Origin of the sequence: Paenibacillus sp. FSL F4-0236 (assembly GCF_038000135.1) — a bacterium.
In the GTDB taxonomy this organism is placed as follows: domain Bacteria; phylum Bacillota; class Bacilli; order Paenibacillales; family Paenibacillaceae; genus Paenibacillus_AQ.
In genome coordinates this window covers 4,958,963-5,074,305 of the sequence record NZ_JBBOBK010000001.1, presented here as the reverse complement: position 1 = coordinate 5,074,305, position 115,343 = coordinate 4,958,963, and the positions used below count along the sequence as shown (strand labels likewise).

96 protein-coding genes, 1 riboswitch and 1 other annotated feature (1 of these 98 cut by a window edge) are annotated in these 115,343 nt (G+C 43.6%); of the genes, 75 read left to right on the top strand and 21 right to left on the bottom strand.

Features of this window, described 5'->3' with window-relative positions:
* Positions 1–280, bottom strand: the start of a protein-coding gene (locus tag NSQ29_RS22785; RefSeq protein ID WP_341126150.1) for a hypothetical protein. The gene continues 656 nt to the left of window position 1, outside the view; 280 of the gene's 936 nt are visible here — the first part of the coding sequence; it begins with the start codon at positions 278–280; the stop codon falls past the left edge of the window.
* Positions 281–383: 103 nt separating this feature from the next.
* On the opposite strand from NSQ29_RS22785, the gene NSQ29_RS22780 reads away from it, so the two are divergent.
* Positions 384–677, top strand: a complete 294-nt coding sequence (locus NSQ29_RS22780) for a hypothetical protein (protein ID WP_076299135.1) — start codon at positions 384–386, stop codon at positions 675–677.
* Positions 678–718: 41 nt separating this feature from the next.
* Here NSQ29_RS22780 and NSQ29_RS22775 read toward each other — a convergent pair whose 3' ends face one another.
* A complete protein-coding gene (locus NSQ29_RS22775) occupies positions 719–2,629 on the bottom strand; it encodes a family 20 glycosylhydrolase (RefSeq protein ID WP_076299136.1) in 1,911 nt (636 codons plus the stop codon).
* An 84-nt stretch (positions 2,630–2,713) separates the two neighbouring features.
* Here NSQ29_RS22775 and NSQ29_RS22770 point away from each other — a divergent pair, with 84 nt between their 5' ends.
* The 21 genes from NSQ29_RS22770 to NSQ29_RS22670 all read left to right on the top strand — a co-directional run bounded on the left by NSQ29_RS22770 (position 2,714) and on the right by NSQ29_RS22670 (position 29,473).
* Positions 2,714–3,568 (top strand): AraC family transcriptional regulator, encoded by an 855-nt coding sequence (locus tag NSQ29_RS22770; protein ID WP_076283894.1) that lies wholly within the window; start codon positions 2,714–2,716, stop codon positions 3,566–3,568.
* A gap of 317 nt (positions 3,569–3,885) precedes the next feature.
* Positions 3,886–5,532, top strand: a complete 1,647-nt coding sequence (locus tag NSQ29_RS22765; protein WP_042185158.1) for a sensor histidine kinase — start codon at positions 3,886–3,888, stop codon at positions 5,530–5,532.
* 25 nt (positions 5,533–5,557) lie between these two features.
* Positions 5,558–6,193 (top strand): response regulator, encoded by a 636-nt coding sequence (locus NSQ29_RS22760; protein WP_042185164.1) that lies wholly within the window; start codon positions 5,558–5,560, stop codon positions 6,191–6,193.
* Between the two features lie 265 nt (positions 6,194–6,458).
* Positions 6,459–7,199, top strand: coding sequence for a YveK family protein (locus NSQ29_RS22755; protein WP_076283895.1), 741 nt, complete (start codon positions 6,459–6,461; stop codon positions 7,197–7,199).
* On the top strand, positions 7,183–7,824 hold the full coding sequence (locus tag NSQ29_RS22750; protein ID WP_042185169.1) for a CpsD/CapB family tyrosine-protein kinase: 642 nt from the start codon (positions 7,183–7,185) through the stop codon (positions 7,822–7,824). The genes NSQ29_RS22755 and NSQ29_RS22750 overlap by 17 nt, the downstream gene beginning before the upstream one ends.
* A 149-nt stretch (positions 7,825–7,973) precedes the next feature.
* Positions 7,974–8,864 carry a UTP--glucose-1-phosphate uridylyltransferase GalU gene (gene galU / locus NSQ29_RS22745; protein WP_042185171.1) on the top strand — a complete coding sequence of 297 codons (891 nt, stop codon included), beginning with the start codon at positions 7,974–7,976 and terminating at the stop codon, positions 8,862–8,864.
* Positions 8,865–8,894: 30 nt separating this feature from the next.
* Complete coding sequence (locus tag NSQ29_RS22740) at positions 8,895–9,587, top strand: sugar transferase (protein ID WP_042124430.1); 693 nt, start codon at positions 8,895–8,897, stop codon at positions 9,585–9,587.
* Positions 9,588–9,612: 25 nt separating this feature from the next.
* Positions 9,613–10,548 carry a glycosyltransferase gene (locus NSQ29_RS22735; protein ID WP_339268993.1) on the top strand — a complete coding sequence of 312 codons (936 nt, stop codon included), beginning with the start codon at positions 9,613–9,615 and terminating at the stop codon, positions 10,546–10,548.
* Between the two features lie 9 nt (positions 10,549–10,557).
* On the top strand, positions 10,558–11,904 hold the full coding sequence (locus tag NSQ29_RS22730; protein WP_341126149.1) for an O-antigen ligase family protein: 1,347 nt from the start codon (positions 10,558–10,560) through the stop codon (positions 11,902–11,904).
* Complete coding sequence (locus tag NSQ29_RS22725) at positions 11,901–12,674, top strand: WecB/TagA/CpsF family glycosyltransferase (protein ID WP_042124436.1); 774 nt, start codon at positions 11,901–11,903, stop codon at positions 12,672–12,674. The genes NSQ29_RS22730 and NSQ29_RS22725 overlap by 4 nt, the downstream gene beginning before the upstream one ends.
* Positions 12,671–14,149, top strand: a complete 1,479-nt coding sequence (locus NSQ29_RS22720) for an O-antigen ligase family protein (protein WP_341126148.1) — start codon at positions 12,671–12,673, stop codon at positions 14,147–14,149. The genes NSQ29_RS22725 and NSQ29_RS22720 overlap by 4 nt, the downstream gene beginning before the upstream one ends.
* A complete protein-coding gene (locus NSQ29_RS22715) occupies positions 14,115–15,500 on the top strand; it encodes an oligosaccharide flippase family protein (RefSeq protein WP_341126147.1) in 1,386 nt (461 codons plus the stop codon). Before NSQ29_RS22720 ends, NSQ29_RS22715 begins: the two co-directional genes overlap by 35 nt.
* Positions 15,501–15,526: 26 nt before the next feature.
* The gene (locus tag NSQ29_RS22710; RefSeq protein WP_341126146.1) at positions 15,527–16,384 is read left to right on the top strand and encodes a glycosyltransferase family 2 protein; all 858 of its coding nucleotides are present in this window, start codon (positions 15,527–15,529) and stop codon (positions 16,382–16,384) included.
* Complete coding sequence (locus NSQ29_RS22705; RefSeq protein ID WP_042185181.1) at positions 16,371–17,558, top strand: glycosyltransferase family 4 protein; 1,188 nt, start codon at positions 16,371–16,373, stop codon at positions 17,556–17,558. Before NSQ29_RS22710 ends, NSQ29_RS22705 begins: the two co-directional genes overlap by 14 nt.
* The gene (locus NSQ29_RS22700) at positions 17,558–18,697 is read left to right on the top strand and encodes a glycosyltransferase family 4 protein (RefSeq protein WP_036676593.1); all 1,140 of its coding nucleotides are present in this window, start codon (positions 17,558–17,560) and stop codon (positions 18,695–18,697) included. Before NSQ29_RS22705 ends, NSQ29_RS22700 begins: the two co-directional genes overlap by 1 nt.
* 61 nt (positions 18,698–18,758) lie before the next feature.
* The gene (locus NSQ29_RS22695; RefSeq protein ID WP_036676592.1) at positions 18,759–19,859 is read left to right on the top strand and encodes a glycosyltransferase; all 1,101 of its coding nucleotides are present in this window, start codon (positions 18,759–18,761) and stop codon (positions 19,857–19,859) included.
* A 4-nt stretch (positions 19,860–19,863) separates the two neighbouring features.
* Entirely contained in the window at positions 19,864–21,204 is a 1,341-nt protein-coding gene (locus NSQ29_RS22690) for a UDP-glucose dehydrogenase family protein (protein ID WP_341126145.1), read from the top strand.
* A 685-nt stretch (positions 21,205–21,889) separates the two neighbouring features.
* Complete coding sequence (locus NSQ29_RS22685; RefSeq protein WP_036676586.1) at positions 21,890–23,263, top strand: sugar phosphate nucleotidyltransferase; 1,374 nt, start codon at positions 21,890–21,892, stop codon at positions 23,261–23,263.
* A 136-nt stretch (positions 23,264–23,399) separates the two neighbouring features.
* Positions 23,400–23,479: riboswitch (cyclic di-GMP riboswitch) on the top strand.
* A gap of 12 nt (positions 23,480–23,491) precedes the next feature.
* Positions 23,492–25,042 (top strand): glycosyl hydrolase, encoded by a 1,551-nt coding sequence (locus tag NSQ29_RS22680; RefSeq protein ID WP_340974283.1) that lies wholly within the window; start codon positions 23,492–23,494, stop codon positions 25,040–25,042.
* 153 nt (positions 25,043–25,195) lie between these two features.
* Positions 25,196–26,716, top strand: coding sequence for a glycosyl hydrolase (locus NSQ29_RS22675; protein WP_340974284.1), 1,521 nt, complete (start codon positions 25,196–25,198; stop codon positions 26,714–26,716).
* A 51-nt stretch (positions 26,717–26,767) separates the two neighbouring features.
* The gene (locus NSQ29_RS22670; RefSeq protein ID WP_341126144.1) at positions 26,768–29,473 is read left to right on the top strand and encodes a discoidin domain-containing protein; all 2,706 of its coding nucleotides are present in this window, start codon (positions 26,768–26,770) and stop codon (positions 29,471–29,473) included.
* A 433-nt stretch (positions 29,474–29,906) separates the two neighbouring features.
* On the opposite strand, the gene NSQ29_RS22665 is transcribed toward NSQ29_RS22670, so the two are convergent.
* On the bottom strand, positions 29,907–30,953 hold the full coding sequence (locus tag NSQ29_RS22665) for a GNAT family N-acetyltransferase (protein ID WP_341126143.1): 1,047 nt from the start codon (positions 30,951–30,953) through the stop codon (positions 29,907–29,909).
* A 194-nt stretch (positions 30,954–31,147) separates the two neighbouring features.
* Here NSQ29_RS22665 and NSQ29_RS22660 point away from each other — a divergent pair, with 194 nt between their 5' ends.
* Positions 31,148–32,626: a potassium/proton antiporter gene (locus tag NSQ29_RS22660; RefSeq protein ID WP_341126142.1), complete on the top strand. Its 1,479-nt coding sequence runs from the start codon at positions 31,148–31,150 to the stop codon at positions 32,624–32,626.
* Positions 32,627–32,811: 185 nt separating this feature from the next.
* Positions 32,812–33,267 (top strand): Dps family protein, encoded by a 456-nt coding sequence (locus NSQ29_RS22655; RefSeq protein WP_042185198.1) that lies wholly within the window; start codon positions 32,812–32,814, stop codon positions 33,265–33,267.
* Between the two features lie 79 nt (positions 33,268–33,346).
* On the opposite strand, the gene NSQ29_RS22650 is transcribed toward NSQ29_RS22655, so the two are convergent.
* Together NSQ29_RS22650 and NSQ29_RS22645 are read right to left on the bottom strand one after the other, a co-directional pair.
* The gene (locus NSQ29_RS22650; protein WP_042185200.1) at positions 33,347–34,051 is read right to left on the bottom strand and encodes an AIM24 family protein; all 705 of its coding nucleotides are present in this window, start codon (positions 34,049–34,051) and stop codon (positions 33,347–33,349) included.
* 49 nt (positions 34,052–34,100) lie between these two features.
* On the bottom strand, positions 34,101–34,568 hold the full coding sequence (locus NSQ29_RS22645; protein ID WP_042185202.1) for a hypothetical protein: 468 nt from the start codon (positions 34,566–34,568) through the stop codon (positions 34,101–34,103).
* 226 nt (positions 34,569–34,794) lie between these two features.
* Between NSQ29_RS22645 and NSQ29_RS22640 the strand changes: the two genes are divergently transcribed.
* The 5 genes from NSQ29_RS22640 to modB all read left to right on the top strand — a co-directional run bounded on the left by NSQ29_RS22640 (position 34,795) and on the right by modB (position 39,248).
* Positions 34,795–35,481, top strand: a complete 687-nt coding sequence (locus NSQ29_RS22640; protein ID WP_076283905.1) for a M50 family metallopeptidase — start codon at positions 34,795–34,797, stop codon at positions 35,479–35,481.
* 191 nt (positions 35,482–35,672) lie between these two features.
* A complete protein-coding gene (locus NSQ29_RS22635) occupies positions 35,673–36,359 on the top strand; it encodes a hypothetical protein (protein ID WP_341126141.1) in 687 nt (228 codons plus the stop codon).
* A gap of 199 nt (positions 36,360–36,558) precedes the next feature.
* Positions 36,559–37,524 carry a helix-turn-helix transcriptional regulator gene (locus NSQ29_RS22630; protein WP_042185208.1) on the top strand — a complete coding sequence of 322 codons (966 nt, stop codon included), beginning with the start codon at positions 36,559–36,561 and terminating at the stop codon, positions 37,522–37,524.
* Positions 37,525–37,761: 237 nt separating this feature from the next.
* Positions 37,762–38,550: a molybdate ABC transporter substrate-binding protein gene (gene modA, locus NSQ29_RS22625; protein WP_042185209.1), complete on the top strand. Its 789-nt coding sequence runs from the start codon at positions 37,762–37,764 to the stop codon at positions 38,548–38,550.
* A gap of 35 nt (positions 38,551–38,585) precedes the next feature.
* The gene (gene modB / locus NSQ29_RS22620) at positions 38,586–39,248 is read left to right on the top strand and encodes a molybdate ABC transporter permease subunit (protein ID WP_042185211.1); all 663 of its coding nucleotides are present in this window, start codon (positions 38,586–38,588) and stop codon (positions 39,246–39,248) included.
* A 174-nt stretch (positions 39,249–39,422) separates the two neighbouring features.
* Here the strand turns inward: modB and NSQ29_RS22615 are convergent, their stop codons facing one another.
* From NSQ29_RS22615 to NSQ29_RS22600, 4 genes are all read right to left on the bottom strand, one after another.
* Complete coding sequence (locus NSQ29_RS22615) at positions 39,423–40,394, bottom strand: helix-turn-helix transcriptional regulator (RefSeq protein ID WP_341126140.1); 972 nt, start codon at positions 40,392–40,394, stop codon at positions 39,423–39,425.
* Between the two features lie 66 nt (positions 40,395–40,460).
* Positions 40,461–41,210: a polysaccharide deacetylase family protein gene (locus tag NSQ29_RS22610; RefSeq protein WP_052404165.1), complete on the bottom strand. Its 750-nt coding sequence runs from the start codon at positions 41,208–41,210 to the stop codon at positions 40,461–40,463.
* Positions 41,211–41,262: 52 nt separating this feature from the next.
* Positions 41,263–41,886 (bottom strand): class F sortase, encoded by a 624-nt coding sequence (locus tag NSQ29_RS22605; RefSeq protein ID WP_341126139.1) that lies wholly within the window; start codon positions 41,884–41,886, stop codon positions 41,263–41,265.
* 42 nt (positions 41,887–41,928) lie between these two features.
* Positions 41,929–42,234 (bottom strand): hypothetical protein, encoded by a 306-nt coding sequence (locus NSQ29_RS22600; RefSeq protein ID WP_339269021.1) that lies wholly within the window; start codon positions 42,232–42,234, stop codon positions 41,929–41,931.
* A gap of 188 nt (positions 42,235–42,422) precedes the next feature.
* Between NSQ29_RS22600 and NSQ29_RS22595 the strand changes: the two genes are divergently transcribed.
* Both NSQ29_RS22595 and NSQ29_RS22590 read left to right on the top strand, forming a co-directional pair.
* Complete coding sequence (locus tag NSQ29_RS22595; RefSeq protein ID WP_076283910.1) at positions 42,423–43,832, top strand: deoxyguanosinetriphosphate triphosphohydrolase family protein; 1,410 nt, start codon at positions 42,423–42,425, stop codon at positions 43,830–43,832.
* Between the two features lie 318 nt (positions 43,833–44,150).
* The gene (locus NSQ29_RS22590) at positions 44,151–48,947 is read left to right on the top strand and encodes a glycosyl hydrolase (protein WP_341126138.1); all 4,797 of its coding nucleotides are present in this window, start codon (positions 44,151–44,153) and stop codon (positions 48,945–48,947) included.
* Between the two features lie 96 nt (positions 48,948–49,043).
* On the opposite strand, the gene NSQ29_RS22585 is transcribed toward NSQ29_RS22590, so the two are convergent.
* Both NSQ29_RS22585 and NSQ29_RS22580 read right to left on the bottom strand, forming a co-directional pair.
* A complete protein-coding gene (locus NSQ29_RS22585; protein WP_341126137.1) occupies positions 49,044–49,412 on the bottom strand; it encodes a GrpB family protein in 369 nt (122 codons plus the stop codon).
* Between the two features lie 103 nt (positions 49,413–49,515).
* Positions 49,516–50,472: a D-2-hydroxyacid dehydrogenase gene (locus NSQ29_RS22580; RefSeq protein ID WP_341126136.1), complete on the bottom strand. Its 957-nt coding sequence runs from the start codon at positions 50,470–50,472 to the stop codon at positions 49,516–49,518.
* An 88-nt stretch (positions 50,473–50,560) separates the two neighbouring features.
* Here NSQ29_RS22580 and thpR point away from each other — a divergent pair, with 88 nt between their 5' ends.
* The 3 genes from thpR (at position 50,561) to NSQ29_RS22565 (ending at position 52,889) form a co-directional block, all read left to right on the top strand.
* Entirely contained in the window at positions 50,561–51,163 is a 603-nt protein-coding gene (gene thpR, locus NSQ29_RS22575) for an RNA 2',3'-cyclic phosphodiesterase (protein ID WP_076283913.1), read from the top strand.
* A 77-nt stretch (positions 51,164–51,240) separates the two neighbouring features.
* A complete protein-coding gene (locus NSQ29_RS22570; protein WP_076283914.1) occupies positions 51,241–52,131 on the top strand; it encodes a cell wall hydrolase in 891 nt (296 codons plus the stop codon).
* A 74-nt stretch (positions 52,132–52,205) separates the two neighbouring features.
* The gene (locus tag NSQ29_RS22565; protein ID WP_042185230.1) at positions 52,206–52,889 is read left to right on the top strand and encodes a metal-dependent hydrolase; all 684 of its coding nucleotides are present in this window, start codon (positions 52,206–52,208) and stop codon (positions 52,887–52,889) included.
* A 69-nt stretch (positions 52,890–52,958) separates the two neighbouring features.
* On the opposite strand, the gene NSQ29_RS22560 is transcribed toward NSQ29_RS22565, so the two are convergent.
* Positions 52,959–54,146 (bottom strand): MGDG synthase family glycosyltransferase, encoded by a 1,188-nt coding sequence (locus tag NSQ29_RS22560; protein ID WP_076299152.1) that lies wholly within the window; start codon positions 54,144–54,146, stop codon positions 52,959–52,961.
* A 267-nt stretch (positions 54,147–54,413) separates the two neighbouring features.
* Between NSQ29_RS22560 and NSQ29_RS22555 the strand changes: the two genes are divergently transcribed.
* The 5 genes from NSQ29_RS22555 (at position 54,414) to NSQ29_RS22535 (ending at position 64,416) form a co-directional block, all read left to right on the top strand.
* A complete protein-coding gene (locus NSQ29_RS22555; RefSeq protein ID WP_179085738.1) occupies positions 54,414–54,989 on the top strand; it encodes a TetR/AcrR family transcriptional regulator in 576 nt (191 codons plus the stop codon).
* 203 nt (positions 54,990–55,192) lie between these two features.
* Entirely contained in the window at positions 55,193–57,547 is a 2,355-nt protein-coding gene (locus tag NSQ29_RS22550) for a YhgE/Pip domain-containing protein (RefSeq protein WP_341126135.1), read from the top strand.
* A 362-nt stretch (positions 57,548–57,909) separates the two neighbouring features.
* Positions 57,910–62,505, top strand: a complete 4,596-nt coding sequence (gltB, locus tag NSQ29_RS22545) for a glutamate synthase large subunit (protein ID WP_341126134.1) — start codon at positions 57,910–57,912, stop codon at positions 62,503–62,505.
* A 218-nt stretch (positions 62,506–62,723) separates the two neighbouring features.
* On the top strand, positions 62,724–63,635 hold the full coding sequence (locus tag NSQ29_RS22540; protein ID WP_339804174.1) for an ABC transporter ATP-binding protein: 912 nt from the start codon (positions 62,724–62,726) through the stop codon (positions 63,633–63,635).
* Positions 63,628–64,416, top strand: coding sequence for an ABC transporter permease (locus tag NSQ29_RS22535; RefSeq protein WP_042185240.1), 789 nt, complete (start codon positions 63,628–63,630; stop codon positions 64,414–64,416). Before NSQ29_RS22540 ends, NSQ29_RS22535 begins: the two co-directional genes overlap by 8 nt.
* 8 nt (positions 64,417–64,424) lie before the next feature.
* Here NSQ29_RS22535 and NSQ29_RS22530 read toward each other — a convergent pair whose 3' ends face one another.
* Positions 64,425–64,874, bottom strand: a complete 450-nt coding sequence (locus NSQ29_RS22530; RefSeq protein ID WP_339800819.1) for a bactofilin family protein — start codon at positions 64,872–64,874, stop codon at positions 64,425–64,427.
* A gap of 40 nt (positions 64,875–64,914) precedes the next feature.
* Positions 64,915–66,033 carry a peptidoglycan DD-metalloendopeptidase family protein gene (locus NSQ29_RS22525; protein ID WP_339269040.1) on the bottom strand — a complete coding sequence of 373 codons (1,119 nt, stop codon included), beginning with the start codon at positions 66,031–66,033 and terminating at the stop codon, positions 64,915–64,917.
* Between the two features lie 208 nt (positions 66,034–66,241).
* On the opposite strand from NSQ29_RS22525, the gene cls reads away from it, so the two are divergent.
* Positions 66,242–67,672 carry a cardiolipin synthase gene (cls, locus tag NSQ29_RS22520; protein WP_339800823.1) on the top strand — a complete coding sequence of 477 codons (1,431 nt, stop codon included), beginning with the start codon at positions 66,242–66,244 and terminating at the stop codon, positions 67,670–67,672.
* A 240-nt stretch (positions 67,673–67,912) separates the two neighbouring features.
* A complete protein-coding gene (locus tag NSQ29_RS22515; protein WP_231573468.1) occupies positions 67,913–68,752 on the top strand; it encodes a YitT family protein in 840 nt (279 codons plus the stop codon).
* 237 nt (positions 68,753–68,989) lie between these two features.
* Here the strand turns inward: NSQ29_RS22515 and ligD are convergent, their stop codons facing one another.
* Entirely contained in the window at positions 68,990–69,874 is an 885-nt protein-coding gene (gene ligD, locus NSQ29_RS22510; protein WP_341126133.1) for a non-homologous end-joining DNA ligase, read from the bottom strand.
* A 143-nt stretch (positions 69,875–70,017) separates the two neighbouring features.
* Here ligD and NSQ29_RS22505 point away from each other — a divergent pair, with 143 nt between their 5' ends.
* The 4 genes from NSQ29_RS22505 (at position 70,018) to NSQ29_RS22490 (ending at position 74,003) form a co-directional block, all read left to right on the top strand.
* Complete coding sequence (locus NSQ29_RS22505) at positions 70,018–70,599, top strand: RNA polymerase sigma factor (protein ID WP_445164927.1); 582 nt, start codon at positions 70,018–70,020, stop codon at positions 70,597–70,599.
* Positions 70,563–71,753 carry a hypothetical protein gene (locus tag NSQ29_RS22500; RefSeq protein WP_341126132.1) on the top strand — a complete coding sequence of 397 codons (1,191 nt, stop codon included), beginning with the start codon at positions 70,563–70,565 and terminating at the stop codon, positions 71,751–71,753. The genes NSQ29_RS22505 and NSQ29_RS22500 overlap by 37 nt, the downstream gene beginning before the upstream one ends.
* Positions 71,754–72,351: 598 nt before the next feature.
* Complete coding sequence (locus tag NSQ29_RS22495; protein WP_341126131.1) at positions 72,352–73,167, top strand: hypothetical protein; 816 nt, start codon at positions 72,352–72,354, stop codon at positions 73,165–73,167.
* 29 nt (positions 73,168–73,196) lie between these two features.
* Positions 73,197–74,003, top strand: coding sequence for a hypothetical protein (locus NSQ29_RS22490; protein ID WP_341126130.1), 807 nt, complete (start codon positions 73,197–73,199; stop codon positions 74,001–74,003).
* Between the two features lie 47 nt (positions 74,004–74,050).
* Here the strand turns inward: NSQ29_RS22490 and NSQ29_RS22485 are convergent, their stop codons facing one another.
* Positions 74,051–74,998: an ATP-dependent DNA ligase gene (locus NSQ29_RS22485; protein ID WP_341126129.1), complete on the bottom strand. Its 948-nt coding sequence runs from the start codon at positions 74,996–74,998 to the stop codon at positions 74,051–74,053.
* 12 nt (positions 74,999–75,010) lie between these two features.
* Entirely contained in the window at positions 75,011–75,979 is a 969-nt protein-coding gene (gene ku / locus NSQ29_RS22480; protein ID WP_341126128.1) for a non-homologous end joining protein Ku, read from the bottom strand.
* A gap of 139 nt (positions 75,980–76,118) precedes the next feature.
* On the opposite strand from ku, the gene NSQ29_RS22475 reads away from it, so the two are divergent.
* The 8 genes from NSQ29_RS22475 to NSQ29_RS22440 all read left to right on the top strand — a co-directional run bounded on the left by NSQ29_RS22475 (position 76,119) and on the right by NSQ29_RS22440 (position 82,056).
* Entirely contained in the window at positions 76,119–76,289 is a 171-nt protein-coding gene (locus tag NSQ29_RS22475; RefSeq protein ID WP_156113056.1) for a hypothetical protein, read from the top strand.
* A gap of 31 nt (positions 76,290–76,320) precedes the next feature.
* Complete coding sequence (locus NSQ29_RS22470) at positions 76,321–76,506, top strand: H-type small acid-soluble spore protein (RefSeq protein ID WP_042193364.1); 186 nt, start codon at positions 76,321–76,323, stop codon at positions 76,504–76,506.
* A gap of 211 nt (positions 76,507–76,717) precedes the next feature.
* Positions 76,718–77,200, top strand: a complete 483-nt coding sequence (gene tsaE, locus NSQ29_RS22465) for a tRNA (adenosine(37)-N6)-threonylcarbamoyltransferase complex ATPase subunit type 1 TsaE (RefSeq protein WP_042185258.1) — start codon at positions 76,718–76,720, stop codon at positions 77,198–77,200.
* 5 nt (positions 77,201–77,205) lie between these two features.
* Positions 77,206–78,042 carry a tRNA (adenosine(37)-N6)-threonylcarbamoyltransferase complex dimerization subunit type 1 TsaB gene (tsaB, locus tag NSQ29_RS22460; RefSeq protein WP_341126127.1) on the top strand — a complete coding sequence of 279 codons (837 nt, stop codon included), beginning with the start codon at positions 77,206–77,208 and terminating at the stop codon, positions 78,040–78,042.
* Positions 78,039–78,563 (top strand): ribosomal protein S18-alanine N-acetyltransferase, encoded by a 525-nt coding sequence (rimI, locus tag NSQ29_RS22455; RefSeq protein ID WP_042185263.1) that lies wholly within the window; start codon positions 78,039–78,041, stop codon positions 78,561–78,563. The genes tsaB and rimI overlap by 4 nt, the downstream gene beginning before the upstream one ends.
* A complete protein-coding gene (tsaD, locus tag NSQ29_RS22450; protein WP_340974327.1) occupies positions 78,560–79,609 on the top strand; it encodes a tRNA (adenosine(37)-N6)-threonylcarbamoyltransferase complex transferase subunit TsaD in 1,050 nt (349 codons plus the stop codon). The genes rimI and tsaD overlap by 4 nt, the downstream gene beginning before the upstream one ends.
* 388 nt (positions 79,610–79,997) lie before the next feature.
* Positions 79,998–80,279, top strand: a binding site (T-box leader).
* 28 nt (positions 80,280–80,307) lie between these two features.
* On the top strand, positions 80,308–80,469 hold the full coding sequence (locus NSQ29_RS22445; protein ID WP_341126126.1) for a hypothetical protein: 162 nt from the start codon (positions 80,308–80,310) through the stop codon (positions 80,467–80,469).
* A 51-nt stretch (positions 80,470–80,520) separates the two neighbouring features.
* On the top strand, positions 80,521–82,056 hold the full coding sequence (locus NSQ29_RS22440) for a 2-isopropylmalate synthase (RefSeq protein ID WP_042185267.1): 1,536 nt from the start codon (positions 80,521–80,523) through the stop codon (positions 82,054–82,056).
* A gap of 405 nt (positions 82,057–82,461) precedes the next feature.
* Here the strand turns inward: NSQ29_RS22440 and NSQ29_RS22435 are convergent, their stop codons facing one another.
* Positions 82,462–84,402 carry an ABC-F family ATP-binding cassette domain-containing protein gene (locus tag NSQ29_RS22435; protein WP_341126125.1) on the bottom strand — a complete coding sequence of 647 codons (1,941 nt, stop codon included), beginning with the start codon at positions 84,400–84,402 and terminating at the stop codon, positions 82,462–82,464.
* A 244-nt stretch (positions 84,403–84,646) separates the two neighbouring features.
* On the opposite strand from NSQ29_RS22435, the gene NSQ29_RS22430 reads away from it, so the two are divergent.
* From NSQ29_RS22430 to NSQ29_RS22350, 17 genes are all read left to right on the top strand, one after another.
* Positions 84,647–85,282, top strand: a complete 636-nt coding sequence (locus NSQ29_RS22430; protein ID WP_341126124.1) for a 5-formyltetrahydrofolate cyclo-ligase — start codon at positions 84,647–84,649, stop codon at positions 85,280–85,282.
* A gap of 3 nt (positions 85,283–85,285) precedes the next feature.
* Complete coding sequence (gene moaC, locus NSQ29_RS22425; protein ID WP_339269068.1) at positions 85,286–85,759, top strand: cyclic pyranopterin monophosphate synthase MoaC; 474 nt, start codon at positions 85,286–85,288, stop codon at positions 85,757–85,759.
* A 79-nt stretch (positions 85,760–85,838) separates the two neighbouring features.
* A complete protein-coding gene (locus NSQ29_RS22420; RefSeq protein WP_020429419.1) occupies positions 85,839–86,324 on the top strand; it encodes a MogA/MoaB family molybdenum cofactor biosynthesis protein in 486 nt (161 codons plus the stop codon).
* A 137-nt stretch (positions 86,325–86,461) separates the two neighbouring features.
* On the top strand, positions 86,462–86,704 hold the full coding sequence (locus tag NSQ29_RS22415; protein ID WP_042185275.1) for a twin-arginine translocase TatA/TatE family subunit: 243 nt from the start codon (positions 86,462–86,464) through the stop codon (positions 86,702–86,704).
* A gap of 150 nt (positions 86,705–86,854) precedes the next feature.
* Positions 86,855–87,622 carry a twin-arginine translocase subunit TatC gene (gene tatC, locus NSQ29_RS22410; RefSeq protein ID WP_042193366.1) on the top strand — a complete coding sequence of 256 codons (768 nt, stop codon included), beginning with the start codon at positions 86,855–86,857 and terminating at the stop codon, positions 87,620–87,622.
* Positions 87,623–88,060: 438 nt separating this feature from the next.
* Complete coding sequence (gene groES / locus NSQ29_RS22405) at positions 88,061–88,342, top strand: co-chaperone GroES (RefSeq protein ID WP_036676506.1); 282 nt, start codon at positions 88,061–88,063, stop codon at positions 88,340–88,342.
* Positions 88,343–88,420: 78 nt separating this feature from the next.
* The gene (gene groL, locus NSQ29_RS22400; RefSeq protein WP_042185277.1) at positions 88,421–90,049 is read left to right on the top strand and encodes a chaperonin GroEL; all 1,629 of its coding nucleotides are present in this window, start codon (positions 88,421–88,423) and stop codon (positions 90,047–90,049) included.
* A gap of 995 nt (positions 90,050–91,044) precedes the next feature.
* On the top strand, positions 91,045–91,647 hold the full coding sequence (locus tag NSQ29_RS22395) for a hypothetical protein (protein ID WP_341126123.1): 603 nt from the start codon (positions 91,045–91,047) through the stop codon (positions 91,645–91,647).
* Positions 91,648–91,786: 139 nt separating this feature from the next.
* Positions 91,787–92,497, top strand: a complete 711-nt coding sequence (locus tag NSQ29_RS22390) for a DUF7832 domain-containing protein (RefSeq protein WP_341126122.1) — start codon at positions 91,787–91,789, stop codon at positions 92,495–92,497.
* A 599-nt stretch (positions 92,498–93,096) separates the two neighbouring features.
* A complete protein-coding gene (locus tag NSQ29_RS22385) occupies positions 93,097–94,236 on the top strand; it encodes a DUF4303 domain-containing protein (protein ID WP_339269076.1) in 1,140 nt (379 codons plus the stop codon).
* Positions 94,237–94,389: 153 nt separating this feature from the next.
* Entirely contained in the window at positions 94,390–94,809 is a 420-nt protein-coding gene (locus tag NSQ29_RS22380) for a hypothetical protein (RefSeq protein ID WP_339269078.1), read from the top strand.
* Between the two features lie 16 nt (positions 94,810–94,825).
* A complete protein-coding gene (locus tag NSQ29_RS22375; RefSeq protein ID WP_339269080.1) occupies positions 94,826–99,787 on the top strand; it encodes a DUF4132 domain-containing protein in 4,962 nt (1,653 codons plus the stop codon).
* Between the two features lie 119 nt (positions 99,788–99,906).
* On the top strand, positions 99,907–100,596 hold the full coding sequence (locus NSQ29_RS22370) for a hypothetical protein (protein WP_341126121.1): 690 nt from the start codon (positions 99,907–99,909) through the stop codon (positions 100,594–100,596).
* 457 nt (positions 100,597–101,053) lie between these two features.
* Entirely contained in the window at positions 101,054–102,184 is a 1,131-nt protein-coding gene (locus NSQ29_RS22365) for an ROK family protein (protein WP_341126120.1), read from the top strand.
* 20 nt (positions 102,185–102,204) lie between these two features.
* Positions 102,205–102,927, top strand: coding sequence for a 6-phosphogluconolactonase (locus NSQ29_RS22360; RefSeq protein WP_341126119.1), 723 nt, complete (start codon positions 102,205–102,207; stop codon positions 102,925–102,927).
* Between the two features lie 14 nt (positions 102,928–102,941).
* A complete protein-coding gene (locus tag NSQ29_RS22355) occupies positions 102,942–103,853 on the top strand; it encodes an ROK family protein (protein ID WP_341126118.1) in 912 nt (303 codons plus the stop codon).
* A gap of 5 nt (positions 103,854–103,858) precedes the next feature.
* Positions 103,859–105,244 carry a family 4 glycosyl hydrolase gene (locus tag NSQ29_RS22350; protein WP_341126117.1) on the top strand — a complete coding sequence of 462 codons (1,386 nt, stop codon included), beginning with the start codon at positions 103,859–103,861 and terminating at the stop codon, positions 105,242–105,244.
* A 69-nt stretch (positions 105,245–105,313) separates the two neighbouring features.
* Here the strand turns inward: NSQ29_RS22350 and NSQ29_RS22345 are convergent, their stop codons facing one another.
* A complete protein-coding gene (locus NSQ29_RS22345; RefSeq protein WP_341126116.1) occupies positions 105,314–106,297 on the bottom strand; it encodes a tRNA dihydrouridine synthase in 984 nt (327 codons plus the stop codon).
* Between the two features lie 44 nt (positions 106,298–106,341).
* The gene (locus NSQ29_RS22340) at positions 106,342–108,618 is read right to left on the bottom strand and encodes an AraC family transcriptional regulator (RefSeq protein ID WP_339269091.1); all 2,277 of its coding nucleotides are present in this window, start codon (positions 108,616–108,618) and stop codon (positions 106,342–106,344) included.
* Between the two features lie 249 nt (positions 108,619–108,867).
* Here NSQ29_RS22340 and NSQ29_RS22335 point away from each other — a divergent pair, with 249 nt between their 5' ends.
* From NSQ29_RS22335 to NSQ29_RS22315, 5 genes are all read left to right on the top strand, one after another.
* A complete protein-coding gene (locus NSQ29_RS22335; protein WP_081951042.1) occupies positions 108,868–109,791 on the top strand; it encodes an ABC transporter permease in 924 nt (307 codons plus the stop codon).
* Between the two features lie 56 nt (positions 109,792–109,847).
* Positions 109,848–110,702, top strand: a complete 855-nt coding sequence (locus tag NSQ29_RS22330) for a carbohydrate ABC transporter permease (RefSeq protein ID WP_371915721.1) — start codon at positions 109,848–109,850, stop codon at positions 110,700–110,702.
* A 72-nt stretch (positions 110,703–110,774) separates the two neighbouring features.
* On the top strand, positions 110,775–112,376 hold the full coding sequence (locus NSQ29_RS22325; protein ID WP_339800893.1) for an extracellular solute-binding protein: 1,602 nt from the start codon (positions 110,775–110,777) through the stop codon (positions 112,374–112,376).
* Positions 112,377–112,456: 80 nt separating this feature from the next.
* A complete protein-coding gene (locus NSQ29_RS22320) occupies positions 112,457–113,269 on the top strand; it encodes an MBL fold metallo-hydrolase (RefSeq protein ID WP_042185298.1) in 813 nt (270 codons plus the stop codon).
* A gap of 31 nt (positions 113,270–113,300) precedes the next feature.
* On the top strand, positions 113,301–114,164 hold the full coding sequence (locus tag NSQ29_RS22315) for a DMT family transporter (RefSeq protein ID WP_341126115.1): 864 nt from the start codon (positions 113,301–113,303) through the stop codon (positions 114,162–114,164).
* Positions 114,165–114,315: 151 nt separating this feature from the next.
* Here the strand turns inward: NSQ29_RS22315 and NSQ29_RS22310 are convergent, their stop codons facing one another.
* Positions 114,316–115,293 (bottom strand): tRNA dihydrouridine synthase, encoded by a 978-nt coding sequence (locus NSQ29_RS22310; protein ID WP_341126114.1) that lies wholly within the window; start codon positions 115,291–115,293, stop codon positions 114,316–114,318.
* Positions 115,294–115,343: the final 50 nt, after the last annotated feature.

The following is a 115,343-nucleotide window of genomic DNA, read 5'->3' as shown; positions in this document are numbered from 1 at the left end:
TGTCCATCAGGTCATCCTGTATGAAAAAATATAGCATGAAGAAGACATTGCCCATCGACATTTGACGGGTAATTTCTGCTGAGAGCCCACAGCTTTTCTGAAGCCAAAAGGGTAATAGATAACATATGTAATTTTTGTGGCTTTCCGCATTGAATACGTTAAAATGTTCAAGATAGGACATGCCTTGTGAATTTAGAGGCTCAGGAAATTCGGAGATGATCTTTCTACTTTCTTGAAATACTAAGCGGAGTTCTTCTTCGTAATCATTTAGCCAATCCATTGCATCCCTCCTACAATAAAATTGCAAAAAACTGGTTCTTTCGCCCTGATTATATCCTTCTCTTTATTCCATTACAACTAAAATTTAGGAGGTTTAAGGACGAATGGAGTGCTATACCTTTGGACAAATGCTTATGACTATTCGAATGGGGCAAAAGGCTGAAACGCCAGACGGCCGCATTGTGATGCGTACCTCTGCGGGACTTATTTGGACCAATGGGATATTGAATGGAAAAACAGTAGAAATCAAAGATTATTTGTTCTCTGATCTGTGGCAAATCTATGAGGATGAGGAAAGCATGAAAGAGGGAATCGGCAGAGAAAAGCATGAAAAGCGGGAGCGGGAAATGCTTGAAAATCAATATGAAGAGCTGCGCATAGCGAGTCGGAAACATTAAATTCAACGTTCGACTCGCCAATTGCAGCTAGGATGAGGAAATTACTTCGATTTCAATGCTTCGTATTGACCTCTAAGACGTAGAAGTCTCCAAATACTTTGATCTAAGCCACCGAGTCGGTTGCGCTCGGTCCACAATAGACGATATTGATGAAGTAGAACATTCAAATCATTGATTTGCTCCGTAATCAGATTAGGGTCAATCGAATCTGGCGCGGATGCCAGCTGCAGTTTAATTCTTCCAAGCTGCACAGCGTGCTTCACAAAATGGATTCCGTTACTCAGTTCCTTAAGAACAAGATCAGCATCATCACATTGAAGATCAAGCCCCGAGAGACGTGCCTCGATAGAGAGCATGTATTCTTCAAGATTGTTGAAATGCTCTTCGGTAAGTTTCTCTACAATTAACAAATTGTCGAGATTAGTACGAAGAAGCAGGGACATTTCCGTATCATTTGAACGAATAATCTCGGATTCAAGCTGATAGTAATTGCCGAGATCAAGGAGTAGTTGACCAATACCCTCGGAACGATCCGCGAAGATGAATGTATTTAAATATTTTGCAGTGTCTACATCTAGATTGTTATCTACATTCCAGGAAAGCGCAGCACCATAAACATATCCAGTGTAGCTGATTGGAAGATGCTGCCAGTGCCCGTGATCACCCCAATCGGTAATGAGATAGCCGATAGAACCATTATTTTTGCCATGAATAGCTGCACTACGCAGATTGGCAAACATATTGTCGCTACGCCCCGTAATGGAGTTCCATGAGCTGGTACCAGGGCAGACATAGAAAGGAATGCCTGCTTCACGGAATTTGAGGGTATCCGACTCAAAAGGATGTTCCGCACTGTAACCCCATTCCATAGCAATAATATCTTTAGGCAGGTGAGGGATCAGTTCGGGATGTTGGATAATAATATCGCCCCAGAATTGCATCGTCTTGCCGCGTTTCGTAACAAGCTCATAAATCTTCTGAAGAAAAGATAAATAGATCTGACCTTTACCTTGTGATTCAGCCAGCGCTTTGCTTTTGCCAAGACCAAGCTCATACGTCTCATCACAGCCTACATTAAATTGATTAGAGGAGAAGTATGGAAGCAGATCGTCGAACATTTTTTCTAGCAGAGGGAGCACGGCAGGATCTTCGGTATCAAACGTACCGGGATGCATAAATAGTCCTTCTGGATATACATCTCCCATGTACAATTCCTTGGGAAGCATAAATCCCTCTGGAATTTCGGCTAAAGCATTGAATTCAGGACGGGAAAGCCAGCCTTCCATATGTCCAAAGCTGTTCTGGTTTGGAACAAGCTCAATATAACGCGCCTTACAGTAGGCATCTAGAAGCAAGATTTCCTCTCCTGTGATTGGAGTCTCAAGCTCCCACACTTGAGGGAAAGATTCGTACGCGAACGGCGTACCTTCTATATATAGCTGAAGCTGGTTCATCTTCAGATCGGCCATAAGGTCAATGATTCGGTACAAGGTTTCTTGCTTTGGAATTTTATTGCGGCTGATATCAACGGTTATCCCTCTAGCTCCAAAATCAGGTTCATCGCGAATATGCAGATGAGGAATAGATCTGCCGCTTTGTTCAATGATTTGTTTCAGAGTGGCTACTGCGTAGAAGGCACCGACAGGTGAGCTATAGGAGACAACGATACCGCTCTGATCAACAACTATTTCGTATGCCTGCTCAGATAATGACGGCACATAGCTAAAGATACAAGCGGATACGACCGTTGGACGTGTGCCAATAGATAAGGTCAAATGAAGATTTAAGGCTTGTTTAATCACAGCTTGCAGCTTTTGTGCAGCAGGCATTGAACTTTCCTCTCCCGTACTAGGAAGCACAATGCTTCCGCTTATTGGGAAACGGTATGAGTCCTGTGACAATGTGATTTCACGCGGATTAGGCAGAAGCAGTAGTGTAGAATGATTAAGCATAGCGTGGACACCTCTTATTCATGTAGAATATGATCAACTTCACAATAACCTTATCACTACTAAACAGAGGGGGGAATGTCTATAATGTCCAAGCGCATGGATTATATGATCAGTCCATATCCAATACGAATTATTGATCCGAAGGTTGAGTCCTCTAAGCTGAAGCTTAAAAATATTAGAGTAGGACAAGCCGGCCATTTGCCTGGAAGAACGTTATTCCGTTCAGGCGTAGTTTTTGAACACTGGGCTATTGTTTACATAGTATCTGGTGGTGGCACCTATATGGAGACTTCGGGGAAAGAACAGCAGGTGCGTGAAGGCAGCTTATTCTTTTTTCGCCCAGGATACAGTTACAATTTCGGCCCACCACCTGGAGGGAGCTGGGATGAATATTATATTAATTTTAATGGGACACGTGTATCGGAATGGCTAGAGTCGGGTCTAATCGCTGGCGGGAATGTGTTCCAAGCGAATTCGATCATGGGTCTTTCGACCTTATTTGAAGAGGTACTACAACGAATGGAGAGTGGAGAACCTGCAGATGCGGATCGGGCCGCACTACTCGTTGAAAGGATGCTATTGGAGTGTTCTTTTATAATAGAAGAAAAAAGTTGGAATGCTCAGGCAGATTATATGCGTCAGATTCGGGAGGACCTGAATTTATGCATTTATGGTGAAATGGACCTAGAGCAAATTGCGGCAAAACATCATATCTCGATGTCTACCCTTCGTCGTCTTGTTCGGCGTAGTAGCGGGTATCCGCTTCATGAATATATTCACCGTCTTAAAATGGCTGAGGCCAAAAAGCTGCTTCTAAATACCCCATTACAAGTAAAAGAAATATCGGGCATGCTTCATTATAATGATCCATTCTATTTTTCACGTTTATTTAAAAAATATATGGGGATTGCGCCACAGCTTTGTCGTAGTAACATTTAAATCGACATCATACTACTAGAGTCCCAATGTGAATTGTTATAATTATATAATTGTTGTCGTTTTATGAGATATGTTAAAAATTATGGATTAATATTACATAAATACGTTAGTTCTTTATAACTATAGTGGATAAAATGACAAATTTTAGGTATAAAATCTTCTAAAAAAATAATAAATTTTTTGTAACTATTTTTCAAATGGAAGCGCAAACATGGGAAATGTCAGCTTGTTATTGTGATTTTTCTCATGTATGATGCTTTTATCGAGCACAGTACAATCTCGCATTTTCCAAAAAAACTGGAGAATAGGGTGGTGGGATGAAAATCAAACCAACTGCAGAAGACAAACTGATTGAGTATTACAGGTACTTCTCTTTGTCCCTCACATCGCTCATGTATCTTCTAGATAAAACGGGACCTTCCGTAATTTATAAATCCCTTGTTATTGCCATACTCTTTCTGTTTGCACAAACGTTCTCATTTTTTTATCGGAGGTTACGAAGCAGGCCAAAGACTCTCGTCCTAGCTGTTAGTATAGAGATGGTGGGAATTATTGCATTGACCTTGTTTACCGGTGGGTACGAGAGTTCCTTTAGGCTCTATGTGCTAAACCCTGTATTGATTGCTGCAGGCTCATTGTCCATTTATTTTGGATGGTCGCTGCTTTTAAGTTACATCAGTATTTTTGCGGTGCTCTGTTATTTTTTTATCAATTCTGCGAACAAAACTTTTTTGGAAATTGTATTTGTAAATGGGAATCTGTTTCTAACACTGGTACTTACGGTTATAATAATGCAGATCGTTAATCGGATGAAGCGGCAACGTGAAGAATCGAATGCTCGCACGAAAGAGACGATGGAGCATATCAAATCGCTGTACCATATCGTGGAAACCTCAAGCCAACATGATTTCATGAATATCGGTCAAGTGATCACCGATTATGTTGTTAAGCTAACGAAGTTAGATAAGGCTTTGTTTTGGTTCGCCAAGAAAAGCGGAGAACCAGCACCGCAGAGCAGGCAGACCGGCTGGCAGCAGGAAGAGGAACAGTTCTTATTCTCAGAACTGGGCAAACATGAACATGAATGGAGATTGCAGCGAGAGCCTATTTTTAGAAATCTTCCGGGATTAGGAGATTTCCTGCTGATGCCTGTACGGATGAGCACCCGATTTGTAGGGATGATTGGACTCAAGCTGGAGTCTACAGAGGGGCTGGAAGGCCGCAGATGGTATATTCAACAATTGATATTCTTATCTGAGCTAAGTGCGAATATTCTTGAAAGGCATGAGCTTGGTGTGATTGAGAACCGGTTGATCATCACGAACGAACAGAACCGGATTGCGGATGAAATGCACGACAGTGTATCCCAAAGCCTTTTTGGTATTGTGTATGCGACGCATTCGCTGAAGGAATCGTGGAAGAGAATGTCAGATCATGAGCTAGAAGAACAAATTGAGCTTATTCATGACTCTGCTACAAAGGTTGCTAAAGAACTGCGGATCACGATCTACAGTCTTAGCTCCAAGAAGAGTGGCGGGCCTACATGGCTCGGTATGGTAAGATCACATTTAAAGAGCTTATCCAGATTAAATGATGTTGATATTGAATTAAAAATAACGGGAGATGATTTCAGTCTCCCTTATCCTTACCACAAAGCGCTTTTTCGGATTATCTCCGAAGCCACTGGTAATGCCATCAGGCATGGTGCTGCCAGTCGAGTGGATGTAGAACTGTCTCTGAAGCCGACTTGGATTCGATTATTGATTTGTGATAATGGTGTTGGTTTTGATACTGATTTGTTATGGATTGAATCCGAAGATAGTGCGAGTGGGCTTGGCATGAAGAATATGCAATATTTGACGCAGTCGCTAGGTGGCGACTTCCAGCTGTCCAGTAATGAAAATATGGGAACGAGAATCTTGATTTCCATTCCTGTGGGTGTAGCTGAATTAAAGAATGCATAAACTTTAGGGCGGGAGGTCGTTTCTAATGAAAATCGTCATTGTAGATGATCATCCTCTAGTTAGAAGAGGGCTGGCATCCGTTATTTCGATGCAACCGAATGTGAAGTTTGCTGGAGAGGCGACGAACGGCCAAGAAGCGCTTCTTGTGATTGAGGAGACGCAGCCTGACCTTGTACTCATTGATCTTAAGCTAGCGGATGAATCAGGACTTGATGTCATCAAGAAAGCGCGTGCTCGTGGAATCGTTAGTAAGTTTATTCTGCTGACATCATCTGCAAGCAGAGAGGATTTTCTGAAAGCTGAGGAAGTGCTGGTAGACGGATATGTACTGAAAGAGGCATTGCCAGAAGAGTTACTATTTGCTATCCAGTTGGTCCATAAAGGAAGAAAGTATTATGATCCTGGTCTGATGGAAGATAAGATGCGAATGAGTGAAAGCAGTCCGACAGATGAATTGACCCCGAAAGAGAAGGAAGTCTTAATCGAACTAGGACAGGGCGCTTGCAACAGAGAAATTGCCTCACGTCTTTTTATTAGTGAATTTACAGTGAAAAAGCATGTCAGTCAGATTTTAGCGAAATTACAGGTGGCAGATCGTACACAGGCAGCGCTTTACGCAAATGCTGTCGGATTGACCAAATATGAAATGTCTTATGAGTGAAAGTTGAACTAATTTATAAGCATTGTACATAAACACGGACTCGATGTCCGTGTTTTTTTGTGCGTCAAAACTTAAATTAGCCCTAAATATGGCGCTAAAGTATACCTCACCCCCCTCTTAAGGAGTACAACGTCTTACTCCAAAGTGAAGAGGAAAGTGATGATATGAGCCATGTGGCGAATGGTGTGGATTGATAGAATTAAAGCAACAACTGAAACTTTCATGAATGCTTTCAGAATGTAATTTTAGCGGAAGGAGGGTTACTGTGGAAAAGACGATTCTGGATTACATTAACCTGATTAAAAAAAGGTTTTGGCTCATCATGGTGTTCGTTTTGATCTCCTGTGCTACGACTTACTACGTTAGTAAAAACTTCGTTGAACCCGTCTATTCCGCTTCCGGACAGCTGCTTGTCAACAATATTGCCAAGGCTCCCGAGAGCAACAATCTTAACGATTTGAGCTTTAGCCTGAATTTAATTGAGAGTTACAAGGAAATTATGAAATCACCGACCATCATGAAAAGCGTAATAGAAAATCACCCGGAGTTTGGTCTGACGGCTGATGAACTAAGTCAGAAGCTTGAGATTAAAACTTCAGAGAAGAGCCAGGTGATCAACCTCAATGTTCAGGATGAAAACTACACCAAAGCTGCCGGGATCGTAAATGCGGTTTCGCAGACATTCATTCGTGAATTGCCATCGCTGATGAGGGTAGACAATGTGACCTTGCTGACACCGGCCGATCCGACTGATGTTCCAGGGCCCTCGAACGGCGGGTTTGCGATGAATCTCATCATCAGCTTTGTTGTATCGCTTATGGCAGCCCTAGGAATTATTTTGCTGATGGAAACTCTTAACGGCACATTAAGGTCTGAAAAGGAAGCGGAATATGACCTTGGTCTTCCGGTAATTGCTTCGATCGCAACCATTCGTAAACGCGATTTGGGTAAGGCAGCAGGCGGCAACACAAGAGTGAAGGAGGGTGCTTATGTTGCGGCTAAATAAGAGTCTGGTTACGGATGTTAATCCATCCTCGCATATCTCGGAATCGTTCCGATCGCTACGCACATATATACGCCAGCTTGGAATAGCGCAGGGTAGCGGAGGAAAAGTGCTACTCTTTACGTCAGCAGAAGCTGGAGCAGGCAAGACGACGATTTTGTCAAATCTAGCGGTGTCTTTCGTCCAGGATGGGAAGAAGGTAGCGGTGGTGGACTGCAATCTGCGACATCCTGGTCTTCATACAGTGTTTGAAGTAGAGGGTAGTGACGGGCTTGCGGCTTATTTAAGTGGGCAAGAGGAAGCGGATAACATCGCTGTCCTCGGAAATTTGGCCAATCTTTCGGTCATCCCGGCGGGTAAAACGCATGTTAGTCCGCCGGATTTGCTGGGCAACCCCAAAATGACCGCTTTGCTTGAGGAACTAAAAGAAAACTACGATCTGATCCTGCTGGATTCTCCTTCGGCAGTCGATTTCAGTGATGCTCGTATATTGGCACCTCAAGCGGACGGCGTGATCCTGGTGGCCAGATACGGAAAGTCCAAACGGGAATCGATCCGCAAAGCGAAGACGCTGCTTGAACAGACCGGCTCTAATTTAATCGGAATTGCCATGAACCAGGCGAAGTAAATGTTTATGCTTTCGAAGTAAGCTTTGCTCGAAGTCAAATCATTGAAGCTAATGCTCACAAAACTTAAGTTTATGCTTTCGAAGTAAGCTTTGCTCGAAGTCAAATCATTGAAGCTAATGCTCACAAAACTTTTAGGAGGTAAAGTGCGATGAAAAAGGTAAAAAAAGTAATCATACCCGCGGCAGGACTAGGTACGCGCTTTCTTCCTGCAACGAAAGCCATGCCTAAAGAAATGCTTCCGATTATCAATAAACCAACCATTCAATACATTGTGGAGGAAGCTATTGCTTCCGGTATTGAAGATATCATCATTGTTACTGGTAAAGGTAAAAGGGCCATTGAGGATCATTTTGACAATGCGTTTGAGCTGGAGTCTAGGCTTCTGGAAGATGGAAAGCTGGATCTGCTTAAAGAGGTTCAGCGTTCAGCCAAGGTAGAAATTCACTATATCCGCCAGAAAGAACCGAAGGGTCTGGGGCATGCCGTATGGTGTGCAAGACGGTTTATCGGAGATGAGCCATTCGGTGTCATGTTAGGCGATGATATCGTCACAGGAGCCGTACCTTGCCTTAAGCAGCTGATCGATCAATATGAAGAAACACAAAACTCGGTTATCGGAGTTCAAGAGATTCCTGATGAATTCACGAATCGCTACGGTATTATTGAACCGGATTTGCAGGACGGTAAATTGTATCGGGTTAACAATTTTGTAGAGAAGCCGCCACTAGGTACGGCACCTTCTAATCTGGCGATCATGGGCCGTTATGTGTTTACTCCAAAGATCTTTAAGTATCTCGATTTGATGGAAGAAGGCGCTGGCGGAGAGATCCAGTTGACAGATGCCATTCAGAAGCTGAATCAGAGCGAACGGGTATATGCCTATAATTTTGACGGAACAAGATATGATGTCGGCGAGCGGCTTGGATATATTTTGACAACACTTGAATTTGCACTGCAAAGTGAAGATTTGCGCTATCCGGTGATGGATGCAATGGCGGAATGGCTGAATAAAATGGGACAAACCAGCTTGAGTAGTTAAGTTGAGTTCGCAAAATTTTAGATGAGGAGGATGAGCATGCAAAAACTGCCGGAAGACTACGAGGCGGTCCTGCCGAAACTTTACATGCTGCATACCGATGAGAGAAGGAAAGAAGCGGAGTCCTATTTGATAATGAAACGGATGATCGATATCTTTTTTTCCGCTCTTGGTCTTCTCGTGTTAATGCCATTATTTGTTGTCGTGGCGATTCTGATCAAGCTGGAGGATCCGAAAGGAAAGGTGTTCTTTCGGCAAAACCGGGTTGGGAAGAATGAAAAGCAGTTCCCGATGTATAAGTTCAGATCCATGGTTAGTAACGCTGAGGAGTTAAAAGAAAACCTGATGGCCTATAACGAAGTGAGCGGTGCCATGTTCAAGATTAAGAACGATCCGCGGATCACACAGATAGGGAGGTTCCTGCGCAAGACGAGCATCGATGAGCTACCTCAGCTGTGGAATGTGCTGATAGGTCAAATGAGTCTGGTCGGTCCTCGTCCTCCGCTGCCTGAAGAGGTGGCTCAGTATACGGAATATGACAAACAGCGTTTGACGGTTACACCAGGCTGTACCGGATATTGGCAAGTAAATGCCCGAAATAGTGTCGGCTTCGACGAAATGGTACAGCTGGACTTAACCTACATCCATATTCGGAGCACCATGCTGGATCTAAAAATCATTGCTAAAACCGGACTGATGTTACTCGGTTCAAAAGATGCTTATTAATAATGTGGAAATTAGGTGAATGCCGATGCGTGAATACGGAGACGTTCCTAAGCTTTCCATTATCATCTGTACCTACAACAGAGCACCTTTATTGATCAAGACGCTTCAGTCACTTTTAAAGCTAGATCACTTAGAGCAGGCGGAGATCATTGTTGTGGATAACTGTTCCAAGGATGATACTGAAGCTTGCGTCAAAAAGTTTATAGGAAAGCATGGAGCTGATGTGAATATCCGCTACATGATGGAGCCGATGCAGGGGCTTTCAGCGGCTAGAAATACAGGAATTCTGGCTTCCAAATCGCCGCTGATTGCCTTTCTCGATGATGATGCGATACCTTGCCAGCGATGGATAACAACGATTGTCAGTACTTTCGAGAGTAAACCGGAGGTCATGGCTATGGGAGGCAAAATCGCTCCGATATTTGAAAGTAAACGTCCGGAATGGTTGATTAAACCCTTTGAGCTTCCGTACACGATTGTTGATTTAGGTAGCCGGATTAAGGAATATCCCAAGCAACTTCATCCTTGTGGGGCCAATATGGCGATGCGGAAGCTCGTATTCGACATCAGTCTTTTTCCCCTAGATCTCGGAAGAAAGGGTGATTCTCTGCTCTCCGGTGAAGAGACCTGGTTATTCGGACAGATTCAAAAAGAAGGGCATTCCATCCTCTACCATCCGGAAATGGCGGTTGACCATTTCGTTCCGGCGGCCCGTTTAACGGAAGATTGGATTATGAGGCGCTATTATAGCCAAGGCATCTCTAACGCTATGAAAAGCGAAGGACTAAAAGGCAAGCTGCTTCTAGTGGGAAAGACAGCCGCTAAGCTCGTGTATATCCTGGCTGATTCTATCCTCTCAAGAAGTAAAGGAAGAAGGCTTTTGAACAAATGCAGGCTGGAGAGTATTCGTGGAACGCTTCATATGATTCTCAATCGGGAGAGGCATTCCGCAGCGGGGTGAGGGATTAACATGACAAATTTTGAGTGGGGCTCCAAATTAAATGTTTTGCCATACGGGATGCTCTATCTCATGTCGGCCCTGTTCTTTGGAACGGCGGTCATCTACCAGCCGATGATTGCGATAGCTGCCGTGCTTCTGATTATTTTGCTGGGAATCTCAATTTCACGGCCTGAACTGATCAGTTATTTCGTTCTAATCACGACGGCAATATCGATTAACTTTTTATATGATGGCAGCATGTTCGGAATGGAGATACTGTCCCTTTATAAATTGGTTATCGTGATGCTGCTTGTTCCTTGTATTCTGGTCAATGGTTTGCGGTTTCGTCTGAGTCACCCCTTGTGGGCAATGGTAGCGCTGCTGGTGATTACCTTTGGGTCTTCGATCTGGCTGCCGGAAATGACCTCATCCATTGCAGTTAAAGCTTTTATCGGTCTATCCATTCCATTCGTATTTTTATTAATCAACTGGAAAAAGAATGTAGCTGAGCTGCAAATCAAAATCATCTGTATGCTTCCCCTTGTTAGTGTAGTGGTTGGTTTGTTGCTGCAGCTTGCGCATGTTCATAATTTTCTCAACATCGAGTATACAGGCGCTGTACGGATTCAGGGGGCTAATATTCCTGCGCATCTAGCGATGCTGGCCTTTATGGGAGTAGCGATTCCATTTATAGAGGTGAAGCGGAATCCGCAGCAAGCACGCTTTTTCTATATCATGTTAGTTCTAAATTTCTTTATCTTGATTGGAACAGGAACAAGAGGGCCTATATTGGCACTTGGACTTACCGTTCTCTATTACTTCTATGATATTCTCCGCCAATATTTGAAGGGCAGAACCTATCTGCTAATTCCGTTGATGGGTGCATTTTTCCTGATTATGGTCGCCGTTTTCTGGCAGCTCGATAATTTTGAGAAACGTTCCTTTGAGAGAAAGACAGAGACGGCTGTTGATTTATCAGGAAGGTCAGAGGCATGGGAGTATTTCTTAAACAAGGCTGCGGACTCTCCTTGGTCTGGTAGAGGGCTTGGAGCAGTGACGGTAGCAAATGATGGAACATTGTATAAGGGTTTTGTAGTTCCGCACAACGAGTATATCCGCTTTTACTTCGATGGGGGATATATTGGCGCTATTCTGTTGATGTTCTCTTTATTGGCTGTGTTTATTCTGGTGTACAGAGCATTGGCTTCACCGATCAAACCTTATTATTTGTTATTTATTGCAGCGTTTTTAATCTACTCATTCTCCGATAACACGCTGTCGACGGTCCAATTTATTATTCCGTTCTGTTGGTACCTGAACTGCCTGTATCGATCTTCACAGCCAACCGATTCCCCACAAAAAGAAGTGATACGATGAATCAAGTGAATATGTTCGATGTCAATTTTGATAACTATGATTTCATGGATTTGCTTGATTACATTGATAAAACCATTCAGGAGAGGAATCAGTCTTATATCCTCACTTGCAATGTAGATCATGTGATCAAGCTTCGTAAGGATAAAGAATTTCAAACGGTATATTCGAAGGCAGGCGCAGTTGTTGCTGACGGAATGCCACTGATCTGGGCATCCAAAATGCTAGGCAAGCCGCTTAAGCAGAAGGTATCCGGCGCGGATCTATTTAATCGATTGGGCAACGCCTTTGAGCAAAGGAAGTACCGGCTGTTCTTCTTAGGCTCAGCTGAAGGCGTGGCGGAACGGGCAGCGATGAATTTGAAAACAGCGCATCCCGGAATAAATGTGGTTGGCTGTTATTCTCCATCCTATGGATTCGAGCACAATGAGGAGGAGAATGAACGCATTATAGAAATGCTGACAGAGTGCCAGCCAGATATCGTGTTTGTTGGTGTAGGAGCGCCTAAGCAGGAAAAGTGGATTTACCGCCACTATACCTCTTATCAAGCTCCGATATCGATCGGAGTGGGAGCGACCTTTGATTTTCTGTCAGGCTCAGTGAAACGAGCGCCTAGCTTCATGCAAAAAACAGGGTTCGAATGGTTCTGGCGGCTTAGCCAGGAGCCGGGCCGGCTCTGGAAAAGATATCTTGTGGATGATGCACAATTTCTACTTTTATTACTTAAGGAACTGCGTAAGCGGGATAAGGTGAAGGAAGGAGGCTTGGAATGAGTGTATTTACGCCCCCATCACTTAGGTTCATCAAGACAGCTGGATTAATAGGGGGGACTGCAGCTGCAGGTGTCTCTCTTCCGCTGATCATCGGCTTCTCCAGTGCGATGCTGAGTTCATCGAACAGTCTGCAGGGAGCCATTCTCTCAGCCATCCTATTCCCGGCTTTCTTGCTAGCCATACTTAGACCGAAAATGCTGGTTGCTTATACCTTGCTAATCTGGGCAGTAGCTCCAGAGCTGCGCCGCATTGCTGACTGGTCAGAAGGAGTGTATCACTCTGTATCCTTGCTGAGCTTAGCACCCTTGTTAACCGGTGTAACCTTGATCATTCCGCTGCTGAAGGAGATTCATAATATTCAAAAATCCTCCACGCGGATCATGTTAATGTTCGCAATAGCGCTGGGTTATGGTGCTTTAATCGGTTTGGCTAAGAATGGCATGGGTTCAGTTTATGACTTAGCGAGTTATATTGTGCCACTGCTGTTATTGCCGTACTTTGCCGTCACGAAGTTCAAGCCGAAGGATATCGATCGACTGCTTACCGCTTTTGCCAATATTGCAGTCCTAGTTGCCATTTACGGGATTGTTCAGTATTTAACCGTGCCACCTTGGGATGTGTTCTGGATGAAACATGCGGACATGATGTCCATCGGAAATCCATATCCATTGGAAATTCGAGTGTTCTCTACGCTGAATTCGCCCGGACCGGCTGCAACCTTCTTAGCGTTTGCTTTAGTTCCGATGATACTGGAGAAAAAATGGCGGGGAACATTGCGCTGGATCGGCGTGCTGCTGGTTGTAATCTGCCTGCTGACTACTTTAGTACGCGCGGCATGGCTGATACTCCTGGTGATGCTGCTCATGTACATTGGAACCTCTCCTTCTAAGGGAAAGTGGAAAACCTTGATCCAATTAGTTTTTGTGGCTGCTGCGTTGTTCTGGGTTGTGCCGAAATTGCCTGGTGCCGAAGGACTGGTTGCTCGGGTAGAGACACTTTCTTCTGTTCAAGAAGATCACTCTTATAATGAACGGCTAAGCTTATGGCAAAACATGCTGCCGATGGTTGCCGCCAATCCAGTAGGTCAGGGAATTGGTAGTGTAGGCCAAGGGACTAAGCTTGGTAATGACGGCGAGCTTGGAGAGTACGGAATTATGGATAACGGAGTTATCGCTTTACTGCTTACCTTTGGTGTTCTGGGTGCTGTTTTCTTCTTCGGAGCTTTAGGCGCAGTTGTCAAACAGATATTCGCTAGAGTAATCAGTAGGGACCAATTGCAGCCCTACGCCCGACTTGCGTTAGCTACTTGGACCGGTGCGATTGTCAGTCTAGTTTCAGATAATGGGTTTCCCGGACTCAAGGGATACTTAATCTGGATGCTGATCGGTCTTGGCCTCAGCGCAAGAGAGATTACTCAAAGTAGAAGGAAGGGAACACCGTATGCAGCAGTTGAATGCAAAATCTCTCCCCGCTAGAACAATCTGGTCATCTTTTAGATTGTTCGCCAAGAGCAAGGACAACAGCTCGGCAGCCGTAAAAACTATGTTTGTCAGTGTCATGATCCTATTGATTAACATGTTAACTGGTGTACTGACCGCCCGTTATCTTGGACCGACAGGTCGTGGGGAACAGACGGCAATGATTAACTGGTCACAGTTTCTGGCGTTTAGCATGAGCTTTGGCATTCCTTCAGCTCTCATCTATAACGCTAAGAAAAATCCGGAGGATGCCGGAGTGCTTTATCGTATGGCATTGCTGCTCGGTACCATTTTTGGAGTCATAGCGATGATTATAGGTATCGTGGTCTTGCCTTATTGGCTGAAATCCTTCAGTCCGGAGGTCGTGACCTTTGCTCAGTGGTCTATGATTCTGTGTCCGATTATAGTGATCTCTCAAATTAACAATGCAGCTTTTCAATTCAGAGGCGAATACAAGAGGTTTAATTGGATTCGCTATCTAGTGCCGTTGCTTACACTGACGATGATCGGGATATTGATCGCGCTGGATCAGATGAATCCATTTACAACTGCAGTTGCCTATCTTCTTCCGGGAGCGCCGCTGTTTATCGGAATGACGATTTCCTTGCTTCGTACCTATAAGGTGAAGATGAGAGGGGCCTATCAGAATTTAAAAAGATTGTTTACTTACGGACTTGGTTCCTACGGCAATGACTTGCTTGGCAATTTCTCTACCTATATCGATCAGATCGTAATTGCCGGTTTGTTAAGACCTGCTGATTTGGGGCTGTATGTAGTGGCTGTGAGTCTATCACGAATGGTTAATTTTTTCTCAAGCTCAATTACGATCGTGTTGTTTCCTAAGGCTTCTGAGCTGTCCAAAGAACAGGCAGTTGAGTTAACATTCAAAGCCTTCCGAATAAGTACGACCTTCACCATGCTTGGCGGAGTATTCCTGATGCTCTTAGCCCCTTTAGTAATTCCGTTGATGTACGGCAAAGACTTCAATGCGGCATTAACCGTGTTTCGCTTATTGCTCCTTGAAGTGACCATTAGCGGAGGGACGATCATTCTGGCGCAGGCCTTTATGGCGCTAGGCAAGCCGAAAATTGTTTCGATGCTTCAAGGTTTTGGCTTACTCTTGGTTATCCCAATGTTGTTCCTGCTCATCCCTAAGTTTGGCTTACTCGGAGCAGGGATAGCGATGTTGTCATCAGCAATCCTGCGATTCTTCTTCATTGTTCTCAATATAAAGTACACCTTAAAAGTTAAACTACCCCGGCTGCTCATTACCCGGGAGGACATTCAGTGGATGAAGACGACGATGAATTCTTACATTCGCAAGAAACCTATGGATATGAATGGATAATGCGAAAGATAAAGGAGGAAACCTTCATGGATTCAGTAAAAAGCGTGGTAGGCGGCCAAGGCAATTATCCAATATCGGCTGTCATCATCGCTCAGGATGACGAAGTTCGAATATCTAAGGCCATACAATCCTGCAGGTTATTCGCCGACGAGGTGGTTGTGATTGACGGAGGCAGCAAAGACGGGACAGTACAGCTTTCTGAAAGCTTGAATTGTCGTGTATACGTCAACCCTTGGCCCGGATATGCGAAACAGAGGGAGTTCGGAGTAGAACGCGCGGTTCATGATTGGGTCTTCCTTATTGATACTGACGAAGTGGTCAGCGACGAGTTGGCCGCGAGTATTCTTGAACTGAAACCGGGGCTTATGGATCAATCGGTTGCCTATTCTATCTACCGGATTGGCGATTTCATGGGCAGATGGCTGGATCGTGGCGAATATCTAGTGCGCCTTTACAACCGCAAAGCGTATGGAATTCGAAATAGCTTGGTGCACGAGATGCCCGAGGTCTCTGAAGAGCGAACCATACGTTTGACAGGAACCCTCTGGCATTATGGTTACCGCAGTATTAACGATCATGTGGCACGTTTCAATAAGTATACTGACTTGGAAGCTGAAAGTGCGTATGCCAAGGGCAAACGATTTCGGGTCAGTCACCTGCTGTTAAGACCACCAGCCCGTTTCCTGCAAAAGTATTTCTTACACGGATTGTTCAAGAAAGGAATGTCAGGTTTCGGTGTATCCGTATTTTGGGTCATGTATGAATTCATGGTCGGCTTCAAGCATTACGAATTAATTAGATCGGGAAAGCTGACTCAGCACAATGCGGAGACGAGTCAGACCGAGAAGGAGAATAAAGGAGAGAGAAGCTATGCCGTACAGTGACGGATTGAACATTATGACGACAGGCCTTAGCTGGCCGTCGCTACAGCCGGGTGGGCTTAACACGTATTTCAAATCCGTTTGCGAGCAACTCTCCTCACGTAATCGGGTGCATGCGCTGATTTGCAGTCAAGAAACGCCTGCTACCCCTGAGGAATTGATTATTCACAATGCCGGAGATCCAAAAGATGGGATCTGGAAACGTAAGGATGCTTTCCAGCGTAAGGCGGCCGATCTGATGGGAGAGGGCAGTGGCCGTATAGATATTTTATACACTCACTTTGCTCCTTATGGTATTGGTCCAGCACTGGAAGCAAAGAAACGCGGGATTCCTGTAGTGATGACTTTTCATGGCCCATGGAATGAAGAAATGAAAATCGAAGGTCAAGGCATTAAGCACCGGGTCAAAACAACCATCGCCAAATCCATTGAACATAGAGCCTATAAACTAGCGGATAAGTTCATCGTGCTTAGTGAGACGTTCCGCGATATTCTCCATAAGCTGCACGGAGTGCCACTACACAAAATTATTGTGATTCCAGGCGCAGCTAATGTGGAACGTTTTATCCCCGCTACGAATCGATTGGCGATTCGCCGAAGCTTAAATTTACCTGAGGGAGCAACAACCGTGCTGACTGTCCGGCGGTTGGTCAATCGAATGGGACTACTCCAGCTGCTTGAAGCCTGGAAGCAAGTTGCGGAGCGTTTCCCGAATGCAATTCTGCTGATTGGTGGTAAAGGGCCGTTGCGGGGAGAACTGGAAGAAAAGATCGCCGACTATGGCTTAAGCAATAAGGTAAGACTGCTAGGCTACATTCCCGATCATGAGCTAGCCTCTTATTATCAGGCAGCGGATATGTTCGTGGTTCCCTCACAGGCATTGGAGGGCTTTGGTTTGATTACCGTTGAAGCCTTATCTTCAGGATTGCCAGTGATGGCTACACCGATTGGCGGCAATAAGGAAATTTTGCAAGGCTTCCGGCCGGAGTTGCTATTTAAGAGTTCAAGTAGCGACCACATGGCTGAAGGCATGATCCATATGCTCAGCAATCGAAAGCTGCTTCCGAGCCGGGATGAATGTAGAGAGCATGTACTGGAGAGATATACCTGGGAGCATGTTACGGATCAAGTAGAATCCGTGTTCCTACAAGCTTTAGGAGAGGAGGTGACCACGTAATGCTTAGAGTGGCTTATATAGATCACACTGCTAAATGGAGTGGTGGAGAAGTTGCCCTGTTTAACATCCTTACCCATATTGGAGAACAGATCGATCCCCTGGTAATCCTGGCTGAGGATGGTGCCCTGGCTGAACGGCTACGTGAAAAAGGAATGGATGTCCGTATTATTCCGCTGGATGAGAGCATCAGAAGTCGTGGTAGAAATGCAGTCAACTTGGGAGCACCTGCTGCAGCCTTCAAGCTGTTGGCTTATGGTCGCAAGCTTGCGCCGCTTTTAAAAGCGGAGAAGGTAGATTGCGTGCACACCAATTCCCTAAAATCTGCATTATACGGAGCCATCGCTGCAAAAATAGCGGGCGTTCCATTGATCTGGCACATCCGGGATCATATTGGAGCTCCTTATTTAAAGCCTATCGTTGCCAAAGGCATTCGTTTGCTGTCGCGTCTGCTCCCCAATGGAGTCATCGCGAATTCACATTCTACGCTGAATGCTTTGGAGTTGCCGCGTTCCAAAAAAACGCTGGTCGTATACTCCGCTTTCGCTAAAGCGATTGGTAATGGGATCGGTATGCGGGACCAGAAGGATTTTAACGTACTGCTAGTTGGTCGATTGGCGCATTGGAAAGGTCAGCATATTGTGCTGGAAGCCGCAAAAAGCTTTAAGAATGAACCTCGTGTGAAATTCTGGCTGGCCGGAGACGCTCTGTTTGGAGAAGAGGCCTATAAGCAGGAATTGCTGCAAAAGATAAAAAACGACGAGCTTACTAATGTAAGCATGCTAGGGCATGTGGATGATATCCAAGGCCTTATGAATACTGCTGATTTACTGATTCACACTTCGGTAACTCCTGAGCCTTTTGGCCAAGTTATCGTTGAAGGAATGGCAGCGGGATTGCCGGTGATCGCCTCCAATGAAGGCGGGCCGGTAGAAATTGTAGTTCAAGGTGAGACAGGGCTACTGATAGAGCCTGGTGACGCGGCGATACTGGCAGACTCCATTAAATGGATGCTGGATCACCCAGAGGAAAGACGGCGGATGGCGGACAATGGGATGAAACGAGTGAAAGAGCATTTTGTTATCGAGAATACGGTCAAGGACATCGTTGACTACTATAAAGGTTTGTTGGCGGGCACCTGACAGATGATATGACGCGGTAATTCTGAAGATGATGCTCCATAAAACTTTGAGGATGATTCACATGAAAATTGCGATAGCGCACGATTACTTAATCCAAATGGGCGGCGCGGAAAGAGTGGTGGAAGTCTTTCATCACATGTATCCCGAGGCTCCAATCTACACAACGGTTTTTAACGGAAGCCGCCTTACTGACAATCTCAAAGATGCGGATATCCGTGCCTCCTGGCTGCAAAAGATTCCGGGGGTAAAGACCAATTTTAAAGGGGTGCTGCCACTTTATCCAATGGCCATCCGTGATTTGGACTTTCGCGGTTTCGATATCGTCCTGAGTTCCAGCAGTGCTTTTATGAAAAGTATTCAAGTTCCTAAACATACGTTTCATCTTTGTTACTGCCATACGCCTATGCGCTTCGCATGGGATTATGACACCTACATGGAACGTCAGTCGAATTCCGGGCTGTTCAAAAAAATGCTTAAGGTATACATGCAGCAGCTCAAAACGTGGGACCAACGGACTTCCAAAAATGTGAATCAGTTCGTAGCCAATTCATCAGTAGTGAAGACGAGGATTCAGAATTATTATCACCGGGATGCAGATGTCATATTTCCACCGATTAATACAGCCCGGTTTACAAGCTCTTCAACCATTGGTGACTATTATTTAATTGTCTCCCGGCTTGTTTCCTACAAGCGGATTGATCTGGCAGTAGAGGCTTTTAACCGTAACGGACTTAAGCTTTATATCGTAGGGGATGGACCAGATCGCAAGCGTCTCGAAGGCATGGCTAAGGATAATGTATCGTTTCTGGGCCGGCTAGAAGATGAGCAAGTGACTGGAATGATGGCACAGTGTAGAGCATTCATTTTTCCAGGAGAAGAGGACTTTGGAATTACACCGCTGGAAGCGAACGCTGCAGGAAGACCGGTAATTGCTTATCAAGCAGGTGGGGCACTGGATACTATTATTCCTTATGTAAATGGTGTGTTCTTTCAGCATCAAGAAGTGGAGGATCTGCTTAAGGCTATTTATGAAGTAGAGTCCTACGCTTGGGATATCGATCAAATTATGGAGCATGCACGTAAATTCGATGAGCAGGCGTTTATGGTTAAGTTCAAGCAGTATGTTGAGCAGGCCTACGTCAATTTTCTAAAAGGAGGATGATTGTATGAAGCTGACAGTAATCGGTACTGGGTATGTGGGTCTTGTATCTGGCGTGTGCTTTGCACTGGGCGGACATCATGTCATCTGTGTGGATAAGGACGAGGAAAAGATTAAGAAGCTGAAACAGATGGAATCGCCCATCTATGAGCCGGGAATCGAGGAACTGATTGAACTGAATCTTCGTGAGGAAAGGTTATCTTTTTCTGCAGATCTTCAGGATTCGGTGCGGCATTCAGATATTATCATTCTTGCTGTAGGTACGCCATCATTGCCTAATGGTGAAGCAGACTTAACCTACATTGAGGGTGCAGCTGCTGAAATCGCTAAAGCGATGGAAGGGCACAAAATTATAATGACTAAATCTACAGTTCCCGTAGGGACAAATGAGAAAATCTCCAAAATGCTCTCTAAGTTTACCCATCATTCTTTTGATATCGTGTCTGCTCCCGAGTTTTTACGTGAAGGGTCAGCGATTCGCGATACCCTCCATCCCGACAGAATTGTCATTGGTCTTGATAATCCAGAGCTGGAACCAACCATGCGCGAGCTTCATAAGGGTTTCACTGAAAATGTATTTGTAACAGATATACGCAGTGCTGAAATGATCAAATATGCTTCAAATGCATTTTTGGCCACGAAGATTTCCTTTATTAACGAGATTGCCAATATTTGTGAAAAAGTGGGAGCTGATGTAACCGAGGTAGCACAAGGAATGGGTATGGACCAAAGAATCGGGTCATCCTTCCTGCAGGCTGGTATCGGTTATGGAGGCTCCTGTTTCCCGAAAGACACTAATGCACTCATTCAAATTGCGGGCAACGTCGATTACGAATTCAAATTATTGAAATCTGTAGTCGAAGTGAACAAGGGACAACGGTTTATGATCATCTCCAAGCTGCATGAATCACTTGGCAGCCTGCGCGGTTCGACGATTGGGATATGGGGGCTTGCTTTCAAGCCTAATACTGATGATGTCCGCGAAGCTCCAGCCAGAGAGATTGTTGAGGCACTGGTTGCTGAAGGGGCAACAGTCAAACTATATGATCCAATCGCAGCTACAAATTTCAGGCAGCAATATGATCATCCGCAGCTTTGCTGGTGCAATCTTCCAGAGGAAGCGGCTGAGGGCAGCGATGCCGTATGCCTCTTGACCGATTGGAGCCTACTGAAGGAGATTGATCTGCATCAGCTGGCGAAAAGCATGCGCAATGGGGTGCTGATTGATGGACGCAACGTGTATTCCAAGGAGCAAATCGAGGGTACCGGCCTCGTTTATCATTCTGTCGGCCGCCCGCAGATGGGTGGCTTGAGTGGTTATTCTGCTAGTGTGGCTGGAGCGGTTTAATCAATATATATTGAACTTGTGATTTTTCTATTTAGGGATGAGCCGTGACTCCAGAGAATGTTTGGACTTCCAGCCGCTGTTGTTTCCAGATTTCTTGATTTATACCGCTTAATAGCGGATGAAATCCGGAAAAGCTTATGCTTACGAAGTGAGCTTTCCTACGGAAAGCTTTTAGGCGGATGCTATCGCTCCTACAGTTCCAAAATTCCCCTCCGTCACTCCGTTCCCTTATCATAAGTTTTAAGCAATTTATAAAGTTAGAGTACTCTGATTGTTTATCGCAGTAGCAGATAACCTTGTTGTTGTAGTAGTACTTGCGTTGGCTGCTGCCTCCATAGGAGCAGAAGCAAATCTTTAGAAAAACGTGCTGCCTTCCGGCTGGTACAGCCCGGTGCAGTACGGTTCAAGCATTTAGAGGAAGTTGGTTAGGTAAAGAACGGAAAGGGAATTTGGAACTGTAGAAACGGAGTGTTCGCCTTTATCCTCGGATTTCTACCGCTGGCGGCGGTTCAAATCAGGAAATCTGAGGATAACAGCGATCGGAAGTCCAAAATCCCTTGGAGTGGTTCATACCTAATAAATTTTTTTAAAAATGCATCCGCTCGAACTAAGGCTAAGCGGAAGCTATACGTTTTGATAACAATTCAATTATGCTCATTTCCATATATTAAGGAGGGTTCATTCTATGAAAATGGTACTTCTATCAGGCGGTTCAGGTAAACGGTTATGGCCGTTGTCCAACGACTCACGTTCAAAGCAATTTCTAAAGGTACTTGAAAGCCCTCAGGGTGAACCAGAATCCATGGTACAACGTGTCTGGAGACAGCTGGAGGAAGCAGGGATGGCAGAATCATCTTATCTGGCCACCGGCCGTGGCCAAGTAGAAATGATACAAAGCCAGCTGGGAAGTCATGTGCCGATTATCGTTGAACCGGAGCGTCGGGATACTTTTCCGGCTATCGCCTTAACAGCTACCTATCTTTATTCAGTGGCAGGTGTTTCTCCAGCGGAAACGGTAGCAATATTGCCTGTTGACCCTTATGTAGAAGCATCCTTTTTCGATACCATAGCTATGCTTGAGGGGACCATGCTGGAAAGTGGAGCAAATCTGGCACTAATGGGTGTTGTTCCTGAACATGCCTCAGAGAAATACGGATATATTATTCCTACCACCGAAGAGGCGGGGGGAAATGGTTTTATGAAGGTGAGTCACTTTCAAGAGAAACCAGACCGTATACAAGCAGAACAGCTCATCGAGCAAAATGCCTTGTGGAATTGTGGAGTGTTTGCCTTCCGCTTAGGGTACTTGTTAGATATTTTGCAGCGTAAAGGGTTGCCTTTAGGATATGAAGAATTGCAGAAGCAGTATAAGCTATTGTCTTCCATCAGCTTTGATTATGAAGTGGTGGAGAAAGAAGAACATATTGTAGTACAGCCGTATGATGGATTCTGGAAGGATCTTGGAACGTGGAATACGCTGACAGAGGAAATGAGCAGCAAGCATGTAGGAAAAGGTTTTGTGACGGCGGATTCTGAGGGGACTTGCTTGATTAATGAGCTGGATATTCCGATTACGGTAATTGGTGCGAAGGATCTGATCATTGCGGCTAGCCCGGATGGGATTCTAGTTACCCATAAAGCTGAGAGCCCACGGATTAAAGAAGTGCTGAAGACCTTTGAACAAAGACCGATGTACGAGGAACGCCGCTGGGGCCATTACAAAGTTATTGATTATGTGAAATATGATGAAGGCAATGAAGTGCTGACCAAACGGATTTTTATATCCGAGGGGAATAATATCAGCTATCAATTACATCGCAAGCGTAGTGAAATTTGGACAATCGTCAGCGGCGAAGCAAGTATTGTTCTGAATGAGAAAAAACATAATGTGAAGGCTGGGGACGTGGTACGTATACCGGAAGGAACGAAGCACGCGATCCTTGCTTTGACGGATGTCGAGTTTATAGAGGTACAGACGGGTTCTGAATTAGTAGAAGAAGATAACATTCGTATTACTTTAGACTGGAATGATATAGAACTACAACAATTCATTTCATAGGTCTAACCTATCTATTTAACCAATCCAAAATTTCTTGAAACAGGTAAATTGACTCAATTATCAAAAAAAGTCATAAAAACACTAAATATATCATTAATTGTCGTCGATACTTACGGTAAGAGAGATTATTTCTCTTAAATTGAAAAGGCAAACCTATCGAAAGGTAGGGACGCAAAGCTATAGGGCCTTCGAAAGAGTGGCAGCCTGGCTACCGAAAGGGAGATTATTTTGAAAGCTTACCGTACGTATCGATTATTTGGCGCATTTCTGTCACTCGTCTTGTTTCTGACTGCACTTCCGCTTACTGTTGGAATTTCGCCGTCTGTTGTCATAGCTGCTTCAAATTCTGGAACGCCAGTTACCCCAGGAGCCTCACCTGAAGCCGTAAAGCTGCTTAACTATTTTTACTCGATCTCAGGAAAAGGTATTATTGCTGGTCAACATGACTATTTAGAAAGTCCAGATGAAATTAACAATATGCTGAAGGGAACCAGCGGACAATATGCCGCTCTTCACGGTTATGAACTGGGCGCGATCAGCGGTCAGTCAGAAGGAACGATGGCCTGGCAGCGTCAAAATGTGGTGAACAGCGCCATCAACTGGAATAAAGCGGGCGGGATCGTAGCTATGACTTTTCATGCTAACCTGCCGGGCACCTCTTATGACTGGGATAATGTAAAAAAAACACTTAGTCAGAATGAGTTCGATAGTTACGTTACACCGGGTACCAAGCAATATAACAATCTGATCGCTGAACTTGATAAGGTGGCAGTCTCTTTAAAAAGCTTGCGCGATGCCAATGTTCCGGTGCTTTGGAGACCCTATCATGAAATGAACGGGAACTGGTTCTGGTGGGGGAAGAAAAATAACTTTTCTAAACTTTGGAATATTATGTATGACCGTTTTGTTAACGTTCATAAATTAAATAATTTGTTATGGGTATGGAGTCCGAATGCTCCCAATGTTTGGTCAGATCCTTATGCGCTAACTTATCCAGGTGCTGATAAAGTAGATATTCTGGCAGCAGATATATACGAAAATGATTACCAGCAAAAATACTATGACAGCTTGTTGAGTCTAGCCGCAGGCAAACCGATTGCGATCGGGGAGAATGGTGAAATGCCTAATCTGGAGAAGCTTCAGCAATCACAAAGTAAATGGACGTATATGATGAGCTGGGGAAAAATGCTTTACGAGAATAATAGTGCAGATACAATTAAAACATTTATGAATAGCAACTATACCTTAACTAGAGATAAATTAAATACTAGTCTGGTACCGACACCTAGCGCTGCACCAGCGCCGGCACCTCCCGAAGAAGAGGGTGAGGCAGCAATTCCTCTTGTGAAGGGGCTTGCAGGAGAATATTACAACAACATACAGCTATCGGGAACAGCAGCTCTTACTAGAACTGATGCAATTATCGATTTCAATTGGCGGCAAGGATCGCCGGATGCCGCCCTCGGGGTTGATCGTTTCTCCATACGTTGGAGCGGTAAAATTAAGCCATTATATGATGAGCAATATACATTTTACACTACCTCAGATGATGGCATCCGTGTGTGGGTGAATGGGCAATCCGTGATTGATAGTTGGACTAAGCAAAGTGGTACTGAGCGTAAGGGTAATATAACGCTGAAGGCTGGCCAGCTATACGATATCAAGGTGGAGTATTACGAAAATGAAGGCGATGCGAGAGTCCGCTTGATGTGGGAAAGTGCTAGTCAAGCTAAAGAGACAGTTCCAGCAAGTGCACTTTATCTTCCGGATGTCTCCTGATTGATGAAAATTAAAGGTCGATCCTTAGTGGCTCTGCGTTATTGCAGAGCTACTAAGCTATAGTCCTCATTAGGTCAGAAGACGATTGTCCGATAACAGGTATGTTTATTTAGCACCTGTGGAGGCAGTACAGCTACCGAAAGGAGGATTTATTTGCGTAAATATTATAAGCAAAACAGATTGTTGTTTACTATATTACCGGTGTTTATTATTTTTTCCTTGCTGCCTTGGGGAGAGGTTAAGGGTCTTCCGAAGGCTATGAGTGTTTCTTCCGCTCTTCCTCCGGCTATACCAAGCAATCCATCAGCTTCTGAAGAAGCCAAGCAACTGCTGAGTACTTTGGTGAATCTACGTGGCAAAGGAATCCTGTCTGGCCAGCACGATTATCTAGAAAGTCCAGATGAACTGGTTCATAAGCTGAAGAATACATCGGGACAAAATGCCGTTCTACATGGTTATGAATTGGGGGCAATTAATAATCAACCCGAAGGGACGATCGCAGAACAGCGACAAGCTGTTATAGACAGTGCAATGGAGTGGCATCAAGAGGGTGGCATTGTAGCCATGACATTCCATCAGAGTTTGCCGGGGACTTCTCCGGAGTGGTCCAATGTAAACAGAAGTCTCAGTCAAGAGAAGTTTAATACTTATGTTACGCCTGGGACGGCTCAGTATAAGAGTCTAATCTCTGATCTAGACGAGATCGCTGGCTATTTGGGACAGCTGCGTGATGCCGGAGTTCCAGTCTTATGGCGACCTTACCATGAAATGAACGGCGGTTGGTTTTGGTGGGGGAAAAAGGACAATTTTTCAGCGCTTTGGAATATTGTCTATGATCGTTTTGTAAATACACATCAACTGAATAATCTACTGTGGGTGTGGAATCCGAATGCGCCGAATGAATGGGCAGATCCTTATGCTGCATATTATCCCGGTGCGGATAAACTCGATGTTCTTGCTGTGGATATCTACAATAACGATTATAAGCAGTCCTACTATGAGGATCTGCTCGCACTTGCTGATGGTAAACCTATCGGAATCGGGGAGAGTGGACAGCTGCCGAACCCGGAAGTATTAACCGAGAAACAAAATAAATGGGTCTATATGATGACCTGGGGAAAATTACTGACAGAAAATAATACGCTACAGTCAATTAAAAGCTTTATGAATGACTCGTTTATAGTATCGAGAGAGGATTACGTTCTCACAACAGGAGGCCCTTCGATAGCACCGGTAATCCCGGTAACTCCAACGGGTTTGACTGGAGAATACTATAACAATACTGATTTAGAGGGAGAAGCGGTACTTATCCGCGATGATCGTAAGATTGATTTTAATTGGCATGGCGGGTCACCTGCACAGGAGATAGATGAAGATCATTTTTCTGTTCGCTGGAAAGGGAAGCTCAAACCCAAATTCAGTGAAAAATATACGATTTCGGCATCCTCTGATGATGGAGTCCGTGTCTGGATTGACGGAAAGCTGATCATCGATAATTGGAAAAATCAAAGTGCAACCCTTCATAAAGGAAGTATCCCGCTCACAGCCGGAACACTTTATGATATCCAAATTGAATATTATGAGAATGAAGGAGATGCTAATCTTCGCTTGCTGTGGGAGAGTTCCAGCCAGAAGCAGCAGGTGATTCCACAAGGGGCATTGTTCCTTCCTTAATCTAATGAAATGATAGGGTTAGACATTCCGGAAGAAAGAGAGGACCTATGGATGGGAATAACGAGGAGAATATCTAATAGAAAAAATAGGATAACTGCAAACAAACCATTACTGTTATTACTGAAATTCACCGCATTAACCGTCTTGTTTCTGTTGTCTGTCTCTGTTTTCGGAACGAATAAGACGAACGATTATAAGGCAGGTGCCAATATACCAAGATTAGCTACAGGAAGTGATGTTGCAGCAGAAATACCGGATGGTACTGTGATCTGGAATCTGGGACAACATGATGGCTCAGCAGCTGAGTTCGCTGCGAGTGGCACTTCTGGCAGTAAGAAGATATTTAATGTTCCTTCTTCAGCGCTCAAATCATCGGCTCTTCAGAGCTTGCCTGCAGGCTTGAATGGAAAGACCCAGCCGGAATTAACGATCACCTATCAGCTAAATAAGATCCCGGAGAATGGGGTCTTATTTAGCGTAGGAATTCTGGATGCTTATAAATCCGTGCCGCAAATGAGTGTGTTTTCCAATCGTCAATTGTCAGGGATCATTCAAATTGCGGGCGTATCGGGCACAGAAAGTGAATATAGCTTTCAAAAATCCTATGAATTATACATTCCCAAGGAGCAATTGAAGCTGGGAACGAACGAATTGAAGCTGCAAACGGTTCGCTGTTTATATTGCAGTGACAAAGAAGACGAATATTCCTGGTGGACTTGGGATAATCTCCGTTTAGAATCTCTTAACGCTCCAATTTCCGAGCCTATTCATGGCAGCTATACACTGACCGGAACAGTAGTGAATAATAAGCAGTTTTACTTTGATGAAGGTGCGGTTACGCACTTGCCTTATGTTATCAAATGGCTAGGGATGGCTTATAGCGGCAATGTGATGCGTACTAGCTGTGCCAGTGATGTCGGGAGATCCTGCTCGGATATGATGGAATATTACAAGGTATTGCAGGATTACAACATGCAGGCGGTTGCTTTGTATTTGCATACTGGTGATATTAAGCTTAAGGCAGATGGATCGTTGCCTGCTGACGCGGAGAAAAAGCTGACAGATTATTTTGAGCAATATAGCCCCTATTTTCAATATTATGAGGTAGATAATGAGCCGGGATTATTCAATCGTTCTAAGGCAGTGAACCTGGCGATTGCGGACTGGCTGAATAAAAAGGGCAAGCAAATCGCGCCCCATTTACAAACTGTTGCTCCGGGCTGGGCATATTGGCCGAGCTACAGTGAGGATTCTTGCGGTAATCAGAAGGGAACTGGGAAGGAATGTGGAGATCCGGATGGCTGGGAACGTGATCCAGAGCAACGTATGGAGCTGGAGAAGGTTACAGATTTGACCAATGGACATTCCTACGGCGACTCTTATATTTTTAGTAATGGAGGAAGCTTTACTGAGAATTTGAAGACCTTCACTGGCGCAGACAATGGACTCGGCAAAAAAATGCTGACCACTGAATTTGGTACCTCGGACAGTCATGTGGATGCCTATCAATACGGGGCAACGGAGCGGACAGCGGCTGTATTCGACCGGATCATGCGTGCACATATTGGTTATGCGGATATGTTTGTGCAGCATGCTGCTTTTTTTAAGGATTTCAGTTTATTCAAATACGGGTTTAATTTAGAAGAGCATGATCCGGCGACCACAGAGATTTATTATACAAAAGAAAATGAGGATTCACGTGTCAGCATCATGAGAAGGCTCAGTCTTGCCTATGCTACACATGGAGCTCCGCTAACTTATCAAATTGCCAACAAAGATGTGTTAGCCGACAAGCTGGTATATGTTCGGGCCGTGGATACTTCTACATTGAAGCCTCTTGCTGGAAGCGGGGCGACTTCAAATAAGGTACTGGTTAATTTCGTTAACTTTGAGTCTACTCCACAGACCGTGAGTGTAAATGTGACTATGCCGAAAAACGGGGTGTATGAAGGGGAACGTTTTGGAAACGGGGATACGTATGAAAAAGCAAAAAGTTATGTAACAGGCAAAAAGGCTACTCCCACGTTAACCTTTACGGAGACACTTGCTCCAGGAGAGGCTGTGCAGTATATTTTGCAGCCTTCTTCTGAAGTAAAGCCATCGGCACCTAAAGGATTTAAAGCCGCAGCAACAAAAGGTTTAGCTGTAAAATTAAATTGGTTGGAGGCACCGGGAGCAAGCTATGAGCTGCTTCGCGCTGAAGGTAGCGGCGGGGAAATGAAGGTGGTAGCCACCGATGTGAAGCTTACAGAATATACGGATCATAATTTACGTGAAGGGACGTTATATACCTACGCGGTAAGGGTATCCGGCTCTAATTTACTGTCCGATAAAGTTCAGATTACAGCCACCGGACTGGTTCCTCTGGATCGTACTAAATGGAAGGTATCCTCAAATGTGAATACGGCAGCATCAGCTCCTAGTCTGGCTATCGATGGGGATCGGCGCACGCGCTGGGATACGGGGAAACATCAGGCTTCCGGAGAGTATTTTCAGATTGATCTGGGTGAAGCACATGAAATTGAAAGAATAGATTTGGATAGCACGTTATCACCGTTTGATTATCCAAGAGACTATGTAGTTTATATTTCTGACGATACTCAAAACTGGAACAAACTCACGTCTGGAAAAGGTACGAAAGAGCTTACTAAGATATCCTTATCTAAAGTAAAGACGAGGTATATCAAAATTGTACAGACCGGATCCGGCGGGAATTATTGGTCCATTCAAGAGCTTCAGATGTATTCCAGAGAATAAGGGTATCATTTGAATTTATATAATCATTTATAGCGCATACTAAATTACTGTGAGATAGATCTATAATGGAATAGGGAATTCTTCCCTATAAATTTTGTGTTTTAGGGTTGAACAGGTGGAATATAGGAAATTTCTCCCTGTATTCCAGCGGATATCGCCGTTTTTTAGAAAATCCTCCGTATTATAGGGAGAAATTCCGCATAACTGGGCAATTGTGAGGAAATCATCCTAAATAGAGGGAGTTTTTCCCCATAAAACTCCTTCCCCAACGCCCCATCACAATTTCTTAGACTGAGTGCAGAAGGTGGGGGAGTTTGGGATATCCCATAGATCAGAATGTATATGTTCCACGGCATATATTATCTTTCTCTTTCTCGCAGAAACGGAAGCCGTCCTTAAAAGGACGGCTTCCGTTTATTCTTGTTTAAATCCGTTAAATGAAACGAAGTCCAGACATATACGGCAAAGCAATAGCATCGGAATCCTCTGATCTCGCTGGATCAAAGAGCAGCGAGATCAGCTCCTTGTCGTCCTGCACGGACGACAAGTCGAGGCCTGTGCGGCAGCCTTCGGTCTGCCGCAATAGCGCTTCCCGGTCTGCGATGCAGACCGTCCCGCTGTTCGCGCCGCCGCTTAAGCTGGCGCCGGCGTCCCGCAGAAGCGCGAGCAAGCCGCGCTCCTGCCACGGCACAGGCACTTGCAGCGTGCCAACGCCGCCGCACAAGGCCGCCTTGGCCAGCAATGCCGCTACCGCACTCGGCTGGCCGGCCCATTCCACCGCCGTCGCCGCGTTCGGCGCGGGCACGTCTGCCGCCGCGGGCACAGCCACCGCGGCGAACCCCTCGATGCTGCCGTCCCGAACGGCTACGAGTGTGCGCTGGGCCAAGCCCATCACACCCGCGTAAGCCTCGGTCCCCAGCAGCAGCGCCAGCTCACCCGGACTATATACATGTCCGGCTTCGCGTTCATTGAGCAGCCGGTAGACGGCGAAGAAGTCGCCCGGCTGCATTGGCCGCAGCGTCCATTCTTCTCCTGCTGCAGCTGCAAGAGCCTGAGCTGAGCTTGCGTTCAGCTCGGCAAATTGCGTACCTCCGAACGGTACGCACCCAGCTCGGGTGTATAGCGAACGATCACCCGAGACAAAAATCAGCGATGCCTCGGCCTCGGCAGCATGACTCTGGCATAGCTGTAGAAGTTGGCCCGCCAGTCCTTGGCCCCGAAAAGCGGGATCGGTGCAGACAGCACCTATGGAGAATACATTCAGGAAAGCATCTCCAGTCTTGATCGTGGAGGGTACGAGCCCCATGAAAGCAGCAACCGTTCCGTCATCGGCAATAGCCGCGTAGGAATGACTGAGTCCAGGGCGGAAAATAAGTGGAAACAGTTCTTTCATTGAAGTGGCACCCGGTTCACGAAAGACAGAATCTGCGAGCAGAGCTGCTTGGTCTAGCTCCGCAGGTTTAATTAATCTCAATTGCATAACATTCAACCTCCTATATGTACACACGATGGGGAGAAAGCATTTACATAAAGTATAAGGCCCGGGGAATGAAATCTCCAATCTTGTTTATATTATTCAATGTCTCAAAAGGATATCGAAAAGGGTAATAAAGTACATAAATAAGGAAGCTTCTTATATTTTAAAGCTAGAAGAGAAAGGGAAGTGAATAATCGGTGTCCCAACTTGCAGATAATATTATATTATTACTGGCAGCACTCCTGCTTGTAGGCGTATTTTCCACCAAGTTCTCCACTAAATTTGGAATGCCAGCTTTAGTGCTGTTTCTTGCTGCGGGGATGGTGCTAAGCCAATTTGTTTTTTTTAATAATGCTTCCTTAACGCAAATGGCCGGAATCTTCGCATTGGTTGTCATATTATTCGAAGGTGGCATGCAGACGAATATTAAGGATATTAAACCTGTTATTCGGCCGGCATTATCCTTATCAACGGTAGGCGTAATCATGACGACAGCCATTGTAGGGGTATTCGCTAAGCTGATCCTTGATGTGTCATGGCCAGAAAGCTTTCTGTTTGGAGCGATCGTTGGATCGACAGATGCGGCTGCAGTTTTCTCGGTACTCGGCGGTAAGAACATTGATAAACGTCTGACCTCGACGTTAGAAGCAGAATCAGGAAGCAACGATCCAATGGCGGTGTTCTTGACAGTCTCGCTAATCGAATGGATACAGCATCCGGATATGGCGATATGGGGGCTGCTGTTGTCTTTTATATGGGAGATGGGCATTGGCTTAGTACTGGGTTTTGTGCTGGGGAAGATCGCAGTTTTCTGTATCAATCGAATTAACCTGGATTCTACAGGTCTTTATCCAGTAATGGCGATTGGCTTTGCTGTTCTGACCTATGGTTTATCAGCATGGGTACATAGCAGCGGGCTGCTGGCTGTTTATGTTATGGGCCTTACGCTTGGGAATTCCGAGCTAATGTATCACCGTACCATTATGAATTTTAGTCATGGCTTTGCTTGGATGATGCAAATATTTATGTTCATACTGCTTGGTTTGTTAGTATTTCCACAGGAGCTGGCGGAAGTGGCATGGCAAGGTATCGTGTTATCCGTCATTCTGATGGTTGTAGCTAGACCAATCGGTGTATTTATAAGCCTGCACTTTTCCAAATTTACGATCCGCGAGAAGACTTTGATTTCTTGGGCCGGACTTCGTGGAGCCGTTCCGATTGTGTTAGCGACTTATCCGCTGCTGGCTGATCTGCCTCACGGACGACTATTCTTTAATGTTGTATTTTTTGTCGTACTGACTTCGGCGGTGATTCAGGGAACTAGTATTTCCCCGCTAGCATCCCGATTGAAGCTTGTGGGGCAAGAAGATTCAGATCAGCCTTCCCTGATGGAGCTGGTTGCTCTTGGCAAGACAGATTCGGAGTTTAACCATATTGGAATTAACCCTTATATGCCCATTGCTGGACAGAAGATTTCAGAAATAGGTCTTCCAGATGATATCTTATTTACGGCAATTATCCGCAATAAAAAGATTGTCACTCCGCATGGAAGTACTGTTATTGAGCCTGGGGATACTGTGTATGTCCTAAGTCCGAAAAGTAAGCGTGATGAGATGAGGGCTTTCTTCCGCAGCAGGAAAGGAAAGACAGCGGAGGAGGATGTTTCTTTAATCTAGAGAAGAGACTCTTTTACCAAAGTGTGACACACATAATAGGCTTTATAACATAAGCTGTGCTAGAATCGGCACAACATATAATCTCCAGAATAGTTGCAAAACACGAAAGAGTGTGTTAAATTGTATATAGATTTAGAACGAGTCTAAATACAATTATAATAAATGAACCATAGGAGGTTTTATTAATGACAACACAATTAAAGAACCATACTGAACTGCAAGCTGCTTTGAACCGCCAAACTGCGAACTGGTTCCTGCTCGGGGTAAAGCTTCATCATTATCACTGGTATGTTAGCGGATCTCAATTCTTCACACTGCATGAGAAGTTTGAAGAGCTATACAATGAAGCTGCGGGTTATGCAGATGATTTGGCTGAGCGTTTGCTTTCTATTGGTGGACAACCAGCCTCCACAATGAAGCAATATCTTGAATTGTCCGACTTACAAGAAGCTCGCGGCGGCGAAGATGCTAAAGGTATGGTACTTGAGCTCGTGAGAGACTTTAAGACTGTTGCTAAAGAACTGCAAGATGCAATTGCTACTGCTGAAGAATTGAGCGATCAACCAACTGCGGATCTGCTGATTGGCATCAGAAGCAGCATTGAGAAACATGCTTGGATGCTGAATGCCTTTATCGGCTAAGACAACATCCTTATAGGGATAGAATACACAAAGAGCGCCTGCGTATGGTTAACGCATGGCGCTCTTTTTTTGAAGCATTCTATTTAATAAATACTCCACCAAATGGCACGGCTTCGCGCAGAAATCGTTTAATAATTCCATCATCGTTATTATCTCTTTCAAATCGGCGATTCTGGCGTCCGGCTTGAAACAACACAGGGCCGTGGCCCGTCATCTTCCAATGATAACTCATATGCTGGCTAGCTAAATGGTTGCCGTAAACGGTAAGCTCCAGCTTCGCATTCTCAGGATAGGCAATAATGCTGCCTGCATCCACATAGAGCGGATTGTAAGGATGAAGCTCAGCTTCACATACCGTACCTTCAGTCAATATACCAATGATGCCGTTACCCGTAAATTTCACTTTCACAATATCTCGTGTAACGAGCACATTCTTCATACTTAGCACTCGTGTATCCATCGTAACTCCCTTGCTGTAGAAGAAGAGATGTTTAAAGTCGTACAATAAATCGCTCTTTCCATCAAGCTGCAGAATCTTTACCCGATAACCTGGTGGAAGGGCGGCGACAAAATGGCAAGGGCCAGACATATCCGAACGAATCAGTTTTCGCTTGCGATAGATGCCCTTTACATCCATAAATCTGTCTGCCCGTCCAGTGGCAGGCCCTTGATAAGCGATAATTTGTTGTGGGTGCAGCACATGAACCTCTTCCTTCTCCCCAAGGGTGAAGGCTACGGCTTGTCCGCTCCCGCTGTCGCTTTCATCTTGGACATCGATGTTCATATTTCATCTCCCTCATGCTGTAGACGTGATCTTTACTGAATGTTCAAGATTAGCGCAGGCGGTCTCCTTTTCTAGAACGGTGAAGCATGCTGAAACGAACAATACGGATGAGTATAAAATACCCCAGAATTAGACCAATCCCCGTAAAAATAGTCACTTTGATTTTATGATAATATTCTTCGCGTGCCGTCCGGTCATTTTGCAACTCATCAACCATCTGTGTTAGTTGGCGATTCTGCTCCTGAAGGGCTTCGTTCTGTGTCCGGTAGGCCTCCATTTCCTGCATGGTATTCGTAAGCTTATCCTTCGCCTGTTGTAGCTCTTCAGCTGTCTGCTGAAATCCTTCTTTCAATTCATTGACTTCATTTGGAAGCTCAGAAAAGCTTTTGAATCCATTATAGATATCACTGAATATATTGGCTTGTGCTACTGGGGCCGGAAGAGATATGGAAAGAGTCAGCAGAAGCAGGAGCGAACATAACAGCTGTAGATATTTACGGTATTTACGTTGTTTCATCTATATAATCACCACCCAATTTAGGCTTGTATTTCTTTTATTTTAACACAGCTTGACAGCTTCTGACAGCGTACGCTAAACGTGAATAGGGCTTCTTGGGTCAGTATTATTTGCCTGTTTGAAGTGAGGTTACACTTCCTTGTAAAGAACGATTTGGCTGTGCTCAACATGATTGAGAAGAGGGACTATTTATCGTATACTTTGGACGGAAAGGGGCTGCTGCGGAATGAATAAATGGCTTAAGACAATGTTATTTTTGGTCGGATCTGCTTTTTTGACGAGGTTGATTCCATTCTCATCTTTGTTTCGGAATTTGGACACGATGATTCATGAATTTGGTCATGCGCTGGTGACTTTACTGCTGTCTGGCAGTGTGCTGCGGATTGAGCTATACGCGAATCATAGTGGGGTCACCTATTCAGCCATTCAAGATGGAGGCAGAGCGATACTGGTGTCGCTATCCGGGTATGTGCTTGCTTCCTTATTCGCATTGCTGCTCTTCTATCTCTACAGTAAAGGACGGCATGATTGGGGACTTATCTTAGCTACTACAGTAGCATTGATTATGCTGGTAATGTACGTGCGGGGAAGCTTCGGAATGATGTGGTTAGGCGGGTTTATTGCGCTGAATGTTTTAATGCTGGTGGTGTGGAAAAAGGCCAGCAAATATTATTATTTGTTATTAGCTTTTTTGACCTTGGAAGAGTCTGTAATGGGAAGTTTATTTCTCGTATATGCGGCCGTTGTATCCCCATCTCGTGCGGGAGATGCCAGTAACCTGGCAAGGATGACATCGGTGCCGGCCATATTTTGGGCAGTCCTATTTTTTATATTTTCTCTGCTTTGCGCCAAATGGGCGCTGGGACTATTTTTTAAGCGGGAGCGAGTGCAGCCTAAACTTCAGAGTCGTTAAAGTTAAAAACATAAAATTTTCGTCATAAACAGACAAAAGGGGCTGTTTTTGCGAGAGTCAGTCTACTTAGTATGTAGAATGGCTCTTTTTTTGTCGATAATATAGAACCGAACATACATTCCATGACATGGAGTTGTCCGCCATTATTGGTACATTAATAGAAGACCCAAAAAAAGAAAGAGGTGGAAAATATGATGGAAAGTATTACTCCTATATTTACGTGGGGTCAAGATCGTATTTTTGCAGGTGGAAATCGGGATGTTGTTTTACTTGTCGAATGGAAAGGAAATTTGCCTTCAGAAAATAGCCGACCAAGCAGCCACAAAGTGGTTGCACGTGATATTGAACTACGAGTTTGGCTTGAGCCACATGTAACTTTTAAGCGCTGTTATGGATGTGAAACGGAGGCTGGAGAAGGGAATTCACTCTTGCTTAAGCTTGGAAAAATAAAAACAGGACAACGCAAATTCATAGGATTGGAGTTCACTACTTCTAGTTCTGTAGCAGGTAAATATGAAGCATTATCCCTACAGTGGAAGTATAAAAAACCAACCGTAGAGCGTGTTCGTGAACTTCCCGTGAAGGTACTTGAGCTGGAGTACGCGCATCATACGCGCATTCTGAGCGATACTTGCTGCTTTTATGTTGAGAAGCATCTGGAATTGTTGAAGACGGCTGAAACGGTTGAAGCAGCAGAGGCACTACGAAGTAAAGGCCAGCATAGTGAAGCTCACGAAATGCTCAATCGACATGCGGATAAGATGTTGCTACTCGCAGTACGCTCTGGAGATCCTTTGCTGCTTAAAGAGGCTGAAATGTTGTATAAACAGATCGGGTTCGAGCATCAGCAACGAAGTAAAGCCGTTGGTGGAATTTAATATAGGACTCACTGCACGAGGATGCACATAAGCGAAAAAAGACCTATACATAAATTGGATTTTTCAGCGGATTCGGCGGAAAATTATAAGAAGAATTGTAATATAAAATGTGGTAACATAGTAAAAAAGTTCTATCACAATTTTACTTTTTTTCATAAAATAATGGGTCTATTTAACCATAAATCAAGGGGAACTGAATATGACAGACCGATTAATCCGACTGATGCGCATTATTACACTTGTTCAAGCCAAGCCAGGGATATTAGCCCGCGAATTGGCGGAACGCTGCGGCAACAGCGAGAGAACGATTTACCGGGATATGGACGCGCTTAGCGCCATGCATATTCCCATAACCCACCTGGGGCATGGAAAAGGTTATGCTTTTATTGGGAATTTTGCACTCTATCCCTTGGATTGGTCGGAAGAAGAAGCAAACGCATTTTCGCAATTACGCTATATTATGGAAGATATAAAACCAGCATTACCCATAGATTTTGAAAGCGCGTATGAAAAAGTAGTCGCAGCTGAATATAAACGTAAGGCGGAGAGAGAAGAAACAATAGAACGTGCAAGAAGAGAAGTAGGGGTGGGGTGGGCAGAAAGAAGCAGTTCGCATATGGAACAACACTCATTTCTTACTCCGATCCTGGAGGCTTTATTAAAGCAAAAGAGTATTCAAGCGAATTATAGTGAGAATGCATTAGAAGAGAAAGGGATCACCATTGATCCTTATTGTCTGGTTCCGCTGGAAAGTCGTTTTCATCTCATTGGATTTTGTCATCGTCAGGGTGTTATTCGTACATATCATATCAACGATTTTTCTAATGTGAAGCCATTAAATCGTTTTTTTTCGAAGGAAGCGTTTGATGTGCAAGCCTTTATGAAGCAGAAATGGTCACTCGATAGGGATAGTTTACAGGTAGAATTCAAAGTGAAATTCTCGGAACGGGTAATGGAAGGAATTAAGAAGGACGAATTGCCTTTTAAGCCAAGTAAAGTGGATCGTCAATCTAGATGTTTTCACTTTAAGGTTGCCGTGGAACAAGATATAGGATTTGTCCGCTGGATTAAGAGATTCGAAGAGGAAGCGGAAATCATTGAACCGTACTATTACCGTGAAGTAATCAGGCAGCAGTTGGAAAAATGGAGTTCGCACTATAAATAGTGATACGCTCATTTGACCTTCGTTCAATTCGAAAGATGGGGTGCTTGAGCAACCATTTAAATGGTTGCCGGTGGCATCCTTTTTTTGCGAGTAAGTCCAAGATACTCATTTCTAACTATCTAATTATAACAATATATAACTAAACATATCCAAACACAACTCAATCTATAGAAAATCGAAAAAACGTATGCTAGAATAGCATCTACATATATACATGTGAAAATGGGAGGAATGGAAATGTTTAAGAAATGGTCAGTCAGGATCTTTGGTGTATTAGCAATTTTTTTGGTTGTGAATTTATCTGCGGGCGCAGGGTTGGAGGTAGAGGCAGCCGCCAAGAAGACAGAGATTATAGTATCCGCTGCAGCCAGCTTGCAAGATAGCTTAGATAAAATGGCGCTTCTCTATGAGAAGAAGCATCCCGATATTGATTTGGTCTTTAATTATGCTGCATCTGGCACATTACAGAAGCAGATTGAGCAGGGTGCTCCGGCGGATTTGTTCTTCTCTGCAGGGGATAAACAGATGAATGCGTTAGTGGATGCTGGACTGATCTCTGACCATAAGGTTCTGCTTAAGAATCAGTTGGTTCTAGTCGTACCTTCGAATTCAAAAGCTTCATTAAATACAATCACTCAACTTACGGATAAATCCTTTAAGAAGGTAGCGGTAGGGCAGCCTGAATCTGTGCCCGCTGGCCAATATGCTCAGCAATCGTTAACTGCGAAGAAGGTATGGGATACGCTGCAAAACAAACTTGTATTTGCGAAGGATGTACGTCAGGTTCTGTCTTACGTCGAAACGGGGAATGTCGATGCAGGCTTTGTATATAAGACAGATGCATTGACTTCAAAAAAGACGAAGATTGCCCTTACTGTAGGCCCGCATGTTCACAAAGCCATTAATTATCCGGCGGGTATCGTGAAGGATTCGAAGAATCAGAAGGAAGCTAAAGAATTTTACAATTATCTTCAAAGCAAAGAGGCTAGTGATATTTTTGCAAGCTATGGCTTCTTGCTTCCTTAAATAAGAAATCATGAGTAGAAGCGGGGTGAATAAGGATGGAAATAAATTGGACTGATTTCTTCGCCCCGGTATGGCTTTCCGTTAAAATCTCTGTAATTACCAGCATCATTGTATTTATTCTTGCAACGGCCGCGGCCAAGGCTATGGCGGGTCGGAAATTTCCTGGTTATAGCTTGGTTGAGACTGTAATGCTTCTTCCTCTCGTATTGCCGCCGACAGTTGTCGGATTTGTATTATTGGTCGTCTTAGGTCGTCGCAGCTGGATTGGCAGATGGTATGAACAAATGACGGAGCATACGATCCTTTTTACATGGGGGGCTGCGGTTATCGCCGCGGTTGTCGTAGCTTTTCCTCTCGTTTACCGTACGGTGAAGGCGGGCTTTGAAGGCGTGGAAGCGGATCTTGAGGATGCGGCGCGTGCGCAGGGAGCGAGCGAACTGCAGGTACTGCGTTATGTCACATTGCCCCTTGCAGGTCGGTCACTCGCTGCTGGGTATGTTCTAGGTTTTGCCCGCGGTTTAGGAGAATTTGGCGCAACGATCATGGTAGCTGGAAATATTCCTGGCCGCACGCAGACTGTACCTACAGCGATCTATGTCGCGGTGGATGGCGGCAACATGACCCTTGCTTGGATGTGGGTGTGCTCCATTATTGTTATGTCTGCTGTGATGTTGATGTTTGTGAACCGGCGTACTTAATTATGCTCGAGTGAGATCGCTCCGCTGACTTCAGTGGGAATGTCGATTGGAAATCTTGATAAATTTAAAAAAACCTAGCCCATCCAGGAGTAACCTGGGATGGACTAGGTTTTTTTTCTTTAGAAACGCACCGTTAAAACAAAACCTCTTTAATAAGAAGCAAGCCTGTGACTATCAGGTTTCGTAAATAATCGTCCCGATTTCCGTGAGATCATATCCGTGAATGGACCCAAGCTCACTTTGAAAGGCTGGCGAGCGTAAAATATTAATCACGGTGGCGATCCATTGCTCATGCTCCGGTTTCTTAAGCATCACTAGATCGTAAGACTCCTGAATCAAGGGAATGAAATCAATGCCATCGACAATCTGAGTAGCTTTCTCGGTACCGATGGCCACATCAGCTTCCCCTCGTGCCACTTTACCAGCGACTGCCAAATGACTATTCTCCTCCTGCGCATATCCAGATAGGCTTGCGGCAGGAATGCCGTGCAATCGGAGTTGCTCATCCAATAACACACGTGCACCAGCGCCTCGTTCTCTATTAATCAGTGTAAGTCCATCCTGTTGCAGATGAGACCATTCATGAAGACCTTTAGGATTCCCCTTTTGAACATACAATCCTGCACTTCGGGTCAACAGACGCACTACAACATAAGAGAAGCCTACAAGGATTTTACGAATATAGGGAAGGTTATATTCTCCAGTATCCCCGTCGAGCAGATGCGTACTGACGATGTCCGATTCGCCCTGATACATGGCAATCAGACTATCTAGACTGCCAGCGTAAGAACGAAGAGGGCGCTCAGTGGGCAGGCAACGCTCCAAATAGGTGGCTAGAATATCGAGTGACATATCCTGACCCGTAATCACGAGGCTGTGTCCTGTAGCTTTACTATTAAATTGGCCAGAATGTGTGGCAACTTGTGTTAGATTTGCTCCAGCAAAAGTCAGCGGCGATGTCGATAGGGTCATGCCACTTCGAGCATTCTGTTTGTAGGCTTCTAAATCGGATTGATCCACACGCATCTGTTTTCCTACACGGTAGGAGGGAAGCTCCCCTTTTTTAATCAGATCATATACTTTTAATTTCGAGATCTTCAGTAAACGGGCAATTTCCTCAGTCGTATAGGATGTGTTATCAGACATGACAAAAGCCTCCAGAACTTCATAATAGGACAAGACTACCTTATTTTGAAGTCCTGTGCAATTAGGCTATTGTGCTTTACCTGCCTGCTGTGTATTGGATAATTTGATTAATTCTGAAACGGTGACAAATCGAAAACCTTGCTTTTCTAATTCCGGCAAAATAATTTTGAGCGCTTCCCTGGTTTGGGATTGTCCATGCACATGATCATGAAACAGGACGATGTCACCGTTATGTGCATTTCGAATAACCTTGTTCGCGATACTCTGCACGCCAGGGCGATTCCAGTCGCGTGTATCCTGATGCCAGGACCATAAAATAGGCTTTAGGCCCATATTGTTTGAAGTATCAACTAGTGTCTCGTCATACATGCCACCCGGGGGTCTGAACAAAGCACTATGCTTTCCAGAAACCTTTATGATTTCTTCTTCGGTTAAATTAAGCTCCCGCTCAAACTGGGCTTTATTAATAGGTTTTCTAAAATAGACGTGATTGTAGGTATGGTTAGCTAATTCATGTCCTTCGGAAATGACTCGTTTCGCCACATCTGGATACGCTGCAATTCTTTTTCCTATGGCAAAGAAGGTGCATTTCGCATGATATTGACTCAATACCTTTAATATTTGATCGGTTTCAGAAGGGTCAGGACCGTCATCAAACGTTAATGCAATCACTTTTTGGTTAGTATGTACTTCCCAAATCATGTCTCCTCTTTTTTCGTAGTAGTCGCGGTTCTTGCTCGGGCTACCTAGAGCGGAGTTCGTGAAGCATAACAAGAGAGAGAGGGTAGTCATCATAATTTTGCTGCTAGTTTTCATGAATTCACCTGTTTTTTTTATTTTAGAATGCTCCTTTGGAGGGTCAAAATATTCATAGTTTCAGTTTTGTAAAGACAATCAGCCTTTTTTCATGTTCTTTCTTCTTTCTGCTATATCTCCCTGTACAAGTAATAAGATTCATTCTGGCTTCGGTAGACTTTCCAAAAATTCGTTCCAAGGGTGCTTCAGCAGTGGTGAAGATTTCTACAGACTCTACAATATAAGTTAGTTTTCGCCCGTCCGCATTGGATAACGTTATTTCATCACCGTGCTTAAGCTTTTTGAGGTTGAAAAAAATAGCTGGACCTATATAACTATCCACATGCCCGTCTAAAATTACATTTCCCTTAGCACCTGGTAATATTCCTGGGTACAGAATTCCTGCAATATTGCTGTCCTTAGGGACGTCCATTTGTCCATCTGGAAGCAACGTAACGGTCTCTATTTTGGCGCTCACATTAATAGCTGGAATGCTAAGCTGAGTAGGCAGGATAGGTTTGGGTAATGATGGTTTAATATCGATCTTTTGAATAGCTTTAGTAGGAGTTATCGTTTCTTGCTGCTGTGCATGTAGTGACCTTGTTTCTGGTCTGCTTTCCTGCGAGTGTGAGTCAGTACAACTGGCAGTGGTTAAAGTGATGAAGGTTAATATAAATGAAGATATCCATTTTTTCATGTGTAAGAAAAGAAAGAGGGGATTCCCCCTCTTTCATCCTCCCTATTCAGTTTGTTCGCTAGCACCGCCATGGCCTGTTTTTGGCATTTTTGTTGCTTTCATGTGAATGCTCTTAGTGTTAATGCTTTTAGCCTTCATGCTCTTTGCATGAATTCCTTTAGTGGAGTGGCTCTTCATATGCATTTTCTTTTCATGCATTTTATGTTCTTTTTCTTTCTTCATTTTCTCAGCATGTACTTTTTTCTCATGTTTCGTTTCGGCTGGTGCAGCAGAAGCAGAAGCCGCAGAAGCAACGGATAGCATCAAGCAAGTGGATAAAAGAGCTACGGACAATTTCTTCATTATCATTTAGTGGATTCCTCCTAGATGTTTTTTGCCTACGAAGATTAATATCTCCATTTCAATTGCTTTTAGATTGGTGGATTGCTTCCATTGCAGTTTGGGATTGGGATAACGTTGTATTTTGATGTGAAAATTGTTATGAAAATGCCTTATAATGAAGTTCAATATATAGACATTTGGTTAGGGGTGGGAATATGACACTTATTGAAAAAAGAGAACACCGGCAATATCCGGAAATTACCCGCCTAGAAACGTCGAGAGCTGCTTATGAGCGTGATTATTCACGCTTGATTCATTCGCCTACTTTTCGTAGGCTGCAAGGCAAATCTCAAGTGTTCGGGGCTGGCACGGGTGATTATTACCGGACGCGTCTAACTCATTCACTTGAAGTCGCTCAGATTGCACGTGAGGCAGCGAAAAGTCTGCTTAGATCTTATCCAGAGGTGGAGACAAGTAAAGCGGAGAACCCAGGACTTGTAATAGATCCAGAGGTTGTAGAATGCGCGGCCATTGCTCATGATTTTGGTCATCCTCCTTTCGGGCATAAAGGGGAAGAGGTACTGGATAACATTCTGGACCAGCTTATTGAAAAGAAGACGAATGAGGCTGCCCTGCAATCAGGAGCAACGGGTGCAGATAGGCTGCTCATTCATGAGCAGATGAAACAGCGCTATGAGCATTTTGAAGGCAATGCTCATAATTATCGGCTGATTATGTTTCTGGAGAAGCGTGAGAACATTGATGGACTAAATCTGTCGGATGCAGTGCTTCTCGGAATAAATAAATATCCGTTTCCCGGTACCTCACTTAAGAAGGGAATGTACCTTCACGAATGGGCATATATTTCGGAGATTCGCAAAGAGTGGGGAATACCAGCAGGTAAGAAAACGTTGGAAGCTCAGCTGATGGACCTTTGCGACGATATCGCTTATTCTGCACATGATTTGGAGGATGGAATTAAGGCTGGAAAGATTGAAGTGCATGAACACTTTATGCATGATTCTTATATTCAGCGGCTGATCGTAGAGAAAATTACAACGTTAGAGGATTTCTTCTGGAAGGGTTGGGAGGAGGAAGGTATCCGCGCTAAGGTCGAAGAGGTGCTTAGTTCATTTCTTCGAGTATGGATGGAAAAGATGCCAACCTGCGAGAACGACTATTCCAGAACTCGGCGTGAAGTTAAAGCTTATTGGGTTAGCACCTTTGTCGCAAGTCTTGGGGTGATTCCTGATGGAGACTGGAAGAAGGTCACCTTTATAAAGGAAGGAAAAGAAGATGAGGATATGCTACGGACCGTAAGTGTGCTGAAAAGCTTCGCTTGGGTCACGATGATTCGTGATTTACGAGTACAGCGGCTTCAGAAACGTAGTGAATGGATTCTGCGCCGTCTATGGGGAGCTTTTCTTGATCCGCAGACATCCAAAGCCATTATTCCATCGGACTGGCTGCAACGCTTTGAGAAGGATCAGAAACAAGCGAATCCTATTTGGACATGGGAACATATGGTGATTGATTATATCGCAGGGATGACGGATGCCTTTGCTGAGAAAATATACAATGAGCTATACGGGTTGAAAGTCGGATCGATTTATGACTTGGATTAGATAAAACAGAAGATTAAGTTAAGGCCAGCCTCCAATCCATTGGAGACTGGCCATTTGTTTGTTTTTTATAGAATGGGGAATATTTTGTTAGTATTTTGTTATTATTAATTTGACTATATTTAAGCTTGTTAACCCTGATATTCAGTGTTTATTATAACAAAATAGCTATTTATAAAAATAAGTTATTGTTTGTATGTTGTTTTGGTGCTAATATAATAACTAAATTGTTATTGGTAATAAATGGGGAGGTTGATAAAGAAGTCGAATCTTCTGCTTGAGTAATAATGAAAACCTTTACAAAACGGGAGGGTAAAACGAATGAAGAGGTTCAAAAAAAGCTTTGCTCTATTTCTTACAGCAGTAATGCTCGTTACAATGGCTGTGCCTGCGCTAGCTAACGGAAAAACAAATGAAAACCTCAAGGCGCACTGGGCTGGAGAAAGTGTAGAGAAGTGGCAGGGTAATGGTGTTATTCAAGGTTATCCGGACGGCTCTTTTAAGCCGGATCATAAAGTAACGCGTGCTGAGCTTGTAAGTATTATTAATAAGCTATTTGGATTTAGCACTCTTTCGGAAATGTCATTCTCGGATGTACCTGCTAAAGCTTGGTATGCAAGCGCTTTATCTATAGCAAAGCAAGCTGGCTATTACAAAGGTTTTCCTGATAATAAAGCGAAAGCGGATACTGAAGTAACTCGTCAAGATGCTGCAACATTAATTGCTTCTGTTTTTTCACTGGAGCCAGGCACTAAAGCGAGTGCCTTTACAGACCAAGCATCCATCAGCGCTTACGCTAAAGAGGCTACACTAGCATTGAGTGGAATTCTATCCGGATATCCAGATGGTACATTTCGTCCGAACGACCCAATTACAAGGGCGGAGGTAGTCACTATCGTTGACAGATTGATTAGCGGCTACTACAACACAGCCGGTACATTCACAGGGGGAGATATCCATGGGAATATTGTCATTAACCAAAGTGGGGTTGAACTAAAGAATGTAGCTGCATCAGGCAACCTTTATTTTACCTCCGGTATTGGTGATGGTGAGGGTGTCTTGGAGAATGTAACAGTACAAGGTAATGTACTTATATCTGGTGGTGGCGAGCATTCGATTCATTTAAAAAATTCTAAATTGGCTGCTGTAAAAGTGAATCGTCCTGAAGGAAAAGTTCGGGTCGTTATAGAGGACCGTACGGTCATCACTCAACTGACTATTGATAGTGCTTCTATTATAGAAGTAGGCTCAGGTTCTACAATCGATCAGCTTGTGATTGGTAACGGTGCAACGGGAACGTTGATTACAACAAAAGGTACCATTAGCAAGCTTGTAATAAGTGCTTCCTCTGTAGTCTTAAATGGAGTGACTATAGTAGAAGGAACATACACTGTGAAGGATGGAGTTCTTGTAGGACAGGGAACAAGCACACCGGCGCCTGGGGGCTCAGGTGGAACTAGTGTAGAGCCTACAGCAACGCCAGTACCGACGGCTACTCCGGAACCTACAGCAACGGCTGCTCCAACGGCAACACCAGAAGCTGGGGTTCATATCGTTGACGTAGATGCATCGACTGCTACCAAATCATTATTTGCTTATCTGGATAGCATGAGCGGTAAACAAGTTATGTTCGGTCATCAGCATGATACTACCGTCTCTTTTGCCGGAAAGGATAAGAACGGAAATGTTATTTCTGACGTATACAGCTCCACTGGTGATTATCCTGGGGTTTTTGGTTGGGACACCCTTAGTTTAGATGGATATGAGAATCCTCCTGGAGTTAGCGGAGATTATGAAGCGAGTAGATTAGGATTATCTGCTGCCATGAAGCAGGCTCATGATTTGGGTGGTATTGTAACGCTAAGTACACATCCTTACAATTTTGTTACGGGTGGAAGCTTTAACGATACAGGGAATTCCAAAGGAGCAACGCGCTCGGTAGTATCACGTATTTTGCCGGGCGGAGATAAGAATGGAGAGTTTAATAAATATCTGGGTCGCATCTCTGATTTTGCGAACAATCTTAAGGATGACGATGGCAACCTGATTCCAGTTCTGTTCCGTCCTTTCCACGAACAAAATGGAGGTTGGTTCTGGTGGGGTACGGCTACAACGACAAAAAGTGAATACGCGGAACTGTACAGATATACAGTTGAATACCTACGTGATGTTAAAGGCGTTCATAACTTCCTATATGTATTCTCACCAAACGGATCTTTTAATGGAAATGAAAGTGAATATTTAACGACTTATCCAGGTGATCAATTTGTTGATATTCTTGGAATGGATCAGTATGACAACAAGGAGATTACGGGTTCGGAGGCTTTCCTGGGTGGTCTTGTTAAAGACCTTAAGATGATTTCTCAGCTTGCTCAAGACAAAGGTAAGATTGTTACCCTATCTGAGTATGGTTATAGTGCTGCTGGTATGAAAACAACAGGCAATAATGAGCTGGAATGGTTCACTAAAGTATTGAATGCGATCAAGGCTGACCCTGATGCGGCAAAAATATCTTATATGCTGACTTGGGCGAACTTTGGTGAAGGTAATAATTTGTATGTTCCTTATAAGAATGTTCCTAATAAAGCAGATCATGAGTTGCTTCCTGATTTTGTGAATTTTTATAAAGATGATTTCACGGCTTTTGCGAGTGATGTGAAAGAAGATAATAAATACAATCTCGAAGTTGAAGTTGCAGCAAAGAAACCTTTCCTCCACATCGTAACTCCGAATAATATCAGTACAGTAACAGATGCCGTGACCGTCATTCGGGCCAAGGTATTAAATGCAGTGCCTAGCAAAGTGACTTATACTGTGGGTGATTCTGGAGTAGAGGTGGAAATGACGCTCGGTGCGGACGGTTACTATAGCGCTTCATGGCAGCCAGACGCTAGTCTGAATGGCAGTTCAACAGAGGTTACAGTGAGGGCATATGGAACTGGAGATGCTACACTTACACAGACTAATTCTGTATTCTTAAAAATCAATGAAGCGCCAATAAAGGTACTTAATTTTGATACTGACAAGGATTTGGAGCAAATTCAAAACAATGGTACTTGGTCAGGGCTCGCCAATAACGCAGAGATGATCAAGACGGTCTTGCAGCATGCGTCACTAGATGCTGACGGTAAGCTAGTTATTAACATTACTGAAGGGCTGTCTGCTGAGGATACTTGGCAGGAACTGAAGCTGCAATTGAATGATCTTGCACTGGATGGAGTGGACCTGTCTCAAGTTACACGTGTGAAGTTCTCCGTGTTAATTCCGGAGGCTGCTCAGAATGAGGCAAACAATGCTGCGGTACGCAGTGTGATTCAGTTGCCACCAGATTGGGATACAAAGTATGGCATGGACTCATCCTATAAATCTTTGTCCGACCTTGAGAAAGTTAACGTGAGTGGATCACAGTATTATAAATTTGATGTTTCGATTGATCTGGATAATGCCGCTAAATCAACCGAAGCCACTGGTCTAGCGATATCTCTGGTTGGCAGTGGTTTGGAAGTGAAAGGTGAATTGCCAATCTATGTAGATAATATCGGTCTTTATAATACGTATACTGCACCTGTTGCTGACAAAGCACTGGTAGATAATTTTGAATCTTATGGCTCAAGTGATGAAGCACTGATAGCCAAATATCCTAAGGCTGGCGGAGATGATGTGAGCGTATCTTTAAGCTCCGAGCATAAGGCATCCGGGGATTATGGAATGAAACTGCACTATACGATTAATAATGCAGGTTATACCGGAGTAGGTAAAAGTCTGGGTTCGCTGGACTGGTCCGACTATAATGCACTCAGTATGTGGGTAGCTTCCGATGGAGACAACGCTTATGCTGAGAAAGGTGAGCCGCTTAAGCTAGTGGTGCAGCTTGTCATTGATGGAGGATATTTCGAAGCCTATCCGGTCATTAATCCAGACAAGAACGGTAAAATAGTATTAAGTTTGAAGAATTTGACGGAGATGAGCTGGGGAAAAGCCGGAGAGCTTACACAGGAAAGATTGAAGCAAGTTCAGAGCTTTAATTTGTATGTGAATGCGATGGACGGACAGAGCCACGAAGGTTCGCTCTACTTTGACGATATTCAAGCGGTCTATGACGGGACACTTCCGGATATGTCGGAAGAAGGAAATGGAGGTTCGCAGGGACATGCGCCTGGCGTGTTATACACCTTCGCTACAGAAGCTGATATTGCAGGATGGGCTACAACAAACGGTTCGTCTGCCAACGCTCAACCTCCAGTATTTGATACCAATGAAGAAGCGGCAAGTGTACAATTTGATTTGATTAATACTGGCAATGATACAAATGGCAGCTCCAAAGAATCCTTTGAACTTGCTATTAATCCTGAGAAACTGAATATTACAGGGCTGGATACGATCAGCGCTAAGGTTAAGCTCTCGAGTGGTGCAGCTAAAGCGCGTCTATTCATCAAGACAGGTGCGGACTGGAAATGGAGCGACAGCGGTGATCCTGTGCCTGTAGATTCTAAGGGTTATACGACCTTATCTATTTCACTGCCTACTGCAGCAGCAGGGGTGGGCGTAGATTTGGCTGCTGTAAAGACGATTGGGATTAAAATTGAGGATGTTTCCAATGATGGAGGAACTGCGAAGCTTTATTTGAAGGAAGTATCTCTGGAGAAAGCTGTCCCGGATGTTCACTATGGCTTCGAGACGGGGAATGACGGTTGGGCTATCAATTCTGGTACAGCCACAGTATCTTCTGATGTATATGCTGAAGGTAATCAATCTTTGAAGCTTGATTTCGCATGGAATGGAGAGGATAAAGATCCTTTTATAGCAGCATCAAAAGTAGCTGCACTTGATCTGAGCTCATTCTCCAAGCTTACTGCTAAAGTTAGAATCGTCTCTGACCAGCCTGATGTTCAAGCGAAGCTGTTTCTTCAATTAGGTGGCTATGCAGTATGGGTAGATTCGGGTGCGAAGATAGCTGCTCAGGATGGATTCACGGAGTTCACGATTGATCTCAGCAACAATTCCAATCTATCGCCCGAGAATTTGAAGAAAGTGGATGCCATTGGCATTCAGTTTGTTACACCTTCTACGGCTGGAACCGCTACAGCTTATATTGACGAGATCATAGCTTCTAATTAAGCGCGCTGCGATCCAGGTGTGAAATAAGGGTCCCTGCATGTCCATTAGGATTGTCTAATAGACTTGCAGGGACTATTTTGTATGATCAGTTTATAGTTAATGATTTGAATAGCATTCAAGCGCTGTTCTTTCTAGTTCGGTGACAAATGCTTCTTTCCCATCCATATAAGCTTCAATGTCCTTCGGAAATTGATTCGCAAGATCCTCTTTTAGATTACCGTATTGTTCTGCTGCCTCGCCACTCATACCGAACTCGCCCATACATTCGTAACCGAGCTCTGTCATTTGCGCGTTGAAGTCATCAATAACTTCGATATTTCGTACAACAGGCATCATATCAATGATTGGTTTAGCTTTTAGCCCAGGAACAGAAGTGCTGCCAATATGGTGAATATCAATAAGTGCATCAGCGAAGATCTCTTTAATCTTACGATACTTCTTGGAAGATAAGATTCCATTCCTCATTGTATTGTGTGACAGTAACATCCATTTCGCTAACCTCTCTTTATGTTTGATTCCTGGATTTTTTTATTATAGAACAAGTGTTCTTAATAATCAAATACTAAATTTAATATTGGCGGGCATAATCAACGAGATTTAGGGATGGAGTGCCAGTAGATAAATAGGAATTTATATTTTCGGTAAAAATATTTACGATTCGATTAGCGTATTGATCGGTTATGCCAGCAGAATGAGGAGTGATGACTACCTGCTCCATAGTCCAAAGTGGATGATCCTGCGGGAGGGGTTCGGTTTCGAATACATCCAATCCCGCACCACGAAGCTGACCGCGATTCAGTGCATGGATTAGAGCCTCAGTATCAGTAGTCGCTCCACGTCCAACGTTAATGTAATAAGAGCCTTGTTTAAAGGCAGAGAAGATAGCAGTATTAAATAATTGCTTAGTTTCATCGGTGATAGGGAGTATATTGATGATGAAGTCGCCTTGGCTCACAGCTTCTGGCAGATGGTCAGTGGTATATACTTGATCAAAATCAGCGAGTGGCTTGCCTGAGCGACTTACTCCGATCGTCTTCATCCGGAAAGATTTAGCGATTCTGGCAGTTTCGCTGCCGATGGCTCCAGTTCCAACAATAACGGCTGTCTTTCCGAACAATTCACTCTCACTTCCGTCAGAATTCCAGTAGCGGTTCATCTGATTGCGAACAGCTGTATGCAAATTACGTGTGAAGAGAAGCATGAAGCCAAAGATTACCGCAGAAATAGGCTCGGCATGCACTCCGCTCCCACTAGTCAATAGGATTCCACGTTCCTTAAAACGCTCTAACGGGAGCTTCTCAATTCCAGCAGACCAGGATTGGACCCAGCGAAGGGGCGAATCTGGACGAAGAAGCGTATCGGCGATGCCTTTAGCCCAGCCGATTACGATCTCAGCATCAGCTAGCAGCTGTAAATCCGGATTTTTGCCGTCTCCTTGTATGAATGTATAACCGGGGGCTGCTGCTTTGATCCTTTCTTGTTGCTCGGCTGTAAGTGGTTGTAAACATACTATGGACTTAGTCATGATGTATTCCTCCTGCTCTAAGGTTTGATGAAAATGGATAATGTTATAGGATAAGGATACCAAATCTATAGGAGAAGGTGAAATTGATATGGATGCTAACGTGTCGGATAAAGATTCAGAACGATTATTTATTGCTGTGAAATTACCCTCAGAACTTGGGCAAGTTGTGGCGGAAGAGTGCTCTAACCTATCTCAAAAGTTTCATTTTGCAAAATGGACTCATCCAGAGGATTATCATATTACCCTGCAATTTTTAGGAGACACCCCAAAGACGAAAATCCCGGATTTAATCATGTCGTTGAAGCAGATGTCAGAGCAATGCCGCCCCTTCAAACTATCCTTAGACAAATGGAATACATTTGGTCTGCCAAAGGCTCCAAAAGTTTTATGGGTAGGGGTTTCTGGCGAACTAGAAGAGCTGAATTTACTGGCTGCGAGAGTACACACTGCTACACTTCCTTTAGGTTTTTCGGCCGAATCCAGGGAGTACAAACCACATCTCACAGTGGCTCGAAAGTACCTTGGAAAAATTTCATTTGATGATAAATTGCTGGAAAATTTACTGAAATTGGATGATGAAAAAAGATCAAAAATCTTTCATAGAGACTGGACGATTGATAGTTTTGTGTTGTATGCTACCAGAATGTATGCCATTCCTATGTATGAAATGATTGAAAATATTACATTTTAAAATCGGTATTTAAGTTTTCAAAGCTTCCGTTTTCGGTTACATACAATAGGAATGTGCCGTGAAATAGGAGGAATATCATGTTAATCTTTAAACAAAACCGCTGTATCGCGTTGCTTGTTGGCGTTATACTAGTGTGTTTCTCTGCCATAAGCTTAATGCAGCCTAATCAGGTTGCCGAGGGGAAAATAGATAATCTGCAGATGGATAAGCTGCAATCCACCAGCCGAGCATCGGTAATTAATTATTTGCAAGAAGAATCAAAATCTAGTAAGACGAGGGGCACTACAAAAGTTTCACAAACGAATAAGCTTTACAGCACAGTTAACCTGTTCAGTTCCACTTGGAAACCAGAGCAGAGTGTAGAATGGCTTAGTAAGAATAAAATAAAGCCACAAAATACATCGCAGGCTTCCATAGTTCGGGTAAAGGCTGATGTAGCACAATCTAATTCAGCTGCACAGAAAGCGACAGCGAAAAAGAGCGCTCAGACTGTAGTTAAGACAGTCTCGGCATCTCAGAAAAATCCCCTCACAACATTATACTTCTCTCGGACCGAGCTATTAAGCCAGGAGCAGCAAAGTAAAGCAACCCGGCGCTACGCAGTATCCGAAGAAGAACTGCTTCTGCTACAAAAAATTGTAATGGCAGAGGCGGAAGGTGAACCGTACCAGGGCAAGGTGGCAGTTGCCAACGTTGTTCTGAATAGGCTACGGTCAGCCAATTTCCCCGACACGATATATAAGGTCATTTATCAAAAGCATCAATTCAGTCCTGTAGCTAACGGGCGTCTTAAACGTGTCAAGCCTAATGATGATAGTATTAAAGCGGTGAACGCGGCGCTCTCTGGGGTGAAGGAAGTTCCCGATAGTACTTATTTTTTCCTATCGCTTAAGCTTGCGCAGGATCTTACCGTACATCATTCGCAGGAGTATGTGAAGACCATTGGTAATCATACGTTTTATAAATAATTGACCTTATCTGTGAACCTCAGCTATTTATAGGGTAAACTAGACTATATAACCCTGGAGGTGGAAGAATTGTCATGAAGATCACTTATTACGGACACTCAGCGCTGCTGGTAGAAACAGAGCAAGCGAAAGTTATTATTGACCCTTTTTTGTCAGGAAATCCGAACTCCGGTATTTCACCTGATGACATTACTGTAGATGCTGTCCTGCTGACTCACGGTCACTCGGATCATTTAGGTGATGCTGTGCAAATTGCCAAACAGAATGATTGTCCGATCTTTGCAGTTTTTGAGCTTGCAGAATACTGCCGAATGAAGGGTGCCAAGGTTAAACATATGAATATAGGCGGCAGTCATATTTATGATGCCATTACCGTTAAATATACTCAGGCGTTTCATTCCTCATCGATTCAGGAAGGCGACGTTTGGATTTATGCTGGACAACCCGCAGGTATTTTATTGACGATTGAGGGGAAGACGTTATTCCATGCAGGTGATACCGCACTATTCAGCGATCTGCGTCTGATTGGTGAAAGAACTGCGATTGATTTGGCGGCTCTGCCAATTGGTGATATGCTGACCATGGGACCGGATGATGCGCTCCTTGCTGCGCGCTGGCTTCAAGCGGACAAGGTCATACCACTTCATTACAATACATTTCCGGATATTGCTCAGGATGCTATGGATTTCTGTGATCGTCTGCGACAAGAGGGGATAGAGGGATTCCCGCTTAAAGCTGGTGAAAGTATAGAAATTTAATAAATCCTGATTACATGTCTATACAAAAAAAGCAGATAGCCGGGAATTTCCCTGGCTACCTGCTTTTCTTTATGGTGTAATGCACACAGGCTCTTCGCCTCGGGCTTGAGATCTTGCTCCTCTGATATCAGCTGTTTTGTCTGCGGGGTTGCCTAACATCTGCAGAACGGTAGTCGCGCAACTTTGCGGTTGATGTTTATCAGGGGCTAGACGGCGTTTACGCTGCTCTTCGAGAACAGAATACTCACGAAGCATCATAGAGAACCATTTGTTCACTACCTCACAGTCAAGTACCTCTGCTAGTCCTAGCTCTACGAAATATTGGCAGTTTTTCTCTTCCTGACCTGGAATAGCTTTATAGAAGAGCATTGGAATTCCCTTAGCCTGACCTTCGGTACAGGTCATACCGCCAGGCTTTGTGATTAGAAGGTCGGAAGCATCCATCAGTTTATTGATTTCACTGGTGTATCCAAGAATCCTGACGTTAGGATGATTAAGCCTTGGATTGGACTTCATTTTGGCTATAAGCTTCTCATTACTGCCCATACAGAAGATGAGTTGGATGTTATCCATTCTGGCTGTGAGTGAATTCATAATCTCTTTGCCGAACATCAGTCCCCAGCCTCCACCCATTATGAGAACAGTAGGGATATCGGCTAGACCTAGTTCCTTGCGGAGCAGCGTCTTGTTGGATCGTTCCCAGAACTTCGGATGCACAGGAATGCCTGTGACCGTTACAAGCTCAGGAGCAATCCCTCGGCCTGTTAGAATTGATTTGACGCGTGGGGTAGAGACGAGATATCGATTGACCTCGGAATTTACCCAGCTACCATGTGCATCATAATCTGTAATTAACGTATACAGCGGAACCTCCAATCCACGACGCTTTAGTCTGGAAATGACAGCGGCCGGAATGGGGTGTGTGCAAATAATCAAATCAGGCTTTAGCTGTTCGATCACTTGAGAGGCATGTGTATAAAAAATCCGGTGAAGTGCCATCTTAGTCAACGGGTTCAATGATTTATGATATTGTGTCTTATACATCATGCCGACCAGCTTAGGCTGGCTGCTAACTGTTTTTCGGTAAGCGGAAAGAATCCATGGGGCGACCATCGGGTTAAGAAATTTACCTAGCTCGATGACTCGGCACTGGACATCCGGATTCAGCAGCTTTATTCCTTCGGCCAGAGCATAGGCTGCTCCTGTGTGGCCCGTACCGAAGCCTTCCGAAAACAGCAGTACTCTTTTCTTTCGCATAAGTTCACCTGCTACTTTCCTTTTCAATAGAAATGCGGAATTTCTTCTTAAATAGATGAGGGAAAACTGTTCTCTACTCACATTATACAAATAAGACGTAAATAGAAAGTTAAAACCCTGCAATAAATAAAAAAATAAAAGATTTTCTAAAGTATTGCAAACTGCAAAGCTACATGTTAAAGTAATGAATGACCAATTGACCGGATTAGTAAAGTGGTCAGATAGTCAGCGGTAATGATATTTTCTGGAGAAAGGAAGTGGGCACAGGTGGCAGTGGTGGATCGAAGACAGCAGGTGCTTCAGGCCGCAGCAAAATCATTTTCATTATTCGGCTATAAGGCGACTACCATGGATCAGGTTGCTAAGATCGCAAATGTCGGGAAAGGAACCATCTACACCTTTTTTACAAACAAAGAGCAATTGTTTGATGAGATCCTGCGCGATATGATGGTAGAAATGAAGATGATTGCTGATCGCGAGATCAGGCGAGACAGACCTTTCTTTGATAACCTGCATCGTGTGCTGGATGCCCTGCTGGAATTTCGAAGTGAGCAGGAGCTATTCATCAAGCTTTCCCAGGAGAGTCGCGAATTCGGAACGCCGCAGGCAGGAGAAGGGCTCGAGAAGATCGAGAACTTAGTTTTAGAATATTTAGAACGGGAGGTGCAACAAGCCCTTGAAAAGGGAGAAATCAAACCTTGCGATCCTAAAATCGTATCTGTAGTCATGTTCAGGCTATATATTGTATTGACTGCTGAACTGAATAAAACACATACTCCCTTGGACAAGGAACAGATCAAGATGTACTTTCATTTGTTTCTCGCCGAAGGATTGGCACAGTAAGCGTTGATTCAGGATAGGGATGGCGTGATCAGATTGCTTTCCCTTAACAACTTCCAAACTGTTTTAGGCATTGAAGAAGAGCCGAAAGGCGTTTTTTTATCCCCTAAATTGACCAGATGGGGAAAATGGTCACCTAGTGTTACGTAATATTTCGCAAACAAAGCATTTTAAAGAGAGCATAAGCTCATAAGGAGAGAACCAGAATGAAATCATTATCCGTATTTACCAAGGATCTTGGCGCAGCACTGAGAAATCCAAAGGTGCTGATTCCGATGATTGCCATCCTATTTATTCCGGTGATGTATAGCGGATTCTTCCTAAAGGCATTCTGGGATCCGTATGGCAAGATGAATGAGTTACCGGTTGCTGTGGTCAACCAAGACGTCGGTGCTAATTATGAAGGAAAACAACTTCAGGCCGGAGATGATCTGGTTGAGGAGCTTAAGGTAACCGATGGCTTTCAATGGAACTTTGTTTCACTAGAAGAAGCGCAAGCAGGAATGAAGGACAATACCTATTATATGGCGATTATTGTTCCAGAAGACTTCTCTGCTAAAGCAACAACGCTTTTGGATGATGAACCACAACCGGCAAAAATTATTTATGAGCCAAATGAAGGCTACAACTTCCTGGCCGGTCAAATCGGTGGGACGGCTGTAGCAGAAATTAAAAATAAAGTATCTGCTAAAGTAACAGAAGCTTATGTGGAGTCTGTATTCAATCAGATTACAGAAGTATCTGATGGATTGGGCGAAGCAGGAGATGGAGCTTCCAAGATCGCAGATGGCGCTGGTAAGCTAGATGACGGAGCCTTGAAGCTGAAAGATAATCTTCTTGTACTGACAGATGGTACAGGTAAACTTCAAAATGGTGTAGAACCCCTTACACAAGGCGTGACTGATTTGAATGCAGGTGCTACGGCGCTTAAAACAGGATCAACCACGTTGGCAAGCGGATTGCAACAACTGTCTACTGCACATACGCAGCTTCAAGACGGAGTTGCTCAAAGCGCTGCCGGCAGTAAACAGCTTAGTGATGGCTTGAAGCAAGCTGTAACAGGTGCCGCACAGCTTCAAGCAGGAACGAAGTCTGCTGTGGATGGTACTACTAAACTACAAGCAGGAACACAATCTTTAGTTGACGGCAGCGCGAAGCTGGAAGCAGGTTTAACCTCTTCCGTGGATGGCAGCGCGAAGCTAGAAGCAGGCTTGCAGGCTTCCGCAGAAGGTAGCACAAAGGTTACTGAGGGCGCTAAAGCGGTCGCTCAAGGGTTGCAGCAATTGGCACAGGCTAGTCCTGAGCTGGCACAGAATCCAGCCGTACAGAAGCTCCTAGCAGCTAGTGCAGCTGTTGCACAAGGTAGTGAGCAACTGCAACAAAGCCAAGAGCAACTGGCACAGGGTGCTACTGCACTCCACAGTGGGCAAGAGCAACTGGCACAAGGTGCAACTCAACTGCATTCGGGTTCACAGCAGGTAGCTGATGGTGTAACTCAGTTGCATGATGGAGCACAGCAATTAAATGCTGGTAGCACACAGCTTTTGACAGGACAACAAAAACTGGCACAAGGCGCATCTGCACTTGTAACGGGTGGCGATAAGCTACAAGCAGGTATGAAACAGTTCGGCGCGAAGCTTAGTGAAGCAGCAGCTGGAGGCAGCAAGCTGGCTGAAGGCGGTAAAGCACTTGGCGATGGTACCTCAAAACTGCTAAGCGGTGTAGGCGAACTAGGTTCCGGTATCAGTGCTGTAGCAGATGGTTCGAAAAAACTGGCTGACGGTGCAGGCGAGCTGAAAGATGGTATGGATGATCTGAAATCTGGATCAACAGAACTGGCAACTAAGCTTGGAGATGCTGCTGAAAAAACAGGCAGTGTGAATAAGTCAGATAAAATGATGGAAATGTTCGCACAACCGGTTGTGGTTGAGGATCAAGTTGTAAATCATGTACCAAACTACGGAACAGGATTTGCTCCTTACTTCTTATCTCTTGGGTTGTTCGTAGGTGCTCTGATTTCTACGATTGTTATTCCAATGCGTGAATCAGCTGTACTAGGCGCAAGCCGTATGAATCGTTTTATCAGCCGTACGCTTACGTTCTCAATCATGAGCTTTATCCAGTCTATGCTGGCTGCTGTGGTTGTATTGTACGGACTTGGACTAGAAGTACAAAGTGTACCGCTATTCTTCCTATTTACATTCTTGACTAGTCTAGTTTACACATGGGTAATTCAATCCATTGTTACTTGGCTGGATCAACCGGGACGTTTTGTTGTTATCGTTATTCTTATTTTCCAATTAACAACTAGTGCCGGAACATTCCCACTTGAATTGATCCCGAACTGGATGAAATTCTTTAACCCACTGCTTCCTATGACTTACACAGTTAGTGGTCTTAAATCAGTAATTTCTACAGGGGACTTCAGTGCAATGTGGAGTGACGTAGGTGTGCTTGCAATCTTCGGTCTTGGATTCCTTGCTCTTACTTTCGCTTACTTCATGACCCGCAGTCGGGACAATGAAGCTGGAATGAACAGTGAACAAGCTATGACTGTATAATAGAAAAAAAGTAATTAAAAAGCGTCTCCTCCGGGAGGCGCTTTTTTTGAGTTTAAATCATAGAACCCTTTTTCTTGCAAACATTCAAGGGTAATGAAAATTCTTGAAACGCTTTCATTGCATAAGTTCTTATGCGTCATTTATGCATAATTATACATAGATGAGTTTTTTTAAACTTTTGTCCACTAAAGCTGTGTCGCAAAAAGAAATGTTAATCAGCATCATAAAAAAGTTTAAATTGCGCTGTTGTCACCTCGGTGATAAAATAATAGCACTAATCTGGCTTGAATAATTATTAAAATTTTAATCTGAAAAATTTTCCAAAGATTACGCCATACTTTATAATAGAAAGGTTGCGTTCGATGAGACACACTGAACTGCCCGGAAAACAGGGCCTGTATGATCCCCAGTTCGAAAAAGATGCTTGCGGCATGGGATTTGTAGCCCATATTAAAGGCAAACCGTCCCATGATATTGTTAGTAACGCTTTAACAATGCTCTTTAATATGGAGCATCGTGGCGGACAAGGTAGCGAACCCAACTCTGGTGACGGAGCAGGTATCATGCTTCAAATTCCGCACCGTTTCTTTGCTAGTGAAGCCCAGAAGCTTGGCTTCGCTTTGCCGGAACAAGGCCATTATGGCGTAGGCATGATTTTTCTATCTCATAACGAGAAAGTTCGGGCTCAACATGAGGCTCTCTTAAGCAAAATTATTGCTGAAGAAGGTCAGGAAGTACTCGGCTATCGTGATGTACCTACCTATGATGAAATGCTTGGCAAAACTGCGAAGGCTGCAAAGCCTTTTGTGCGCCAAGTGTTTATCGGTCGCTCGGCCTCGGTTACGAACGAATTGTCTTTTGAGCGTAAGCTTTATGTCATCCGCAAACGTGCAGAGCTTGCGATTCGCTACGGTGGTGTAGAAGAGGCTGAAGCCTTCTATATCCCAAGCTTGTCATGTCGTAAGATCGTGTACAAAGGCATGCTGACTACAGAACAAGTCGGACAATTCTACCTGGATTTGCAGAACGAAGAGCTGGAATCAGCAATCGCGTTAGTTCACTCCCGTTTCAGTACGAATACCTTCCCAAGCTGGGAACGTGCGCATCCCTACCGCTTTATGATCCACAATGGTGAGATCAATACCTTGCGCGGAAATGTGAACTGGATGCATGCTCGCCAGTCGCTGTTCAAGAGTGAAGTGTTCGGCGAAGATCTGAGTAAGATCAAACCTGTTATAAACCCGGATGGATCGGACACTGCAATGTTCGATAATACCTTTGAGTTTCTTTATTTGAGCGGACGCTCTTTGACACAAGTAGCCATGATGATGGTTCCTGAACCATGGAGCAATCATGACAGTATGGACGCCAACAAGAAAGCTTTTTACGAATACCACAGCACTTTGATGGAGCCATGGGACGGACCTGCTGCAATGGGCTTTACAGATGGTGTGCAAATCGGCGCTATTCTGGATCGTAACGGCTTGCGCCCTGCTCGTTATTATGTAACAAAGGACGACATGATTATTCTATCCTCCGAAGCGGGTGTACTGGACATTCCAGCAGAGGACATCTTATATAAAGACCGCCTGAAGCCTGGACGCATGCTGCTCGTGGATACGAAGGAAGGCCGTATTATCTCCGATGAGGAAGTCAAATCGGCTATCGCCACTGAGAAGCCTTACCGCCAGTGGCTGGATGAGCATTTGATCAGTCTCGAAGAGCTTCCAGATGCGCCTGAGCTACCAAATCCTAAGCATGACAATGTGCAGCAGCTGCAGCAAGCGTTCGGCTATACTTTTGAGGACTTGCGCAAGGTGCTTGAACCCATGGCATCTACTGGCGCTGAAGCTGTAGGTTCCATGGGTTATGATGCGCCGCTCGCTGTGCTTTCAGACCGTCCGCAGCGTCTATATAACTATTTCAAACAAATGTTTGCTCAGGTAACGAATCCACCAATCGATGCTATTCGCGAAGAGCTGGTTACCTCTACTACGACTACAATTGGACCAGAGCGTAACTTGCTTAAACCAGAACCAGAAAGCTGTCGCCAAATCTCGCTGCACACACCGATTCTTTCGAATGAAGATTTTGCTAAAATTCGACATGTTCGTCGTGCAGGCTTCAAGTCGATGTCTATTCCGATTCTTTTCCCAGCTGAGCTCGGAGCAGAAGGAATGCGTATCGCGCTTGAGCGTATGAACGAGGCTGCTGATCGCGTTATGGCTAAAGGTCATAACATTCTGATTCTGACGGACCGCGGTGTGGACCGTGAGAATGCTGCGATTCCTGCTCTACTTGCGGTATCGAGCTTGCATCACCATCTGATCCGGCAAGGAACACGGACAAAAGTTAGTATTTTGCTTGAATCCGGTGAACCTCGTGAAGTCCATCATTATGCACTTCTGCTTGGTTATGGTGTGAGTGCAGTCAATCCGTATCTGGCCTTTGAAAGCTTGGATGATATGATCGGCCAAGGCTTACTGCGGGGAATCTCGCATGAGAAGGCTGTGAAGAACTATATTAAAGCTGCGACTAAGAGCGTAGTTAAGATTCTTTCCAAAATGGGGATTTCGACTATTCAATCCTACCGGGGCGCGCAGATCTTTGAAGCTGTGGGTCTGAACTCGGAATTCGTGGATCGTTACTTTACTTGGACACCTTCCCGCATTGGCGGTATTGGTCTGGAGGAAGTAGCAACCGAGGCACTTATCCATCATAACCGTGCTTTCACGGAAAAAGACGGAAATGATAAAGTGCTTGATTCCGGTGGTGATTATCAATGGCGAAACGATGGGGAAGATCATTTGTTCAACCCACAGACCATTCATCTGCTTCAGCACTCCGTGCGTAGTGGGGATTATAAGTTGTATAAGAAATATGCTGCACTTGTTCAAGGTGAAAGTGAGAAGCATCTGACAATTCGTTCCTTGTTGCAGTTCAAGTCAGCTTATGAACCGATTCCATTAGAAGAAGTAGAGCCAGTGGAGTCCATTATGAAACGGTTTAAGACAGGTGCGATGTCCTTTGGTTCCATTAGTAAGGAAGCGCATGAGACCCTCGCTATTGCAATGAACCGGATCGGTGGTAAGAGTAATACTGGTGAGGGTGGAGAAGATCCAGCCCGCTATATCCCGGACAGCAACGGCGATTCCCGTCGCAGTGCGATTAAACAAGTAGCCTCCGGACGTTTTGGAGTTACATCTAACTACCTTGTTAACGCTGATGAGATCCAGATTAAGATGGCTCAGGGTGCTAAACCAGGGGAAGGCGGACAGCTTCCAGGACGTAAAGTTTATCCATGGGTGGCTGAAGTGCGTGGTTCAACAGCTGGTGTGGGCTTGATTTCACCTCCGCCGCATCATGATATTTATTCGATTGAGGATTTGGCAGAGCTGATCTACGATCTGAAGAATGCCAATCCACGTGCAAATATTAATGTTAAGCTCGTCTCTGAGGTCGGAGTAGGTACGATTGCTGCTGGCGTAGCCAAAGGGCGCGCTGATATTATCCTGGTAAGTGGCTATGACGGGGGTACAGGTGCATCTCCGATGAACTCCATTCGTCATGCAGGTCTTCCATGGGAACTTGGCTTGGCCGAAACGCATCAGACGTTGATGCTGAACAATCTGCGTGACCGCGTTGTACTGGAAACAGACGGAAAAATGCTTAGCGGTCGCGATCTAGCCGTAGCTGTATTACTAGGTGCTGAAGAGTATGGCTTCGCTACTGCTCCGTTAGTAGCTGTGGGTTGTATCATGATGCGTGTCTGCCAAATGGATACTTGTCCGGTTGGTGTAGCGACACAAAATCCAGATCTTCGTAAGAACTTTACGGGTGATCCACAGCATGTAGTTAACTTTATGACCTTTGTGGCACAGGATTTACGCGAAATCATGGCGAGTCTTGGCTTCCGTACGATTGAAGAGATGGTTGGCCGTACAGATTGCTTAGACGCTGCTCAAGCTTCGCAGCATTGGAAGAAGAAGGGCGTAGATTTGAGTAGTCTGCTGCATGTACCGGAAATGCCAGAGGGAAGCACACGCTTCTGCAGTAAACGTCAGAATCATGGTCTGGAAGAGACCCTTGATGTCTCTAAACTGCTGGATCTGGCTGCACCTGCACTGGAATCAGGAACGGCTGTAGAAGTATCATTACCGATTACGAACGTTAATCGTGCCGTTGGAACCATCCTTGGTAGCGAGCTGACACGTAAATACGGGGCAGCCGGCTTGCCTGATGATACAATTCGTCTTCATTTCACCGGTTCTGCTGGTCAAAGCTTGGGTGCATTCGTTCCTAAGGGGATCACACTTACGGTGGAAGGCGATTCCAATGACTACGTTGGTAAGGGACTGTCGGGTGGTAAGATTATTATCAAACCATCTCCAAAAGCTACCTTTGCAGCTGAGGACAATATCATTATCGGAAATACTGCATTCTACGGAGCAACAGCTGGAGAAGCTTATATCAACGGTATCGCCGGTGAACGCTTTGCCGTTCGTAATTCTGGAGCGAAGGTTGTTGTAGAAGGTGTGGGTGACCACGGTTGTGAATACATGACTGGAGGCCGTGTGGTTGTTCTTGGTGAAACAGGCCGTAACTTTGCGGCAGGGATGTCAGGTGGTATCGCTTATGTTTACGATCCAGAGAGATCCTTCATCGGCCGCTGCAATCTCGAGATGGTACTTCTCGAGAGAGTGGAAGAGCCAGAAGAGATCGAAGAGCTGCGCGAGCTGATTAGCCGTCATGTAGAGCTTACAGGCAGTAAGGCGGGAGCGCGGGTATTGGATCAGTGGGCAGATAGCTTGCCGAAGTTTGTTCGTGTCATTCCGAAGGATTACAAACGGATGATGGAGCAGATTCGCAAAGTGGAGCAAACCGGATTGACCGGCGAGGCTGCTTTGATGGCCGCATTTGAAGCGAATATGCGGGAGCTTGCACGTGTAGGTGGCTAAATACCTGCATTCTGAAAAAAACAGGTAATATTGAATGAAGTGATATAAGGGACTTGGACTCTTTCGTTTGCGGGAGGCCAGGTCCCTTTTTGTTCAAATCGAATCGAATCCTCGGTCTAAACAACGTTAGACTGTTTCTTTTTTGTAATTTTCTGAAAAAAACGGTATGGTAAACTTGTTTGTAAATGAAAGGGAGTGATACTGTGTCAAATACAGAAATGCTGTCTGAACCTGTTGCCCGTCTGCAGGGAGTTACCAAGAAAATAGGCTCTAAGACGCTGGTGAGCAATTTAACGCTGGATATCCCACCGGGTCAAATATTCGGGTTTTTGGGACCAAACGGAGCAGGGAAGACGACAACAATACGAATGATGGTGGGATTAATTTCCATTAGCAGTGGGGACGTCCTGATCAGTGGTCATAGTATTAAAAATAATTATAAAGAGGCTATTGCAAGTGTTGGGGCTATTGTTGAGAATCCTGAAATGTACAAGTTTCTGTCCGGGTATCAGAATCTTAGACAATTTGCACGGATGGTACCGGGAGTCAGTAAGCAACGGATTGATGAGGTTGTGGAGCTGGTCGGGCTTGGTCAAAGAATTCATGACAAAGTGAAGACTTATTCCCTAGGTATGCGTCAGAGACTTGGAGTAGCTCAGGCGCTACTAAACCGACCAAAGTTACTGGTTCTAGATGAGCCAACCAATGGGCTTGATCCACAAGGCATACGTGAGCTTCGTGACTATCTGCGCCTACTCTGTCGTGAAGAAGGAACAACCGTATTTGTCTCCAGCCATTTACTTTCCGAAATGGAGCTCATGTGTGACAGTGTAGCCATTATTCAGAATGGGCAACTGCTTGAGGTAAAACAGCTAAAAGAGGTAGGCAATGTTACAATGCCTATCGGAGAAACCTTGTTTGAGGTTGACGATGCCGAAGCTGCACTTGCTCTCATTGGACAAGGAACATTAAAGAGCGGTGGGCTTGTAGTTGAGGCGGCACGTGAAGAAATTGCTGAGTTTAATGCCAGACTAGTGGCTGGTGGGATTAAAGTGTACAGTATCAAATCACTTGCCCGTACGCTAGAGGATCAATTCTTAGAGGTTACAGGAGGTGAAGGAATTGAGTAATTTTACAGCGTTGATACATAATGAGAACATCAAGATATATAGTCGTGCTCGCACATGGATTATGCTAATTATTCTAGCAGTGTTTAGTGCGTTTCTTCCGGCTCTTATGTATTTCACAACGGATAACCCTGCATCACGCTTAGGCGTTTGGGACAGCTTCCAAATGATAGTGAGTGTTGTATTCTTCCTGAATACGATCTTCGTTGTTGTTATAGCCGCTGACTCCGTAGCGGGCGAATTTACCTGGGGAACCATCAAAATGCTGCTGATTCGCCCGTGGAGCCGTTCCCAGATCTTGCTCTCGAAATACATTAGCATTGTGTTGTTTAGCTTGCTTTGTACTGCAGTATTGATTGTTTTTGGTTTAGCTTCATCGTTTATTTTCGCCTCTCCAACTGGAGACACACTGTCTTCGATTACAGCTTGGAGTCCTGCTGAGTATTCCTTTATAGATCTCCTATGCCGCTATGTCACTCTTTTCTTGACGGTTACGCTTGCTTTTATGATCTCTTCCGTATTCCGTGCAAGTGGATTGGCGATAGGATTATCTATGTTTATCATGTTTGCCCAAGGTATTTTCGCTGCTTTACTTAATCCGGATGTGTTCGAATGGGCAAGATATTTAATTTTCACTCATATGGATCTAAGGGTCTACATGGGATCTGATATTGGTCCAGGTGGTGCTACACTAGGCTTCTCCATTGCTGTGCTGGCAGTGTATTATGTTATATTCTTAGCAGTTTCCTGGTTTGTCTTCCGTAAACGGGACGTTGCTGGATAAAAATAGGATTAACCGGCTTCAAGCGTTTCTTCTGCTTTGGAGGAACGTTTTGCTGTCTTGTCCTTTTTCGTATTACTTTTGAGCTCACCTGCTTGTTCAGAGGTGGGCTGTTCATGCATGGCGATGGACCCATTAAGCAGGCTGCCTTCCATAATACTGAGTGCTCCTGCAGAAATATTACCGTGCAGCTCGCCAGTACCGGTCATAATGAGCCTACGGTCTGCGGTAACATCTCCATATACTTTACCAGCGATAACGATCTCTTCTGCTCTAATACTGGAGCGCACCGTGCCTTCCTCACCTACAGTGACTACACCACTGCATATAATTTCTCCGCTAAAGGTACCTTCAATCCTCAGGTTCGTATCGCAATGTACTTTACCCTCGAGCGTACCCCCATGCCCAATCAGAGAGTCAGTAGACTTGATAGAGGCACGCTGCTGCCGCTTATTCCACATGTATATATTCCTCCTAGTTCATATATTTTTACATTAACGTTTAGGGTTTAACATAATCCAATGGATCCACAGTTTTATTCTGCTTCACTACCTGGAAATGAAGATGAGGTCCTGTGCTTCGACCAGTGTTTCCAAGCAAGCCGATCTTCTGCCCCTTATTAACCTTGTCTCCCGCAGATACATTCATTGCCTGCAGATGCATATACCAGGTTTCAAGCCCGTTCGAATGCTTGATCACGACATACTTGCCTCTCGCACCCATCTGCTCGGAGGTAACGACCTCCCCGTCTAAGGCGGCATATACAGGATCGCCTAAGTTCCCGGCAATATCGACACCTGAATGGAACGCGGATAAGCCTTTGAAAGGATCTGTTCGGTAGCCGAAGCTTGAGGAGATGACCCTAGAATCGGTTGGCCAGAGTACCGCTGCATTTAGTCTGGCTTTTTCAGCTTGAGCTTTTTTTGCCTGTTGATTTGCTTGAACGTTATTCGCATGCTCCGCCAGAGTGATAGTTTGAGTAATACTTTCCACCATTTCATCGAGCATACCGTGGATCTCTTCGAAATCGTCTTTTGTTTCCTCCACTAGATTCAGCGATTCGTTCTGATAAGACGCGATATATTCTCCGCCTACCTGTGATGTGATTGTAGCTTTAAAAGATGTCTCATTTGGGATTGGCACAGCGTTACGGCTCGATAAGCCTAAGGTTGAGTTTGAAGCGGTTGATCCCTTTTTTGATTCTTTTGTTTCAGCGGCGGAGCCTTTGCTTTTGTTGATCAAAGACTGCAACTCCTGTTCCAGCGCATTTACACTCTTCAGCTTGTCTTTAATATTATCTGCCTCTTCTGATAGCTCGCTGACTTGAGTACGAAGCTGCATTAGATCCTTATCCTTGTCAGCGACCTTCATTTCCATGCGGAGATTGGTTAGTGATAGTGCGGCTGCCTCAGCTTCCAGTTGTGAGATCGACTGCGAGGCATGGAAATGCATAGAGGTGACCAGACTGGAGAGGGACAGGGCTGCTGCTGCCGGCAGGGCGAACGCAAGTGGCTTGGAGATCTGGAGTTGTTTGACTGGGCGTCCGGCATCCCTTACGACGAGCAGCGTAATCCGGTTATGATCTGGCTGACTCTTCATGGCTTCTCCTTTCTGCGGCATATGGCAGCCGCCTTACGATACACGAAGCTAACGACCTTACTTCCATTAGGCTCATCCCGAATTGTCTTACTACTCTATGTATTCCATATCTTTCAGGAACATGACAACGGTTTGTTTGAATAAAGAAAGAGAGTTACGGCAAAACCAGTAATAGAATCGTCGCAGCGAGTCTATTGGTAACTGTTTTATTAATGAAGGGGGTAGGGAATTGAAGATTTTTGCGATAATTCTAAGTCTTTTTATTATTCAGGTCGCAGTAATTGTATTTATGGAGTTTCGTCGCCCGCAAAGGGCTTTGGCGTGGTTGTTCATTTCATTCTGTTGTCCGCCGCTGGGTCTGGCATTCTATTATTTTCTGGGCCGTGATTATAGACAGAATCGAAAATTAAACAAAAGATGTACTACACTATTTCGTGAAATTCGTTCGCATGTCTCTGGCAATATTAAGGTAGTAAAGGATGTTACTGAGAGTGGGAACGCTCAGTTTGAGAATAATAAGGGTCTATTGGGTTTGCTTTCTAAGATCGCAGAAGGACCAATTACTGGTCATAACAAGAGCAGGGTATTATCATCTGCGAGAGAAGCGTATGATGCTATGCTGGAAGCTATGGAAGAAGCGAAAGAACATATACATATGGAATTTTATATTTATCGTGATGATGAGATCGGTGAGCAATTTCAAGATGTTATGATTCGGAAGGCGCGACAGGGCGTTAAAGTACGCTTGCTTTGTGATGGTCTGGGCAGTCATAAATTAAGTCGTAGGTTTATTCGAACGATGAGAAATGCTGGGGTGGAGTTCCACTTTTTTTTACCTCCGATTAGTTCTCTGTTAGACCGTCGTTTTAATTTCCGCAATCATCGGAAGATCCTGGTGGTAGATGGCCTCGTTGGCTTCACGGGTGGAATGAATATAGGGGATGATTATTTGGGGAAGGATCTCAAAATGGGATACTGGCGTGATACCCATCTGCGTCTCGAAGGAGACTCAGTATATTATATTCAGTATGTCTTCTTAAAGGATTGGAGATTGGCCTCTGGCGAAAGCACAAGCCATCCGCGTCTGTTCCCAAAACATAATTGTGAGTCACAAGAAGCCGTGCAGATTGTAGGGAGTGGTCCGGATGCTGCAATGGACGCCTCTCAAGAGATGTATTTTGCCGCCTTATGTGCAGCTAAACAGCGGATTTGGATTACTTCACCGTATTTTATTCCTGATCCTGCCATCTGCCGGGCCTTGAAAAGTGCAGTACTTCGTGGAGTGGATGTAAGAATTATCATTCCGGCGAAGCCTGATAATGTGCTTGTCTATCATGCTTCTTTGTCTTATTTAGAAAATTTACAAGACGCTGGAGTTAAATTCTACCGCTATACTAAAGGATTTATGCATGCCAAAATCATGATTATCGATAATCTGCTCGCTACAGTGGGGAGTGCAAATCTGGATATGCGCAGCTTTTATTCTAACTTTGAATTGACTGCTGTGCTGCTACATCCTGATGCTATATCCCCTCTAGTCACAGGGTTTGAGAAGGATCAAAAGCACAGTGAATTTATTGATCCTGTAAAGTTTAAGGAGAGAGGGAGAATTGTCAAACTCGGTGAAGGGCTGTGTCAGTTGTTATCTCCGCTATTATGAGCGGAAAGAGGACTAAATCTGAATTTTTCGAAGGATATAACGTGTTCCATTCATTATTAGGGCTTATTTTGTGATATAATAATTGTATAAGAAGAAATGTAAGAAAGTATAGATTATAATTATACTTCCGAATGTTTCAACACTATACTGTTAAATTGTAGGGGGAGTTCTATGAATGTGAGTCCACAAATGATTGCCAAAGAGGAAAAGAACAAGCTGCAGAAGACCGGAACACATAAAATGGCTAAGTTCGCGCAGCGAATGATCATGTTATCCATTGGGGCAGCAATGATGGCTGTTGCACTTGAGATATTCCTCGTACCGAATCAAATGATTGATGGTGGGATTACCGGTATCTCCATTATTTTATCACATCTATTCGACATTCCTCTGGGGATTTTATTGACGCTGTTAAACCTTCCGTTCTTGTTAATCGGGTATAAGCAAATCGGTAAGACCTTTGCCTTATCTACCTTATATGCAATTGTGCTTATGTCTATTGGTACTTCAATGTTGCATCATGTGAATGCCTTTACGGTTGAGCCTATGCTTGCTGCCGTTTTTGGGGGGATCATTCTTGGTGTAGGTGTAGGGTTAGTTGTACGTTTTGGCGGATCTCTAGATGGTACAGAAATTGTTGCGATTCTTGTAGCCAAGAAGCTTCCTTTCTCTGTAGGTGAAGTTGTTATGTTCTTCAACCTATTCATCTTATCCGGAGCTGGATTTGTGTTCGGTTGGAATAATGCGATGTTCTCACTAATTGCTTATTACATTGCATTCAAGGTAATTGACATTACACTTGAGGGTCTGGATCAGTCGAAATCGGTATGGATTATTAGTGATAAATTCCGTGATATCGGTGAAGCCTTGACGGAACGTCTTGGACGTGGTGTTACTTATTTAGATGGAGAAGGCGGATTTTCCGGGGAGAATAAGAAAGTGATCTTCGTGGTTATTACCCGTTTGGAAGAAGCTAAGCTTAAATCCATTGTTGAGGATTGGGATACTGGTGCATTCATCGCAATAGGTAACATTCATGATGTTAAAGGTGGCCGTTTCAAGAAGAAAGCAATTCATTAGCTTACCATCCTAAAAGGACGCCGCAGGCGTTTTAGCTTGGCACTTTAGTACTATTAACTGAAAGAAGGTATTTTTACGAATAATGGAGCAATAAATACGGTGAACAAGACTCGATATGCCGTATTCTTATACAATATACCTTCTGTCCTTGAGTGGGACGCCTGATAAGCCCGTAGCATGAAATGATGCTGCGGGCTTATTGCTGTTTTTGGGCTCATTATTCGTGGCATTCCATCCCTATGGAAGCTTAGCAATGAGTTGTTTGACGGGCTGCGGTGGCACTTTTTCCAAAAGATCTCCCATCTGTTGCAGGCGTTCCTCAATATTGAGCAGATGAAAATCAGTAGGAGATACGTTTTGCTGAACCTCTTTCCAGAGCAATGGTGTGGATACTGTAGCAAGCGGCCTGGCACGCGGTGTGTAAGGTGCAGCTAATGTTTTGCCACTGTAATGCTGGAGGTAGTCAAAATAGATTTTATCTCCCCGATTCTTCTTCAGACGCTCCAAGGTGAATAAATCGGGGTGCTTTTCAGTGACATAACGCCCCACAAAGTGTCCGATTTTTCGCAATCCATCAAAAGTAACGCCAGTCTCGATAGGAACGATGATCTGCACCCCGGTAGCCCCGGAGGTTTTGGGCACAGAGGATAAACCAAGGGAGGTTAGGACCGTCCCTACGATTGCAGTTGCTTCCATGATACGGGGCTCGACCTCACGCGACGGATCTAGATCAATCATCCATTCACAAGGCAGCTCGCTACCTACATAATGCAAAGAAGGATGAAACTCCAAAGCAGCCAGATTACCCAGCCAGATCAGCTCAGGTAAACCTTGCAGCTTGATATAGTTAATATTCTCGTGAACAGCGGTCTGGACAAAGGCTGGAAGAGGATCAGGTGCATTTTTCTGATAAAAGGACATTCCAGAGATACCATGCGGATAACGTATTACGGTTAGCAGCCGATCTCGACAATAACGCAGCAGGTAGGGAGAGAGGGCGGCGAGCTTTTCCAGATAGATCCGCTTCGTAATCCCGCAATCCGGCCATAGCAGCTTCTCTGGGTTGGTGATGGTTATCTCTTGGCCCTCTACAGTAATTGTGCCTTTGATGGCTGCTGGCATCCTGAACCTCCTCTCTGTTATAGGAATGAGGGTATTATGTGCCAGTCTGTTCCTTTTCATGAAAAAAATATTTCCAAAGTGTCCCTTTTGGATGATCATAAGAGTTATAAGGTTATACGGTTATGTGAAAGGGGAGTTTGCTGATTTTGGACGGGATCGAACACACCGTCGTTCGGGTACAGGCAGGCGAGGTAGAGTCCTATGCCCTTATCGTCGAAGCTTTTCAAAAGCCGATTTACCGCTATTGCTGCAGGCTGCTTGGGAGCCGTACGGAAGCGGAGGATGCGGTACAGGATATTCTAGTGAAGGCATATCAGCACATAGGCACATATCGCCCTATCACGAGCTTTTCTTCTTGGCTATATAAAATTGCCTATCATCATTGCCTCAGCCTGATCCGCAAACGTCAAAGACATTTGAAGATTATGGCGCTTTTTCAACCGGATCCTCCTGCAGAAAGCCCGGAACAGTTGATGGACCGTTACATATTTAACGAACATCTCACCTTTGCCCTCTTGAAATTGAAATTAGATGAACGAAATCTGTTAGTTCTGCGAATCTTTGAGGAACAGAGCTTCCCGGAGATTGCGGAGATCCTCGATAAGAATACTGATGCTGTGAAGAAGAAATACAGGCGTACGATTACAAAGCTTGGCAAAATGATGAATGCTCAAAAAGGGGGGACGGAATGGTGGGGCAACGAAGCTGTATTGAAGAGAAAATGATAAAGAAAATGGACGCATTGGGGACCTGTGACGAACTAGATGTAAGAGCAGCAGTTATGAATCGGGTAAGGGCAATTTATGATCAACAGAAAACGATGGACGGAGAAATGGCGAACCTCAGAGACGAGCTGGAGTCATTCGGAGAACCGGGAGATTCTGTTATGCAGATGCAAAAGAAGACTATCCCGCTTCCATCTAAATTTAGGAAAAGACTTCTCTCAGGGGTCTCCGCAGCTATATTGCTGGGGATGATCGGATTTGGTGCCCTTCAGCTGTCTGGACTTGGAGGTTTAACAGAACATAGTAGCCAGTCTACAATTGATATCATCAAACCTTCGGATGGTTCGATTACCCTAGTGAATAGTGGAGGAAGGGTGGTTGTCCAGACGGTGCATACTAATAATAGTAAGCCTGTTGCCACGGCCTCTCCTGCGATTGAGAAGTATCAGACTTTATTAGCGACTTATAATGAGCAGGTGCTTGCCCGCTTGAACCCCGGAGAAATGGCTGCCTATTACGTGATTGATACTGAATTCACTAAGTTGGTCAAAGGATTAGGCTATGGGAATCAATTGCAGTTCGCTTTCAATCCTCCTGTGTATTCGAAATATCAGGACTTCGTAAACGAATTAAAAGTAGCTGGCGATTTCTGGCCAGAACTGCCTTCCATACTCGACGATGGTTACGAATTCGAGCAAGCAACTTTTAAAGCCGCTTCTCCTTACGGGTCGATAGACACGGAATACAAAGAAGTTCTTGAACAATTTCAAAAGAAAGCTAAGGACGATAAAACAGGCCAAAAGCTGTTTATGGAGAAGATCGCTGTGAATGCCATAGAGAGCGCTGAGGTTTCCTACCATAAGGAGGATCAAACAATTGAACTATCCTTAAGTCAGAGGGCCTATATGGGTGGTATAACGCAAGTGTCTATCTTGGAAGGGCAGACTGCTGAAAAATGGTCACTGACAAACACCGGCAAAGAGGCGGTTTTTATTGCTGCGAGTACAGAGCAGGGGGCGCAGGCTTGGACTTCTCAGAATCGTTTGTATTGGTATGATGAAGCCAGCCAGACGATTCGTAGTCTAAATGATGGATTGAATAACATTTTAACCCGTGAACAATGGCAAGTGATTGCCAATAGTTTTATTCGCTAGCGACTGTTGTTCTATCCGCACAATATGAGAAGCTGTCTCAAAAGTAGTGAAATCTACTTGGGAGGCAGCTTTTTTTATGGAATAGGAAAAGTAATGGATTTTACTGTGCCATGTGACGATATGCCACGCGTAGTGTTCTATGCTACTGGTTGGGGCGGTGGGCGATGTGCTATGGGTGATTTACTTGTTTTAAACTAATTAGGGAAAAACTCCCTAAAAATAACCGATATTCGCTCTAAATGAACGAAATCAGGGAATTCCTCCCTAATAATCATAGGAATTTCTTTATTCGTTGCCGAATAGGCCAAATTTCAGGGAAGTTTTCCCTAATTACAAGACCGATGAACACAAATCTCTGAATTTTAGGGAGAAATTCCCCAATTACTCTATAGGTGCTTCACATATTGCATCACTTGGTGCGTCACTTGTAATGTTAAGAACAAAAAAAGAGGCTGTCCCAAAAGCCATGATGGTTGCTTGGGGCGGCCTCTTTTTTGTAAGAAAATGTCCCTTTTTCTCATGCTGGAGTGTTATAGAAGTGTAGTTGAAAACAGGGTGAGCTTACATTCACCCTTTTAGAAGGAGAGGATGTTAGAAATTGAAGCTCAATAATGATTTCAAAAAAACACTGATCGTACTCTCGGCAGCAACCTTGTTAGGAACAGGAGTAGTTGTAAGTGGGGTTGCGCCTGGCTTGTTTCTTTCGGTCGCGGCGGCAGCAGAACAGCTGACTTCAGCATCAACCGATCAGAATCCTCAAAAGGAATTACAGGCGATCGTAGCAAGCTTGAAGGAAGGTACGCTTTTGGCCTACTACGTACGTGACAAAGTCTCTAACCCTCAGGATACGATCAGCTTCTCTGGCAAAGGATTTGTTTTTAAAGACTACAAATCCTTTGCTGCTAAATTCAAAGCGTTGAAGGGTCCAACTACTCCACAGCCTGGAAATCTTCCTAAAGGCTTTGCTCTGGCGACAGCCATCATTTATCCACCGTCTGTAGCAAATGATTCAGAGCTGTATTTGCAATTAGAGCAGGAACTAAAGGCAGCAGCGGCGGCAGGTGATCCCAACAAACAGTTGTTTAGCAAGATCATCAGCTGGAGCCAGACGAACTTGTCTATGCAGCTGTATGCCAAAGGAAAAGCCAATTTTAGTATTGTAACTGGAGTGCCGCCCGCCAAACTTCCCGAAGGAGCTGTGCCTTTTGTACGAGCTTCGGAAACTAAGAAAGAACTGACGGTCAACGGTAGGAAAGTAATTCTTACAACTGATTCGGCTAAAGAAGCAAGTTTCAACACTAAGCTAGTGTGGCTGGATAAATCAGGCACGATACAATATACCCTTTCAGACAATCGGGTCAGTAAACTGACGACAAATGAAATGTTGGCTGTAGCTAAAAGCATGATCAAATAACCATGGGGTTAAAGGAGGATATTATAAAGATGATTAAAAAAAGTGCGGCTATCACGGTTTTGAGTCTGCTAGTGTTAATGAGCGCGGTAAGTGGAACAGCAGGCGCAGTGCCTGCAGGGAGCAATAATAAAAGCAAAGGTACGGTTCCGGTTGAACAGAAATCACCACCGGTATCGCCAACGATTAAGGATTTGATTGCCAAAGAATATGCTGTTCCCCTACAAACGGGAGAAATTAAGGCTCTCTATGTTAATGACAAAAAATCTAATCCAGAGGAAGATTTGAGTGTAAGCTATATGCCATACAGATTCAGCTCTATAAACGAAGCAGCACAGAAGCTATCTTCATTAAGCGGAAAGTCACTCTTGATACCAGCTTCTCTCCCAGAGGATTATAAGCTGCAGGATGTCGTTTTAAATCCAGTGCTTCCGAAGTTTTTCAGTACAGAGTATAAAACCCTCAGAGATCAGGTGAAAGCTAAAGCACAAGCTGCTGGTAAAAAAGTGATTTCACAAAGCTTAAAGTGGAGCGGTACAGAAACCTCTATCACTTATCTGCGAAATGGGGATAGATTGAATCTAAAATCAGCTCCAGCATATACACTTCCGGAAGGAGTTACTTTAGCGCAGCTGCCTGGTGACCAGGATGAAAATTTGACCATCAACGGGATTGAAGCAGTCTACACGGTGTTTGGTCCTCACCATGGAGATCTAAAAGTCCAGCTTGTATGGTCCAGTGCGGATGGAAGTATTGATTACACGCTGACGAATACGAAAAATACTGCGCAGACAAAAGCAGAGCTGGAGACCATTGTAACGAGTCTTACAGCGCAATAAGAAACGTCCTCTCGATAAATTCGGGAGGACGTTTTTTTGGAAAGAGTTTATCCTTTTTGCTCCATAGTACATGATTCGGGAGGAAGATCTACCCTAGCTTGAGTAACCGGCTGACGAAGAGTGCCTGAGGTATTCCATTCCAAAAAATGAACTTTGAAGACAAGCTTCGGTTTTATCCAAAAAGCACCCTTCCCTCGCTGGGGATCAGCTGTAAAGGGCATTTGATCTATTTTTAAATGCTGTACCTCTGCAGTTAAGTCGCGTTTATCCTGTACAGTCAATTTTCCTGGCCCGGCATGTCCGATATAATGCAAATTTCCTTTATCATCATACAGCCCAAGAAGTAGCGCATTGACGATGCCGTCTCGGAACGTTACACCCCCGGCTACTGCCGTAAGATCAGAAATGATTTTGCGTTTCTGCCAACGTTTATCTTTTCCACCGGGAGCATAAGTACTGTTGATATCCTTACAGACGATTCCCTCTAAGCTCTGACTCTGAGCGGCGGCGAATAATTCTGTGGGATCGGTATAACTGGGTACGGCCTGTACGTGGGGATGCGGCAGCAGAATATCGTTTAGCAGCTGCTGCCGTGAGAATAAAGGCTGATCCATCGTCGATTGGCCATTATAAAACAGAATATCAAAAATCATATAAATGACAGGAACCTGATACCTAACGACGGAAATGGTGGAGCCATTCTTTAAGCTATCCCTCCGCATAACTTCGTGAAATGAGGGCTTGCCGTCCCCCAGTGCAATGATCTCACCATCAAGAATAACGGAGTCAGCTTTACAGTAAGCAGATACATCAGTAAGTTCTGGATATTGCGCTGTACGGTAATTACCACGTCTGTTAATAAGCTGAGTAGTGCTTCCGTCGTAATAGGACAACATGCGAACGCCATCCCATTTAATCTGTGCGATCCACTGAATGCCTGCTGGAAGCTGCCCAGCCAGTATGGGTTCAAAAGGAATAATAGGCTGAAGCTTCATCACCAGAGCCTCCTAAGATACGGTTGTTTTACTTTTTGGGCTGCGGCGTTTCGGTTTTGGTGCGATGACTGGAATCGGCCCGGAAGCCTCGTTTTGCTGATCGGCAGGCTCAGCTGCTGCTTTAGACTTGGCTGTTTTTCTTTTGGCAGCCGGAGCCGCTTTAGTTTTTGTTTTCTTAGTATTTGTTAATGAAGGACCCGGATCTGTAGGGATATGCTGTACAGCCTGAATACTGGCCTGCAATGCTGCCATTAGATCAATTACATTGCTTTCCTGTTTGGCAGGAGCGATATGAAATTCCTCGCCTGCGATTTTATGTGAGATTAGATCAAGCATACGCTGGCGATAATCATCGGTATATTTTGCCGGATCAAAAGGCGTGGATAGCTGTGAAATGAGCAGCTTGGCCATATCCAGCTCTTTATCATTCACCGTCCCTGCTTCGGGCAGGCCAGGCACTTGCGAGACCGGTCGCACTTCATCAGGATAAAAAATAGTCTCGATGGCGAGGCAATCCTCCAGCACACGAATAGCAGCAAGACTGCTTTTTGAACGAATCGATATTTTTGCGATGCCAATTTTACCAGTTTGACGCATGGCCTCCATAAGAAGCCGATATGCATTTGTCCCAGCCTGATCCGGAGATAAGTAATAGGTTTTTTGAAAATAAATTGGATCGATCTCCGTCAGATCAACAAAGTCGAGTATGGTAATGCTTTTGCTGCTTTCGTCGTTCAATTGATCCAGTTCCTCTTTGTCGAATAGAACAAACTTCCCTTTTTCATATTCATAACCCTTGCCGATTTCTTCCCAAGCCACCTCTTTGTCACACACCGGACATTTACGTACATACGACAGTGGGCTGCCGCATTCCTTATGGATATAACGCAGAGAAATGTCCTTGTCTTCCGTAGCGGAGAACATTTTAACCGGAACATGCACTAGCCCGAAGCTGATGGCTCCTTTCCAAACGGTATGCATGAGAAACGCCTCCTGATCTAAGTTATTTGCTTTGGGTTAGTATGAGGCAGGACAGGCTTTTCTAGCCGGGTGCATTTTTTGTGAAGCATGGGAAAATATAAAATCAGGCTAATAAAGCTGAGGAGGAGAATACTAAGTCATGGAACCGCGTGGAAACGAGTGGATCGATGCGCTGAGCGAGCAGGATATCCCAGCGACAGTTGTGGATTGGGACAGCATTATAGCTCCACCGGAAGCAAGTCAGGTCTCGGACTCGGAGAAGCTTGATGCGGAATCAACCCTCGAAGAAACTTCGCCATTAGAATCGTGAGATTTAGGTAAAATAAAGGAGGAGAACAGTGGTGGACGTCAAACGAGCACAGGATATTTATGCTTCTAAAGAGACGGTAAGTGTACATTTGGATGGAGAACCTGTATGGATTGAGCATGTGGATGCACAGAACGGAATGGCTACGGTTCAAGTGGGCTCTCGACCAACGAATACGCATACGGTAGGCGTTGAACGGTTAGAAGAGCAAGATCATTAACAAGGTTTGTTCAAAGAGCTGAGATAAACTAAATTACTTTTTTATAAAAGAGACTCTTTATGCTTATTTTTGCGTAGAGGTCTCTTTTTCTATTGTTGGCATACTGGCATGGGAGATTGAATTGGGACAGTTGTTGCGATGGATGGAGCATACCGATATAATTAATAGTAATGGTTTTTGGCAGGTATATTTTAAAAGGTGGTAGTTGTAGTTGGACAATACAGACGAAACGGTGTTCACTTACCGTTCTTACAGCCTCCAGGATACGGAGTTGCTTGCAGCTGCTCTAGCTACTGCTTCAACGCCAGGGATGATTATCGGCTTGGACGGCGATCTGGGCGCAGGAAAAACAGCATTCTCGCAAGGGTACGCTCGGCATCTCGGCGTAAAGGGGATCGTAAACAGTCCTACTTTTACAATTATTAAAGAGTACGAGGGCCGTCTGCCCCTATATCATATGGATGTATATCGGATTTCGCTTCAGGAAGCGGACGAGCTTGGACTTGATGAGTATTTCTACGGGCAAGGGGTCTGCTTGGTGGAATGGAGCAGTATTATTACGGATTTAATGCCGCCGCGGCATATGCATATATACATGGAAACAGTGGGGCCAGATGAAAGAATGATTACGGTGACCGGAATCGGGGAGCCGTATGGTGAGCTTTGCCGGCAGCTGATCCAGAAGTGGGGTTAAGGAATATGACGAATCAGAATACAGAGCCGCGCAAGCGGCTTTTAGCGCTGGATACATCAACTGCAGTATTAGGCGTGGCAGTTACAGAGAATGGGGAACTACTGCATGAAATAAATGCTTCCGGAGAACGGAATCATTCGGTGCATTTACTCCCGATCATTGAGCAGGCGCTGCAAGCTACAGGAACTACTGCTGCAATGCTGGGCGGGATTTCTGTTGGTGTGGGTCCTGGATCGTATACGGGGACACGTATCGCAGTTACCGCTGCCAAAACGCTGGCATGGGCATGGGATGTCCCAGTTGTCGGTATTTCGAGTCTACATGCAGTGGCGTGGGGCGGATATCAAACAGCCCTCAAGAATAACGTGATGACCAATGCGTCGGAACAAACTACCGAGAATAACAGCTACGGGCCTGATTGGATCATTCCACTAATGGATGCGCGCCGAGGACAGGTGTATACAGGATTATTCGCAGCTGAGGGAAATAATGCTCCTAGCCGTCTTGAGCCTGATGCCATCCGCCTGATGGCAGATTGGGTGGAGTACTTAGCTGAACGTTTAGGACAGGCTTCAGTCGAAGGCAATAAGCCCGCTGTTCTTTGGTTTGTTGGGGAGACTGCAGTTCATGGCAGTGAGGAATCGCTTCGTCCATTGAAGGATCTTGGTGTTCCTATTGCAGTTTCTTATGAAATGGAAGGCCGCTGGACAGGATTTCTTGGAGAAGCGCGGCTTCAGGTAGAGAAAGATGATATCCATAGCTTGATCCCTAACTATACTCAGATCTCAGAAGCGGAGGCCAATCTGCGGTTAAGCAGAGAAGGGGGCTTAAAGAAACCATGACGGAAGCGGAATCAATGATAGCTCAAGAGGCTGAACTTGTTTTTCGTTTGATGAAGCTTACGGATATTCCTGACATTCTTATCATTGAACGGGAAGCCTTCACGATGCCTTGGACAGAGGAAGCTTTTCGTAACGAGCTGACGCATAATCATTTTGCAAAATATATGGTTATGGAGCTGGCTGGTCATATTATCGGTTATGCCGGTATGTGGGCCATCGTGGATGAGGCGCATGTGACGAATATAGCCCTGCTTGAAGCCTATCGTGGACGTAAATGGGGCGAGCGTTTGCTCGAAGAGCTGATGAAGACGGCATCTTATGTGGGGATGAAGTCTATTACACTTGAGGTACGGGTATCGAACGAGGTAGCACAGAATTTATATCGTAAAAAAGGCTTTCGATCTGCTGGCACACGCAAAGGATATTATTCCGATAATCGCGAGGATGCGCTCATTATGTGGGCGGATCTGCCAGAGTACGAGGAGCATGGGAATATGGAAGGAAGCGTGGACTTGAAATGAAGACAGAAACGGGCGCAGCTCAGCCTGTACTAATACTTGCTATTGAGACGAGTTGTGATGAAACGTCAGTGGCTGTAGTCAAAGATGGCTCTGAAGTGTTATCCAATATCATCTCGAGTCAGATTGAGACGCATCGCGCCTTCGGTGGCGTGGTACCAGAGGTAGCTTCCCGTAAGCATGTGGAAGTAATTACACTGGTGATAGAAGAAGCACTCGCTACAGCAGGGGTTACACCAGATCAGTTGTCGGCGGTGGCGGTTACACAAGGCCCAGGTTTGGTGGGGGCTTTACTTGTCGGGGTAGTAGCTGCCAAGAGCCTTGCCCTCGCATGGGGTAAGCCGCTAATTGGTACACATCATATTGCAGGACATATTTATGCTAACCGTTTAGTGGCAGAGTTACAGTATCCATGCATGACACTAGTGGTGTCCGGCGGACATACTGAACTGGTTCATATGGAGCGGGAGGGTGAGTTTCGAATTATCGGACGCACCCGTGATGATGCCGTAGGCGAAGCATATGATAAAGTGGCACGAGCACTAGGATTCCCTTATCCCGGTGGACCTCATGTGGATCGTCTGGCCCGCGAGGCGACTGAGGTTGTACCGTTACCAAGAGTATGGCTGGAGCCGGGTTCTTATGATTTCAGCTTCAGTGGCTTAAAGTCGGCTGTGCTGAACGTTGTGAATCAGAGCAAGATGAAGGGTCTCACACCAGATGTCGCAGGCATTGCCCGCGGGTTCCAAGAATCTGTGGTTGAGGTGCTGGTGGAAAAAGCGGTACGCGCTGTTAAAGCTACTAGCTCCAAGCAGTTATTGCTGTGTGGAGGTGTTGCTGCTAATGCTGGCCTGCGCACGGCATTGATCTCACGCTGTGAAGCGGAGGGCATTGAGCTTATTATTCCACCTCCGGTATACTGCACGGATAATGCAGCTATGATTGGAGCTGCTGCATACGTGAAGTGGCAGCATGATGGCGGTACTCCGCTGGATATGGTAGCAGACCCTGGATTCTCATTGGAACAATGGTCTGTATCCGCCTATTGACATCATTTGGAGCTAACGAGTATAATCAGTTCAATTATACAAGGAAACGCGATGAGCGGAAGTAGTAAGGATACTCTGGGATAAGAGAGCTGCGGGTAGGTGCGACGCAGTCGAAGGGGACCTGAACTCGTCTGGGAGCGGAACGGTGGAAGCATTACCGGCAATTGTCGCCGGAACGTTCGTACACCGTCTACGGGTAACCTCCGTGAAAGGGTGGTCGAGTATCTAACATACTGGACCGTAGAGTGGATGTTCAATTGGAATCGGCAGTAACTTAACCGGTACAGAGCATCAACAAGAGTGGTACCGCGAAGGTTAACAGCCTGTCGTCTCTTGAATGAGATGGCAGGCTTTTTTGTATGGATTTTGAGTAGTGAGAATGTATATAATACACGCTAAGAACGGGAGTAGTAGGGAATGACGGTGAACAGAGAGCTGCGGGGTGGTGCGACGCAGTCACCGAAAGTCTTGAATCTCGCCCGGGAGCGGAGCGGCGGAAATAAGAGTACGCTGCCTACGGCTGTCCCCGTTATCGGACCTTTCCAGATATCCTGACTCCCTCAGGATGGACCGGGAAGAAGAGCTGGACGCAGCTTAATGGCTTGATTATATGAATAGCCTATGCGTCAAAAAGAGTGGTACCGCGGAGGGGTAACCCGCCGTCTCTTTATTAGAGACGGCGGGTTTTTGCGTTCTTATTGAAGCAGCAACTCGGGTTATGGACTCAGGCGCTATATAAGACGCCAAGAGTGAACCTTCTGCACATTCCAAATTGTGCAGAGGATTCATTCGTATCAGCTGCCGGCAGCAGTGGGTGGGGATTTAGCAGGACCACAAGTCGACGTGTGGATCTGCGCTGAAGCATAGGTTAGGGTAAGGAATCCAATAAGAGGAAAACAGGAGGAAATCAGATGATTATTCCAGTAAAGAAACGTATACAAATTTTCGATACGACTCTGCGAGATGGTGAACAGGCTCCGGGTGCAAGTCTAACCCCAGAGCAAAAAATACTGCTGGCCTATAAGCTTGCGGATCTGGGTGTTGACGTGATGGAGCCTGGATTTCCGATATCGAGCCCTGGTGATTTTGCAGCAGTACAGACGATTTCTCGTAAGGTGCGAAATGTGGAAATTTGCGGTTTTGCACGGGCGGTTAAAGGAGATATTGACGCGGCAGTCCGGGCAACCCAAGATGCTGAACGCCGGCGGATCCACCTGTTCATCTCCTCTTCTGATATTCATTTGCAGCATCAATTGCGTATGAGCAGAGCTGAAGTCGTAGCCAAAGCCCGCGAGATGACGGCTTATGCGCGTCAATTCTCTGATGTCGTTGAATTCACGGCGATGGATGCTGCGCGAACAGGAATTGATGATCTGATTGAAATGATTGAAGCGGTTATTGAGGAAGGCGCTTCTATTATCAATCTGCCCGATACGGTCGGTTACGCATTGCCACATGAATATGGGGAAATGTTCCGGCGTGTGCGGCTAGGAGCAAGAGGTGGAGAAACGGTAAGCTACAGTGCCCACTGTCACAATGATTTGGGGCTGGCTGTAGCCAACAGTCTGGCAGCAATTGATGGAGGTGCGACGCAGATCGAAGTCACTGTGAACGGAGTCGGCGAGCGTACCGGGAACTGCGCACTGGAAGAGCTTGTGATGGCGCTCGAAACCCGCGGGGATGCGATTGGAGCAGAAACAGGCATTGTGCTTGATAAGCTGTATGATACTTCGCGGCTGATCAGCGGAGCGATGCATTTTCCAATCGCCTATAACAAACCAGTCGTCGGAAGAAATGCCTTCCAGCATGAGTCAGGGATTCATCAGGATGGTTTGCTGAAGGATCGTAGCACCTATGAGATTATGGACCCAGAGCGGCTGGGTATCCCGCGTAGCATGATCATTCTGGGCAAGCATTCTGGCAGACATGCGCTGAAGGACCGGGCGGCGAAGTATGGTATTACGCTGGAGCCTGCGGAGCTGGATGCACTTTATGAATCGTTTAAAGAGACCGCTGACCGCCAAAAGGTAGTCAGTGATGACCAGTTGCTGCAAATGGTGAGCAGTACAACTGGACAGCAAGCTCAGGTCTATGAACTGGGTGAGGTTCAGGTATTGGCAGGCAGTGCCCAGCGCCGGGTGGCCGCGGTTACGGTTCGCCATTTGAAGTCTGGACAGGAAACTTCTCATACTAGTACTGGAGATGGTCCGCTTGAAGCCATTATCGCTGCTATTGGGCAAGGCATCTCAGAGGACATCGATTTTGCGGGACTTGAGCTGCATTCACTTGGAAGTGGAGAGAACGCCCAGGCGGAGGCGGCTGTGATGGTAGAGTGGGAAGGTCTTAAATTTAGAGGCACAGCTACGCATCAAGATATTATTATGGCAGCAGGGATTGCCTATATTGCAGCCTGTAACGCTGCCCTGCTCTCTACACAAATCGTTTAATATACATCGACCCGCTGTCTGATTTAGAGATGGCGGGTTCTTTTTTAGCTTTTGATGACAGGTTTTAGGTGGGGTTATGTCTTTTGTCAAGTTGTGGACAACGTTATCCACATATTCTCTACGAATTGTGTAAAAAGTGCGTAAAATCAGCAATGTCAGCTCTTTTTAAAATGCCCTTATAACCATTTTTATTAGCAATGAAACCTTGTGGGAATTGTGGATAATGTGGATAATTCGGTGGATAATAATTCCTGTAATTCGAAAATACTGATTTAACGCATAAAAAAAGCCCCTAAGGGGCTTTTTTAGTAGGGAGTTATACACGAAACCTGTGTATAGAGCTGTGGATAACTGTTTATGAACAAAATAAGAAATATGAAAAAAATTTATGAAGTGGCTTTTACATTATTCGTCAGCAAGGATTTCCCATTCGTTAAATAAATCGGTAAGCTGAGTTTTTTTGTTCTTCAGATCCTCTTCATGACCTTGAAGTGCTAAATAATCCTGATAAACTTCAGGTTTAGTCATTTCATTCTCTATAAAAGCGATCGACTCTTCTAGCTCAGCAATGCCTTCCTCTAGCTCAGCAATGCGCCGCTTCCGGTTACGCTCTTCACGCTTGGCTTGCTTGTCCGCTTCGAAGGAGGAAACAGCGTTTTTTTCAGGAACTGCAGCATCCTTGTTGACGTTTTTGGCGGCTAATTCGGCGGCATCTTTCGCAATCTCTTCTAATTCTCGTTTTTTCTCGATATAGTCATCGTAGTTGCCAAGGTATTGATCGATCCCCTCGGGATGAAGCTCAAGCACCCGTTCAGCCATTTTATTGAGGAAATAACGGTCATGAGAAATGAAGAGCAATGTGCCCTCGAAATCAATTAAAGCTGATTCTAAGACCTCACGACTGACTAAATCCAAATGGTTGGTCGGCTCATCTAGGATGAGCATATTTGCGCCGCGCAACATGAGCTTTGATAATGCAACGCGTGCTTTTTCGCCGCCGCTCAGCGCGGATATCTTCTTAAGAACATCTTCACCGCTGAAGAGGAAGTTGCCAAGGATCGTACGGATTCTGGCTTCCTCAATCATTGGATATTCACTCCATAGCTCTTCCATTACTGTGTTCTTTGGATTGAGGCGGGTCTGTTCCTGATCATAATAAGCGACCTTTACCTTAGTCCCCCAATTCACAGTTCCAGTTGAAGGCTCGCGGGTTCCGGTCATACACTGCAGCAGTGTAGATTTGCCAATACCATTGGGACCGATGAGTGCAGCAGTTTCTCCCCGGCGCAGTTCGAAAGAAGCGTCCTTGAACAAAGGTGGACCATCATTAAAAGCAACCGCAACATTACGTACTTGCAGCACTTCTTTACCAGACATGAAGTCAGGCTCGAAGGAGAAGCTGGCTTTCTTCAGATCGCCCATCGGTCGATCAATACGGTCCATCTTCTCAAGCGCTTTGCGTCTGCTCTGCGCACGTTTCGTGGTAGATGCTCGCACAATATTTTTCTGAACGAAATCTTCCATTCTTGAGATTTCATCTTGCTGTTTCTCATACTGCTTCATCCGTGTTTCATATTCGGCAGCCTTCAAATCTACATATCGGCTGTAATTGCCTGTATAACGCCGAGATTGATGACGCTCGATCTCTACAATAGTAGTTACAAGCCGATCAAGGAAATAACGGTCATGAGATACGACCAGAATTCCGCCAGCATAACTGCGAAGATAATCCTCAAGCCATGTTAATGTTTCGATATCCAGATGGTTCGTCGGCTCATCCAGCATTAGAAGATCGGGAGCCTGAAGCAAAATGCGGGCTAATGCGAGTCTAGTCTTCTGGCCACCGCTAAGTGTGGAGATAGGTGTATCCGGTGGGAACTCGCCGAAGCCCATGCCGTGCAGGACACTGCGGATTCGTGTATTCATTTCATAACCGCCGTGATCCTTGAACCAATCTGATCGGCGGGCATATCTTTCGAGCAGTTCTTCGTACCGTTTGGGGTCCTCTGCCAGCTTAGGATCGGCAATGCTTACTTCCATCTCTCTTAGCTCAGCCTCGGCTTCGATCAACGGTGCGAAAACTGCCATCATTTCTTCATGAATGGTTTTGTCAGATTGAAGTCCGCTATTTTGGGCTAAATACCCGATAGTAGTTTCTTTTGATTTATGAATTTGACCGCTGTCATAGGACATTTCACCAGCCAGAATTTGCAGAAAAGTTGATTTGCCGGCACCATTAACACCCACGAGTCCGACACGTTCCTTTTCATTTACCTGAAGGCTTATACCGTCTAGTACGTTCTGTATACCATATGATTTTGTAATTCCTGTCGCTTGAAGAAGCATAACGATGAAACCTCCACCCTTGCATATTTCGCCTTGGCATTTATACCTCAGCCGTATGAACAACTTATTCTATAGTTTACATGAAAAGCGTTTCCCAAGCGAGAGCTCGATATATCATAAGCAGAGAATAACGACCTGGCCCAGAAACACAGTCCTATCCACCTTGGCGAACCGGGGAGAAGAGTGGTAAACTGGATTTACAAACAAGGATAAGCTTGGGATAAATATAGGGGGTTGCCGGGCGATGTCAAGCAAGGAGTCGGTGATCTCCAAAGCAAAGCAACAACTAAGAACTGAGAAGACCATCGCCCGAAACGAGCTCTCCTCGGACCAGAGAAGGGAATTGTCTTTTCTGGTCTGCAAGCATGCATCAGAGTGGCTGAAGACGAAAGACATAGCCTCACTGATGGCCTATGTATCTTTCCGTTCTGAACTCGATACCAACGCGCTTCTTACACAGGCGTGGAAGGACCAGCGTAGGGTACTGCTGCCGCGTGTCATTCCGGCAAGTGGTGCAATGAGTGTCCATATGGTAAACGCTTGGAGTGAGCTTGAGCCGGGGGCGTATGGTATCCATGAACCTATTGTATCCGGCAAAGATTCACAAGAGATTGAAGTTGTTACACTACCGGATGTTGTGTTTGTTCCGGGGCTGGCTTTTGATCTTCAGGGAGGCAGGCTTGGTTACGGCCGAGGATACTATGATCGATTGCGTGCGTCATGGGAGACGGAAGAGTATGCTGCTGCGAAGCCCCCTGTCTTGATCGGGCTAGCCTTTGGTATGCAATTGGTTCCGAAAGTGCCCATGGATGAGCATGATGCCTTTATGGACATGCTGATTACTGAAAATGGCATAGTGCACTGCCGAAAAGGAGAGTGAACCGTGGAATTGACCCATTTTAACGAGCAGGGAAGAGCTCGTATGGTGGATGTGAGCGAAAAGGAGATTACGAAGCGGACAGCTGTCGCGCGGAGTAAGATCAAGATGGCAACTGAGACGCTTAGTGCCATCAAGGAAGGCAAGATCAGTAAAGGAGACGTACTTGCCGTTGCGCAGATCGCTGGAATTATGGCGGCCAAGAAGACGTCTGACTGGATTCCGATGTGCCATCCGCTCCCACTTACCGGTATTGACATCCGCTTCTCCGATAACAGCGAAGATGAACTTTATATAGAAGCAACAGTCCATACTACCGGAAAGACCGGAGTTGAAATGGAGGCATTGACCGCTGTTTCTGCCTCAGCACTAACGGTGTACGACATGTGCAAGGCTCTTCAGAAGGACATGATTATCGGACCAACGCTCTTAGTATCTAAAAGTGGGGGCAAGAATGGAGATTACGTGCTTGAACCCTGATCAGAGCTGACGTTCGATGCGCTGAAGCAAGTGGGCTGCACTGTACAGCCAATTATACATAGAGAGGGAGGACAAACCTATGGCGTGGAAAACAGCAATCCTAACGGCCAGCGATAAAGGGGCCAGGGGCGAACGGGAAGACACGAGCGCCCAGGTTATTCGGGAGCTGGTGGAAGAGGAACTTGGAGGCGAGATCGTTGAATATCGGATCGTGCCCGATGAACAAGATGAGATTATCGCAGCTTTGATAGAACTTACAGATTATTTTCAAGCAGATCTGGTATTGACTACCGGAGGTACGGATTTAGCGATACGTGATGTGACTCCAGAGGCAACCCGGCGTGTAATCGAACGGGAAGTGCCTGGACTTTCTGAGGCGATGCGAAGTACGGTGATGCAAAAAAACCGTGCGGTGATGCTGTTCCGCGGGATATGCGGCATTCGTGGACGCACGTTGATTGTCAACTTACCGGGCACACCGAAGGGTGTTCATGAGAATTTAGCAGCCATTATGGATCAACTACCTGAAGCGTTACTCATGGTAACTGGCCAATACCGCCAATAACATTGTCATATTCTTGTCACGTCACAAGGATAAACTATTTATAGAAGATAGTGGATGTAACTGTGACATAAGTTATGGTATTATTAGATTATCGTAATCGATACCATGATCGGATAGACGGACAAGGAGGAATAATAATGTTTAGTGGAATTGGTACTCCGGGTATTATCTTGTTGGTTATACTGGCACTGCTCCTCTTTGGACCGAATAAACTGCCAGAGTTAGGCCGCGCAGTTGGACGAACCTTCCGTGAATTTAAGGAAGGCGCACGTGAAATCATCGGCGATGGTGATCCGGTGAAGAAGAGCGAAGCTCCTGTGCCGACGGCCCCGCAGACGGTCGCTGCAGATATTCCTCAGGACAAACGCCTGCCGGAATAATAAAAGATTTAACAATGGGGCAATCTCTCAAGTCTAATAGACTTAGGAGATGTCCCTTTTTCAATTTGGTTGCTGCTTTCTGCAGAAACGGGCACAGCTATACATAAAGTCGGTGTGGCGTTTCTATTCTTGTCATGGGATGGTGTCAGGATGTCTCTCGAATCGGAAGAAATGTCGGTGGTGGATCATCTCACCGAGCTGCGTAAACGGATTATTTATGTGCTGATTGTATTTGTTTTGGGATTGGTAGGGGGGCTGTTCTGTGCCAAGCCAATCTACGATTATTTAATTAGTACAGATCTAGCGCAAGGGTTTGTTCTGCATGCGTTCTCATTCTGGGATGGTATCGGAATGTATATGAAGATCGCAATGGCGGTTTCATTAGTCATTTCAGTTCCTTTTATTGCTTATCAGTTGTGGGCGTTTATTAGTCCGGGCTTACGACCGGAAGAGCGTAGTGCAACACTACGTTATGTACCCTATGTTTTTGTTCTTTTTCTAATCGGACTTTCTTTTGCTTATTATGTTGTATTTCCAATGGCGCTTTCGTTCACAATCTCTATCACCCGGAGTATGGGACTGGAAGAGACCTACGGAATTGCGCAATATTTCAACTTCATGTTCAGTCTGGTGCTACCTTTAGCGCTGTTGTTTGAGCTACCGCTGTTGGTGATGTTTCTGACCAAACTGAGGGTTCTTAACCCGATACGCTTGCGTAAAATGCGTCGATACGCTTATTTCACGCTTGTCTTTATTGCTGTAGTCATCACTCCTCCGGACTTCATCTCAGACTTTCTGGTGACGATTCCACTGCTTGTGTTGTATGAGTTCAGCGTATTCCTGTCCGCCTTCGTCTATCGCAAACAGCTTGCTGCGGATGCGGCAAGGGAAGCTCAGTACACCAAGAGTGAGGAATGATGATAAGAGGGCTGTCACTAAGTAGATTTTTCTACGAAAGAGACAGTTCTTTTGTTTTAAACCCCCGTTTTTTGAAATGTTCGGGCGTAGGTGGTACAGTTGAGACTACTGAAATCATACGCATATTTTCACACCCTGTGGATAGAATGTATAGAGTGTGTGCCTAGGACAACCAGTGAAACGTTATTTTTTACGAAAACAAATGCGAATTTGTGTAAAAGGACTTGAAATCCGGGCTCAAGTTGAGTATCATAAAAATTGTTGTTAGCACTACAAGCTGTCGAGTGCTAATGCTTATGGAAAATATGAGATGGACCAGATATTCATAGCGTCCAATTGATATTTTTCATAAACACCAGAGATTTTGAAGTAAGACAGGTAAGTTCTAAACTATGTTTTGAAGCAAAATAACATAATTTTAAAGGAGGCTATTTTTTCATGATCAAACCTTTAGGTGAACGCGTATTGGTGCTACCGAGCGAGCAGGAGGAAACCACTTCATTCGGGATTGTGCTTCCGGACTCCTCGAAAGAAAAGCCACAAGAAGGAACTATTATTGCAGTAGGTAGCGGAGCTTTGAAAGATGGAGTACGTGTAGCACTCGAAGTAAAAGAAGGCGACCGTGTTCTTTTCTCTAAATATGCAGGAACAGAAATCAAATACGAAGGTAAAGAATATTTGATTATGAAAGAAAGCGACATTCACGCGATTCTTGACTAAGCGAGAGTCGATTATAAGCTAAATCTAAACTACTTAAAGTAACGTGATATACAAAAAATTCTAGGAGGTAATTACACAATGGCTAAAGAAATTAAATTTAGTGAAGAAGCACGCCGCTCTATGTTGCGCGGTGTAGATGCTTTGGCAAATGCGGTAAAAGTTACACTTGGACCAAAAGGTCGCAACGTGGTACTTGAGAAGAAATTTGGTAGCCCGCTTATCACTAACGATGGTGTAACTATCGCTAAAGAAATCGAACTTGAAGATGCATTCGAGAACATGGGTGCTCAACTGGTTAAAGAAGTTGCTACTAAGACTAACGATGTAGCCGGTGACGGTACTACAACTGCAACGGTTCTGGCACAAGCTATGATCCGTGAAGGTCTGAAGAACGTAACTGCAGGCGCTAACCCAATGGTTATTCGCAAAGGGATCGACAAAGCAGTTCGTGCAGCAGTTGAAGAATTGCAAAAAATCGCTAAGCCAATCGAAGATTCCCAAGCTATTGCTCAAGTAGCTGCTATCTCTGCTGCTGACGAAGAAGTGGGCCAATTGATTGCTGAAGCTATGGAAAAAGTAGGTAAAGACGGTGTTATCACTGTTGAAGAATCCCGTGGATTCGCTACTGAACTTGAAGTCGTAGAAGGTATGCAGTTCGACCGCGGTTACATTTCCCCGTACATGATTACTGATACGGACAAAATGGAAGCTGTTCTGGAGAACCCATACATCTTGATCACTGATAAAAAAATCAGCAGCACTCAAGAAATCCTTCCATTGCTTGAAAAAATCGTTCAACAAGCTAGACCGCTTGTTATTATCGCTGAAGATATCGAAGGCGAAGCACAAGCCATGTTGATCGTGAACAAACTGCGTGGAACATTCAACGCTGTTGCTGTTAAAGCTCCTGGCTTTGGCGACCGCCGCGAAGCTATGCTGCAAGATATCGCTGCCCTGACTGGTGGTCAAGTGATCACTGAGAAGCTCGGTCTTGATCTGAAGAGCACTTCCATTGAACAACTGGGTAACGCACGTCAAGTACGCGTAACTAAAGAAAACACAACAATCGTAGACGGAAGCGGCGACAAAGCGGACATCAATGCTCGCGTAAGCCAAATTCGTGCTCAACTGGAAGAAACAACTTCCGAGTTCGACAAAGAAAAATTGCAAGAGCGTTTGGCTAAATTGGCTGGCGGCGTAGCCGTTGTCAAAGTTGGCGCTGCAACTGAAACTGAATTGAAAGAGCGTAAACTTCGCATCGAAGACGCCCTGAACGCAACTCGCGCTGCGGTTGAAGAAGGTATCGTTTCTGGTGGTGGTACAGCTCTTGTGAACGTATATAATGCTGTTGCTGCTGTAGATGTAACTGGCGACGAGAAAACAGGCGTTAACATCGTGCTTCGCGCGCTCGAAGAACCAGTTCGTACCATTGCAGCTAACGCTGGTCAAGAAGGTTCCGTTATCGTGGATCGCTTGAAAAAAGAAGCTATCGGCATCGGCTACAACGCTGCTACTGGCGAGTGGGTGAACATGTTCGAAGCGGGTATCGTTGACCCTGCTAAAGTAACTCGTTCCGCGCTTCAAAATGCTGCATCCGTAGCTGCTATGTTCTTGACTACTGAAGCAGTAATTGCTGACAAGCCAGAACCAGAAAAACCAGGTATGCCTGATATGGGCGGCATGGGTGGAATGGGCGGCATGATGTAATATAGGCTGTAAAGCCTGTAACATCGAGGGTTTCCCGCAAGAGAAACGCCGTTTGACCACAATGAATAAAAAGAGGCTTCTCACGAGTTCAATTTGAACTTTGTGAGAAGCCTCTTTTTTAGATCGTCAAATATCTGGTTAGACATCTTGTTCATATTGGATTAAATTATAATTGGCGTATTGTTTTAGTAAGCCTCTAGCTATAGGAGATGGGGGAATGCCCTTTTGAATGATGAGGGGCTCTGATGGGTAATTTTAACATCCTTATTTCGAAGGTATACAGGGAGATCGACGATATGCGAATCAAACCGATTCTAAAATTTCATTCATAGAATATTCCAAGGCAAACAAGTCTGTTGGTACAGTGTTGACACTGATCAAAGTGGACTTCTTATAGGTTGAGTAAGAAATCAAATTCGCAAATGAAAATTAAAGTGTTACATGGCACTGGGGACGAAAGCTGTATTTGAGACTGGAGTGTAGCCAAACAGAACCATACTTGAAAAGAAAAAAACCTTATAAATAAAGGGTTTAACTCGACGTTTTATATGGGAACCAAATTAACTATGTTCTCGCATACAACACATGTGGAGTGTTGTTCACTGTTGGTGAAGCAGGGTCTTAAATAAGGGATATATTGGTGGAAATAGTAAAGAGGGGCGGCGAACCCCTCTTTTTGTTATTAAGTCCGCTATGGTACTATTTTAATTCTTGAACTAAAATATGTACCCATTAGGTATAGTGTGGTCACGTGATATATCGCTAACGTTCCTCTTTATCCACATCGATATATGGAAACTTAGGAATTTTACTTACATCATTTTTATTGTTTAAATATACATCTTGAATATATACTGAAAAATTCAAGGAATAGGGAGCATCACTTCCAATAACGAACGAATGTTGTACTTGCACGCCTACCACGCTCCAAATCTTGTTCTTTGGAAATGCTGTAAAATGATTACGTATAACAATTATTGGGAGGAATACATCAAATGCCAGACATAATTGAAGAGCTCAAGAAAATGTCTCAAAAAAAGGGATTTGAAAATAAAATTAATTTTCAACAGTTGCTGGAAAAATGCAAGACCATAGCGTTGTCAAGTGCAGATGTTGAATTTTTAACAGAACTATATTCTTTAGCAAAAAAATTGTATATTCGTAACACAATAATGATAGCACTTGTGTTTTGTGAAGATATTGATTTAAAGGATTTTTTCTTCAAAGCCTTTAAAAAAGAACGCTATCTAGATATGAGATTGACTGCAATCCGAGGATACGCGAATTATGCTACTGAAAAAGAAGTAGAGAAACTGATGTCTAAGTTCATAGAAATTCTGATGAAACGTCCTGAAAATACACCATATAACTATCAAGAATATGAGTTGATTCGTTCTGCTTTTGGGTTACCGTATTTAGTAAATAGATTTGGATACGCTTGTTTTATTCAGGCATATGCACAAGAAGAAAAACAATACAATACAATGCCAGATGCTTTCAAAGGACATTTTACGATAGATGAAAAAGGAAATCCTGTCCAACTTCGGTCATTAGAAGAAACCACGAAAATGATTGATGAATTTTGGGGCAGAGTATAAGTATTTCCTAATTAATTCATTTATAGATTATGTAAGTCGGTGGGGGAAAGCAACGCTAGAGCAGGTCGATGAAATTGCGATTAAAGGGAACTTGTAATTTGCCGATCCCTTTTATGAAATGTATAAGGAGGAAAAAGAATTGAATCCGAAGAGAATATTGCTTACAAAACCGAGCGAGAATTATAAACAATATATTCATTTGATGATCACGGAGACTTCGTCAGATCTACATATTTTAAATATCGTGAAAGGCCGGTTAACATTACGGAAAAAAACCACGAATGCGGTGTATCAACAATATCCAATGGAAGAAGCGCTTTATCAGCTTGAGCAATTGTCTCTGGAATACCAAGCGAAAGGATATATCGAAGAGCCTGAATCGATTCTAGATGCAATAATGATTCCTGAGGATCGTGTATTAGATAAAGCGAAGTGGCACTATGAAGGGGATTTCCCGGAGGATTTAACAAAAGATGCTGCTTACACCGCTACGGGCATGTTCATCACTTGGTTAATTAATAATAATTGGTTTTCAGAGGAAATAGAGTATCAGTTCGCTACTGAAATAGGGAAAGTAAAGCAGAAGCAGCTTACGGGTGCTGAATTCTATCGAAAATGTCTGGACGGCGTGTTTTCAACCCAAGAACTTGCAGATGAGATTAAACCATTCGTCAATGAATATTTGAATATTAAAAAGGACATTTATGCAGCCGAAGACTATGTCCATACCTTTCAAGGAGTTGGACTTACATTTTATCATGTTGCTAATACATGGGAAAATTATGACTTGATTGAACCTGTAATTGAACAACGTTTTAAAGAATTTTGGGAGAGAATACAAAAGATATAGGATGATTCATTACGTGGAATTCACCTGCATTTTTCTTCCTTGTACGTACAGAAAGACATTCGTGAAATTTTTAGATGGGTATAACAAGCCTTAACTTCGGCTCAAATGTAATAACTATTTCGTCAGGCACTGGGTGGGGGGATAATAAAAGAGCAACTGTTGTCAGCCGCCCCTTCATTGAGCAAATACTATTCCTGTAACTTGTTTTCAGTGTTTATACAACACATGTGGAGTGCGTAGTAAGGATATATAGGGAAGATTTAATAATTTAAAATGAGGGGCTTCCTTAAGAGAAGGTTCTTTTTTGTGCACATTTCAATTACTATGTATTAAATTGGTGGAAATTGGTATGATTAATTATGAATATTTTGAAGAGACAATTTCAAAGAGTTAAGAAAGATCCTAGATTTGATTAAAGTGAATACTTCATTCAATATAAAGAAGGCCAAAGCGTTTTGCTTGATTTAGTAGATGGAAAATTATATCCGAAGTAATTGAATATAATGGAATACTACATTACATGAAATTAAAGATGTACATGAATGGCTTAAGAATTAGGACTTACAATGATTAATAGGTTTACAAGGGAGCTGCTTCTAATGAATTTATACTACACAGGTGTGTGCCAACTATTAGATGGTAATCCAACAAGAGTTGAATCTGGATACTATATAAAGACTGATGACGAGCGAATTGTATATGCAGATAAGGTTCCATCAGATGTTCAATTGGTAACATTTCAGGAGCTGGAAGATGCATTGTTTGAAGGCTGCAAGTATGTCATTAATGAATTTGCAAATTCAGAGGATAACAAAGATGTATATGCTTTCAATCTGTATGCGGATGAGCATAACAGTTTTTATATTTACATAAACACAGAAGATTCATTTAGAAATTATGTAGATAGACATTATTCGAGCTATTCCGAAAAGAAGAAACAAGAAATTAAATATAATCAAGGTGATTTCACGTATCAACTGTATCCAAGCGATATGGGGACAAGTCAACAAATCATCGAGGAATGTGAAGAGATTGCAAGTGACTTACAGTATGTAGACCATTTAGAAGATTTGTCGGATGAAGACATACCTGTAATCGTATATGAAAAAAGGATTTTCAATGATGGGTTTTTCCATGCTGCATTAAATGCAATAAAGAGACTGGGAACAGCATTTGAATTAGACAAATTAAATAAATCTAAAAACTTTATCCATTATGCAGCGACAGGAAATGATTATGTAGATTTCAGTCTAGTGATGAGAAAAACAATACAACCAGATTTGTTTTATACTTGTTTTCCTGAGTTGAAAGACAAAGACAAACAATTTGAAATTCATTTAGATCATATTAATAGTAAAAGCATTAAAGAAATTTTAGATTTTTGGGAAGAAGCTCTTCAAGGAGAGTTCAAGAAAGGATCTCCTTATCAGTATTTAAAAACAGAGTATCAAGTGTTTAAGGATTTGGAAAAGCTAGGAGATGATCTAGCTCTAGAATGTATTTCTAGATTAAGTAGAGTTATAGAAAGCGATTTGAACAACAAAATGAACATAAACAAAATTGGAATATACCTAAAAGCATTGGAATTTCTTGAAATTAATGAAGATTTACTTTCCAAGATCAGCTTAATTAAACAGCTAATTGATAATGCCTCCTTCGATGCTTTTCTAGAAGAGTTTATAGATAATGTCCAAAAAGATCTTAATACTATTATTGAAAGAAATACAATAAAAAACTGACTTTAAGAGGATGGAGATATATTAGTAGCGGTTAACGATATTGTCACACTAAAGAAGCTATTTAATGGGGAGTAATAATCTGCACAATTTGTTTTGAGGTTTGACCGTTCCCAAATGGATTTCATATTTAAATTTAAGGTGGAGAATTCTTCTATGAAATTGTACGTAACGGTTAAAAGCTTGGGTAAGCGTAAAAATGTACTGACAAGGCTTCCAATAGAGCTTCCAGTCATTCCGACAACGCTGAAGGAGCTCATTACCGAAGTTGTTATCTTGAATGTGCAGAAGCTAACCGAGAAGCAACAGAGTACTGCGCTGATTCCATTCTTAACGGAAACGGAGATTGAGGAGCGCGGAGAGAGTGGAAAGGTAGGATTTGGCTCGGTGTATAATGAACAGAGTCCTGGTCTTGCCAAAGCAGTAGAGACCGCATTATTAGCTTTTGAAGATGGGCTATATAAAGTATTTATTCGTGAAGAAGAGAATAGTCATTTGGAATCACCGCTTAAGCTTATGGAAGAGGACGAAATTGTATTTATCAGGTTCATAATGTTAGCTGGAAGCCTATGGTGAAGGGAGACAATGAACGATGGAGAAGCAGGAACGAAAGAAGCGTTATTATGCATCATTACAAGAGCGAGCTGAGAGGTTAGACCCTCATCTTTCTCCATTAGCGAAGTTAGTGGTTGAGTTGGGTCAAATGATACATGTGAGTCAGGATCATCATATTTTTTTGAAATGCGAAGAGATATTGCATTCACTCGCTGCGGGGAATAACGATCAATTATTCGAGCCGCTGGTGAAAGTTGTGAAGCAACTTACGAATGAGTACACGGGAGAAGTCTTGGCATATATTGCTGGTCATGCAACGGAATATCCATATAATACGGGATACGCACGCAGACCATTTCGTACATCGGAATGGAGTGCCCACGTGGGGCAAGTGATTAACAAGATGAGTTCGCTCATCTCTATGGATTGTTATGAATTTGATATTATCGATTATTTGACTTTGGCGGACTATCCTTTGAAGCAGGATTATGAGTTGGCACAAACGATTAGTGACGTTATTGCTTACGAGCTAGATCGTAACAATACAGAAGTACTTGCAGCACTTAAGGAAATTGTATATGGAGACAACCAAACGGCGTTACTTACTCACGGAATGATCAAAGGGATATTTATGAGTCATCATGAGGAATTGTATGTAATGATGGGCGAGCTATTGGCTGCTTCACGGTTGCAAGAGGGGCTTCGACAATCCATTGTGGAACAAATGGACGAGGGAACGTTGAAAGCGAATCTGTACATGCTGAAGGTTATCGTTGACCAAGGATTTGTTCGCTATAGTTCTGTCGTGAGAGCGCTAGGCGTATGGACAGGTATGGGACTGGAATCAACAAATCAGCGCATAGCCGGGCAGCTTATTGAAGGAGCTTATCAATCTCTGAATGATGAATCCGTACGTGAGTCCTGGTTGTCTAGTACTAATGCGAATCATGTCTATTTAAGCTTATGGGCTACAGCGGTATTTGAAGAACGTGACTTATTTAGTAAAATTGAGTATTTGATGGAGCACGGAGAGCTATATCAGAAGATCATAGCGCAGTATGTACTCGTTAACAGTAAGAATAACGATGTTCGTTATGGAATTGCACGACAATACTTAGATGCTGCGGATTCAGAATTACAGTATTGGATTCTATCCAATTATTGTTATGAATACAGACGTGTATGGCAAAGAGAGAATGATGATGCGCCAAGTATTACGTTTGATCGTATACCTCTTCTAGAGAACAAGGAGGAACGTCGACGTGAATTTGAACAGCTTAAGACGATGTTCCTAGGCGGTACTCACAAAGAGATATCTGCTCCTTCAAAAGTGTTGGATTTTGCACATGTTTATTACACTCCAGACCTCCCTATTCGCAAAATGCTATACCTTATAGCTTATGACATGGACAGTGAATGGCTCGCCCAAATTATTGCTTTGAAGGATCGATTAAGTGCGGATATGCGTGGAGAGCTGCTATCTCATTTCATGCAGAATATGGATCATTCCATCCAGCGTGAATTCATATTTGCCTCTTTATCAGATAAGAGCATGAGTAACCGCGAGCATGCACTCGATAAGGCGAAAAAATTGACGTTATCGGACGAAGAGTTGATGCTGGTGGAAGGTTTATTGAAGCTGAAGACAGGCTCCTTACGCCAAAGTGCTATCGAGCTGCTGTTGCGTCAGCCCGAGGACAATGTTACCGTCTCACTAACTAGGTTATTGCAAGGTAAGAGTGAATTGCAGAGACTGGCGGCGTTGGAGACGATTGTTGAGATTTTTGAGGATAATGAACGTACGAAGCAGTATGAAGTCTTGAGTTCGCTGCCTAAATTAATTGAGAACCCCACGCAAAAGGAACAGCGGTTGATCGGGAGGCTTAGTAAAAAAAGTGAATATACAGCAGCGAATGGCTTCGGTCTATTTGATCCGTTGGTTATCGAGCCTTGGCTTACAGAGACTCCGGTAATAGGAGAATTCGACTGGAAGAATATCTTCACTATGCCTATTGAAGATGTGATCCGTTTTCTCTCTGGGCTGGAGCAAGAAATTCATAATCATCGTGATGTTGAGTATGAGGTAGAGTATTACTCTGGTTACAAGGATACGCTGCTGTTGGGTACAGAATTAAGAAGGATTCATCCATTTCAAGAGGAAGAGGACGATACAGCGGAGCTTACGAAATATCCTCTGCACGAGGTTTGGAGAGATTACTTAGAGCGGAGTAATTTAGCGGCCTCTGAATTAATGGAGATCTACTTCTATTCCATACTGGACCCCCTTGATCAGACGCTGAACCATTATTATCGGTATTTCTCTGATGAGGTGGATTACGCTGAGCTTGAGAAACATACGCTGTTAGAGGGTTCGCGTAAGGAGTTTGCGGAGCAGTTATATCCTATTACTCAAATTCAAGAGATTAAAGATGCGCTCAAAGGATTTAAGTATACTAGTCAGATCAGTAGCCTGCTTTTTGCTTACTTCATGGATAGCGATAAAAGCATAACATTTGACTTTACGATAAATGCCTTGAGTGCTGTGATGCAAGCGATGCCTAAAGAGAAAGTATCCAAAGAGTGGGGGATATTGAAGCTCTTAGCGAATCCATGGTTCTCTATGGCCCGTAGTCGAGTGTATGATGATGACAGCTTTAAGCGAATGTTCCATACTTTCTATACATTTAATATCATGAATCCAAATGAGAAGGTTGATTCGGTACTTAACCTTAAGGATTACTTACGTGCTTTTGAAGCCGGAATGATCGGTACAGGGGAAGTATATCGGGAATTAGTAGGAAGTCAAGACAGTCGCAATCATATTCGCAATATTACATCTAAACGATATGATTGGATAGATCATAAGCCTGAGTTAGTTGCGATTCGTGAGACGGTTGTGGAGAGGATTCTAGAGGTAGAGCTCGAACGTGGTGATCTAGCTACTGAGGTAACACCTCTGGCCATGGGGCTGGAGCGGATCGAGGGTATGGAGCATTTCATTCATATATTATCTGGGCTGCAGCAAGAAACCTTCATCCGCGGCTATGTCTATGGATATGGGGATAGTATTACGAAGAAGGAATCTTTCAGTCATCTGCTCAAGATCAGTTATCCACGTAAAGGTGAAGAGGATACACTCTTGAAACAATTGCTGGAGGGTCTTGATATTTCGGAGAAAAGGCTGCTAGAAGCTGCTATGTATGCCCCTCAGTGGTTAGATATTGTAGCAAAATATTTAAATTGGGATGGGCTGCGCAGTGCAGCTTGGTATTTCCATGCGCATATTAACGAGGGCTTCTCCGCCGAGAAAGAAACGGTTGTGGCGCATTATTCACCGATTTTAGCGCAGGACTTTAATGATGGCGCCTTTGATATAAGGTGGTTTAAAGAGGCATATGATACGTTGAGAGAGAAGCGATTCGACTTATTGTACGATTGCGCTAAATATATTTCGGCTGGAGCTAATCACCGAAGATCACAGCTTTTCGCAGATGCGACATTGGGGAAGCTCGATATCATCGAAATACAGAAGTCAGTAGAAGAGAAACGAAATAAGGATCACTTGCTCAGCTATAGCCTTATTCCACTAGCTAACAATCGTGAGCAAGATATTCGTGAACGCTATGAATTTATCCAGCGTTTTCTAACGCAAAGTAAGAAATTTGGCGCTCAGCGCCGGGCAAGTGAAAGTATGACTTCGCAAATTGCACTTGGCAACTTGGCGAGAAATGCCGGATATGGAGATGTAATTCGGCTGATGTGGGATATGGAAGCACGAAAGCTGGACGATATGCAATCTTATTTCCAGCCATATAAGCTAGATGAGGAGACGACAGTACAGCTTCTTATTGATGAAGAAGGACAATCAGAGATTGGCATTACTCGAAAAGGGAAAGAGCTGAAAGCCATCCCGGCTAAGTATAAGAAGGATGAATATGTTGCGGCATTGAAAGAAATGAAGTCGGAACTAACAGATCAGTATCGGAGAGCCCGCAAGGAGCTAGAACGTTCCATGGAATCAGGGAATACATTCACTTTACAGGAATTGAAGGGGTTATCAGGGAATCCAGTGATCACACCTCTTTTGCGGACATTGGTGTTTAAGTCGGGAGAGATATTGGGATACTTCGATGCAACTGCAGGAGGGCTTATTGATCCAGCGGGTTCATTAATGCTTATAGGAGATTCAGAAGAGCTCCTTATTGCGCACCCCTTTCATTTATACGAGAGCGGTCTTTGGAGTCAGTATCAGAAGGACTTGTTCGATCGTCAACTTCGTCAACCATTTAAGCAGGTGTTCCGTGAGTTGTATGTTCCGAATGCAGACGAGCAGGCTCAGGGTACGATTTCCCGCAGATATGCGGGGCACCAAGTGCAGCCAAGAAAAACGGTCTCCTTGCTTAAAGGCAGGCAGTGGACAGTTAGTTATGAAGAGGGACTGCAGAAGGTATACTACGCTGAGAATTTGATTGCGAACCTTTATGCGATGGCGGATTGGTTTTCTCCTTCGGAGATTGAAGCACCTACGCTGGAAACCGTTCAATTCTTGGATCGGAACACGTATAAGAGCGTCACCTTGGATAAGGTTCCTCCCATTTTATTCTCAGAAGTGATGCGCGACATAGATTTAGTCGTGAGTGTCGCTCATGTTGGCGGTGTCGATCCAGAAGCCAGTCTGACAACGATTGAGATGCGGAGAGTGATTGTTAAAGAGTCACTGCGTCTATTGAAGATTGATAATGTTCGTTTAGATGGTAATTATGCTCGAATTGAAGGTGCCCTTGGCGAGTATGGAGTACATTTGGGCAGCGGTATGGTTTACAGACAAGCTACAGGAGCTATGCATATCATTCCTGTTCATTCACAGCATAGAGGTCGTATATTCTTACCCTTTATTGATGAAGATCCGAAGACAGCAGAAATTCTGTCGAAGATCGTGATGTTGGCCGAGGATAAGAAGATTAAAGATCCGCAGATTCTAATGCAATTGCAATCATAAATAAGCTCTCACACCACTTCTATTACGGCATGAGTATGATAAACCTATTTGTTCATTTTAAAAGGATAGCCCGTAATTATGGGTTATCCTTTTACCATATTCAGAAGGGAGTTCTATTATTGCGTTATGACATTGAAATTGCTTGCACATCTTATTTGACACTTCACGAACAAAAGCTGCGGATCAAGTCGTTTTTGATAGATTATTTTGGCACAGCTTACTTCTTTCTTGTTGAAACGGGCTTTTCTATAACAGCCGTACAAGAGGAAGTAGCCTTTTTTGAGTGGATGAATACAGGTAGACCGGATCGAACGACTAAAGAATTGTTTCTTTTTGAATGGGCGGAGCAAGAGAGATGGAGTGGGCAATTCCTATTGAAATGCAGCTTTTTTAATCGTTTGGAAGATAATAGCAGGCGGAAGCAATTCGAGAGAATCGTCTTGCAAATGAAAGAACATTTGGGGAAGCCCACCTTATCACTTCATATCGATCAAACAGGAAAATACATCGATGTACGGCAATTCCATCATCGTGCTGATGGGGAAGTTGGCTATGGTTTGCTTCCTTATGCAGAAGATGAGCAGGGACGTTGGCGTGAAAATTTGGGTGTTGGCTTATGGATATATCGTGAGGATTTTCATCTTTTATATGAAGGAATCAAGGTGGTATATCCGCGCAAGGGGGCAGGCTTTGAGGATTTTGATGACACTGGTATGAATTTTATTAGTGAATTTATAGATTATGTAAGTCGGTGGGTGATAGCAACGCTAGAGCATGTGGATGAAATTGCGATTGAAGGGAATTTGTAATAAGTTATATTATCGCAGTTAGCTTCTAATCGACTACATAATTGTGTCGATGAACGATCACATTTTGACCACGAACACTACGAACGTATCATTTTTTTCTGGACATAAAGGAAGGAATTTTCCTGGATTGTGGACTTATAATTCAAGAAAAGGATCAAAAAACATATAAAACTCATCGAACGTCATGGGTGGCATGATGTAAGGTTTTTAAACCTTATATCAAGACATAGAGCCTCGTGAATTAGAGGTCATTGTCCAAGACCACTTCTTAATAGATTTATTAAGAAGTGGTCTTTTTATGTGGTTATGATTTATTTAAGGAACTTAAATAAATCATCTTGAATTTTCACTACAGTGAATATATAATAAATTCAAGAGGTCAGTGCTGACCTGATTTTTTTGATTAATTAATTAACTTCATTTATTAATTATATTAATAATATAACGAGGAGGACATATGAAATCATTTTTGCCCAATGATATTAAAGATGAGAACAGGAAAATAGTTTTTGATATTTTGCTTCAACATCCTGAACTAGCGAAAGTCGAGATTACAGAAAAAACGGCAATGAGCTTTGTTACTGTGAGCAAGATTGTTACCTTTTTTGAACAGATTGGTTTATTGACTGTTACTGGTGAAAGTCGTGAAGGATCTGGCGGCTTAGGAAGAAAACGTACGGTTTACAGATTTAATGAAAACAGCTATACGACCATCGGAATACAGATTATTGGCAACACGATTACAGCGGTACTTATTAATCTGCACGGCAAGGTCATAGATTCGTATTCGATTGAAACAGATATTCCGTTCTATAGCCAGCAGTTCACTTCGATATTTATAGAGATTGTAGAACATTTGAAGAGTAAAGCGAAGGAAACGGATAGTGTTGTATTGGGGATTGGTATTGGCGTTGATGGTGCGATCAATACAAGAAAGAAAACGATCCGGATGAGAACGCATCACAATAAAGAAAACGACTTTAAGTATGAAACGATTATTGAAACTCTCAAGAGAGAAGTGAACTTGCCCATTCTTCTGGAGAATGATGTGAACGCAGCGACTGTGGCGGAATTTCGGAATCTTGAAAACTCGGATCAAGCACTGACGAGTCTCGTTCATGTTGCTGCAGGTGATGGGGTCGGGGGCGGCTTGATTATTAACAAAGAGCTTCACCGCGGCGTTAATGCAAGTGCGGGTGAACTGGAGTATATGTGCTTTGATTCAGAATATAAACGGACTCCATCTTCCGTCGGTTGGCTGGAAAGCAAATTAGCTATTAAGTATTTGTTAAGCACATATGATTTGAATTCAACGAATGACGTAGAAGCTTGCATTGATTATGTTTCGAAGAATCTGGCATTAACGATTACCAATATGATCAGCATTCTGGATATCGATCAGGTCATTATTAGCGGTAAAACGGTAGCGCTGTTCCCGGAACGTATATTGGATCGTACGAAAGGTTATGTCGAGCAATATACGGAGTGGACTCCTCAAATTTCAGTGAGTAAGTTAGAGCAATCAACAGCGATCGGATCAGCGATACTTATCCTCCAGCAAGAGATGATAAATGTCATTTCGGAGTAAACAAGAAGGAAGTGAGCAACATGATCAAAATCTTTGAGAATGAAGAGGAAGTGGCAAACGAAATTGCCAGAGAGATGAAAGATCATTTAATGAACGATCAGCACCCCGTGTTCTGCTTAGCTTCAGGGAGTACTCCACAAAAAAGCTATCAGAAATTTTCCAATGATGCGGACCTCCAATTGAAAATCAAGAGGCTTAACATCGTTAGCTTGGATGAGTGGGTTGGCATTGACAAAAGCTCTGAAGGAAGCTGCTATCAGATGTTGAATCAAGATCTGTTCTCGCAGATTTCACTGGATAGCAGACAGATTGTGTTTTTTGATGGAACATCGCCGGATATGAAGCAGGAATGCTTGCGAATTGATCACTTTATCGAGCAACACCCAATTACATTCAGCTTGATGGGCGTAGGTATGAATGGGCATATCGGATTAAATGAACCGGGTAGCCCAGTATTAAATTACAGCAGTGTTGTGGAGCTGTCGGAAACAACAAAGACTGTCGCTCAAAAATATTTTCATGAGCAGACTGAATTAAAGCAAGGCATTACATTAGGTTTGGAACAGATTGCAAGTAGTAAAAGAGTGGTTGTCGTCATAACTGGAGAGCGCAAAGCTGAAATCGTGAAGGAGATTTTCACAAACTCTGACGCACGGCTGCCTGCTCAGCAATTGCTCGGCTATGATCATATAGATTTCTTTTTAGATGCTGCAGCCGCCAAATATATGGATCAGTCATCATAGTTGAGGAGCGTAATATGGGTAACTTCGTTATTGGTGTTGATATTGGAGGTACAAATATAAGGGTTGGATTAGTGAATGAGCACCTTGAACTTGTTCGGAAGGAGTCGGCATTAACAAGAGATTTCCAAAATGCTGACGAAATTTTCAAAACCGTCAAGGAAATGACAGCGAAAGTCGATCATGAACAGCTAGCAAGCAAGATAGGTATTGTATTGCCGATTCCTTGGAATGATCAAACACAGTTTATTCGAGATATAACCAATATCCCTTGCCTAGAGAATGTTAGTATCGAAACTATCAGGAAGTTCTTTCCGAATTATGAAGTGTTTTTTGAGAATGATGTAAACGTGATCACAGTGCTTGAATCGGATCATGGAGCTGCCAAGCCGTATAATCAATCCATTTATATAACGGTTAGTTCAGGAATTGGATGCGGTATCATACTTGATAAGAAAATTATTCAAGGAGCTCATGGATATGCGGGCGAGATCGGAAGCATGATTATTTCCGACAGCAAAAGAAACCATTCAACGTTGTATAACGGCACTTTGGAATCCCTATGCAGCGGCATTGCTCTTGAAGCGGAAAGTAAGTTTTTATATGGCATTGATGCCACGTCGAGTTTGTTGTTTGAAAGATATCATATGGGAGATCGGCAAGCGATTGAAGTGATCGACAGGTGGGTTGAGTACTTTTCCAACGCAATTGTTTCTTTGATGCAAACAATTGATCCAAATATTTTTGTTATCGGAGGAGCGGTCATTCATCACAACCAGTGGCTGATTGATAGAGTGATAGAAAGCGCTAAAAAGAAAGTCCTTCCACATTTAAAAGAGAACATTAAAATCGTGTTGACTGAATTTGGACCTGACGCCGGAATTATTGGTGCTGGCTATAACGTATATAAAAAGGAAAAAGGAGCTTGAAGACAATGAAAAAGTTGAAGGTTGCGTTAATCGGAGCAGGAAGTGTTTCCTTTGGGCTAGGAGCACTTCAAGATATGGTGTTGTCAGAACGTTTAAAAAATCAAGTAGAGCTCGAAATCGCGCTTATGGACATTGTAGAAGAAAATGTGAATAGAACATACAAGTATGCAACCGAAATGTTCACGGCATTTTCTCATCCTGCGAAGATTTGGCAAACGACGAATTTGGAGGATGCATTAAGAGATGCTGACTTCTCCATCGTTGCGATTGAGGTAGAGAGATATCACTACTGGTCACAAGACTTCCATATCCCACGGCGTTACGGCAGCAAGCAGCTATATGGTGAGAACGGCGGTCCAGGATCAATGTTCCACACTTTGAGAAATCTAGGTCCGATGTTGGAAATTGCAAAGACAATGGATAAGGTGTGTCCAAGTGCTTGGCTAATCAATTACACGAATCCGGAAGCGAAGCTAGTGGAAGCCATTTCCAAATTAACTTCAATCAAAGTGGTAGGCTTATGCCATGGTTTAGACATGGGTATTCATCAGCTAGCTGAATTTCTGGAGATGGATAGTAAAGATATTGCGGTTGAAGGCGGCGGATTGAACCACTTTGGCTTCTTCACGAAGATATGGAACAAGAACACGGGAGAAGATTTATATCCTCTATTCCACGAGAAAGAAAAGCTAGCTAACCGTTTGGCACATTTCGATCATATTGGATTATCCAGAACGTTGTACCATACGTACGGATACTATCCTTACCCAGGTACTAACCATTGCGGTGAGTATATCTCATGGGCTGAAGATTTCTATGCTGGACTACCCTTGCAGTTCCGTTACGACCCAATGAGTGAGCAGCTGTGGAAGAAGGACTCCAGAACACCTGAATTTGTATACTGTGCAAGTGGCAGCACTTTGGATAAAGGCTTATTCGAGAATACGCTGAATCAAGAGCAGTGGTCTGAGCAGGCTTATCTATTTGATAAAGATAAGGTTCAAATCAGTAATGAATATGCAGTGCCAATTATCGAAGCGATCTTCTTCGACGATGAAATCGAGCTGAATGCTGTTAATATGCCAAACCATGGTGCGATTAAAGGACTTCCAGAGGATATGGTCGTTGAAACACAGGCGGTCGTTAACAAAAACGGTATCGCATTTAAACCAATGACGGTAGAACTGCCAACTGCCATTCTCGGCATGATCCATATCCAAGGTACAATTCATAAGCTGCTACTTGAGGCGTTTGTTGAAGAGTCGAGAACAAAATTGCTGCAAGCGATTCTGCTTGATCCGCAAGCTCCAACCTATTATCAAGCTTGTGCGATGATCGATGAGATGTGTGAGCTGCAAAAAGAATTGCTGCCAAAGCTTGAGTGGAATTAGGTTATCTTTAATAAAAAAGGCCTCCGTCTGATGAAATTCAGAACTGAGGCCATTATTTTTTATTACGAATTACTCTAATTCTTTATCTAAGAAAGGTTGCACCAATCGCCGCACCTCATCGGTTGAATTCGTCTCCATCAATTGATTTCTTAGTTCGTCGGCACCATCAAATCCACGAATATAGATTTTGAAGAAGCTCCGAAGTGGATTAAATAGACGTGGTTCATGTTCTTTTGAATATTTATCGTGAAGATCTAAATGAAAAAGTAGTAAATGAAGAAGTTCCTCCACACTATGTTCTTTAGATTCTAGTTCAAAAGCGTATGGATTCTTGAAAATACCTCGGCCAATCATGACACCATCCACGCCGTATTGTTCGACTAATTTTAAGCCTGTTGCACGGTCAGGAATATCTCCGTTAATCGTTAACAACGTATTTGGAGCAATTTCATCGCGTAATTGTTTGATTTCAGGGATAAGCTCCCAGTGTGCATCTACTTTACTCATCTCTTTTTTTGTACGAAGGTGAATGGAAAGATTCGCAATATCTTGTTTGAATATATGTGTCAACCAATCGCGCCACTCGTCAATTTCGCTATAACCTAATCTTGTTTTCACACTAACCGGCAATCCACCAACTTTTGCTGCCTGGATAATTTCTGCCGCTACTTTAGGATGTCGAATTAATCCAGCACCTTTTCCATTGGTTGCGACGTTTTTTACTGGGCATCCCATGTTTATATCGATACCACGAAAACCAAGCTTTTTCATATCCATGCTCATTCGTTCAAAATACTCTGGGTTATTGCCCCAAATATGAGCGACCATCGGTTGTTCATCTTCCGTGAACTTTAATCGAGTAAGCACACTTTCTTTTACTTTTACTTTAGGGTGACAGTAATATTCTGTATTTGCGAATTCCGTGAAAAACACATCCGGTTTTGCAGCTGCACTAACCACGTGACGAAATACAACATCTGTGACATCTTCCATAGGTGCCAATATAAAAAACGGCTTTGGTAAATCAAGCCAAAAATTTTGTTCGTTACTCATTAAGTTCTCCTTCTTTTACAACATTTTGCCCATCATACATAGTATCATTTTTTTTCGCTTGCTGCACAAAATTGTAGAGGGTCTCTTTTTTTTCTATAATCGCTCGGGGTTATACCAGTACTGTTCTTAAATAAACGATAAAAATACGAACTACTAGTAAATCCAGTTTTTTCTGCGATATCAACAATGGTACATTCAGAGGTCTTCAACAGCTCTTTGGCTTTATTCAACCGCATTTCACTAATTATATCGGGTAGTGCTTTTGTAGTTAATTGTTTATATAACCGGCTCAAATAGATTGGAGACATCGAGAGCTCGTCTGCAATTGAATTTATGCACAGGTTGGAATTGCTATAATCTCGCTCAATAATTTGATGTACTTTTCTAATGAGATCTTCTTGTTTTGTACTTCTTTTCTCTTCGAGTTTTTCACTTATTTCTTCAAATATCTTGAAATATGGAGTGTTGATTTCTTCCATGGTTTCAACATGATTTGGTAGTAAGAACGTTGTATCGAATTCGGGTAATGTTAAAATCGCATTGTTCTTTTTTAATGTTCGCAAGACGTTATTAACAGTAAGTGCTAAATGCGATACGACAAGTTGAACAACGGTAAAAGAATATTCTGATATTTCTCCTACGATATCAATATAGATGCTCCGTGCCTTTTCCGCATTTCCTGACATCAAGGATTCAATGAACTGTTTTTCTTTGTGAACTGGAAACATATATTCTTTGGTTTTTAAGTTCATAATGTCAACCGAAAAGAGGATGCTGCCGTATCCTTTGAATAATCGATGATAAGAAGCCTCAAGTACTTGCTTGTAGACTAAGATGCATTGCTCAATGGATTCCTTCACAGGACTAAAGGTAATCGTGATGGATAATTTTAAATGTTTGGTGATTGACAACTGCATAAGCTCTGCCATTTCAATCAACGAATCCCGTTCCGTTATATAAAGCGGATCATGAAAGTTTAGCAAAAGTAAAAGACTATCATCCCCCATATCAATGGCTTCGACTTGAAAGATCGGTGAAGAAATTTCTGTACAAATGTTCATTATGGCATATTTGAGCAATTTTATATCTTCTTTGTATTTCTCGAGGACTGTGGGGAATTGATCGATCCTTATCAAAACAATCAGTGATTTATTATTAACCATAAGCTCTGAATTGAAGTAATGTAATTTCTGTTGTAATACCTCAGCATTATTCGTTTCTCTACCTAAAATCGTATTTCTAAGAAAATCCTGTTTGAGAATATGTTGATGGTTACGTCTTTCTGTTTCCAGGGTTTTGAACTTGCGTATGACTTTGTCAATCGGGCGATATATGCTATGGGATAAAGTTAACGAAATCAACAATCCTAAGAGAAGAATGCCAATACAGATAAATAATATTCGATACCTCATTTCATTTATTTCTTGAGTGATATTGCTATAAGGGGTAATCCGAACATATTTCCAGCCTAATGAATCGGGTGTAGTAAACGTTATTAAAGATTTAACTCCATCCACAGTGTCTACAAAATATGTAGATTCTGATGTATCCTGAATAATTTTCTGTATATAGGTTTTATCAGATATATCAGTTAGCATCTCTTGCTTATCACTACTGGAATATAATATTCCATCCTGATTAATGATAAACGTGTTATTCTCCGAGATCTCTTTCCCCGACTGATCCATTCGCAGGCCTAACCATGATGCCGAGATATTGACAACAACAGCTGTATTTAAATCTTTATTATCATCAATGACGCTATAACATAAGTAAGTGTAGCTTGATACTGGAGTGGTCTGAACCGAACCGATGTTATAGGTTCTGGGAATCGGTTGAAAGGGGCGATGTTCTTTGAATTTCATAAAAAGGTCTAGAATTCCATCATCATCCAGTTCGGACTTCGGTTGAATTCCGCTTCGTGAATTATTGGAACTAATATAGAACTGATTGGATTTCGCATTATATACATAAATGGATTCAATGAATGGTAAGGATGCGCGATAGTTATCAAGTTGTTGCTGTGCAAAAATGACATCATAGATATTCAAGTCCGCATAATACAACAACTTAGATACCGCAGAATCATAGTAAATCTGGGAGGACAGTGAGGTAACAGTCTCTGTCATAGTAGATAATTGCGTTTTAATTTGATTTAGACTATTTGAATCGGAACGATAAACTTGTTTAAGTGCGATGCTTGTAAAGTTCATATAAAGAATAGTTGAAGTTATCAAAAGGGTAATAACAACACATCCAATAGAGCCAAGGAGTATTCGGCTGTAAACTTTTTTATGCTCTTTAGACCAATGTTTTATCATTTTTTGAAACCCCTTTCATCGCTGGTCTGAGTATAAATCATCAGTCTGGTGCTTTCAATCAAATTTATAAATCCAGCAGCCGAAATTAGGTTAAATGTAGTGAATATTCACAAAAGTACAGAAATTTCATACTTCACAAATACGGAGATTACAGCAATGTGTGTCATTGTACAGTATATTATCGAATCCGCTTCTTCTATGATTTGGAAGTAAGATTCACGAGCAATTCTATTCAGGAGGAGGTCAGTCATGTTTAAGAAGAAAGGTTTTTTTTATGAATTAAATAAGAATAAAATCATGTTTTTGATGATAGCACCGACACTGCTTTTTTTCTTAATAAATTCTTATGCTCCAATGGTCGGCATCTATTATGCATTCACAAGTTATGATTTTGCAGGTGGTTTATTTGGAAGTCCGTTTGTAGGATTAGACAATTTTAAATTTTTAACGCAATCTGGAATTCTGTTGAAGTTGACAATCAATACGCTTGGATACAACGTGGTTTTTATCATATTAGGTAACGCGGTATCTATAGGGGCAGCAATCCTATTAAGTGAAGTCCGAGGGAAGCTATTTAAAAAGTTATCACAATCCATTATGTTTCTACCCTACTTCGTTTCGTTTGTTCTGATTAGTGTTTTAGCGTTTAACATGTTTAATGCTGATTCTGGTTTTGTTAATCAGTTACTCAAATCGTTCGGATTGGATCCAGTAGACATATACAATACACCATGGCTCTGGCCATTTCTGATTACAGCATTTTATTTATGGAAGAACCTGGGTTATTCCATGGTCATTTATCTTGCATCCATCATGGGAATTAGCGATGAGTATTACGAAGCTGCCAAAATTGATGGTGCAAATATTTTTCAGCGAATCTGGTATATTACCATACCTATGTTGAAGTCAACATTTATCATTCTGCTCTTATTTGCACTCGGAAGCATTATGAAAGGTCAATTCGATCTGTTCTATCAGCTTGTCGGGAACAACGGAGTGCTCTTCAACGTTACGGATATTGTAGATACTTACGTTTATCGATCTTTGAAAGTTAATTTTGATATTGGTATGGCAACTGCTGCTGGTTTGTATCAGTCTATCTTCGGATTTGTAATGATTATGACAGTGAATTATATCATCAAGAAAATTAATGATGACTACGCATTGTTCTAAAGTAGGGAGGAGGGATTACATTGGATGACAACATTCTAAGTTCTAGAGTTTTCCACATGATGGCTTACCTGATTATTATGATTTTTTCTTTGCTCTGTCTCTTTCCTTTCCTTCTGATCATTTCAGGCTCATTGACAGCCAATGAATCCATTATTCGCGACGGTTTTCACTTGATTCCTAAAGTGTTCTCGCTGGAAGGTTATGAAATGGTATTTATCTTTCCAACTCAGCTAATCAAGGCTTATGGTGTAACGATTTTTGTAACTGTGATTGGAACGTTGGTGGGATTGTTTCTTATTACGATGGCGGGTTACGTTCTGCAGAGGAAAGATTTCAAGTATCGCAATCATTTGTCCTTCTTCATTTATTTCACAACGCTGTTTGGAGGGGGGCTTGTGCCATGGTACATCATGCTGACTACATACTTTGGGCTGGCAGACACCTATGCCGTACTGATATTACCTGGTCTTATGACACCTTTTCTCATTATTTTAATGAAAAACTTTATCAAATCTGCGATTCCGGAAGAATTATTCGAATCGGCCAAAATCGATGGCGCGAACGACTTTAGGATCTACTACAGTATCGTGCTGAAGCTTGCTATGCCTGGCATAGCGACTGTCGGTCTGTTCCTTGCTCTGACGTACTGGAACGACTGGTTCATGTCTTCTTTGTTCATTAATGACGTTAGCATGTATCAGCTTCAATACTACTTGTATAACACGATCAATACCATGATGTTCGTTTCTCAAATGGCCACTGGAACCGGTGTAACACTAGGGCGTGACATTCCGACAGAGTCGACCAAGATGGCAATGGCGATCGTCGTTACTGGACCCATTATTTTCTTATATCCGTTTGTGCAGCGATATTTTGTGAAGGGATTAACGATTGGTGCAGTGAAGGGTTAGTACCGAAAGCAAACGAAGGGAACTCGTATGCGATCGGCTGACATAGATCATTTAATTAAGGGGAGGGTTAGTATGAGAAAAGGAAAAAAGAAATTGTTAACGATCGGCACTTCTTTATTCTTAACTGCAAGTTTGTTTGCTGGCTGCAGTAGTAATAGCACGAATACTAAGGAGGCATCGTCAGAATCAACAACGAATTCGAATTCGAATACCAGTACTCCAGCACCAGAAGCATCAGAAGCGACTGGAATCGACACATCCAAGAAAGTAGAGCTTCAGTTCTATATGCTGGGCGATGCCCCAAAGGATTTAAATCTCATTCAGGATGAAGTTAACAAAATGGCATTAGAAGATTTGAATGCAACCGTCAAATTCAACTTCACAACCTGGACAGACTGGGAGTCGAAGTATAAGCTTCTGTTGTCCTCAGGGCAGCCGATTGACCTGATCTTTACGGCAGAATGGACAAATTACCAGTCATATGCGGTGAAAGGGGCTTTCCTTCCGCTAGATGATCTCCTACCGAAGGCTGCACCTAAGCTACAAGCATATGTACCACAGGATTTCTGGGAAGCAGTCAAGGTTGACAAGAAAATTTACACCGTTCCAGCTATCTGGAAGGAGTATGTAAATGATGGTATTGCCTATCGGGAAGATTTGCGTAAAAAGTATAATTTGCCAAAGCCGGAATCACTCGAAACGCTAGAGCAGTATTTGGATGGCATACGCAAAAATGAACCGGATATGCTACCTCTGGCGGATACTGAGGTTAGTCATGTAGATTCCATACGTCAAATGACTACTAAAACTGTGAATACCAACGATAAAGTTCCATATGGACTTAGCATCATGTATGACACTCCAAGAGACGTAACCAGCTATTGGGGCTCTCCGCAGCATTTGGAAGATTTAAAAATGTTCAGGAGTTGGCAAGAAAAAGGGTACTTTATGAAGAATATGCTGAACATTAAAGATAGTGGTAGTGATATATTTGCTGCCGGTAAAGCCGCAGCAATTTTGGGAAGTGAGAATCCTAACCGCTTTGGTGATGCTGTTGTCAAAGTGAAATCACTGCATCCGGATTGGGAGCTAGGATATTCCCCGTATCCGAACATGAAAGGATTCTCTTCACCCGTTCACCCGATTCATAATGGCTTTGCAGTTCCACGCAGCAGCAAAAACCCAGAGAGAGCTCTTGCTTTCTATGAGAAATTGGTCACGGATAAACGCTACAATTGGCTGACGCAATACGGTATTGAAGGCAAGCATTTTGAAATTGAAGATGGAAAATATTATAAAATGCTTGGTGATGCCCAATCAAATGGATTCACAAGAGAAGGTATGAATGGATGGGCATGGAGAAATCCGGAGTTCATGTTGTTTGATAAGAGCTATCAAGCTGTGCTAGACATGTTCGATGAAATGGATAAGATAGCAAAACCGAATATTTTCCAAGGTTTCGGAGAGGATTGGACGTCTTATCAAGCAGAGAAGGCGGCCCTTCTACAAGTTGAAAAGCAATACTTATATCCTTTGAATGATGGTATGGTTAAGGATGTTGAAGCCGGCTTGAAGTTATTTATGGAAAAGGCGAAAAAAGCTGGTCTCGATAAAATTCAAGCGGAATACACGAAGCAATGGTTGCAGTATTTGGATGATGCAAATATTAAGTGAGTGAGCCAGTTTAGGGTGTTACTCGTAGAGAACAACAGGATTAACCTCCTGTTGTTCTCTACTACAAGGGTGGTATATTTATGAAGGTTCTTTTTCATGGAACGGCTGCATTTGAAGGGATTCCCTCGTTATTCTGTCATTGCGAGACTTGCAAGCATGCCAAAGTACGTGGTGGAAAAAATATTCGTACACGCACTTCGGTCTTGATTGATGAAATACTTAAGATTGATTTTCCGGCGGACACCTTACTTCATTCCATTCGTGATTCTGTAGATATGGATAAGGTCCGCGATTTATTGTTTACACATTCACATTCCGATCATTTGTATCCTGAAGATTTACTGATTCGTGCGCTTGGTTATGCTCAATTTAATGAAGAGGAAGAACTTCATCTATACGGTCATGATTTGCCTATTAAGCACTGTAGTCAATTGCTTGCCACGGAAAGGCATCGCTTCCAACTTCACAACTTGAAGCCCTTTGAAACCGTACAAACACAAACAGCTACGATTACGCCATTGCTTGCCAATCATGATTCTAAAGAAACTTGTTTATTGTATTACATAGAAAAGGATGAAAAAGCCATTTTCTATGGTCACGACAGCGGTTGGTTTCCCAAACAGACTTGGGACTGGTTGAAAGGAAAAAAACTGGATCTTGCTATTCTAGAATGTACGACTGGGAATGCCCCAAATTGTGAAGTTCACATGAATGTTGAAGATACTCTAAAAACACGGGAATGGTTAATCGAGAATTTTGTTATGAAAGCAGAAGGGCGAATCGTAGTCACTCATTTCTCTCATAATGCTCATCTGTTGCATGAAGATTTGGTTCATATTTTTGAGCCGAATGGGATTACAGTAGCATTTGATGGGATGCAACTGGACATATGAGTTAGCGCATAAGTGAAATGAGGATTTTTCTATGATTTCAATGGCATTCTTTTTAGTTTTATTTTCAGGTATTACCCATGCGGTATGGAACCTATTTACAAAGAGAAGTTTGAATAAATACGTATTTCTCTGGTCGATTCATATTGTTGGTACACTTGCTCTATTACCTTATTTTATTATTGAGCTGCTCCGAGTTGAGCTTCATGCGGAGACACTTTGCTATATGGCGATATCTGCTTTATTTCAAGGGTCGTACTTCATTTTCCTCTCTAAATCGTATTCCTATGGTGATTTATCGCAGACCTATCCAATCATGCGAGGTACTGGTGTCATGCTAGTGACCTTGTTAAGTGTTGTGTTATTCGGGGATTCCTTAACTCTAGTAGGCTGGATAGGCTTTTGTTGTATCATAGTAGGGCTTTTTATTATTAGTGGAATCGTTAATCGTCATGCAAATCAAGGGAAAACGACTCATTCTATATCCATTCTTTATGCAATTGTAGTAGGGATGTGTGTTGCGGGCTATACATTAATGGACAAACTAATTGTCCAGCAATTATCTCCACTATCAACGCTTGAATTATCCAATATTAATTATGTAATCGTCGCTTTCTTCATGGTCATAAGAGCCGGTCGTGCACAAATTATAAGGGAATGGCAACAAAACTGGAAAATGATCTTGATTGGTTGTATTTGCTCGCCAGCTTCTTATTTTATGTTTCTGATGGCAATGAAGCTTGCTCCACTAGCTTCAATTGCGCCAATACGAGAAATTGGCACGGTTGTAGGTACGATTCTTGGCATACTTGTACTAAAAGAGAAGCAAGGAGTGCGAAGAATTATCATGTCGGCTGTGATTACCTGTGGGATCATCTCCATTGCCATATGGGGATAAGTTGATTTTACTAGAATTGAGGACTACGTTCTGACCGTATAGGGTAAAAATGAAAGGCCTCTCGTAGGAATACGAGAGGCCTTTCATTCTGTTAAGCATTAGATAGTTTTATACTGTCTAATTGACGGGGCAATTCACAGGTGAATATGCCTCATTCTAATTCTTGTTCTAAAACAGTTTTTACTAAACGACGTACTTCATCTGTTGATCTTGTATCCATTAATTGGTTTCTTAATTCGCTTGCGCCTCTAAATCCACGAACATAGATTTTGAAAAAGCGAAGAAGTGGTTTAAATGAACGTGGCTCGAGTTCATTTGAATATTTATCGTGAAGATCCAACTGTAATAGAAGCAAATTGAGAAAATCCTTTGGACTATGTTCTTTAGGTTCTTTTTCAAAAGCAAATGGATTGGTGAAGATGCCGCGGCCAATCATGACACCATCAACGCCGTATTGCTCAACTAACTTTAATCCTGTTGCGCGGTCCGGGATATCTCCATTTATAGTTAATAACGTATTTGGAGCAATTTCATCGCGTAATTTTTTTATTTCAGGGATTAACTCCCAGTGTGCATCTACTTTACTCATTTCTTCTTTTGTACGAAGGTGAATGGAAAGATTCGCAATATCTTGCTTCAATATATGTGTTAACCAATCCCGCCACTCATCAATCTCAGTGTAACCCAATCTTGTTTTAACACTAACCGGCAATCCACCGGCTTTTGTTGCTTGAATAATTTCTGCTGCAACCTCAGGATGTAGTATTAATCCAGCACCTTTTCCATTGGACGCGACGTTTTGTGCGGGGCATCCCATGTTTAAATCGATACCGCGAAAACCAAGTTTTTTCATATCAATACTCATCTGTTCAAAAAATACAGGTTTATCACCCCAAATATGAGCGACAATTGGTTGCTCATCTTCTGTGAACGTTAATCGACCACGTACACTGTCTTTTCCTACAGGGTGACAATAGCTTTCTGTATTAGTGAATTCTGTGAAAAACACGTCGGGTTTGGCAGCTTCACTAATGACGTGACGAAATACAACATCTGTGACATCTTCCATTGGTGCTAATATAAAAAACGGCTTCGGTAAATCAAGCCAAAAGTTTTGTTCGTTACTCATATTATCTCCTCTTGTTGCGATATATAAAAACATATAAGTTATAGCAAAGA

Excerpts from the sequence above, each read along its gene's own strand:
- NSQ29_RS22780 (WP_076299135.1), top strand. The coding sequence starts at position 384 with ATGGAGTGCTATACCTTTGGACAAATGCTTATGACTATTCGAATGGGG.
- NSQ29_RS22775 (WP_076299136.1), bottom strand. The coding sequence starts at position 2,629 with ATGCTTAATCATTCTACACTACTGCTTCTGCCTAATCCGCGTGAAATC.
- NSQ29_RS22770 (WP_076283894.1), top strand. The coding sequence starts at position 2,714 with ATGTCCAAGCGCATGGATTATATGATCAGTCCATATCCAATACGAATT.
- NSQ29_RS22765 (WP_042185158.1), top strand. The coding sequence starts at position 3,886 with ATGAAAATCAAACCAACTGCAGAAGACAAACTGATTGAGTATTACAGG.
- NSQ29_RS22760 (WP_042185164.1), top strand. The coding sequence starts at position 5,558 with ATGAAAATCGTCATTGTAGATGATCATCCTCTAGTTAGAAGAGGGCTG.
- NSQ29_RS22750 (WP_042185169.1), top strand. The coding sequence starts at position 7,183 with ATGTTGCGGCTAAATAAGAGTCTGGTTACGGATGTTAATCCATCCTCG.
- galU (WP_042185171.1), top strand. The coding sequence starts at position 7,974 with ATGAAAAAGGTAAAAAAAGTAATCATACCCGCGGCAGGACTAGGTACG.
- NSQ29_RS22740 (WP_042124430.1), top strand. The coding sequence starts at position 8,895 with ATGAGCATGCAAAAACTGCCGGAAGACTACGAGGCGGTCCTGCCGAAA.
- NSQ29_RS22735 (WP_339268993.1), top strand. The coding sequence starts at position 9,613 with ATGCGTGAATACGGAGACGTTCCTAAGCTTTCCATTATCATCTGTACC.
- NSQ29_RS22730 (WP_341126149.1), top strand. The coding sequence starts at position 10,558 with ATGACAAATTTTGAGTGGGGCTCCAAATTAAATGTTTTGCCATACGGG.
- NSQ29_RS22725 (WP_042124436.1), top strand. The coding sequence starts at position 11,901 with ATGAATCAAGTGAATATGTTCGATGTCAATTTTGATAACTATGATTTC.
- NSQ29_RS22720 (WP_341126148.1), top strand. The coding sequence starts at position 12,671 with ATGAGTGTATTTACGCCCCCATCACTTAGGTTCATCAAGACAGCTGGA.
- NSQ29_RS22715 (WP_341126147.1), top strand. The coding sequence starts at position 14,115 with ATGCAGCAGTTGAATGCAAAATCTCTCCCCGCTAGAACAATCTGGTCA.
- NSQ29_RS22710 (WP_341126146.1), top strand. The coding sequence starts at position 15,527 with ATGGATTCAGTAAAAAGCGTGGTAGGCGGCCAAGGCAATTATCCAATA.
- NSQ29_RS22705 (WP_042185181.1), top strand. The coding sequence starts at position 16,371 with ATGCCGTACAGTGACGGATTGAACATTATGACGACAGGCCTTAGCTGG.
- NSQ29_RS22700 (WP_036676593.1), top strand. The coding sequence starts at position 17,558 with ATGCTTAGAGTGGCTTATATAGATCACACTGCTAAATGGAGTGGTGGA.
- NSQ29_RS22695 (WP_036676592.1), top strand. The coding sequence starts at position 18,759 with ATGAAAATTGCGATAGCGCACGATTACTTAATCCAAATGGGCGGCGCG.
- NSQ29_RS22690 (WP_341126145.1), top strand. The coding sequence starts at position 19,864 with ATGAAGCTGACAGTAATCGGTACTGGGTATGTGGGTCTTGTATCTGGC.
- NSQ29_RS22685 (WP_036676586.1), top strand. The coding sequence starts at position 21,890 with ATGAAAATGGTACTTCTATCAGGCGGTTCAGGTAAACGGTTATGGCCG.
- NSQ29_RS22670 (WP_341126144.1), top strand. The coding sequence starts at position 26,768 with ATGGGAATAACGAGGAGAATATCTAATAGAAAAAATAGGATAACTGCA.
- NSQ29_RS22665 (WP_341126143.1), bottom strand. The coding sequence starts at position 30,953 with ATGCAATTGAGATTAATTAAACCTGCGGAGCTAGACCAAGCAGCTCTG.
- NSQ29_RS22655 (WP_042185198.1), top strand. The coding sequence starts at position 32,812 with ATGACAACACAATTAAAGAACCATACTGAACTGCAAGCTGCTTTGAAC.
- NSQ29_RS22650 (WP_042185200.1), bottom strand. The coding sequence starts at position 34,051 with ATGAACATCGATGTCCAAGATGAAAGCGACAGCGGGAGCGGACAAGCC.
- NSQ29_RS22645 (WP_042185202.1), bottom strand. The coding sequence starts at position 34,568 with ATGAAACAACGTAAATACCGTAAATATCTACAGCTGTTATGTTCGCTC.
- NSQ29_RS22640 (WP_076283905.1), top strand. The coding sequence starts at position 34,795 with ATGAATAAATGGCTTAAGACAATGTTATTTTTGGTCGGATCTGCTTTT.
- NSQ29_RS22635 (WP_341126141.1), top strand. The coding sequence starts at position 35,673 with ATGATGGAAAGTATTACTCCTATATTTACGTGGGGTCAAGATCGTATT.
- NSQ29_RS22630 (WP_042185208.1), top strand. The coding sequence starts at position 36,559 with ATGACAGACCGATTAATCCGACTGATGCGCATTATTACACTTGTTCAA.
- modA (WP_042185209.1), top strand. The coding sequence starts at position 37,762 with ATGTTTAAGAAATGGTCAGTCAGGATCTTTGGTGTATTAGCAATTTTT.
- modB (WP_042185211.1), top strand. The coding sequence starts at position 38,586 with ATGGAAATAAATTGGACTGATTTCTTCGCCCCGGTATGGCTTTCCGTT.
- NSQ29_RS22615 (WP_341126140.1), bottom strand. The coding sequence starts at position 40,394 with ATGTCTGATAACACATCCTATACGACTGAGGAAATTGCCCGTTTACTG.
- NSQ29_RS22610 (WP_052404165.1), bottom strand. The coding sequence starts at position 41,210 with ATGAAAACTAGCAGCAAAATTATGATGACTACCCTCTCTCTCTTGTTA.
- NSQ29_RS22605 (WP_341126139.1), bottom strand. The coding sequence starts at position 41,886 with ATGAAAAAATGGATATCTTCATTTATATTAACCTTCATCACTTTAACC.
- NSQ29_RS22600 (WP_339269021.1), bottom strand. The coding sequence starts at position 42,234 with ATGATAATGAAGAAATTGTCCGTAGCTCTTTTATCCACTTGCTTGATG.
- NSQ29_RS22595 (WP_076283910.1), top strand. The coding sequence starts at position 42,423 with ATGACACTTATTGAAAAAAGAGAACACCGGCAATATCCGGAAATTACC.
- NSQ29_RS22590 (WP_341126138.1), top strand. The coding sequence starts at position 44,151 with ATGAAGAGGTTCAAAAAAAGCTTTGCTCTATTTCTTACAGCAGTAATG.
- NSQ29_RS22585 (WP_341126137.1), bottom strand. The coding sequence starts at position 49,412 with ATGAGGAATGGAATCTTATCTTCCAAGAAGTATCGTAAGATTAAAGAG.
- NSQ29_RS22580 (WP_341126136.1), bottom strand. The coding sequence starts at position 50,472 with ATGACTAAGTCCATAGTATGTTTACAACCACTTACAGCCGAGCAACAA.
- thpR (WP_076283913.1), top strand. The coding sequence starts at position 50,561 with ATGGATGCTAACGTGTCGGATAAAGATTCAGAACGATTATTTATTGCT.
- NSQ29_RS22570 (WP_076283914.1), top strand. The coding sequence starts at position 51,241 with ATGTTAATCTTTAAACAAAACCGCTGTATCGCGTTGCTTGTTGGCGTT.
- NSQ29_RS22565 (WP_042185230.1), top strand. The coding sequence starts at position 52,206 with ATGAAGATCACTTATTACGGACACTCAGCGCTGCTGGTAGAAACAGAG.
- NSQ29_RS22560 (WP_076299152.1), bottom strand. The coding sequence starts at position 54,146 with ATGCGAAAGAAAAGAGTACTGCTGTTTTCGGAAGGCTTCGGTACGGGC.
- NSQ29_RS22550 (WP_341126135.1), top strand. The coding sequence starts at position 55,193 with ATGAAATCATTATCCGTATTTACCAAGGATCTTGGCGCAGCACTGAGA.
- gltB (WP_341126134.1), top strand. The coding sequence starts at position 57,910 with ATGAGACACACTGAACTGCCCGGAAAACAGGGCCTGTATGATCCCCAG.
- NSQ29_RS22540 (WP_339804174.1), top strand. The coding sequence starts at position 62,724 with ATGCTGTCTGAACCTGTTGCCCGTCTGCAGGGAGTTACCAAGAAAATA.
- NSQ29_RS22530 (WP_339800819.1), bottom strand. The coding sequence starts at position 64,874 with ATGTGGAATAAGCGGCAGCAGCGTGCCTCTATCAAGTCTACTGACTCT.
- NSQ29_RS22525 (WP_339269040.1), bottom strand. The coding sequence starts at position 66,033 with ATGCCGCAGAAAGGAGAAGCCATGAAGAGTCAGCCAGATCATAACCGG.
- NSQ29_RS22515 (WP_231573468.1), top strand. The coding sequence starts at position 67,913 with ATGGCTAAGTTCGCGCAGCGAATGATCATGTTATCCATTGGGGCAGCA.
- ligD (WP_341126133.1), bottom strand. The coding sequence starts at position 69,874 with ATGCCAGCAGCCATCAAAGGCACAATTACTGTAGAGGGCCAAGAGATA.
- NSQ29_RS22500 (WP_341126132.1), top strand. The coding sequence starts at position 70,563 with ATGGTGGGGCAACGAAGCTGTATTGAAGAGAAAATGATAAAGAAAATG.
- NSQ29_RS22490 (WP_341126130.1), top strand. The coding sequence starts at position 73,197 with ATGATTAAAAAAAGTGCGGCTATCACGGTTTTGAGTCTGCTAGTGTTA.
- NSQ29_RS22485 (WP_341126129.1), bottom strand. The coding sequence starts at position 74,998 with ATGAAGCTTCAGCCTATTATTCCTTTTGAACCCATACTGGCTGGGCAG.
- ku (WP_341126128.1), bottom strand. The coding sequence starts at position 75,979 with ATGCATACCGTTTGGAAAGGAGCCATCAGCTTCGGGCTAGTGCATGTT.
- NSQ29_RS22475 (WP_156113056.1), top strand. The coding sequence starts at position 76,119 with ATGGAACCGCGTGGAAACGAGTGGATCGATGCGCTGAGCGAGCAGGAT.
- tsaB (WP_341126127.1), top strand. The coding sequence starts at position 77,206 with ATGACGAATCAGAATACAGAGCCGCGCAAGCGGCTTTTAGCGCTGGAT.
- rimI (WP_042185263.1), top strand. The coding sequence starts at position 78,039 with ATGACGGAAGCGGAATCAATGATAGCTCAAGAGGCTGAACTTGTTTTT.
- tsaD (WP_340974327.1), top strand. The coding sequence starts at position 78,560 with ATGAAGACAGAAACGGGCGCAGCTCAGCCTGTACTAATACTTGCTATT.
- NSQ29_RS22440 (WP_042185267.1), top strand. The coding sequence starts at position 80,521 with ATGATTATTCCAGTAAAGAAACGTATACAAATTTTCGATACGACTCTG.
- NSQ29_RS22435 (WP_341126125.1), bottom strand. The coding sequence starts at position 84,402 with ATGCTTCTTCAAGCGACAGGAATTACAAAATCATATGGTATACAGAAC.
- NSQ29_RS22430 (WP_341126124.1), top strand. The coding sequence starts at position 84,647 with ATGTCAAGCAAGGAGTCGGTGATCTCCAAAGCAAAGCAACAACTAAGA.
- NSQ29_RS22420 (WP_020429419.1), top strand. The coding sequence starts at position 85,839 with ATGGCGTGGAAAACAGCAATCCTAACGGCCAGCGATAAAGGGGCCAGG.
- NSQ29_RS22415 (WP_042185275.1), top strand. The coding sequence starts at position 86,462 with ATGTTTAGTGGAATTGGTACTCCGGGTATTATCTTGTTGGTTATACTG.
- tatC (WP_042193366.1), top strand. The coding sequence starts at position 86,855 with ATGTCTCTCGAATCGGAAGAAATGTCGGTGGTGGATCATCTCACCGAG.
- groES (WP_036676506.1), top strand. The coding sequence starts at position 88,061 with ATGATCAAACCTTTAGGTGAACGCGTATTGGTGCTACCGAGCGAGCAG.
- groL (WP_042185277.1), top strand. The coding sequence starts at position 88,421 with ATGGCTAAAGAAATTAAATTTAGTGAAGAAGCACGCCGCTCTATGTTG.
- NSQ29_RS22395 (WP_341126123.1), top strand. The coding sequence starts at position 91,045 with ATGCCAGACATAATTGAAGAGCTCAAGAAAATGTCTCAAAAAAAGGGA.
- NSQ29_RS22385 (WP_339269076.1), top strand. The coding sequence starts at position 93,097 with ATGAATTTATACTACACAGGTGTGTGCCAACTATTAGATGGTAATCCA.
- NSQ29_RS22380 (WP_339269078.1), top strand. The coding sequence starts at position 94,390 with ATGAAATTGTACGTAACGGTTAAAAGCTTGGGTAAGCGTAAAAATGTA.
- NSQ29_RS22375 (WP_339269080.1), top strand. The coding sequence starts at position 94,826 with ATGGAGAAGCAGGAACGAAAGAAGCGTTATTATGCATCATTACAAGAG.
- NSQ29_RS22365 (WP_341126120.1), top strand. The coding sequence starts at position 101,054 with ATGAAATCATTTTTGCCCAATGATATTAAAGATGAGAACAGGAAAATA.
- NSQ29_RS22360 (WP_341126119.1), top strand. The coding sequence starts at position 102,205 with ATGATCAAAATCTTTGAGAATGAAGAGGAAGTGGCAAACGAAATTGCC.
- NSQ29_RS22355 (WP_341126118.1), top strand. The coding sequence starts at position 102,942 with ATGGGTAACTTCGTTATTGGTGTTGATATTGGAGGTACAAATATAAGG.
- NSQ29_RS22350 (WP_341126117.1), top strand. The coding sequence starts at position 103,859 with ATGAAAAAGTTGAAGGTTGCGTTAATCGGAGCAGGAAGTGTTTCCTTT.
- NSQ29_RS22345 (WP_341126116.1), bottom strand. The coding sequence starts at position 106,297 with ATGAGTAACGAACAAAATTTTTGGCTTGATTTACCAAAGCCGTTTTTT.
- NSQ29_RS22340 (WP_339269091.1), bottom strand. The coding sequence starts at position 108,618 with ATGATAAAACATTGGTCTAAAGAGCATAAAAAAGTTTACAGCCGAATA.
- NSQ29_RS22335 (WP_081951042.1), top strand. The coding sequence starts at position 108,868 with ATGTTTAAGAAGAAAGGTTTTTTTTATGAATTAAATAAGAATAAAATC.
- NSQ29_RS22330 (WP_371915721.1), top strand. The coding sequence starts at position 109,848 with ATGATGGCTTACCTGATTATTATGATTTTTTCTTTGCTCTGTCTCTTT.
- NSQ29_RS22325 (WP_339800893.1), top strand. The coding sequence starts at position 110,775 with ATGAGAAAAGGAAAAAAGAAATTGTTAACGATCGGCACTTCTTTATTC.
- NSQ29_RS22320 (WP_042185298.1), top strand. The coding sequence starts at position 112,457 with ATGAAGGTTCTTTTTCATGGAACGGCTGCATTTGAAGGGATTCCCTCG.
- NSQ29_RS22315 (WP_341126115.1), top strand. The coding sequence starts at position 113,301 with ATGATTTCAATGGCATTCTTTTTAGTTTTATTTTCAGGTATTACCCAT.
- NSQ29_RS22310 (WP_341126114.1), bottom strand. The coding sequence starts at position 115,293 with ATGAGTAACGAACAAAACTTTTGGCTTGATTTACCGAAGCCGTTTTTT.